The 114131-nt window shown below is 46.0% G+C and carries 120 protein-coding genes, 5 pseudogenes and 2 riboswitches (1 of these 127 running past the window's edge); of the genes and pseudogenes, 88 read left to right on the forward strand and 37 right to left on the reverse strand.

Annotated elements, in window-relative coordinates; all coding sequences use genetic code 11:
- Positions 1-79: 79 nt before the first annotated feature.
- The 5 genes from AR442_RS09520 (at position 80) to AR442_RS09545 (ending at position 9256) form a co-directional block, all read left to right on the forward strand.
- On the forward strand, positions 80-688 hold the full coding sequence (locus AR442_RS09520) for a trimeric intracellular cation channel family protein (RefSeq protein WP_007410017.1): 609 nt from the start codon (positions 80-82) through the stop codon (positions 686-688).
- 171 nt (positions 689-859) lie between these two features.
- Positions 860-3175: an RNA polymerase recycling motor HelD gene (gene helD / locus AR442_RS09525; protein ID WP_014418877.1), complete on the forward strand. Its 2316-nt coding sequence runs from the start codon at positions 860-862 to the stop codon at positions 3173-3175.
- 174 nt (positions 3176-3349) lie between these two features.
- Positions 3350-5158, forward strand: a complete 1809-nt coding sequence (locus tag AR442_RS09530; protein ID WP_014418876.1) for an assimilatory sulfite reductase (NADPH) flavoprotein subunit — start codon at positions 3350-3352, stop codon at positions 5156-5158.
- 27 nt (positions 5159-5185) lie between these two features.
- A complete protein-coding gene (gene cysI, locus AR442_RS09535) occupies positions 5186-6901 on the forward strand; it encodes an assimilatory sulfite reductase (NADPH) hemoprotein subunit (protein ID WP_017418922.1) in 1716 nt (571 codons plus the stop codon).
- Positions 6902-7240: 339 nt separating this feature from the next.
- Positions 7241-9256: a Na+/H+ antiporter gene (locus AR442_RS09545; RefSeq protein WP_007613743.1), complete on the forward strand. Its 2016-nt coding sequence runs from the start codon at positions 7241-7243 to the stop codon at positions 9254-9256.
- A 36-nt stretch (positions 9257-9292) separates the two neighbouring features.
- Here AR442_RS09545 and AR442_RS09550 read toward each other — a convergent pair whose 3' ends face one another.
- Positions 9293-9778 (reverse strand): hypothetical protein, encoded by a 486-nt coding sequence (locus AR442_RS09550; RefSeq protein ID WP_025649280.1) that lies wholly within the window; start codon positions 9776-9778, stop codon positions 9293-9295.
- Between the two features lie 221 nt (positions 9779-9999).
- Here AR442_RS09550 and AR442_RS09555 point away from each other — a divergent pair, with 221 nt between their 5' ends.
- On the forward strand, positions 10000-10830 hold the full coding sequence (locus AR442_RS09555; protein WP_007410023.1) for an aldo/keto reductase: 831 nt from the start codon (positions 10000-10002) through the stop codon (positions 10828-10830).
- A gap of 32 nt (positions 10831-10862) precedes the next feature.
- Here AR442_RS09555 and AR442_RS09560 read toward each other — a convergent pair whose 3' ends face one another.
- The 7 genes from AR442_RS09560 to modA all read right to left on the reverse strand — a co-directional run bounded on the left by AR442_RS09560 (position 10863) and on the right by modA (position 17495).
- Complete coding sequence (locus AR442_RS09560) at positions 10863-12008, reverse strand: ABC transporter permease (RefSeq protein ID WP_053285154.1); 1146 nt, start codon at positions 12006-12008, stop codon at positions 10863-10865.
- 1 nt (position 12009) lies between these two features.
- Positions 12010-13104 (reverse strand): ABC transporter permease, encoded by a 1095-nt coding sequence (locus tag AR442_RS09565; protein WP_053285155.1) that lies wholly within the window; start codon positions 13102-13104, stop codon positions 12010-12012.
- 23 nt (positions 13105-13127) lie between these two features.
- On the reverse strand, positions 13128-14063 hold the full coding sequence (locus AR442_RS09570; protein WP_022553784.1) for an ABC transporter ATP-binding protein: 936 nt from the start codon (positions 14061-14063) through the stop codon (positions 13128-13130).
- Between the two features lie 119 nt (positions 14064-14182).
- Positions 14183-15286 (reverse strand): sensor histidine kinase, encoded by a 1104-nt coding sequence (locus tag AR442_RS09575; protein ID WP_014721793.1) that lies wholly within the window; start codon positions 15284-15286, stop codon positions 14183-14185.
- A gap of 5 nt (positions 15287-15291) precedes the next feature.
- On the reverse strand, positions 15292-15939 hold the full coding sequence (locus AR442_RS09580; RefSeq protein WP_022553783.1) for a response regulator transcription factor: 648 nt from the start codon (positions 15937-15939) through the stop codon (positions 15292-15294).
- A gap of 94 nt (positions 15940-16033) precedes the next feature.
- Positions 16034-16717: a molybdate ABC transporter permease subunit gene (gene modB, locus AR442_RS09585; protein WP_014305804.1), complete on the reverse strand. Its 684-nt coding sequence runs from the start codon at positions 16715-16717 to the stop codon at positions 16034-16036.
- The gene (modA, locus tag AR442_RS09590) at positions 16698-17495 is read right to left on the reverse strand and encodes a molybdate ABC transporter substrate-binding protein (RefSeq protein WP_014418870.1); all 798 of its coding nucleotides are present in this window, start codon (positions 17493-17495) and stop codon (positions 16698-16700) included. Before modA ends, modB begins: the two co-directional genes overlap by 20 nt.
- A 117-nt stretch (positions 17496-17612) precedes the next feature.
- Between modA and AR442_RS09595 the strand changes: the two genes are divergently transcribed.
- Positions 17613-18539 (forward strand): substrate-binding domain-containing protein, encoded by a 927-nt coding sequence (locus AR442_RS09595; RefSeq protein WP_014418869.1) that lies wholly within the window; start codon positions 17613-17615, stop codon positions 18537-18539.
- A 30-nt stretch (positions 18540-18569) separates the two neighbouring features.
- Here the strand turns inward: AR442_RS09595 and AR442_RS09600 are convergent, their stop codons facing one another.
- Both AR442_RS09600 and AR442_RS09605 read right to left on the reverse strand, forming a co-directional pair.
- Complete coding sequence (locus AR442_RS09600; RefSeq protein ID WP_029973584.1) at positions 18570-20426, reverse strand: LTA synthase family protein; 1857 nt, start codon at positions 20424-20426, stop codon at positions 18570-18572.
- 41 nt (positions 20427-20467) lie between these two features.
- Entirely contained in the window at positions 20468-20950 is a 483-nt protein-coding gene (locus AR442_RS09605; protein ID WP_003151759.1) for a metal-dependent hydrolase, read from the reverse strand.
- A 183-nt stretch (positions 20951-21133) separates the two neighbouring features.
- Here AR442_RS09605 and sspJ point away from each other — a divergent pair, with 183 nt between their 5' ends.
- Together sspJ and AR442_RS09615 are read left to right on the forward strand one after the other, a co-directional pair.
- The gene (sspJ, locus tag AR442_RS09610; protein WP_021494114.1) at positions 21134-21274 is read left to right on the forward strand and encodes a small acid-soluble spore protein SspJ; all 141 of its coding nucleotides are present in this window, start codon (positions 21134-21136) and stop codon (positions 21272-21274) included.
- A gap of 122 nt (positions 21275-21396) precedes the next feature.
- A riboswitch (Lysine riboswitch) is annotated at positions 21397-21577 on the forward strand.
- 108 nt (positions 21578-21685) lie between these two features.
- Positions 21686-23098: an amino acid permease gene (locus AR442_RS09615; protein WP_007410036.1), complete on the forward strand. Its 1413-nt coding sequence runs from the start codon at positions 21686-21688 to the stop codon at positions 23096-23098.
- Positions 23099-23149: 51 nt separating this feature from the next.
- Here the strand turns inward: AR442_RS09615 and AR442_RS09620 are convergent.
- Positions 23150-24066, reverse strand: a pseudogene (locus AR442_RS09620) (class I SAM-dependent methyltransferase).
- 288 nt (positions 24067-24354) lie between these two features.
- Between AR442_RS09620 and AR442_RS09625 the strand changes: the two are divergent.
- The 16 genes and pseudogenes from AR442_RS09625 (at position 24355) to AR442_RS09690 (ending at position 34844) form a co-directional block, all read left to right on the forward strand.
- Positions 24355-24927 (forward strand): TetR/AcrR family transcriptional regulator, encoded by a 573-nt coding sequence (locus tag AR442_RS09625; protein WP_053285156.1) that lies wholly within the window; start codon positions 24355-24357, stop codon positions 24925-24927.
- 95 nt (positions 24928-25022) lie between these two features.
- The gene (locus AR442_RS09630) at positions 25023-25547 is read left to right on the forward strand and encodes an OsmC family protein (RefSeq protein ID WP_053285157.1); all 525 of its coding nucleotides are present in this window, start codon (positions 25023-25025) and stop codon (positions 25545-25547) included.
- A gap of 84 nt (positions 25548-25631) precedes the next feature.
- Positions 25632-25996, forward strand: a pseudogene (gene gcvH / locus AR442_RS09635) (glycine cleavage system protein GcvH).
- Between the two features lie 25 nt (positions 25997-26021).
- Positions 26022-26750, forward strand: coding sequence for a DsbA family oxidoreductase (locus AR442_RS09640; RefSeq protein ID WP_053285158.1), 729 nt, complete (start codon positions 26022-26024; stop codon positions 26748-26750).
- 136 nt (positions 26751-26886) lie between these two features.
- Entirely contained in the window at positions 26887-27222 is a 336-nt protein-coding gene (locus AR442_RS09645) for a thioredoxin family protein (protein ID WP_053285159.1), read from the forward strand.
- A gap of 53 nt (positions 27223-27275) precedes the next feature.
- Positions 27276-27710 carry an OsmC family protein gene (locus tag AR442_RS09650; RefSeq protein ID WP_053285160.1) on the forward strand — a complete coding sequence of 145 codons (435 nt, stop codon included), beginning with the start codon at positions 27276-27278 and terminating at the stop codon, positions 27708-27710.
- A gap of 35 nt (positions 27711-27745) precedes the next feature.
- Positions 27746-28087, forward strand: a pseudogene (locus AR442_RS09655) (thioredoxin family protein); the annotation flags it as partial.
- A gap of 43 nt (positions 28088-28130) precedes the next feature.
- Positions 28131-29066, forward strand: coding sequence for a thioredoxin-disulfide reductase (trxB, locus tag AR442_RS09660; RefSeq protein WP_053285161.1), 936 nt, complete (start codon positions 28131-28133; stop codon positions 29064-29066).
- A 100-nt stretch (positions 29067-29166) separates the two neighbouring features.
- Positions 29167-29826: a carboxymuconolactone decarboxylase family protein gene (locus AR442_RS09665; protein ID WP_022553770.1), complete on the forward strand. Its 660-nt coding sequence runs from the start codon at positions 29167-29169 to the stop codon at positions 29824-29826.
- A gap of 126 nt (positions 29827-29952) precedes the next feature.
- Positions 29953-30468 (forward strand): OsmC family protein, encoded by a 516-nt coding sequence (locus tag AR442_RS09670; RefSeq protein ID WP_053285162.1) that lies wholly within the window; start codon positions 29953-29955, stop codon positions 30466-30468.
- A 151-nt stretch (positions 30469-30619) separates the two neighbouring features.
- Entirely contained in the window at positions 30620-31822 is a 1203-nt protein-coding gene (locus AR442_RS09675) for an MFS transporter (protein WP_053285163.1), read from the forward strand.
- 378 nt (positions 31823-32200) lie between these two features.
- Positions 32201-32662 (forward strand): GreA/GreB family elongation factor, encoded by a 462-nt coding sequence (locus AR442_RS09680; protein WP_076983452.1) that lies wholly within the window; start codon positions 32201-32203, stop codon positions 32660-32662.
- Between the two features lie 403 nt (positions 32663-33065).
- A complete protein-coding gene (locus AR442_RS21085) occupies positions 33066-33269 on the forward strand; it encodes a glycine cleavage system protein H (protein ID WP_079891276.1) in 204 nt (67 codons plus the stop codon).
- A complete protein-coding gene (locus AR442_RS09685; RefSeq protein ID WP_323054380.1) occupies positions 33208-33555 on the forward strand; it encodes a thioredoxin family protein in 348 nt (115 codons plus the stop codon). The genes AR442_RS21085 and AR442_RS09685 overlap by 62 nt, the downstream gene beginning before the upstream one ends.
- Positions 33556-33596: 41 nt before the next feature.
- Positions 33597-33743 (forward strand): hypothetical protein, encoded by a 147-nt coding sequence (locus AR442_RS20985; RefSeq protein WP_259347345.1) that lies wholly within the window; start codon positions 33597-33599, stop codon positions 33741-33743.
- 36 nt (positions 33744-33779) lie between these two features.
- Entirely contained in the window at positions 33780-34844 is a 1065-nt protein-coding gene (locus AR442_RS09690) for an NADH:flavin oxidoreductase (protein ID WP_053285165.1), read from the forward strand.
- 134 nt (positions 34845-34978) lie between these two features.
- On the opposite strand, the gene AR442_RS09695 is transcribed toward AR442_RS09690, so the two are convergent.
- Positions 34979-35452 (reverse strand): MarR family winged helix-turn-helix transcriptional regulator, encoded by a 474-nt coding sequence (locus tag AR442_RS09695; RefSeq protein WP_038461595.1) that lies wholly within the window; start codon positions 35450-35452, stop codon positions 34979-34981.
- 215 nt (positions 35453-35667) lie between these two features.
- On the opposite strand from AR442_RS09695, the gene AR442_RS09700 reads away from it, so the two are divergent.
- Positions 35668-36561, forward strand: coding sequence for a DMT family transporter (locus AR442_RS09700; RefSeq protein WP_053285166.1), 894 nt, complete (start codon positions 35668-35670; stop codon positions 36559-36561).
- A gap of 276 nt (positions 36562-36837) precedes the next feature.
- Entirely contained in the window at positions 36838-38127 is a 1290-nt protein-coding gene (locus tag AR442_RS09705; RefSeq protein ID WP_053285167.1) for a homocysteine synthase, read from the forward strand.
- 186 nt (positions 38128-38313) lie between these two features.
- On the opposite strand, the gene AR442_RS09710 is transcribed toward AR442_RS09705, so the two are convergent.
- Positions 38314-39252 (reverse strand): iron-hydroxamate ABC transporter substrate-binding protein, encoded by a 939-nt coding sequence (locus tag AR442_RS09710; RefSeq protein ID WP_014418864.1) that lies wholly within the window; start codon positions 39250-39252, stop codon positions 38314-38316.
- 247 nt (positions 39253-39499) lie between these two features.
- Between AR442_RS09710 and AR442_RS09715 the strand changes: the two genes are divergently transcribed.
- From AR442_RS09715 to AR442_RS09725, 3 genes are read left to right on the forward strand one after another with little or no spacing between them, the layout of a single operon-like run.
- Entirely contained in the window at positions 39500-40537 is a 1038-nt protein-coding gene (locus tag AR442_RS09715) for a FecCD family ABC transporter permease (protein ID WP_029973587.1), read from the forward strand.
- Entirely contained in the window at positions 40537-41547 is a 1011-nt protein-coding gene (locus AR442_RS09720) for a FecCD family ABC transporter permease (RefSeq protein ID WP_014418863.1), read from the forward strand. The genes AR442_RS09715 and AR442_RS09720 overlap by 1 nt, the downstream gene beginning before the upstream one ends.
- 18 nt (positions 41548-41565) lie before the next feature.
- On the forward strand, positions 41566-42369 hold the full coding sequence (locus AR442_RS09725) for an ABC transporter ATP-binding protein (RefSeq protein WP_007613715.1): 804 nt from the start codon (positions 41566-41568) through the stop codon (positions 42367-42369).
- Positions 42370-42407: 38 nt separating this feature from the next.
- Here the strand turns inward: AR442_RS09725 and AR442_RS09730 are convergent, their stop codons facing one another.
- The 3 genes from AR442_RS09730 to AR442_RS19950 all read right to left on the reverse strand — a co-directional run bounded on the left by AR442_RS09730 (position 42408) and on the right by AR442_RS19950 (position 44333).
- Positions 42408-42830, reverse strand: a complete 423-nt coding sequence (locus AR442_RS09730) for a regulatory YrvL family protein (protein ID WP_014418861.1) — start codon at positions 42828-42830, stop codon at positions 42408-42410.
- A gap of 69 nt (positions 42831-42899) precedes the next feature.
- Entirely contained in the window at positions 42900-44060 is a 1161-nt protein-coding gene (locus AR442_RS09735) for an oxalate decarboxylase family bicupin (protein ID WP_007410043.1), read from the reverse strand.
- Between the two features lie 117 nt (positions 44061-44177).
- Positions 44178-44333, reverse strand: coding sequence for a YvrJ family protein (locus AR442_RS19950; protein ID WP_014418860.1), 156 nt, complete (start codon positions 44331-44333; stop codon positions 44178-44180).
- Between the two features lie 241 nt (positions 44334-44574).
- Here AR442_RS19950 and AR442_RS09740 point away from each other — a divergent pair, with 241 nt between their 5' ends.
- The 5 genes from AR442_RS09740 to AR442_RS09760 all read left to right on the forward strand — a co-directional run bounded on the left by AR442_RS09740 (position 44575) and on the right by AR442_RS09760 (position 48917).
- Complete coding sequence (locus AR442_RS09740) at positions 44575-45111, forward strand: sigma-70 family RNA polymerase sigma factor (RefSeq protein WP_088056565.1); 537 nt, start codon at positions 44575-44577, stop codon at positions 45109-45111.
- Entirely contained in the window at positions 45108-45344 is a 237-nt protein-coding gene (rsoA, locus tag AR442_RS09745) for a sigma-O factor regulator RsoA (RefSeq protein WP_014418858.1), read from the forward strand. Before AR442_RS09740 ends, rsoA begins: the two co-directional genes overlap by 4 nt.
- Before the next feature lie 172 nt (positions 45345-45516).
- Positions 45517-46236, forward strand: coding sequence for a response regulator transcription factor (locus AR442_RS09750; RefSeq protein WP_003151779.1), 720 nt, complete (start codon positions 45517-45519; stop codon positions 46234-46236).
- Positions 46233-47975, forward strand: coding sequence for a HAMP domain-containing sensor histidine kinase (locus AR442_RS09755; protein WP_053285168.1), 1743 nt, complete (start codon positions 46233-46235; stop codon positions 47973-47975). Before AR442_RS09750 ends, AR442_RS09755 begins: the two co-directional genes overlap by 4 nt.
- Positions 47976-48038: 63 nt before the next feature.
- Positions 48039-48917, forward strand: a complete 879-nt coding sequence (locus AR442_RS09760; protein WP_053285169.1) for an SMP-30/gluconolactonase/LRE family protein — start codon at positions 48039-48041, stop codon at positions 48915-48917.
- Between the two features lie 50 nt (positions 48918-48967).
- Here the strand turns inward: AR442_RS09760 and AR442_RS09765 are convergent, their stop codons facing one another.
- A complete protein-coding gene (locus AR442_RS09765; RefSeq protein ID WP_053285170.1) occupies positions 48968-49759 on the reverse strand; it encodes an SDR family NAD(P)-dependent oxidoreductase in 792 nt (263 codons plus the stop codon).
- A 187-nt stretch (positions 49760-49946) separates the two neighbouring features.
- On the opposite strand from AR442_RS09765, the gene AR442_RS09770 reads away from it, so the two are divergent.
- From AR442_RS09770 to liaR, 11 genes are all read left to right on the forward strand, one after another.
- Positions 49947-50891 carry an ABC transporter substrate-binding protein gene (locus tag AR442_RS09770; protein ID WP_053285171.1) on the forward strand — a complete coding sequence of 315 codons (945 nt, stop codon included), beginning with the start codon at positions 49947-49949 and terminating at the stop codon, positions 50889-50891.
- Positions 50854-51900 carry a FecCD family ABC transporter permease gene (locus AR442_RS09775; RefSeq protein WP_014721787.1) on the forward strand — a complete coding sequence of 349 codons (1047 nt, stop codon included), beginning with the start codon at positions 50854-50856 and terminating at the stop codon, positions 51898-51900. The genes AR442_RS09770 and AR442_RS09775 overlap by 38 nt, the downstream gene beginning before the upstream one ends.
- The gene (locus AR442_RS09780) at positions 51897-53123 is read left to right on the forward strand and encodes an ABC transporter ATP-binding protein (protein WP_053285172.1); all 1227 of its coding nucleotides are present in this window, start codon (positions 51897-51899) and stop codon (positions 53121-53123) included. Before AR442_RS09775 ends, AR442_RS09780 begins: the two co-directional genes overlap by 4 nt.
- Positions 53120-53689 (forward strand): cob(I)yrinic acid a,c-diamide adenosyltransferase, encoded by a 570-nt coding sequence (locus AR442_RS09785; RefSeq protein WP_053285173.1) that lies wholly within the window; start codon positions 53120-53122, stop codon positions 53687-53689. The genes AR442_RS09780 and AR442_RS09785 overlap by 4 nt, the downstream gene beginning before the upstream one ends.
- A gap of 164 nt (positions 53690-53853) precedes the next feature.
- A complete protein-coding gene (locus AR442_RS09790; protein WP_014418851.1) occupies positions 53854-55122 on the forward strand; it encodes an MFS transporter in 1269 nt (422 codons plus the stop codon).
- Between the two features lie 167 nt (positions 55123-55289).
- Complete coding sequence (locus AR442_RS09795; RefSeq protein ID WP_007410056.1) at positions 55290-55670, forward strand: protein liaI; 381 nt, start codon at positions 55290-55292, stop codon at positions 55668-55670.
- A 13-nt stretch (positions 55671-55683) separates the two neighbouring features.
- Complete coding sequence (liaH, locus tag AR442_RS09800; RefSeq protein ID WP_007410057.1) at positions 55684-56361, forward strand: stress responsive protein LiaH; 678 nt, start codon at positions 55684-55686, stop codon at positions 56359-56361.
- Positions 56362-56466: 105 nt separating this feature from the next.
- Positions 56467-57336, forward strand: coding sequence for a LiaG family protein (gene liaG / locus AR442_RS09805; RefSeq protein WP_014418850.1), 870 nt, complete (start codon positions 56467-56469; stop codon positions 57334-57336).
- 26 nt (positions 57337-57362) lie between these two features.
- Positions 57363-58094 carry a cell wall-active antibiotics response protein LiaF gene (gene liaF / locus AR442_RS09810; RefSeq protein ID WP_003151794.1) on the forward strand — a complete coding sequence of 244 codons (732 nt, stop codon included), beginning with the start codon at positions 57363-57365 and terminating at the stop codon, positions 58092-58094.
- Entirely contained in the window at positions 58091-59173 is a 1083-nt protein-coding gene (liaS, locus tag AR442_RS09815) for a two-component system sensor histidine kinase LiaS (protein WP_014418849.1), read from the forward strand. The genes liaF and liaS overlap by 4 nt, the downstream gene beginning before the upstream one ends.
- Complete coding sequence (liaR, locus tag AR442_RS09820) at positions 59151-59783, forward strand: two-component system response regulator LiaR (protein ID WP_014418848.1); 633 nt, start codon at positions 59151-59153, stop codon at positions 59781-59783. The genes liaS and liaR overlap by 23 nt, the downstream gene beginning before the upstream one ends.
- 41 nt (positions 59784-59824) lie before the next feature.
- Here the strand turns inward: liaR and AR442_RS09825 are convergent, their stop codons facing one another.
- The 3 genes from AR442_RS09825 to gerAA are packed head-to-tail and all read right to left on the reverse strand — an operon-like array spanning position 59825 to position 63451.
- The gene (locus tag AR442_RS09825; protein WP_014418847.1) at positions 59825-60937 is read right to left on the reverse strand and encodes a Ger(x)C family spore germination protein; all 1113 of its coding nucleotides are present in this window, start codon (positions 60935-60937) and stop codon (positions 59825-59827) included.
- Positions 60934-62034 (reverse strand): spore germination protein, encoded by a 1101-nt coding sequence (locus AR442_RS09830; RefSeq protein WP_014418846.1) that lies wholly within the window; start codon positions 62032-62034, stop codon positions 60934-60936. The genes AR442_RS09825 and AR442_RS09830 overlap by 4 nt, the downstream gene beginning before the upstream one ends.
- The gene (gerAA, locus tag AR442_RS09835; RefSeq protein ID WP_014418845.1) at positions 62009-63451 is read right to left on the reverse strand and encodes a spore germination receptor protein GerAA; all 1443 of its coding nucleotides are present in this window, start codon (positions 63449-63451) and stop codon (positions 62009-62011) included. The genes AR442_RS09830 and gerAA overlap by 26 nt, the downstream gene beginning before the upstream one ends.
- A 116-nt stretch (positions 63452-63567) precedes the next feature.
- On the opposite strand from gerAA, the gene AR442_RS09840 reads away from it, so the two are divergent.
- Positions 63568-63753, forward strand: coding sequence for a YvzF family protein (locus tag AR442_RS09840; protein ID WP_003151806.1), 186 nt, complete (start codon positions 63568-63570; stop codon positions 63751-63753).
- Between the two features lie 67 nt (positions 63754-63820).
- Complete coding sequence (fumC, locus tag AR442_RS09845) at positions 63821-65209, forward strand: class II fumarate hydratase (protein ID WP_014418844.1); 1389 nt, start codon at positions 63821-63823, stop codon at positions 65207-65209.
- A 36-nt stretch (positions 65210-65245) separates the two neighbouring features.
- Here the strand turns inward: fumC and AR442_RS09850 are convergent, their stop codons facing one another.
- A complete protein-coding gene (locus AR442_RS09850) occupies positions 65246-66121 on the reverse strand; it encodes a TetR/AcrR family transcriptional regulator (RefSeq protein ID WP_014418843.1) in 876 nt (291 codons plus the stop codon).
- Positions 66122-66299: 178 nt separating this feature from the next.
- On the opposite strand from AR442_RS09850, the gene spxO reads away from it, so the two are divergent.
- Positions 66300-66464 carry an anti-adapter protein SpxO gene (gene spxO, locus AR442_RS20315; RefSeq protein WP_007410067.1) on the forward strand — a complete coding sequence of 55 codons (165 nt, stop codon included), beginning with the start codon at positions 66300-66302 and terminating at the stop codon, positions 66462-66464.
- Between the two features lie 27 nt (positions 66465-66491).
- On the opposite strand, the gene cssS is transcribed toward spxO, so the two are convergent.
- Complete coding sequence (gene cssS / locus AR442_RS09855) at positions 66492-67847, reverse strand: two-component system sensor histidine kinase CssS (RefSeq protein ID WP_014418842.1); 1356 nt, start codon at positions 67845-67847, stop codon at positions 66492-66494.
- A complete protein-coding gene (gene cssR, locus AR442_RS09860) occupies positions 67844-68521 on the reverse strand; it encodes a two-component system response regulator CssR (RefSeq protein ID WP_053285174.1) in 678 nt (225 codons plus the stop codon). The genes cssS and cssR overlap by 4 nt, the downstream gene beginning before the upstream one ends.
- A gap of 277 nt (positions 68522-68798) precedes the next feature.
- Here cssR and AR442_RS09865 point away from each other — a divergent pair, with 277 nt between their 5' ends.
- The gene (locus AR442_RS09865; RefSeq protein WP_053285175.1) at positions 68799-70160 is read left to right on the forward strand and encodes a S1C family serine protease; all 1362 of its coding nucleotides are present in this window, start codon (positions 68799-68801) and stop codon (positions 70158-70160) included.
- Positions 70161-70206: 46 nt separating this feature from the next.
- Here AR442_RS09865 and AR442_RS09870 read toward each other — a convergent pair whose 3' ends face one another.
- Together AR442_RS09870 and AR442_RS09875 are read right to left on the reverse strand one after the other, a co-directional pair.
- Positions 70207-70671 carry a Dps family protein gene (locus tag AR442_RS09870; RefSeq protein ID WP_007410071.1) on the reverse strand — a complete coding sequence of 155 codons (465 nt, stop codon included), beginning with the start codon at positions 70669-70671 and terminating at the stop codon, positions 70207-70209.
- Positions 70672-70760: 89 nt separating this feature from the next.
- Positions 70761-71603, reverse strand: coding sequence for an oxidoreductase (locus tag AR442_RS09875; protein ID WP_014418838.1), 843 nt, complete (start codon positions 71601-71603; stop codon positions 70761-70763).
- A 132-nt stretch (positions 71604-71735) separates the two neighbouring features.
- Here AR442_RS09875 and AR442_RS09880 point away from each other — a divergent pair, with 132 nt between their 5' ends.
- The 4 genes and pseudogenes from AR442_RS09880 to AR442_RS09895 all read left to right on the forward strand — a co-directional run bounded on the left by AR442_RS09880 (position 71736) and on the right by AR442_RS09895 (position 75323).
- Positions 71736-73517: a M3 family oligoendopeptidase gene (locus AR442_RS09880; RefSeq protein WP_014418837.1), complete on the forward strand. Its 1782-nt coding sequence runs from the start codon at positions 71736-71738 to the stop codon at positions 73515-73517.
- 118 nt (positions 73518-73635) lie between these two features.
- The gene (locus AR442_RS09885; RefSeq protein ID WP_014418836.1) at positions 73636-74073 is read left to right on the forward strand and encodes a YusW family protein; all 438 of its coding nucleotides are present in this window, start codon (positions 73636-73638) and stop codon (positions 74071-74073) included.
- Positions 74074-74228: 155 nt separating this feature from the next.
- Entirely contained in the window at positions 74229-75053 is an 825-nt protein-coding gene (locus tag AR442_RS09890; RefSeq protein WP_014418835.1) for an ABC transporter ATP-binding protein, read from the forward strand.
- A 2-nt stretch (positions 75054-75055) separates the two neighbouring features.
- Positions 75056-75323: pseudogene (locus AR442_RS09895) on the forward strand (YusU family protein).
- A 193-nt stretch (positions 75324-75516) separates the two neighbouring features.
- Here AR442_RS09895 and AR442_RS09900 read toward each other — a convergent pair.
- On the reverse strand, positions 75517-76557 hold the full coding sequence (locus AR442_RS09900; protein ID WP_014418834.1) for a ketopantoate reductase family protein: 1041 nt from the start codon (positions 76555-76557) through the stop codon (positions 75517-75519).
- Between the two features lie 13 nt (positions 76558-76570).
- A complete protein-coding gene (locus AR442_RS09905; RefSeq protein WP_014418833.1) occupies positions 76571-77317 on the reverse strand; it encodes an acetoacetate decarboxylase in 747 nt (248 codons plus the stop codon).
- Positions 77318-77438: 121 nt separating this feature from the next.
- Between AR442_RS09905 and AR442_RS09910 the strand changes: the two genes are divergently transcribed.
- Positions 77439-78326 (forward strand): LysR family transcriptional regulator, encoded by an 888-nt coding sequence (locus AR442_RS09910; protein WP_014418832.1) that lies wholly within the window; start codon positions 77439-77441, stop codon positions 78324-78326.
- Positions 78327-78438: 112 nt separating this feature from the next.
- Here AR442_RS09910 and AR442_RS09915 read toward each other — a convergent pair whose 3' ends face one another.
- The 4 genes from AR442_RS09915 to AR442_RS09930 all read right to left on the reverse strand — a co-directional run bounded on the left by AR442_RS09915 (position 78439) and on the right by AR442_RS09930 (position 81256).
- The gene (locus AR442_RS09915) at positions 78439-80034 is read right to left on the reverse strand and encodes an MDR family MFS transporter (RefSeq protein ID WP_053285176.1); all 1596 of its coding nucleotides are present in this window, start codon (positions 80032-80034) and stop codon (positions 78439-78441) included.
- Positions 80035-80054: 20 nt separating this feature from the next.
- Positions 80055-80516, reverse strand: a complete 462-nt coding sequence (locus tag AR442_RS09920) for a MarR family winged helix-turn-helix transcriptional regulator (RefSeq protein ID WP_003151828.1) — start codon at positions 80514-80516, stop codon at positions 80055-80057.
- 138 nt (positions 80517-80654) lie between these two features.
- Complete coding sequence (locus tag AR442_RS09925) at positions 80655-80987, reverse strand: spore coat protein (protein ID WP_014418831.1); 333 nt, start codon at positions 80985-80987, stop codon at positions 80655-80657.
- Between the two features lie 11 nt (positions 80988-80998).
- Positions 80999-81256 carry a hypothetical protein gene (locus AR442_RS09930; protein WP_015418171.1) on the reverse strand — a complete coding sequence of 86 codons (258 nt, stop codon included), beginning with the start codon at positions 81254-81256 and terminating at the stop codon, positions 80999-81001.
- An 89-nt stretch (positions 81257-81345) separates the two neighbouring features.
- Between AR442_RS09930 and AR442_RS09935 the strand changes: the two genes are divergently transcribed.
- On the forward strand, positions 81346-82254 hold the full coding sequence (locus AR442_RS09935) for a proline dehydrogenase family protein (RefSeq protein ID WP_021494006.1): 909 nt from the start codon (positions 81346-81348) through the stop codon (positions 82252-82254).
- Positions 82255-82283: 29 nt separating this feature from the next.
- Here the strand turns inward: AR442_RS09935 and AR442_RS19955 are convergent, their stop codons facing one another.
- Complete coding sequence (locus AR442_RS19955; protein WP_003151836.1) at positions 82284-82424, reverse strand: YuzL family protein; 141 nt, start codon at positions 82422-82424, stop codon at positions 82284-82286.
- Between the two features lie 190 nt (positions 82425-82614).
- Here AR442_RS19955 and AR442_RS09945 point away from each other — a divergent pair, with 190 nt between their 5' ends.
- The 19 genes from AR442_RS09945 to sufB all read left to right on the forward strand — a co-directional run bounded on the left by AR442_RS09945 (position 82615) and on the right by sufB (position 99400).
- Positions 82615-84984 (forward strand): 3-hydroxyacyl-CoA dehydrogenase/enoyl-CoA hydratase family protein, encoded by a 2370-nt coding sequence (locus AR442_RS09945; protein WP_053285177.1) that lies wholly within the window; start codon positions 82615-82617, stop codon positions 84982-84984.
- A gap of 10 nt (positions 84985-84994) precedes the next feature.
- The gene (locus AR442_RS09950) at positions 84995-86170 is read left to right on the forward strand and encodes an acetyl-CoA C-acetyltransferase (RefSeq protein WP_003151841.1); all 1176 of its coding nucleotides are present in this window, start codon (positions 84995-84997) and stop codon (positions 86168-86170) included.
- A gap of 19 nt (positions 86171-86189) precedes the next feature.
- Positions 86190-87974, forward strand: coding sequence for an acyl-CoA dehydrogenase family protein (locus AR442_RS09955; RefSeq protein ID WP_007613612.1), 1785 nt, complete (start codon positions 86190-86192; stop codon positions 87972-87974).
- Between the two features lie 113 nt (positions 87975-88087).
- Complete coding sequence (locus tag AR442_RS09960; protein WP_003151843.1) at positions 88088-88444, forward strand: arsenate reductase family protein; 357 nt, start codon at positions 88088-88090, stop codon at positions 88442-88444.
- A 59-nt stretch (positions 88445-88503) separates the two neighbouring features.
- Complete coding sequence (gcvH, locus tag AR442_RS09965; protein WP_014418827.1) at positions 88504-88887, forward strand: glycine cleavage system protein GcvH; 384 nt, start codon at positions 88504-88506, stop codon at positions 88885-88887.
- A gap of 54 nt (positions 88888-88941) precedes the next feature.
- The gene (locus AR442_RS09970) at positions 88942-89178 is read left to right on the forward strand and encodes a YusG family protein (RefSeq protein ID WP_003151845.1); all 237 of its coding nucleotides are present in this window, start codon (positions 88942-88944) and stop codon (positions 89176-89178) included.
- Positions 89179-89247: 69 nt separating this feature from the next.
- Positions 89248-89613 (forward strand): toprim domain-containing protein, encoded by a 366-nt coding sequence (locus tag AR442_RS09975; protein WP_007410083.1) that lies wholly within the window; start codon positions 89248-89250, stop codon positions 89611-89613.
- A 2-nt stretch (positions 89614-89615) separates the two neighbouring features.
- The gene (locus AR442_RS09980; RefSeq protein WP_003151847.1) at positions 89616-89936 is read left to right on the forward strand and encodes a thioredoxin family protein; all 321 of its coding nucleotides are present in this window, start codon (positions 89616-89618) and stop codon (positions 89934-89936) included.
- Positions 89937-90032: 96 nt separating this feature from the next.
- Positions 90033-90383: an SCP2 sterol-binding domain-containing protein gene (locus tag AR442_RS09985; RefSeq protein ID WP_007410085.1), complete on the forward strand. Its 351-nt coding sequence runs from the start codon at positions 90033-90035 to the stop codon at positions 90381-90383.
- A 111-nt stretch (positions 90384-90494) separates the two neighbouring features.
- A riboswitch (SAM riboswitch) is annotated at positions 90495-90601 on the forward strand.
- Positions 90602-90706: 105 nt separating this feature from the next.
- Positions 90707-91732, forward strand: coding sequence for a methionine ABC transporter ATP-binding protein MetN (gene metN, locus AR442_RS09990; RefSeq protein WP_003151850.1), 1026 nt, complete (start codon positions 90707-90709; stop codon positions 91730-91732).
- Positions 91725-92393 carry a methionine ABC transporter permease gene (locus AR442_RS09995; RefSeq protein WP_012118383.1) on the forward strand — a complete coding sequence of 223 codons (669 nt, stop codon included), beginning with the start codon at positions 91725-91727 and terminating at the stop codon, positions 92391-92393. The genes metN and AR442_RS09995 overlap by 8 nt, the downstream gene beginning before the upstream one ends.
- A gap of 13 nt (positions 92394-92406) precedes the next feature.
- Positions 92407-93222, forward strand: a complete 816-nt coding sequence (metQ, locus tag AR442_RS10000; RefSeq protein WP_014418825.1) for a methionine ABC transporter substrate-binding lipoprotein MetQ — start codon at positions 92407-92409, stop codon at positions 93220-93222.
- A gap of 92 nt (positions 93223-93314) precedes the next feature.
- Positions 93315-93692 carry a carboxymuconolactone decarboxylase family protein gene (locus AR442_RS10005; RefSeq protein WP_029973602.1) on the forward strand — a complete coding sequence of 126 codons (378 nt, stop codon included), beginning with the start codon at positions 93315-93317 and terminating at the stop codon, positions 93690-93692.
- Positions 93693-93884: 192 nt separating this feature from the next.
- The gene (locus tag AR442_RS20320; protein ID WP_003151857.1) at positions 93885-94037 is read left to right on the forward strand and encodes a YuzK family famiily protein; all 153 of its coding nucleotides are present in this window, start codon (positions 93885-93887) and stop codon (positions 94035-94037) included.
- Positions 94038-94213: 176 nt separating this feature from the next.
- Complete coding sequence (gene sufC / locus AR442_RS10010) at positions 94214-94999, forward strand: Fe-S cluster assembly ATPase SufC (protein WP_003327022.1); 786 nt, start codon at positions 94214-94216, stop codon at positions 94997-94999.
- 17 nt (positions 95000-95016) lie between these two features.
- Positions 95017-96330 (forward strand): Fe-S cluster assembly protein SufD, encoded by a 1314-nt coding sequence (gene sufD / locus AR442_RS10015; RefSeq protein ID WP_014418824.1) that lies wholly within the window; start codon positions 95017-95019, stop codon positions 96328-96330.
- Complete coding sequence (gene sufS, locus AR442_RS10020; RefSeq protein ID WP_014418823.1) at positions 96330-97550, forward strand: cysteine desulfurase SufS; 1221 nt, start codon at positions 96330-96332, stop codon at positions 97548-97550. Before sufD ends, sufS begins: the two co-directional genes overlap by 1 nt.
- A complete protein-coding gene (gene sufU / locus AR442_RS10025) occupies positions 97540-97983 on the forward strand; it encodes a Fe-S cluster assembly sulfur transfer protein SufU (RefSeq protein ID WP_003151877.1) in 444 nt (147 codons plus the stop codon). The genes sufS and sufU overlap by 11 nt, the downstream gene beginning before the upstream one ends.
- Before the next feature lie 19 nt (positions 97984-98002).
- Positions 98003-99400: a Fe-S cluster assembly protein SufB gene (sufB, locus tag AR442_RS10030; protein ID WP_007410090.1), complete on the forward strand. Its 1398-nt coding sequence runs from the start codon at positions 98003-98005 to the stop codon at positions 99398-99400.
- 35 nt (positions 99401-99435) lie between these two features.
- On the opposite strand, the gene csn is transcribed toward sufB, so the two are convergent.
- Together csn and AR442_RS10040 are read right to left on the reverse strand one after the other, a co-directional pair.
- Complete coding sequence (gene csn / locus AR442_RS10035) at positions 99436-100272, reverse strand: chitosanase (RefSeq protein WP_003151879.1); 837 nt, start codon at positions 100270-100272, stop codon at positions 99436-99438.
- A gap of 132 nt (positions 100273-100404) precedes the next feature.
- Entirely contained in the window at positions 100405-100869 is a 465-nt protein-coding gene (locus tag AR442_RS10040) for a DUF2691 family protein (protein ID WP_014418822.1), read from the reverse strand.
- A gap of 128 nt (positions 100870-100997) precedes the next feature.
- On the opposite strand from AR442_RS10040, the gene AR442_RS10045 reads away from it, so the two are divergent.
- From AR442_RS10045 to AR442_RS10060, 4 genes are all read left to right on the forward strand, one after another.
- Positions 100998-101498, forward strand: coding sequence for a hypothetical protein (locus AR442_RS10045; RefSeq protein ID WP_014418821.1), 501 nt, complete (start codon positions 100998-101000; stop codon positions 101496-101498).
- A 70-nt stretch (positions 101499-101568) separates the two neighbouring features.
- A complete protein-coding gene (locus AR442_RS10050) occupies positions 101569-102303 on the forward strand; it encodes a DUF6060 domain-containing protein (protein WP_014418820.1) in 735 nt (244 codons plus the stop codon).
- Between the two features lie 382 nt (positions 102304-102685).
- Positions 102686-103801: an NAD(P)/FAD-dependent oxidoreductase gene (locus AR442_RS10055; protein ID WP_014418819.1), complete on the forward strand. Its 1116-nt coding sequence runs from the start codon at positions 102686-102688 to the stop codon at positions 103799-103801.
- 66 nt (positions 103802-103867) lie between these two features.
- Complete coding sequence (locus AR442_RS10060; RefSeq protein WP_007410094.1) at positions 103868-104242, forward strand: nucleotide excision repair endonuclease; 375 nt, start codon at positions 103868-103870, stop codon at positions 104240-104242.
- A 38-nt stretch (positions 104243-104280) separates the two neighbouring features.
- On the opposite strand, the gene AR442_RS10065 is transcribed toward AR442_RS10060, so the two are convergent.
- Positions 104281-104553 carry a DUF1648 domain-containing protein gene (locus AR442_RS10065; RefSeq protein WP_014418818.1) on the reverse strand — a complete coding sequence of 91 codons (273 nt, stop codon included), beginning with the start codon at positions 104551-104553 and terminating at the stop codon, positions 104281-104283.
- A gap of 122 nt (positions 104554-104675) precedes the next feature.
- Between AR442_RS10065 and AR442_RS10070 the strand changes: the two genes are divergently transcribed.
- The 3 genes and pseudogenes from AR442_RS10070 to AR442_RS10080 all read left to right on the forward strand — a co-directional run bounded on the left by AR442_RS10070 (position 104676) and on the right by AR442_RS10080 (position 106730).
- A complete protein-coding gene (locus tag AR442_RS10070) occupies positions 104676-105206 on the forward strand; it encodes an SdpA family antimicrobial peptide system protein (RefSeq protein WP_017418969.1) in 531 nt (176 codons plus the stop codon).
- 32 nt (positions 105207-105238) lie between these two features.
- Positions 105239-106055 (forward strand): annotated as a pseudogene (locus AR442_RS10075) (sporulation-delaying protein SdpB family protein); the annotation flags it as partial.
- A gap of 84 nt (positions 106056-106139) precedes the next feature.
- Positions 106140-106730, forward strand: coding sequence for a sporulation delaying protein family toxin (locus AR442_RS10080; RefSeq protein ID WP_007410098.1), 591 nt, complete (start codon positions 106140-106142; stop codon positions 106728-106730).
- Between the two features lie 33 nt (positions 106731-106763).
- Here the strand turns inward: AR442_RS10080 and AR442_RS10085 are convergent, their stop codons facing one another.
- Entirely contained in the window at positions 106764-107690 is a 927-nt protein-coding gene (locus AR442_RS10085) for a MerR family transcriptional regulator (RefSeq protein ID WP_014418815.1), read from the reverse strand.
- A gap of 196 nt (positions 107691-107886) precedes the next feature.
- On the opposite strand from AR442_RS10085, the gene AR442_RS10090 reads away from it, so the two are divergent.
- From AR442_RS10090 to AR442_RS10110, 5 genes are all read left to right on the forward strand, one after another.
- Positions 107887-108873 (forward strand): SIS domain-containing protein, encoded by a 987-nt coding sequence (locus tag AR442_RS10090; RefSeq protein ID WP_014418814.1) that lies wholly within the window; start codon positions 107887-107889, stop codon positions 108871-108873.
- 73 nt (positions 108874-108946) lie between these two features.
- Complete coding sequence (locus AR442_RS10095; protein ID WP_025650319.1) at positions 108947-110212, forward strand: ABC transporter substrate-binding protein; 1266 nt, start codon at positions 108947-108949, stop codon at positions 110210-110212.
- A 24-nt stretch (positions 110213-110236) separates the two neighbouring features.
- Entirely contained in the window at positions 110237-111127 is an 891-nt protein-coding gene (locus AR442_RS10100) for a carbohydrate ABC transporter permease (RefSeq protein ID WP_012118373.1), read from the forward strand.
- Positions 111128-111130: 3 nt separating this feature from the next.
- Positions 111131-112015, forward strand: a complete 885-nt coding sequence (locus tag AR442_RS10105) for a carbohydrate ABC transporter permease (RefSeq protein ID WP_003151895.1) — start codon at positions 111131-111133, stop codon at positions 112013-112015.
- Between the two features lie 13 nt (positions 112016-112028).
- Entirely contained in the window at positions 112029-112883 is an 855-nt protein-coding gene (locus tag AR442_RS10110; RefSeq protein ID WP_007613586.1) for a PfkB family carbohydrate kinase, read from the forward strand.
- 24 nt (positions 112884-112907) lie between these two features.
- Here AR442_RS10110 and frlR read toward each other — a convergent pair whose 3' ends face one another.
- Entirely contained in the window at positions 112908-113636 is a 729-nt protein-coding gene (frlR, locus tag AR442_RS10115) for a transcriptional regulator FrlR (protein ID WP_014418812.1), read from the reverse strand.
- 155 nt (positions 113637-113791) lie between these two features.
- Here frlR and AR442_RS10120 point away from each other — a divergent pair, with 155 nt between their 5' ends.
- Positions 113792-114131, forward strand: the 5' end (the start) of a protein-coding gene (locus AR442_RS10120; protein ID WP_014418811.1) for an ABC transporter ATP-binding protein. Its footprint extends 767 nt past the window's final position; 340 of the gene's 1107 nt are visible here — the first part of the coding sequence; the start codon lies at positions 113792-113794; its stop codon lies off the right edge, out of view.

Below are 114131 nucleotides of genomic sequence, written 5' to 3' on the forward strand. Positions count from 1 at the left end.
TAAGGTTGATTTTAAGAGAAAGCGATTATAAAATCTAATGGTCGTCAGAAAATTTAACAAATAAAAAGGAGCATATGGAATGGCCTGGGAGCTGCTTAGTGTAATCGGCATCATTGCGTTTGCGGTCAGCGGAGCGATTGTTGCGATGGAAGAGGAGTATGATATTTTAGGCGTGTATATTTTGGGGATTGTAACGGCGTTCGGCGGAGGAGCCATCCGAAATCTGCTGATCGGTGTTCCGGTCTCCGCCTTGTGGGAGCAAGGCGCGTTTTTTCAAATCGCTCTCGCATCAGTTACGATTGTCTTTTTGTTTCCGAAGCTGCTGTTAAGGCATTGGAGTAAATGGGGCAACCTATCCGATGCCATCGGGCTTTCGGCGTTTGCCATCCAAGGCGCTTTATATGCCGTGAAAATGGGCCATCCGCTCAGTGCGGTGATTGCGGCAGCGGTCCTGACCGGCAGCGGGGGCGGCATCATACGGGATCTTCTTGCCGGACGAAAGCCGCTTGTGCTGAAAGCGGAAATTTATGCGGTCTGGGCCGCGCTCGGAGGGTTAATCGTGGGCCTCGGCTGGGCCGGGGATGCCGCCGGTTTGTATGTGCTGTTTCTTGTGCTTGTGGCATGCCGCATCTGCAGTTATGTGTTCAGGTGGCGCCTGCCGAATCGTTCCTATCATATAGATCAGTAAAAAACCGATTTCACAAACGAAATCGGTTTTTTTTCATAACGGCTTCTGATAAAAAAAGACGCCCGATATGATAAGAAAAAGGGTATTTGACCATAATGCTGAATAATATGTTGCATATATGTTTGTATGATGAAAGCCGGATTTGTCAGCTTGATGTCGGAGGTGCCGCTGATGGCAAAACGTGATAAAGAGTGGAAAGAAGAGCAGGAAAGAATCAATTTTGTCATGAAGGAACTGGAACAGAAACAAACTCATCTTGAAGCCTCATCGGGCGGATTGAAGCAGGATATTGTGGGCTTGAGAAAAACGTTTTGGGATGATGTCACCGTGAATATGGATGATGCCCACGAAGCGGCTGAGACATTTTCAAGCATTAAACAGCAGGCAGAAATGCTTTCTGAACGTGAACGGACTCATCGGCTTCAATATCGGCAGCTTCAAAAAATCCAAAAGCTGAAAACCTCTCCTTACTTCGGCCGTGTCGATTTTACGGAAAAAGGGGAGTCCTCTTCCGAGCGGATTTATATCGGGCTGACTTCTTTGATGGATGAAAACAACGAGCAATTTCTCATTTACGATTGGCGCGCGCCCATCTCATCTCTTTACTATCAATATTCCCCGGGAAAAGCCCGCTATGAAGTTCCGGAAGAAACGATAGAGGGAGACATCACACTGAAGCGGCAGTTTATCATTAAAAACGGGACGCTTAAAGCGATGTTTAACACGGATATGACGATTGGTGACGAAATGCTGCAAGAGGTGCTGAGCGGCCATTCCGGACAGCATATGAAAAACATCGTGTCAACCATCCAAAAAGAACAGAACGAAATCATCCGGGATGAAAAAAGCAAATATCTCATTGTTCAGGGAGCCGCCGGAAGCGGGAAAACATCCGCGGCGCTTCAGCGGGCCGCTTACTTGCTGTACCGCGGGCGCGGGGTGCTTGATGCCCGTCAGATTGTATTGTTTTCCCCGAACATTTTGTTCAACAGTTATGTGTCCGCCGTATTGCCGGAATTGGGAGAAGAGAATATGGAGCAGGCCACCTTTCAGGAATATATCATCCGCCGGCTCGGACGAAAGTTTGATTGTGAAAGCCCGTACGAGCAGCTTGAATATTGCCTGACTGAACAAAACCAGGACGCACTTTCCGTAAGGCTCGCAGCCATTGCTTACAAAGCGTCATCAGCTTTCCAGGCCATGATTGACCGCTATGCCGGCTCGCTTTCCGGCTCGGGCCTGATGTGTAAACAGATCAGCTTCCGGGGAGACATCCTGATTTCAAAAGAGCGGATTGAAGACTATTTTTATTCGCTTGATCAGCAGCTGCCGATTCCGAACAGAGCGGAGCTGACGGCGGAATGGCTTCTCGCGGAAATCAGCGCTCTCGAAAAAAAGGAGCGTAAGAAGGAATGGGTCTTGCAGGAGAGCGAGCTGCTTGATAAGGAAGACTATGCTGAGGTTTATCAAACACTCAAGAAGCAGGCGGCAGATGATGAACCTGCATTTGACGACCATCAGCGCGAACAGCGGCTGCTTGGCGCCATTATTGTCGGCAAAGCCTTTAAATCGATTAAGCAGGCCGTCAGACGGCTCGGCTTTCTCGATATAAAACGGATGTATCTCGGGCTGTTTTCAGACTGGGGAGCTGATGAAAAGCCCGATCATTGGGAGAGCATCGGCGCTTTGACCAGAAACGCATTTGCAGAACGGTCACTTCCGTATGAAGATGCCGCTCCGTATCTGTATTTTCAGGATCTGTTAGAAGGAAAAAGAAAAAACACACAAATGAAGCACGTCTTCATTGATGAAGCGCAGGATTATTCCCCATTTCAGCTCACGTATATTCAGAGCATCTTCCCAGCGGCAAAGATGACGGTGCTCGGTGATGTCAGCCAGGCGATTTATGCCCACACCATTACGGGCCCTTCTTCCCTCGCCGGCTGCTTTCGCAATGGTGCAGAAAAGTATGTCAGCCTGAAACGGACTTACAGATCGACGCGGCAGATTGTTGAATTTACGAAAGCGCTGCTGGCTGACGGCGATGACATTGAGCCTTTTAACCGGAACGGGGAAAAACCGCGTGTTTTGCGGACGGATACAGAAAATGCGCGGCAGGAACAATTGGCGGATACAATCCGGGAGCTCAGACAAAAAGGCTGGGAGACGGTCGCCGTCATCTGCAAAACGGCCGCGGAAGCCAAAAAAGTGTTTCAGGCGGTCAGCGCCGGGAGCGGTGTCCGCTTGATCAATAAAGAAAACCAGCCTTTTCAAAAAGGGGTATGTGTCATTCCCGTGTATTTGGCAAAAGGCATTGAGTTTGACGCCGTCATTGCCGCTGACGCCTCTGCTGCCCAGTACAAAAGCGAACATGACCGTAAGCTGTTATATACGGCCTGTACGCGGGCGATGCATCATCTGACCGTATTGTCTCCGGGAGAACCCTCTCCTTTTATAAAAGAAGTGCCCGCCGGCTTATTCGTGTAAGCCCTTTGCCAAGTGCAAAGGGCTTTTTATCATTAGTAATCTTAATCATTGTCATCATGATTATATATTTTACTTACATACAAACTTTCGGTAAAGTTTCAATTAGAATATTATTTTGACAATTCCTATAGAAATAACGTACGTTACGTTTAATTCCTTGTGAGGTGGATATCGTTGCAACTTCAGGTCATGAACAGTCCGTTTAATCAGGAGCAGGCAGAGCTCCTTAACCGCCTTCTGCCGACCTTGACAGAATCACAGAAAATCTGGCTGAGCGGTTATTTGGCTGCTGCCCGGTCCGAATCCGGTGAAACAGCCGCACCCGCTGCTCAGGCTCCAGCAGAAAGCCCGGCAGTCTCAAGAGAAGTGACCGTATTATACGGATCGCAAACGGGAAATGCGGAAGGTCTTGCGAAACAGACGGTAAAGACGCTTGAGGAACGGGGATTCCAGGTCACCGTCGCGTCGATGAACGATTTTAAGCCGAATAATCTGAAAAAAGTAAACAATTTACTGATCGTGGTGAGCACGCACGGAGAAGGCGATCCGCCGGATAACGCGCTGGCCTTTCATGAATTTCTTCACGGCAGACGCGCGCCGAAGCTTGAAGCGCTCCGTTACTCCGTTTTGGCGCTCGGGGACAGCTCGTATGAATTTTTCTGCCAGACCGGCAAAGAGTTTGACGAGCGTCTTCAAGAGCTCGGCGGCACCCAGCTTGCGCCGCGGGTTGATTGCGATCTTGATTATGATGAGCCGTTTTCGGAATGGCTTGACGCCGTCATCGGCGGTTTGAACGAAGGAGCGGGAAATCAAACAGCCGAAGCGCCTGCCGAGACGCCGGCTCTCGGTGAATCCGTTTATTCCAGAACGAACCCGTTTCGGGCGGAGGTTCTTGAGAACATCAATCTGAACGGACGCGGTTCGAATAAAGAAACACGCCATCTCGAGCTTTCGCTTGAAGGATCGGGCCTCGCGTATCAGCCCGGAGACAGCCTCGGCATCTATCCGGAAAATGATCCGGCGCTCGTTGATGAGCTGATCAATGAGCTGAAATGGGACCCGAAACAGGAAGTGGCGGTGAATAAACAAGGAGAGCGCCTCCCGCTGAAAGATGCGCTTACTTCTCACTTTGAAATAACCGTCTTAACAAAACCGTTCCTGCAAAAGGCCGCACAGTTTACGGCTGACCAAAAGCTTAGTGAACTTCTGGCCGAAGGAAACGAAGAGCAGGTGAAAGCATACATCAACGGCCGTGATCTGCTTGATCTCGTCCGGGATTTCGGTCCGTGGGAAGCTTCCGCGGAAGACTTTCTTTCCATCCTGCGTAAAATGCCGGCCCGGCTCTATTCGATCGCAAGCAGTTTAGAAGCGAATCCGGAAGAGGTGCATCTGACAATCGGAGCGGTCAGATATGACGCGCACGGCAGAGAACGAAAAGGCGTCTGCAGCATTCTGTGTGCGGAAAGACTCCAGCCGGGAGATACGCTTCCGATTTACATTCAGCACAACCAAAACTTCAAGCTGCCGGAAAATCCGGATACACCGGTCATTATGGTCGGGCCGGGGACAGGCATCGCGCCGTTCCGTTCCTTTATGCAGGAGCGTGAAGAAACCGGAGCTGAAGGGAAAACATGGCTGTTCTTCGGGGATCAGCACTTTGTCACTGATTTTCTGTACCAGACGGAATGGCAAAAATGGCTGCAAAACGGTGTTCTCACAAAAATGGACGTCGCTTTTTCCCGGGATTCAGAAGAAAAGGTATATGTGCAGCACCGCATGAAAGAACAAAGCAAAGAGCTGTATGAATGGCTGCAGCAGGGAGCCGCCGTATACATCTGCGGTGATGAACAGCATATGGCGCATGACGTGCACCAGGCGCTTCTCGATATCATTCAGGAAGAAGGCGGCATGAGCCGTGAAAAAGCGGAAAGCTTCCTGGCAGACATGCAGCAGAAAAAACGCTATCAGCGTGACGTATATTGATTTTGGTTTGAAAGGAGCTTATTCAGCATGGTGAACAACATTTTAAAAGCGCCGGAAGGCCCTCCAAGTGATGTTGAGGAAATTAAAGAAAAAAGCGATTATTTGCGCGGCACATTGAAAGAAGTCATGCTCGACCGGATTTCAGCCGGCATCCCGGACGAAGACAACCGGCTGATGAAGCATCACGGAAGCTACTTGCAGGATGACCGCGATCTCCGTAATGAGCGTCAAAAACAAAAGCTTGAACCGGCTTATCAGTTCATGCTGCGCGTCCGGATGCCAGGCGGCGTTTCAACTCCGGAACAATGGCTTGTCATGGATGAACTGGCGCAAAAATACGGAAACAATACATTGAAGCTGACAACGCGTGAAACGTTCCAAATGCACGGAATTTTAAAATGGAACATGAAAAAAACGATTCAGAAAATCAATGCGGCGCTGCTTGATACCATTGCGGCCTGCGGAGATGTCAACCGAAACGTCATGTGCGCTTCAAATCCGCACCAGTCTGAAATTCATGCGGAAGTATACGAATGGTCGAAGAAATTGAGCGATGACCTTCTTCCGCGCACGAGAGCCTATCATGAAATCTGGCTTGATGAGGAACGTGTGGCGGGCACTCCTGACACGGAAACGGAACCGATGTACGGGCCGCTGTACCTGCCGCGGAAATTCAAAATCGGAATCGCCGTGCCTCCGTCCAATGATATCGATGTCTTTTCTCAAGATCTCGGCTTCATTGCCATCGTGGAGGAAGGCCGTCTTATCGGATTCAACGTGGCAATCGGCGGCGGTATGGGAATGACGCACGGCGATACGGCCACTTATCCGCAGCTTTCAAAAGTCATCGGCTTCTGCAAACCGGAGCAGCTGTATGATGTAGCGGAAAAAACCATTACGATTCAGCGCGATTACGGAAACCGTTCCGTCAGAAAGAATGCCAGATTCAAGTACACCGTTGACCGTCTCGGGCTGGAAAACGTAAAAGCCGAGCTGGAAAACCGCCTCGGCTGGCAGCTGGATGAAGCGAAACCTTATCATTTTGACCATAACGGCGACCGTTACGGATGGGTGAAGGGCGTAAAAGGTAAATGGCACTTTACGATGTTTATCGAAGGCGGCCGCGTCACGGACTATGAGAATTATAAGCTGATGACGGGATTGCGTGAAATCGCCAAAGTCCATACGGGAGATTTCCGTCTCACCTCTAATCAAAACCTGATTATCGGCAATGTCTCGAGCCAGAAAAAGAAACAAATCAGCGCATTAATCGAACAATACGGTCTGACAGACGGCCGGCAGCATTCCGCCCTCCGCCGCAGTTCAATGGCTTGCGTCGCGCTTCCGACATGCGGGCTCGCCATGGCCGAAGCCGAGCGGTATCTGCCGAAATTGATTGATAAAATTGAAGACATTGTTGACGAAAACGGGCTGCGGGATGAAGAAATCACCATCCGTATGACCGGGTGCCCGAATGGCTGCGCCCGCCATGCGCTCGGCGAAATCGGATTTATCGGAAAGGCGCCCGGAAAATATAATATGTATTTAGGAGCGGCGTTTGACGGCAGCCGTTTGAGCAAAATGTACCGGGAAAATATCGGTGAAGAGGAAATTCTGAGTGAGCTTCGCACCATTCTCCCGCGCTACGCGAAAGAGCGTGAGGAAGGCGAACACTTCGGCGATTTCGTCATCCGCGCGGGCATCATTAAAGCGACGACAGACGGCACGAATTTTCACGAATAAGATGAGCTAAGGATAGAGACACACTGACGGTGCGTTCTCTATCCTTTACTAAGCAGCATAAACGCTGCACCGCGTCATGAAACAGAAGACGCAGCTTGCGAAAAAGCCTGTTTTCAGAGAAAACAGGCTTTTTCTTTTTCCGGAAAAAATGTAGCTGAAGGCAAAAAAAGTTCGCCGTGAGCACGTTATGAGAAATTTTAAATAAAAACGGGTAAAATAAAAGAAGAATGGTTGCGTACGGAAAATATATTGAATCTGCCCGATCATCGGCTCAGGCCTTTGGCAAAGGCAGAGAACAGGCAATAATGATATGATGCAGCAGATGAAGGAGGTCATGCTTTGGACATATTTTTAGTCGTACTCGTACTTTTAACCATCATCGCGATCTCAAATATCGTAAATCGGTTTGTCCCCTTTATCCCGGTGCCTCTGATTCAGGTGGCGCTCGGTATCATTGCGGCGTCATTTCCGCAGGGGCTTCATTTTGAACTGAATACCGAATTGTTTTTTGTTTTGTTTATCGCTCCGCTGCTTTTTAACGATGGAAAACGGACGCCGCGTGCGGAACTTTGGAATTTAAGGGCGCCGATTTTGCTGCTTGCGCTCGGGCTCGTGTTTGCCACGGTGATTGTCGGCGGTTACACGATTCATTGGATGATTCCGAGCATTCCGCTGGCTGCCGCGTTCGGGCTGGCGGCGATACTGTCACCGACTGACGTTGTCGCGGTCAGCGCGCTGTCAGGGCGAGTGAAGATGCCAAAAGGCATTCTGCGTCTCCTTGAAGGAGAAGGACTGATGAATGACGCATCCGGCCTGGTCGCTTTTAAATTTGCGATTGCGGCAGCCGTGACGGGCGCATTTTCGCTGGCGCAGGCCGCCTTCAGTTTCGTTCTGATTTCAGCCGGAGGTTTACTCAGCGGTGTCGTCATTTCTTTTTTGATTATCCGTTTCCGGCTGTTTTTGCGCCGCCTCGGCATGCAGGATGTCACGATGCATATGCTGATTCAAATTCTGACGCCGTTCGTCATCTATCTCGCGGCTGAAGAAATCGGCGTTTCCGGCATTTTAGCGGTTGTGGCCGGCGGCATCACGCATGCGGTGGAGCAGGACCGTCTTGAATCAACGATGGTCAAACTGCAAATCGTCTCTTCAAGTACGTGGAATATTATTTTGTTCATTCTGAACGGTCTTGTTTTCGTTATTTTAGGTGCGCAAATACCGGATGTGGTTTCTGTCATCTTTAATGATACCGCGTTTAACAATATGATGGTCATCGGGTACATTATCGTCATTACGCTGACGTTAATGATTCTCAGGTTTTTGTGGGTGCTGTTTTTTTGGAACGGCAAGTGGTTTTTTAACAAGGATCAGAGTATTTATAAACCCGGCCTGCGCTCGACCCTGCTGATTTCGGTTTCAGGCGTCAGGGGAGCGGTCACGCTTGCGGGTTCCTTTTCCATTCCTTACGTGCTCTCTGACGGCTCGCCGTTTCCTGAACGGAATTTGATTCTCTTTTTAGCCGCGGGCGTTATTATGTGCACATTGGTGCTGGCGACAATCGTACTGCCGATTTTGACAGATAAGCCGGAAGACAATGTGAAAGAGAAGAAAGTCAAATTGCTGACAGCGAGACGGAAGCTGATAAAAGCTGCCTTAACCGCCATTAAAGAAAATATGAATGAGACAAACAAAACGGCTTCTTTTGCGGTCATTGCCGAATACAATGAGAAAATGAAAAATCTCAGGTTTCAGCAGTTCACCGTCAAAAACCGCACGAAAAAAGATGAGCGGAAAGTCCGCGCCCAAGGGATACAGGCTGAACAGGAAGAATTGCTGCGGCTGATTGAGCGGGGCGACATACCGGAAGAAACGGCTGACAGCCTTCAGGAACGGTTTGATGAATTGGAAGTGCTGTATACGAATCCGTTTAAAGTCGGCTTATCTAAGAAAAAGCTGAAACGCCTGATGTACTGGATCTTTTTCGGTGAACAAAAAAAGCCGGAAATGTCGATTTTAAATGAAGAAGGCCTCATCCGCACCACAAGGGTTAAAACGGCAAAAGCGGCCATTGAAAGCCTGAAAAAACACATGACTGAAGAAAATAAAGATGTGACGCTTGCCGTCATTTCCTTTTACAATCACTTGATTTTCAGGCTGGGGCACTCGTATCACGAACAGAGTCCGAGCCGCCGTTTTGAAAATCAAAAACTCGAAATCAAACTGCGGGCCGTGCAGGCCATCCGCAACGAAATCCAAACATTATTCGAAGAGCGGGAAATTTCCCGCGATATGTCACATGAGCTTCGCCAATACATCAATGATGTGGAAGCGGCCATGCTTGACGGAGGTGAATAAAAAAAGTCCGGCATCTGTTCGCCGGACTTTTTTTGATTACGGACGATGGAATTCGACGTGATCGCCGTCGCGGTCAAACCAGCCTCTGAAGGCCCAGTTGATCCAGCCGCCATCACCTTTATTGGTGAAGCTTCCGTCTTCAAACACCCAAATGCCGTACGTGATGCCGTCATAAACGGCGGAACCGTAAAACTGAACGCCGTTAAAATGATCTTCATATTCCTGGCTTAAATTAAACACCATGACGTTATATTTTTGTCCGGAAGCGTAGAATGAAGATTCCATTAAGTTTTTGACGAAGCCGTCACGGTTTTGCGCCGACTTAATCGCGTCAGCAATCGAATTGCCGATGCCGAGCAGGTCAACGTCAATGTTTAATCCGACATCTTTTGCTGAGACATCTGATGATTGCTGTGCCATGTTTTGAGGGACCGGGGTTTCTTTTGCGGATACAAAGGACAGAGGAGTCAGAGACAAAGCGGCGCCAAGGGCAACGGTCATCGGGATACGCATACGTTTCATATGATTTCCTCCTTCAATTGTGTGGTGGCTACAGTAGCGATTTACCCGGACAGTTACCCGGTTAACCGTAATTTTTGAAAAATAGGAAAATAATAACGGCAGTGGTGCTTGGGCACTAAAGATGGTTTTTGTGATAACGATGAGCGTATAATTGGTTTCTTACGGCGGAAATGTGAGATAATAATAACCGTTTACATAATGACTAGAAAGGATGGTTCAACGTGGCAAAAAGCTTAAAAGATACTGTAAAGCTTCATAATGGCGTTGAAATGCCGTGGTTCGGCCTTGGCGTCTTCAAGGTGGAAAACGGAAGCGTAGCGGCGGACTCCGTCGAAGCGGCAATCAGAAACGGCTACCGCAGCATTGATACGGCGGCTATTTATAAAAATGAAGAGGGTGTCGGCGAAGGCATCAGAGCTGCGGGCGTTGCCAGAGAAGAGCTGTTCATCACGTCAAAAGTGTGGAATGAAGATCAAGGATACGAAACGACACTTGACGCGTTTGAGAAAAGCCTTGAGCGCCTCGGCCTCGATTACCTCGACCTTTACCTGATTCACTGGCCGGGCAAGGATAAATATAAAGACACATGGCGCGCTCTTGAAAAGCTGTACAAAGACGGCAAAATCCGCGCCATCGGCGTCAGCAACTTCCAAGTGCATCATTTAGAAGAGCTGCTGAAAGATGCTGAAATCAAGCCGATGGTCAACCAGATTGAATTCCACCCGCGCCTGACTCAAAAAGAAGTGAGAGATTTCTGCAAAGCGCAGGGCATTCAAGTGGAAGCATGGTCTCCATTGATGCAGGGACAGCTCCTTGATAACGAAGTGCTGTCACAAATTGCGGAAAAACATAACAAATCGGTTGCTCAAGTGATTTTGCGCTGGGATCTTCAAAACGAAGTCGTTACCATTCCGAAATCGATTAAAGAGCACCGCATTATAGAAAATGCCGATATTTTTGATTTCGAACTGTCACAGGAAGAAATGGAAAAGATCAGCGCATTGAACAAAGACGAGCGTGTCGGCCCGAATCCGGACGAGCTTCTGTTCTAAGAAAAAACAGCCCTTTACGGGGCTGTTTTTCTTTACATGAATGTCTGTGTCTGACGTTTTACGCTGAACCTGTATGCGGCTATTAATAACAAGGCGGCGGCGAAGGCTCCCAAAATGATGATGTTCAGCATCAGGCTTTGGAGCGTGCGGCCGTGCTGCAATTGATCGACCGTATCGAGCACCCAGCGCTGAGGCAGAAATTCGGCGATTGTCTGCACCGTTTTCGGCATAATATTGCTCGGAAAGAAGCAGCCGGCGAGCAAGCATGTCGGCACGACAATCAAATTCAAAAGCGCCGATGTTGAAGCGCTGCTGTTGGAAAAACCGACGGCAATAAAGGCGATTCCGATCGCGCTTAATGCAAACAGCATCATCAGGACGAACAGCTGCCACAGCGGGAATGACGGATGAATATGAAAAGCGGCGCCCATAAAGAGAACGGCGAATAGAATTTGGACGGCCATGATAATGATATTCACCGCCGCGTTTGCCAGTACATACTGCTTTGATGTGATCGGCGTTGACAGAAGCCTGTAGTACGTCCTGTTTTCCCGCTCTTTAATCATCAGTTCCGTCAGGTTGCCGGCGGAATAGAGCATAATGATAATGAGATACCCGATGACTGAGTAAGTCATTTCTTTATGGTTCGATGTATCTTGTAAAACAGCGGACTCCGTTTGAATGGGAGAATGCTTGAAATCGGCGTACATCGCCTGAAAGGCCTTTGCGTCCCCGCCGGAAGATTTGCCGATTGAGGCGGCGCTGTTCATATAATTGTACAAATAAGAGCTGACATATCCGGTGACCTGGGCGCCTTTCAGCGAGGTCATGCCGATGTGAGCCGGTTTCCCGTCTTTTACGCTTTGGGAGAAGCCTTTTTCAAACGTAATGAGCGCCTCCATTTTTCCTGAAGCGATCTTGGATGTGGCGGACGCAGCCGTTTCCTCCGAAATCTTCACATGGTCCAGTCCTTTTAAAAACGTGACCGTATCCTGTGCCACTTCTCCGCCGTCCTGATTGAGAATGCCGATATTGAGCGTTTCGGCTCCGCCGTTGGCATTGGTCATGAAGGAGAGGAAGACGCCGATCAGCGGAGCCCCGATATAAAGAATGAGCTGTTTTTTGCTTTTTGTAATCCCTTTGAGAGTGTGTGCAAACAGCCACCAGAAGTTTTTCATATTACAGTCCCTCCCGTCTTTGAAACGTAAATGCGGCGATCAGCAAAAAGAGTGCCGCCAATGCTGTATTTAAACCGAGTGCAGGCCATGCCGCTGATACATCATTTGCGTAAATGATGTTGTTAATCGCCTTATTGATCCATGATAAGGGCGACAGGACGGAAATTCCTCCGCCTTCATATTTGTAATAGGCGCCGCCGATAATGGACATCACCTGAACGATGATGACGGTGATTAATCTGGCGCTTTCGGGTTTTCTGGTCAAATAGCTCAGGCTGAGCCCGAAGCTGACGGCCAAAAGAATTTCAGAAACGAGAATCAAAAGCACAAGTCCCAGGTGGCTGCCCCAATTCGCTTTTAAGATAAATTTGCTGAAGGCGACAACGGCAAGAATCGTCAGAACATTCACAGCCAAAATGCCGAGCATCTTTCCGAGAAAGATATCGTTTTTCCGGAGCGGGGCGGCGATCAGGCGATCCGCGGTGTGCCGTATTCTTTCCCCTCGGAATAAGGTGCTTGCAAAAATCGAGGCGTACAGCCCGATCATCGTCGTCATGGATATCGCGTAAAAATCTTTCGCTTTCGGTTCTTTCGCTTTGTGTAAAGACGTCTGCTTCATATAATCGCTTTTGATTTGTCCGGCGGAAGGCGCCTTATGCGCCTTGTAAGCGGCGGCGCCTGCTTTGTATTGATTGGTAAAAGCGGTCAGCATGCCTTGGACGATCGTGCCGTTTATGCCGCTCCGGTCATTTGTATAGACTTGAAAACCGGTGTTTTTTACAGTGACGAAAGCATCCGCCTGATTTTCTCGAACCTCGTTTTTGCCTTTTGCCTCCGTGTCCGCTTTTTGAAAATAGACATGCTCTTTTTTGGCGGCTTTCATAAACTCAGTAAAATAATGAGAAAGAGGGCCGTTTGACTGGTCCGTATATACGACCTTGATGTTTCCGACCGTCACCTCTGAATCAAAGGCGTTTGATAATGCCGCAGTAAAAATCAGCATGAAGACGATCGGAAAAGCAAGCATGAAAATAAAAGTCCGTCTGTCGCGGAAACTGATTTTGATTTCTTTCACGGCGATGTGCAGAATATTCATTTGCAATCCTCCTTTCAATGGGGTCAGTCGCGCAGGCTTCTGCCTGTCAGCGTGAGAAATACCGTTTCTAAGTCAGGGGCCTGTTCCTGCAAGGAGCGGATTTCAATGCCTTTGTCCATGAAGTACCGGATCAGGCGGTTTAAATTGTTGACCCCTGTGTCAGAGCTGATTTTCACGCTGTTTTCTTCCAGTGCGGCGACTCTGACGCCGGGCAGCTCCTGAATATCGCCGAGGCTGATGCCGTTTCCGGATGACAGCTCAATCACGACGTCCTTCGTGTCGGTAATGATGGAGGTCAGCTGTTCTTTTGTGCCTTCTGCGATGACTTTTCCGTGGTCGATGATGGCGATGCGCGTGCATATTTCTTCCACTTCCTCCATGTAGTGGCTCGTGTAGATGATCGTGCAGCCCATTTCATTCAGCTTTTTCACTGATTGCAGAATATAATTTCTTGATTGCGGGTCAATGCCGACCGTCGGTTCATCCATGATGATCAGTTTCGGCCGGTGGGCAAGCGCGCAGGCGATATTGAGCCTGCGCTTCATTCCGCCGGAAAAATGCTTCGGCAAATATTTGTGTTTATCGCTCAAGCCCACGAATGTCAGGGCTTCCTCGACCCGTTCTCTCAGAGCCGCCCCTCTCAGGCCGTACAGCCCGGCGAAGAACTTCACATTTTCATAGGCGTTTAATTCTTCGTAAATCGCGAGGTCCTGAGGGACGATGCCGATATTCATTTTCGTTGCTTTGCTATATTTGAAAATATCTTTTCCGAGAAACAGAATGTCTCCGCCTGAAGGTTTTAAAAGACCTGAGATCATATTGATCGTCGTGCTTTTTCCGGCTCCGTTTGCGCCGAGAAACCCGAAAATCTCACCTTCTTTTACGGCAAGCGACATCTGGTCAACGGCGGCATAATCACCGAATTTCTTACTCAGCTGTTTGAGCTCCAAAATGTTCATGTTTCCACCTCTATGTCTTGTGATGCTCTTATTATAAAAAAAAGAATGAACGGCCGTTAGTGCAGCTGTTCATTCCTTTGACGTGAGAATCTTCATATTTTTCACATGAAAATATTCACTTATTCAACCGGAAGCAATGTCGTGACGGAAAAACCGGCCGTGCCGTCAAAAATAACGGTTCCGTGCAAGACGGCCGCCCGTTCTTCCATACCGAGCATGCCGAGGCCTTTTTTAAAGCGGACGGCGCCGTTTCCGTTATCTTTGACTTCCGCTTTCACAGCTTTGTTCAGCACATGGATATCAATGAAAATCTGCGTGGCATCGGCGTATTTCATTGCATTGGTCAAGGCTTCGGTTACGTTTTCCTGAATGACTCTCCAATGCATTTGCGTCAGCCTGTCCAAATCGCCTTGATGCGTAAACGGAACCGGCATCCCGTTTTTGGCCGAAAATTCATCAATAAACGTTCTTAATCTGTGAATGCCCATTTGTTCAGCGGGCGGTTTCATATTTTTCAGCGTTATGCGGATATCCTCTATGCCTTCTTTGGAAATGGTAATGGCGTTTTGGAGCAGTTCAGCCGCTTTGTCCGGATGGGAGCCGAGCATCCGCTTCGCCGCTTCCATCTGAATGAGCGCGCCGGTCATGGAATGGCCGATTTTGTCATGGATGGCTTGGGACAATCTGTTTCTTTCTTCGAGTTTGCCGGTATACTCCGATTGTTTGATATATTCTGTGCTGCTGTGCAGCTGTTTCGTCAGTTTTTCAATGCTTGAGCGCATGCTGTCTGACTGCTCTTCATATTTTTTCAGCCGGTCGCTGGACCGGGCGGCCAAAACGAATATCGCCAAGCAGAACAAGGTCATGACGATATAAGTCGGAAGGTCGCCGTACGGGATAAATAAAAACGGCAAAAACACGAGCAGGCAGAACACATAGCGGTGAACCGGATATTCGGCAAGAACGGCAAAAATGGCGGGCGGCAAAAGAAACAGAAACGCCGGATGGCCTAAGGCGGAAAGCCAAGCAGTCAATGCAAGCGAAAGCAGGGTGATCCCGCGCCTCCAAGCGGGCGGCCTGATCATGCAGACCGCAATGCCCAAAGACAGATAAAGCAGCAGAAACAAGACGGCGTACGGCGTGTAAGGGCGGTCTGCCGATACGAACAAAAAAGCCGTATAAAAAATGGCGATCAGTCTGCTCATCAGCATCCAAAAATCCATACCGTTCAACGCCCGTTATCCACCTTCCCGGTGATATAAAAAATGGCGATCTGCGTTCTGTGCTCAAGCCCTGTTTTCCCTAAAATAGATGAAATATAATTGGCCGTCGTCCCTTCAGAAATGAAAAGCTGTTTTGAAATTTCCCTGTTCGACAGTCCTTTCGCAATAAGCGACATGATGCTGAGCTCTCTTTCAGTAAACTGGCTTTCATCAATCTGATGCGCGGCTTCGGCCGGCCGGAAAAGGCTGTCTTTTATTTTATCCAGCACGGTGTCCTGAAGAATGCTGTGCCCGTTGAAGACGCTTTTGATCGCATCGCGGATCCGTTCCGGTTCGGTATTTTTTAATAAATATCCTTTCGCGCCGTTTTTAATCGCTTCTAAAATATACTCATCGTCGTCAAATGTCGTCAGGATCATCGGCTTCGTATCCGTTTCCTCCACGATCCGTTTTGCGGCTTCGACGCCGTTCATCACCGGCATGCGGACGTCCAACAAGGCGATATCGACGGGATTGTGTTTACAATACTCTGCCGCCTCCAGGCCATTTTCCAACGTTGCCGATACAGTAAATTCCTCATATGTATGCAAAATGATTTTCATTCCTTCTCTGATGAAAGAATTATCATCCGCGATAATGACATTAATCTTCATGGCCGCACCCTTTGTGTGTTTTTTGTTTCATTATATACCATCCGATTTTAAATCAAAAAGCCTCCCGGCGAAAGGTGCACGGAAGGCGGATCGGTCAAGCGGGTTTTTTCAATTGGATGAAAAACAGCATCAGAAAAGAAATGATCACAATACAGATCACCCACACCCAGGCGAGTGTTTCATTGCCGGAGTCCATCGCGACGTAAATCGCTGTCGGCAGCGTTTGGGTGACGCCGGGAATATTTCCCGCAAACATTAAAGTCGCTCCGAATTCACCTAGCGCCCTTGCAATACTGAGAATGCTTCCGGTCAAGAGGGAGGGAAAGGCAAGCGGGACGGAAATACGGGTGAACACCTGCCACCTGCCGGCTCCGTCTACTTTCGCCGCTCCCTCGATGTCGGCATCAACCGCGGCGAAGCCGGTTTTAGCGGACTGATACATAAGCGGGAAGGCGACAATGGCCGAAGCGATCACCGCGGCCGACCACGTGAAAATGACGGGCTGGTGAAAAATCCGCTCAATCGCCCGGCCGATAAAGCTGTGTTTTCCGAAAATGATAATGAGAATGAAGCCGACAACGGTAGGCGGAAGAACGAGCGGGAGCATAAACAGGGTCTCCACAGCCGTTTTTCCGGGAAATCGCGCTTTCGCCATCCAGGCGCCGGCAAGCGTCCCGAGAATGATGACGGCGATGCCCGATGCCAAAGCCACCTCAAACGACAGTACGACGGGAGTGAAAAATTCCGAAGCCGTAATGTTACTTGGCAGTAAATCCATATTTCTTAAACACTTTCATCGCTTCATCAGACTGCAGATACTGATAAAACGCTTCTGCTTCTTTACGGTGCTTTGTATCCTTGACGATGCCGAGCGGATACACGATCGGATCGTGCGTTTTCGCCGGCGCTTCATCGGTGATTTTCACCTTTTTCGAAATCAGTGCGTCTGTTTTATAGACAAGCCCGGCATCGACATTTCCGGTTTCAACATAAGAAAGCACCTGGCGAACGTCTTTTGCATAGACGACTTTATCTTTTACCTTGTCCCACATGGATAATGCCGTCAATGACTGTTTGGCGTATTGTCCGGCCGGAACGGATTCAGGCGTGCCGAGCGCGATTTTTTCCGCGCTGTCTTTTTTCAGGTCATTCAGATGTGTCAGGTGTGCGCTGTTTTTCTCAGGCACGATCATGACGAGATCATTTTTCAAAAGATCCGTGCTGTCCTTTTTATCGATATCTCCGTCATGAACGAGCTTTTCGAATTTATCTTCGGCTGCCGAGAAGAATAAATCAGCTCCCGCGCCTTGTGAAATTTGTTTCTGCAATGTGCCTGATGATCCGAAGTTGTCTTGAATGGTTACGTTTGAATGTGATTTTTCGTAGTTGGTCTGGATTTCTTCAAGTGCATCCTGAGCGCTGGCTGCCGCAGAAACGGTCAGCGTGACTTTTTCGTTTTGTCCGCCTTTGGAGGATTGTCCGGATGAGCAGCCCGCAGTTGCGAGGAAAACGGCCATAGCCGCAGTTGTGAGTAGTGTCGCTTTCTTTTTCAACATTGTGCACCCCTTATAGCTAAATATCATTAGATCAAACTAATTATAACGCAATTGTACGTAATGGTGCGGTTTTTTTTCAATATCTGAACAGTTATAATAAAAATGGAGCGTGATAATATGACAGAAGCCACTTCCTATACAATAGAAGAAGTTGCGGGCCTTTTGAAGGTCTCCAAATTGACAGTATATGATTTGATAAAAAAAGGACTCATTCCGGCGTACAGGGTCGGAAGACAGATGAGGGTCGATGAAGAGGACTTAAAACAATATAAAACAAACATGAGAATGTCAAAAAAGCCATCCGTATCAGAAGCTGCTGACCCGTCCCGCGGGCGGGAGCCGGAAAAAAGGCAGTCCGTTATCATCAGCGGGCAGGATGTGTCGATGGACCTCCTCAGCAAACAGCTGGAACAAACAATACAGGCGGCTCCGCTCCGCAAGTACAGCGGCAGTTTGAACAGCCTGATCGAGATGTACCGCGGGGCTTGTGACATCGTCAGTCTGCATTTGTACGATGGGGAGACGGGGCAGTATAACATCCCGTACGTGAAGCGCATTCTTTCAGGGGAGCCGTTTGCGCTTTTTCATGTCGTGCTGCGGCAGGCCGGATTATATGTGAAAAAGGGCAATCCGCTGAACATTCAGGGCTTTCAGGACTTGAGCCGAAAGGATGTCCGTATCGTCAATCGCGAAAAAGGATCAGGCGCGAGGGTGCTGCTGGATGAACAGCTCAGATCTTTCGGTATTACGCCGTCTGATGTCGCCGGCTACCATGACATTGTCACGGATCATCTGTCAGCGGCTTCACAAGTGTCAAGCGGAAAGGCGGATATCGGAGTCGGGTCGCAGCATGCGGCGCATATGGCAGGCACGGACTTTATCCCGGTGATCAGTGAACAGTACGATGTGGTCGTCTTAAAACAAAACCGGGAGCTTGTTCAAAGCGTGCAGGACATCCTCAATTCTGAGGAATTCAAGTCTCAGCTTTCTCAATTATCCGGATATGATACGAAAATGACCGGACGGCTCATATATGAAACATGAAAAATCCCTCCATATAACGGAGGGATTTTTTTATTGCTTGTAAAACCGCAGCAGGTCGCCGTTTAATATTTTATCGGAAAGCATCAGCTCTTGTTCCGCTTTTTCTTTCTCATCGCTGCACGCGCTCATGTCAGAAAGCGGTTCACCCGTTTTACGGCTGTAACACGTATTTTTCGTATAAATATGATCATCCGTGATAAAGCTGCCGTTTCTCAGCACCGCAAACGGGGTCCGCTCTCCGGAAAACAGATCATTGCCGAACTGAATGCTGCCTTTCGTTTCAATGCCGAGCAGGTGAAGCAGCGTCGGTCTTACATCAACCTGTCCCGCGGCGGAAGCAATCGTTTCCGGCGCACGGTCGGTCACCCCGGGAATATGAATGATAAACGGCACGCGCTGAAGCTGAACCGTATCAAACGGAGTGATTTCCTCTTTCCCTAAGAATTCGGCAAGTCCTTGATTATGGGCTTCGGATATACCGTAATGATCTCCCATCAGGACGATCATCGCGTTGTCATACAGTCCTTCTTTTTTCAGCTTCTTGAAAAAGTGTTTCAGGGCCTCATCTTCATAGCGGACCGTCGTCACATAGCGGTTTAATAAATCGCTGCTTGTGTCCGGTTCTTCAATGAGCTGATCCTGTTTATCAATTTCAAAAGGAAAATGGTTGGTCAAAGTCAGCAGGCTCGCGTAAAACGGCTGCGGAAGCTTCTTTAATTTTTCCGCTGACTGTTCGAGAAATTCCTTATCCTTCAGGCCCCAGCCTGTTGAATTTTCCTGTGTCACCTTAAATTCATCCGCGTCGAAAAAACGGTCGATTCCGAATGTCCCGTACATCTCATCCCGGTTCCAAAAGGCCTTATGATTGGCATGCAGAACGGCTGAATAGTATTGACGGTCTTTTAACATATGGTACATCGTATTGAACCGGTGGCCGCTTTTTGTAAAAAAAACGGCGCCGCTTGAAGACGGATACAGCGAATTTGCAGTAATGAATTCTGAATCTGAGGTTTTTCCCTGTTCAGTCTGCTGATAAAAATGAGTGAAGTCATAACTTTTTTTCCGCAGTTTATTTAAAAACGGGGTAATCTCCCGCCCGTTGACCCGCTCATCCATTACAAAACGCTGGGTTGATTCGAGCGTAACAAAAATCACATTGCGCCCCTTTGCCAGCCCGAACTTTGATTCGGACGGCCTGCTGTAGTCGGCTTGAGTGTAATTTGCGACCGCCGCAAGGCTGTCTTCGTCGGCAAACGCTTTAGCCCCTGCATTCAGCGTCTGCGAAATGGTGTCATACAAATGAAAGTGGAACAGGCCGATTCCTTTTACGAGCGCTTCACGATCAAAAGGGTGCTTGAACAGCTTCGGCTGCTCGGCCTCAGACAGCGCAAGGTTGCACAGCATGAGGCCGGCTGATGCCCACGCATACGCTTTAACGGTACGGGTGCTGGCTTTTCCTTTACCGGCTTTATGCCTTTTACCAAGGTAAAACAAAACCGCAATATCCAAAAATAAAGCGATGTAAAGCGGGTGAAACAGCTCTTGGACGCTGCTTCCCATATCACCCATATTGCTCGTCTGAAACAAAACCGGTATGGTGATAAAATCAATATAAAAACCGTAAAACACCGTATTTGCGATTAAAATCCCCGTCAGCATCACATTTGCCGAAAGCAGAAAGATCCGCTGTTTTTTTTCCGTCAGCAGCAGGGCGATGCCGAACAGCGGCACAATGAAGCTCAGCGGATTAATGAGAAGCAGACATTCCTCAAGAACCGAATTGTTCTGCAGATCAAAACCGAGCTTATAAACGGCATAGGTTTTCATCCACATGAACAGGATGGACAGGCATAAAAACCGATGATTGCTGAAAAAGGTTTTCTTCATATGTATGACTCCTCACCCTAAAAGCGAAAGATGCTTTTTGTTTATGAGATGCGGCCGTGAACCAGTTCGTATAAATAATAGCAGGATACAATCGTTAAGCCGGCCAGCACAAGCTGCTCCGAAAAGCTCCCCGTTCTCATATAAAGGGGAAGACGGAAGCGGATGGCGGACGGAAACAGCAGTTTAATGCCGTTGACGGTCCATGCGTCAAGCACAAGATGGCTCGCCATTCCGATCATCAGTCCGGCGGAAATGCTCGGATTCGGAATATAGGTTGCCGTAATGAAAAACATAATAAGCATAAACAGCAGACTGTGTGTAAACGTTCTGTGGCCGAACACCGTGCTTACGATTTTGGACAGAACGGGCAGCGTTCTGCCGATTTTGCTTTTCGTATGGCATATGTCGGGAATCAGCGCCCCGAGGGCACCCGCTGAGGTCATAAGGACCGGATCATACCCGTAATAATACGCAATTGCGGAACAAGAAGCGATGCCTCCCATGATGTGTGTTTTTCCTGTCATTTTTCGCTTCTCCTTTTTATTTTTGCCAAAATCCCCTGAATTACAAATATATCAAGAGAATGCATGTTTGATCAACAAACTTTACCTGTTCCGCCAAAAGGAAGGAGACGCGGATTCCGCATATTCTGCCGCGGAAAAAGACACATTATAGGTGTACCTATATTTGATAAAGAGGTGATACAGATGGCTTTCTTTAACAAAGAAAAAGGAAAAAACAGCGATAAAAACAAAAACGTCATTCAAGGCGCGCTTGACGACGCCGGTGCAGCTCTGAAAGACGATCCGCTTCAAGAAGCTGTTCAAAAGAAAAAAAACAACCGCTGACCATATAAGACGGGTAGGGCGAACGCTCTATCCGTTTTCCATCTAATTTTTCCCTTTGACAGATCTTTTTATCTCTGATAACCTCTGAGTAGAATTGAATGATAAAAATCCTCACTCTTTCTCGGTGAGGTAGAGGTTGCGCTTGATGATGAGTCGCACATGCCAGGCTGATAGGGGCCGCAAAACATGTGTTAAAGGCATCAGCGCCGAAGTGTGGAGAAAGCCGATCCTTCTCTATGCTGGGACTGTATCTGAATAAGTGCAGGACTGCCGCGTGCTTTTTCGCGGAGGGCTATCCGGAGATCAAGGGTGTGTGTTTCTTTAAGCATGGACTTTTGTTCAGGCTTTTTTTGCGTGTAAATATGGTCTCGGGGTCTGGTCCGTACGAATGAACAACCAGGAGGTACAGGAATGGAACAGACGAAAAAATGGGGTTTTTGGTTATTAACGGCGTTTGTCGTAGGAAATATGGTAGGCTCGGGCATCTTTTCGCTTCCGAGTACGCTCGCAAAAATCGCGAGCCCGTTCGGCGCTACATCGGCATGGCTTTTAACGGGAGCCGGTGTGTTAATGATCGCGCTGGTCTTCGGCCACTTATCCATCCGCAAGCCTGAGCTGACGGCGGGACCGCAAAGCTATGCGCGTGCGCTGTTCAGCGATCGGAAAAAAGGGAATGCAGCGGGCTTCACGATGGTGTGGGGCTACTGGGTGGCGAGCTGGATCAGCAACGTGGCGATCATCACGAGCCTTGCCGGATATTTAACATCATTTTTCCCGATTTTAACGGATAAGCGTGAAATGTTTTCGATCGGCGGTCAGGCGGTTACGCTCGGCCAGCTGCTGACGTTTGCCGTATGTACGGTTTTATTATGGGGCACTCACACGATTCTCGTCACCAGCATTAACGGTGCGAGTAAATTAAATTTCGTCACGACGTTTTCAAAAGTATTAGGATTTATCTTCTTTATCATTGCAGGTTTATTTGTGTTTCAAACGTCGTTTTTCGATCATTTTTATTTTCCGGTTCAAACAGGTCCTCACACAGTTGAGGGAATCGGCGGGCAGATCCACAATGCGGCGATTTCAACATTATGGGCGTTCGTCGGAATTGAATCAGCAGTCATCTTATCCGGGCGCGCCCGTTCGCAGCGCGACGTGAAACGCGCCACCATTACCGGATTATTGATCGCGCTTGGCATCTATATCATCGTGACATTAATTACGATGGGCGTGCTTCCGCATGGTAAGCTTGTCGGCTCGGAAAAACCGTTTGTTGACGTATTGTACGCGATCGTCGGCAATGCGGGAAGCGTCATCATGGCGATTCTGGCGATTTTGTGTCTGTTCGGAACGATGCTCGGCTGGATTCTTCTCGGCTCTGAAGTTCCGTATCAAGCGGCGAAATCAGGAGACTTTCCGGCTGCTTTTGCAAAAACGAATAAACAGGGAAGCCCGGTTGTGTCGTTAATCGTAACGAACGTGATGTCACAGATCTTTATCTTTTCGGTTATTTCCCGGACGATCAGTGACGCGTTTACGTTTTTAACAACGGCGGCGACGCTCGCTTATCTGATTCCGTATCTCGTATCAGCGTTTTACAGCCTGAAGCTCATTTTTACGGGTGAAACGTATGACGAGATAAAGGGTTCAAGAGTAAGAGACGGTATCATCGCCATCCTTGCCTGCATTTATTCTTTTTACGTCATTATTACCGGAACGGCCGATTTAACGACCTTTATTCTCGGTATCGGGCTGTTTTTCGTCGGTTTGCTGTTATATCCTTTCGTCTCAAAGAAATTTGCAAACAACAGACAATCGGTATGACAAAAAGACATCTCACGTCTGTGAGATGTCTTTTTTGTTTGCGGCAGCGGGTTACTTTTTGACGGCGTGTATATAATGAATGGTCTCGAATGCGGTTAAATGGTCAGTGCGTCCGCTGAAAAAACGGTCATTGACGTCCGCCGGAGATATAAATGTTCATAAATAAGCAGACCTGATGATTCTAATATTTTTTCGATTTCTTTATAACTGAAACACGATAACATCGGTTCTCCGCTTGCTGCAGCCATTTTCACCATGTTTTCCACTCTGTTTGACAGTCCTCTTTCTTCAAAGAGCGACTCATCTGCATAATCAAACACGATAGAGCTTCCCGGCGGGACTTCGGCAAATAATTGTGTGAGCAGGCGGGCGAGATGCTTTTTCGTAAGATAGTATGACACACCGAGAAGGCTGAAAAAGGTTTTTTGGCGTGAAAAACCTTCCTGATACAGACGGCTGAAAGAAAGCGAAGCGGCGAAGTCCATCGGTACAAAATGAAGATGATGGGAAATGCCGAGGTTCAGATGTTTCAATCTGTTTATTTTGTCTTCCTGTGAAGCGGGATGATCGATTTCAAATATGTCTAAGGCGTTTGTCACCTCAGGATGCCTGAAACAAAAAGTATCCAGCCCCGCGCCAAGGATGACATACTGTTTGGCCCCGAGCTTCACTTCATTGAAAAGCACTTCTTCACAATATGCGGCACGGGCTAGCGGTGTAGGAGACAGCTGGACTTGAGTCACCCATTTTAAGATGTCATCCGGTTGGCCTTGAAGCCTCTGGGCCATGTCTTTGCTGAAAAATGATATACCTTGAATCAGATGATCGCGGATGTCCGAATGCTCTTTTTCAGAAATCAGATCTTGTGCCAAAAAATCATCAAATATCACCGGGGTGTCGTATTTACTGTGGTACGCCCTTCCGAAAGCGGACAGCAGGGAAGTCATACTCGCCTTGTTCTCTTTCATATAAAGATCCTCCGTTATTTACATCAATCTCCGGCCGGGAGAATCTTATTATACACTTTAATCCAAAAATGTAAATTATAGAATAGGTGCCGTTTATTATTTACATGGTGCTAGGAGCTTGTCCTACTTTTATAATTTAAGGTATTTCTTAACTGTTCATTACATGAAAGTAATGTTCTGATGACTATACTGGATGATGGAAATATGATCCATTCCTAAAATGCTTGGCAAAATCTAATGGAATCATATAATATATAAACTAAACTTTGCGATTAAGGTGTGAGAAATTTGTCTAAAAAGCACGCAATAATATCAGCTGCAAGAGAGATTATTTATTCTAAGGGATATCAAGCAACCTCTATAAATGATATTCTTGTGGCTGCAGAGATTGGAAAAGGCCAATTTTATCACTACTTCTCATCTAAATATGATTTAGGATTAGCAGTAGTGGAATCTATAGTCCATGAATGGCAAACAGAGTTAATATCAGATATTCTTCAGTCAGATAATACTCCAGTAAATAAGTTAAATATGATGTTGGACAGAACACTTACTTTTCATACTGAAGTGAAGAATAAATCAGGTTGTCCTATAGGAAACTTAGCCATTGAAATGAGCGAGCATGATGAAACGTTTCGTGTAAAAATTCAACATTTATTTGAATGTTGGATAGGGGCTATAGAGATTACATTAAATGAAATGGTTGAACAAGGTCTGTTAGATTCCTTTGATACTAAAAAAGATGCTCAAGCAATTGTAGCTATGATTGAAGGAGGAATTTTGCTAATGAAAAACCAAAAAAACGTCAACTTTTTAAGTGACATTATAGAAGTAATCCGAAAACAATTTAATCTAGAATAGTCAACTGTTTTTTTCTTGCAATATTGTTTTTCTTATGTTAAGCTCTTTTTGTACCGACTGGTAGGTACAATCCTGTGCTGAAGGAGAGATAAACAATGGCAAAATTAAATGGTGTTGATATGAGTATTATTGAAGGTTTAGTGGAGCAATACAAAAAAAATCCTGCTGAAGGTACTGGAAGTTGGTCATCTTCTGTAAAATGGGATAATGGATTCCATGTTGAGGCAAAAGTAGGTGATCATGCTCCTATTCATGTTGATGAGCCAAAATGGTTAGCAGGCTCCAATAAGGGAGCAAACCCAGTGGAATATTTATTAAGCGCACTAGGTTCTTGCTTGTCAGTGGGGTTTATTGCAACTGCTAGTGGAATGGGAATTAAGATAAACTCATTAGAAGTAGAGGTTTCAGGACAACTAGATTTGAATGTCTTTTTAGGATTAAAGGAAGGAAATCCTGGTTTTGATGAAATCAATGCGCATTTTAATGTCGATAGTGATGCGGATGAACATCAGATTGAAGAACTTGTTGCACAGGCCACGAAACTTTCACCTGTAAAAAATACAATCCAAAGAAATGTTCATGTTCAGGCATCTTTAAGTCACAATAAGAAAAAAGAATAATTATAAGAGTATTTTTCGAAAGTTACTGTACCAAATAGTAGGTACAGTAACTTGCTTATAACTGACTGAAGGAGTGCAACAGATATGTATTATTCTAAAGATCATTTATGGGTAAAGGTTGATAACAGCATTGCTATCTTAGGAATTACTGATTATGCTCAATCAACGCTTGGAGAAATTGTATTTCTAGAACTCCCAGAAGTGGGACTTCAACAGTGAAAGATGCCAGCTTTGGGAGTATTGAATCAGTTAAAACTACATCTGAGCTTTTTTCTCCGATTAACGGACAGATTATAGAAGTGAATACGGAATTAGAAGATAGTCCAGAATTTGTGAATGAATCACCTTATGATAAAGGGTGGTTACTGAAAGTAAAAGCTTCTAACACAGAGGAGATAAAAGAACTTCTAAAGGCGGAGGAATACGATAATTACGTAAGTCAAATTTAAATAATTTAATTAAAGGAGTGTTCATATGAAAATTGAAGTTTGGTCTGATGTAGCATGTCCCTTTTGTTATATAGGTAAACAAAATTTAGAAAAAGCATTGAAACAATTCGCTTTTAAAGATGAAGTTAAAGTTGAATATAAAAGTTTTGAATTAGATCCTAGTGCGCCAGTATATAACGGGCAAAGTTTTTACGAAAAATTACTCTCTAAATTTGGGGATGCCGAACAAACAAAACAGTTCCTTGAAAACTTAACTCAAAGTGCAAAAAAGGTTGGATTAACATTTAATTTAGAAGGTTTGAAACCAACTAATACGTTTGATTCCCACCGCTTAACAAAATGGGCAAAAACAAAAGGAAAAGAAGCTGATATCTTGGAAAATCTGCTTAATGCACACTTTACTGATTCTAAGGATGTAGGTGATCATGAAACCCTTGCAGATTTAGCAGAGGCTTCTGGTTTAGATAGACAAGAGGCTCTGAAGGTCCTAAATGACAAGTCTCTTTATGCAGATGAGGTAAGATCAGATCAAATAGAAGCTAAGCGTTATGGTATCTCTGGAGTTCCCTTTTTAATTATAAATCAGAAATACGCCGTTTCAGGTGCACAACCAGCAGAGGCTTTCTTAGAGGCACTCAACAAGGTATGGGAAGAAGAAAATCCGTTACTGAAACTTAAGAATATATCAGTGAATAATGAGGATGACACACTATGTACTGATGGAAGCTGCGGAATTCCTACAAGTGAAAAATAAGTGGGAGCAACAAATTTCTCTTAGATGAGTTTGTTTTTAAACTCTAACTTCTCTTCTAAAACTGATCTGATCTCTTAGGCAATGGCAGTTTTAAGTTTAATCCTATTAAAGACTAGTATTAGGAGGGAGAGAACTAATGGTAGAAACAGTTGAATTAACATCTTTAGATTCAATAGATAACTTTATTCATCAAAATAAATTTAGTTTTTTGTATATTTCAAGGCCGGATTGTGGAGTATGCCATGCAGTCTTGCCTCAACTCAGAGAATTACTGGATAAATTTCCACATATCAAATTAGGGTATATCAATGCTTACAACGTAGAGGAGATAGCCTCAAGGTTTTCAATTCTTACGGTTCCTGCACTCCTTTTATTCATTGAAGGAACTGAATATTTGAGAGAAGCACGCTTTGTTCATTTTGAACAATTAGAAAAAAGACTGGAAAGAGTAAGTGAAATCTATATCACATGATGTTTTAACAATGTTAAAAATGATGGCAACCAAAAACTAAAGGAGTGTTTAATATGTCTAATTTGAATGTAAAACTGAATGCTGTTTGGAAAGGAGGAGTAGAAGGTAACGGCACCATCAAATCTCAATATATTGATACACCCATTGCTATAGGAACAGAGTATGGAGGTAATGGGCAAGGAGCATCACCTAAAGAAATCCTTGTGTCATCAGTACAAGCTTGTTATGTAGCAACATTAGTGTCGATGGTTGAATCAAGAAAACTGCCAGTAGTGAGTATTGAGGTTGATTCTGAGATGGTTGCTTCTGACAGTAGTTTTGATATTATCCATTATCCTCGTGTTGTTTTATCTGCTGATGCAACAGAAAAAGAAGTACAGTCAATGGAAAGAGTGAATGAAGCAGCTGATAGAGCATGTATAGTAGGTAACATGGTCAAAAAAGCAGGCGTAGAAATAGAAGTCAAAGGTAAAGTGTCTACTCTTTAATCGATTCAATTAATTATTAAAAAAGCTTTTTACAACTCAGGAGGAAAAACAAAATGACTATAATCAAAGTAACAGATGGTAATTTAGAAAAGAACTTAAATACAGATAAAGTGGTTTTACTAAACTTTTCAGCATCTTGGTGTGGACCATGCCGGGTTTTTGCTGAGACACTAGAGGAGTTTGACAAAGAGTTTGGTGATAAAGTACAAGTTGTTAAAGTTGATGTGGATGAGAATCCGGAGCTTGCTGCAGAATTTGGTGTAATGAGTATCCCTAATACACGCTTCTATTCTAATAATAAATTCGAAAAACCTTTTGCTGGTATTGTTGGTATTGCGCAATTAAAAGAAGAAGTTTCAAAAATTAAGTCCCTTTAATCAAATGTGCATTAATGGATTCTTTTAAAGGAGGGAGAACATATTGAAGGAAATGAAAATTTATGATGTCATCATAGTTGGGGCAGGTCCCGCGGGAATGACAGCAGCAGTTTACACTTCACGTGCTAATTTGAACACATTGCTTATTGAACGTGGAATACCTGGTGGACAAATGGCTAATACGCAGGATGTAGAGAATTATCCTGGTTTTGATCATATTTTAGGTCCAGACCTCTCTAATAAAATGTTTGAGCACGCCAAAAAGTTTGGTGCTGTATATGAATATGGAGATATAAAAGAAATTATAGATGAAGTCCGTTTAAAAAAAGTAGTAACTACAAAGAAAGAATTTTATGCAAAATCTGTTATTATCGCTACTGGGGCAGACCATAAAAAGCTTGGAGTTCCAGGGGAGAATGAGCTTGGTGGTCTAGGAGTTTCATATTGTGCCGTGTGTGATGGAGCCTTCTTTAAAGGACGTGAACTTGTTGTTGTGGGTGGAGGAGACTCAGCTGTAGAAGAAGCTGTGTATCTTACACGTTTCGCTTCAAAAGTCACCATTATTCACCGTCGAGATCAGTTGCGTGCGCAAAAAATACTCCAAGAAAGAGCATTTAGCAATGAAAAGATTGAATTCATTTGGAATAAAGAAGTTACAAGTATAAACGCAGGAAATGGAACAGTGAATACAGTAACGTTAAAAGATACAAAAACAGGGGAACAATCTCAATTCCCTGCAAATGGTGTATTTATTTACGTGGGGACACTTCCGTTAAATGCTGCATTCAAAAACTTAGATATAACCAATGAAGAAGGTTATGTAGTGACGGATGAAGCAATGGCTACTAAGATTCCTGGTATTTATGCAGCTGGAGATATCCGTGATAAAACCCTGCGCCAAATTGTCACAGCTACGGGTGATGGATCAATAGCAGCTCAAAGCGTCCAACATTATATTGAAAACCTTGAGAATTCATAAGAAACAACATTGATCTATTTTGGTAATATATCATCACACCTAATTGTACCGAATAGTAGGTACAGTCAGGTGTGAAATAAAAAAGTTAGAGGGGAAAATTATGAATCAGAACGATAGTTTATACAAAAAATCACATTTTAACCGTTTAGGTGAATTTAGTACACTTTCACCTGAAAGCTTTAAAACATTTGTAGATTTTGACAGAAAAGCGTTATCTGAAGGAAAGTTAACAGCTAAATTAAAGGAATTAATTGCAGTTGCTGTTGCTCATACGACTGGATGTCCCCATTGTATTGATTTTCATGTTAAACAAGTTAAAAAACATAGAGCTTCTAGGGAGGAAATGGCTGAATCAATTATGGTAGCAACTGCCTTGAAAGCAGGGTCTGCTCTTGCTCATGGTGTCAATGCTTTAAACGCTTATGATGGAACAGCTGATGATGAATTATTTAGAGCTCCTTATATCAACCGACTAAAAGAGTTTTCTCAGTTAGATGGAGATGCCTTTAAAGCGTTTATGACTTTTGACCAACAAGCGATGAAGGCGGGATTACTTAGTGTTAAGGAAAAAGAGTTGATTGCTATAGCAGTGGCACATACAACAGGGTGCCCTTACTGTATTGATATCCACACTAAAGCAGCCAAAAAAGCGAAAGCAACGAGAGAAGAAGTTGCTGAATCAATTATGGTAGCAACTGCCTTGAAAGCCGGATCTGCTCTTTCTCATGGAGTTAATGCATTAGTTGCATATGATGAATAATCTTATGGAAGGTTATGTACTGTTGGCAGCTGTGCCATTCCCCCAAAAAATCATAATAACTTTTATTAGATAACGAGAGTAGAAAGAGATAATCTTTATAAAAAACAAAATGAAGGAGATATAAAAATGACAAAAATTAATGGAGTCGATACAAAAGTTATTGAAAACTTAGTAGAAAATTATAAGAAAAATCCTGAGGAAGGAATGGCAGGATGGTCTTCTTCGGTAAAATGGAAAGATGGATTTTACGCTGAAGCGCATGTAAGTGACCACAAACCCATTCCGATTGATGAGCCAGATTGGTTCTCAGGATCTAATAAGGGTCCAGGCCCAGCTGAACTTTTATTAAGTGCTCTGGGTGGTTGTTTATCACTTGCATTTATTGCAACAGCTAGTTTAGAGGGTATTAAGGTGAATTCCCTAGAAGTTAGCACTTCAGGACAATTAGACTTAAATGTAATGTTGGGCTTAAAAGAAGGAAATCCAGGTTTTAATGAAGTTGATGTTCAATTCACGGTAGATAGTGACGCAGACGATAAACAACTTGAAGAGTTAGTTTCAAAAGCAATGGAAATTTCTCCCGTAAAAAATTCACTAGAAAGAAATGTTCACGTGAATTCAACGCTTAAACGTAACAAGTAAAAAAAGCTTTATGACAAGGCCGACCTTACTTTACCTTTGTATAACTAATTTTAAAAAAACGTAGATATACGATCATATTACATGCGTAATGTCTACGTTCTCATACGTTGCAGGTAGAATTGGAAATCCGAGAGGAGGAAAAACCCCCATTATGTCTGATGTGAACAGTATTAATAGATGGAAGGCTCTATTTTTGATTGCATTGGCTGAACTATTTGCCCTCAGTTTATGGTTTAGCGCTTCAGCCGTTCTTCCCCAATTAGAACGTCAATGGGGAATGAGTGCAACAGAAGGGTCATGGATGACCACATCCGTACAGGTTGGATTCATTATTGGAGCCATTTGTTTTGCTTTTTTAGGTTTGGCGGACCGTTATAACCCAAGAAAAATATTTGCTATTGCCTGTATATTCGGAGCTGTCATCAATTGTTTATTTACTTTAAGCACCGGAATGGTAATGGGATTAAGTTTACGTTTTCTAACAGGAATTACTATGGCAGGGGTTTATCCTACTGCCGTGAAACTACTCTCTACTTGGTTTCAAAATAGACGAGGATTTGGTATTGGAATTCTAATTGCAGCTCTGACATTAGGTTCTTCATTGCCACATCTTTTTAATTTATTTATTCCGAATGTCAGCTGGAAGATATTAATGCTGGTCAGCTCTTTATTAGCATTGATCGCAGCTGGTATTATGCATTGGGGTCTTCCGGATGCTCCGGAGTCTAAAGAAGAAGTAGCTACTGTGTCGATGAATACACTCAATTATATCTTAAAAGATCGACCTGTAATGTTAGCTAACTATGGCTATTTCGGTCATATGTGGGAATTGTATGCTATGTGGACATGGCTTCCATATTTCTTAACAGCCAGCTTTAAAGCATCCTTAGAGGGCACAGCTTTACAAGAGGCCAGTACGTTGTTCGCATTTTTAACAATTGGAATTTCGGGGGCTATAGGTTCGATAATAGGTGGATTATGTGCTGATAAAATTGGAAAATCACGACTTTCTATGATTGCCATGATTGTTAGTGCTGTATCTTCTTTATGTATCGGACTTACCTTTGGTCTTTCTATATGGATTACCGTTATTGTAGCAATCATTTGGGGGATATCAGTTGTTGCAGATTCAGCACAATTTTCAGCAATGGTTGCAGATTTCGCAAAATCAGAATGTGCAGGAACTGCCTTGACATTTCAAATGGCTATAGGTTTTCTTATTACGGTCTTTTCTATTTATTTGATTCCAGTCTTTGAAGATATCGTAGGGTGGAAATGGGCATTCTCCATCCTTGCGATCGGTCCTGTTATAGGAGTTTGGGCAATGATTTCTCTAATCCGTTATAAACATTAAACGATGTACTCATTTTGTTTTTTAACACAGTAATGTCATTTATTTTTCGTATTTAAGAGAACTTGACAGATTCTCTTTCTATTTTCACTTGTTTAATCTTTGTTCTTTAATTAAAGCAATCCTTTAGTTGAATAGGAACAGCTTAACTTTCACCCCTGATTTTTAACACTATTCTTGTTATTATTCCCACTGCATAAGTGAGGAAGTTCCATGGAATTATGGAGCTTAAGGTCAAACCAACTGTTGGACTAACAGTACTGTATCAGGCTTAATCTTAAAAACTTTAACTTAGCAATGGATTTTCCGGATTTCCCTACCGTTACTATTATCGCATAAGTGCCGAGAAAAGTAGTTTGGGTAAAGGAGGGTGAATGATTGATGGACAAGAAGTTACTTACGGAAGCTGGTTATAATGCGTTGAAGAAAGAATTACTTTGTTTAAAGAAAAAAAGATGGAAAGAAGTTAGTGAAAAAGTTCAAGAGAGCAGAAATTTTTGTGATTTTAATAAAGATCCTGAGTATCAAATTTCAGTAGATGAATTTGCTGCACTTAAAAAGAAAATAAATGATTTAGAATACATTATAAAGCAAGCAAAAATAATTAAAAATGCAAAAATACGAGAAGTAGGGATCGGATCCATTGTCACTGTTAAAGAAATGACAGGAAAATATGAAATGCATCTTAAACTTGTTAGTCCCGCAGAATCACATTTATCTGAAAACTATATATCAGATGAGTCTCCAATCGGAAAAAGTCTAATTGGTCACAAATTAAATGATGATGTAATAGTCATGACCCCTTCTGGAATGATGCATTTATTAATCACTGAAATACAGTGATTTTTTTCTTAAGCTACTCTGTTGTACTCTATTTTAAATAAGGTAGATAATTGATGGTTGGTAGTAACAATTGTGCTTTGTAAATGAAAATGGTGAATATTAGTCTTTTTATTTTAAAGATACAGGGTTGAAATCTAAAAAGGCATACTAATAGTATAAAAGTTTAGTTGTTGATAGAAGGAGGTTAAGTGATTACACCAACAGAACTGTATTATTCCAAGGACCCTATTTGGTCAAAAGTTGAAGATCGAGTACGTTTAGAGATTACAGATTATGCTCAAACAACGATTTGATGAAATTGTATTCTTAGATCCCCAGAAGGAAGGGAATTCATTAACGATAAACAATAGCTGTGGTGATGTGGAGTCCATTAAAACTACTCCGAACTTATCTCATCCTTTAGATTCTAAAAGTAAACACAGAATTAGAGGATAGTCCTGAATATGTAAATGAATCCCCTTATGATCAAGGATGGATGCGAGATGTTCAAATGGATAATATAGATGATATCCAACATCTTATACGTGCTAAAGAATACAAAGATTATGTATATGAAAAGAATGGAGGGAATCATGATGGAAAATTTACAATCAATGGATCATTTTGAGAAGTTAAAAAAAACAGAGCGCGTTGTCTTTATGTTTTCAGCGGACTGGTGCCCAGACTGTCGGGCGATCGAGCCAATTTTGCCGGACATTGAAGCAAATTATTCGGAATATCAGTTTATTTATGTAGACCGGGATGACTTTATTGATTTATGCATAGAACTGAATGTATTTGGTATTCCAAGTTTTATCGCTTATCATAACGGAGAAGAAGCAGGGCGGTTTGTTAGCAAGGCTCGAAAAACACAAGAAGAAATCGAAACATTTCTTAACAGCTTGTCCGCTTAATCTGCTAACATAAAATTGTACCAAACGGTAGGTACGGATAAATGGAATTAGAGGGAAGAATTATTAGTCAAGACGATGTTAAACAAGTTAAAAAACATAGAGATTCCAAAGAAGAAGTTGCTGAATCAATTATGGTAGCAACTGCCTTGAAAGTCGGATCTGCTCTTGACCATGGAGTTAATGCATAATGAATAAGTCTTAAAGTATAAAACTTGGAGGTTTTTATGAATAATTTTCAGTCAGTTGAAGCTCTTTTTAAACCATTCGAAATGGGAAATCTGAAACTATCTAATCGTATTTTGATGGCACCTATGACGCGAAACTTTTCTCCAAATGGAGTACCAGGGGAGGATGTCGCTGCGTATTATCGTCGTAGAGCTGAAAATGGTGTTGGACTTATTGTGACAGAGGGTACGTTTATCAACCATCCTGATGTTGCATCCGAGGTGCCAGCATGGCAGGAGGACGTACCACACTTATACGGTGAAGAGGCGCTAAACGGTTGGTCAAAAGTAGTTGATGGGGTACACGAAGCCGGTGGGAAAATTTTCTCTCAATTGTGGCACATGGGTGCACGAGGCAACGCTAATGATTACTCAAAACAAGAAATTTTGGAATTGGTTGAAGCTTTTGCACAGGCAGCAGCCAATGCTAAAAAGGTTGGTTTTGATGGCATTGAGATTATGGCAGCCCATGGATTTTTAATCGATCAGTTCTTTTGGGAAAAAACAAACACACGTACCGATGAATACGGTGGCGACATAGTTAAGCGCACACGCTTTGCGAGTGAGGTCATCGCAGCTTGCCGACGTGTTGTTGGACCAGATTTCCCAATCTCGTTGCGAATCTCACAGTGGAAATATGATTTCTATACAGTAAAATTAGTAGAAACTCCAGAAGAACTAAAACGTTTCTTAACGCCATTAGCTGATGCAGGGGTGGACATCTTTCATGCATCTATTCGTCGCTTTTGGGAACCTGCATTTGAAGGATCTGAACTGAATCTGTCAGGATGGATTAAAAAACTGACAGGAAAACCAACAATTACAGTTGGCTCTGTCGGTCTTGATGGCGCTGATTTCGTGGATTTCTTCGCTACTGGAGAAGAGGCCAATGGCAAAGCCAACAAAATGGGCAATTTGATCGAGAGATTAGAACGTGAAGAATTTGATTTGATAGCGGTGGGTCGCGCATTATTGGCTGATCCTGACTGGGTAAACAAAATCCGAGACGGACGAACAGAAGAATTAATTCCGTTTACGCGTGAGGCAATTGAAACATTAAATTAAACAGAGCTTAAAAAATAATAAAGAACCCATTTTGATTGATTATTTTAAAATGGGTTCTTTTTATTACTTTCAGATAAAGATCCCATAACACTAGTACTTAACTTTTAGTGATTGATTTTGTAAGGTACATGAAATTAATGGGAATTTTTTCGAGTTGAGTCTTTCATATGGTTGTTTACTACAGAAGCTATTTTCATGAAGTTTATAAAATCTTCTGTTGAAAATTGATCCAGTCTACTCAATATTTTTCCATATTCTATTCGATCAAGTTCTTTGTGATACTTATAAGCTTGTTTCCCTTTTTCCGACAATTCTATGATAACTTCTCGGCTATTGGTTGGATTTTTATATTTTATAACCAACCCTTTTTTTAATAATTTATCCACCATTTGAGAAATGGCACCTTTTGTTTTATTGGTAAGCTTCACAAGATGCGAAGGACTAACTTTCACATTTTCTCCAATTAAATCAATGGTATGTGCTTCAACCATATATAGTTCATCTTCTGTTCCATATTTTCGAGGTATGTTTTCGTATGCGCTCGTGTTACGAGAGAGTTCATAAATAGATTCTAGTAGCTCATTAAAAATTTCTTCTCTTGTCTTCATACATTTCACCTGGTATCACTTTAGTTATTTATTCCTCAGTATAGCATACCTATTTACTCTTAATTGAACATGAACAACATAGCCCATATTTAATCTTTGACGGTAAGCCAGATTTAAGACCCCATACTCAAATTGACTCCTGAAAGTTTAGGTGCTAAACTGTTAGGAGTCAATTTGAGATTTAATTACTCATTTAGAAAGGATATGGTAAAGATATGTCTTTCAAACAATTTAGCATCTTACTATTGCTGGCTAGCCTTTTTGGTGCATCATTTTTATTCATCAAAATAGCTTCACCTTCATTAGGCCCTTTATTTCTTATTGAAAGCCGTGTAGGAATTGCAGCTATCTCTCTTATTATTTTTGCACGATTACTAAAACAAAAAATAGAAATCAAGTACAAATGGAAAGAGTTAATGATTCTGGGTGCCATTAATGCAGCCATTCCATTCGTTTTAATTGCTTACGCTGAGTTAAACCTTTCCGCGTCACTTGCTGCTATTATTAATTCTACAACTCCCTTGTTTTCCGTAATCATATCTATTTTATGGCTTAAAGAAGGTAAAAATATGCGTACTTTCCTTGGTATTATTATGGGGTGCATAGGAGTAGGAATCCTGGTTGGTTGGAGTCCTATTCAACTAAATGTAAAGGTTATATTATCAATAGTAGCTATTTCTTTAGCAGCTTTATTCTATGGAATAGGAGGAGTATATAGTAAAAGAGCTTTTCAAGATATGAAATCTTTTGATTTAGCTATTGGACAGCAATTAGGAGCAAGTATTGTTTTACTGCCTTTTGCACTCCTTGATATGCCTAACAAGTTACCAAGTATAGGTGTGACTATTTCAGTTTTAGGATTAGCCGTATTTTCTACAAGTGTTGCTTATCTTCTCTATTTTTATCTGATAAAAAATATAGGTCCAACTAAAACCGTTAGTGTAACCCTATTGGTACCCATATTCGGTATAATCTGGGGTGTTTTATTTTTAGATGAACGAACTTCCTTGAGTACTTATATAGGCTTATCGGTAGTATTAATGAGTATACTCTTAGTGTCTAATACAAAGCAGAAAGTATCTAATATACCCGAACAAGTAGTTAAATAGAGAAACTCTTCTTAATTAAATGGGGTGCTAGATCCCTAACTGATAGAAGAGTGACTTATATGCTATTGACTCTTTAGTTACTCTATTCTTCATAATGAGAAAGGAAATCTGAAATCAAAATTTGTAAATTGTTTATTTTAACCAGGTAAATTAACATAAGTTAAAAGAAAGAGCGATTAAACCATTTCATAGCAAAATGGGTAGTAGAGAACTAAACTCTGTGATATTATTACTTAATATTCAGAATATAAAGACGAGTGAAACGAGGGTATAATGATGGAGAAAAAACATTCATTAGGGTTTGAAACAATTGCTCTTCATGGAGGACAAGTACCTGACCCCACTACAAATTCTAGAGCAGTCCCTATTTATCAAACAAGCTCATATATCTTTAACGACACAGATCATGCTGCAGATTTGTTTTCTTTAAAAGAACCCGGAAATATTTATACACGAATCATGAATCCTACTCATGATGTTTTTGAGCAACGTGTTGCCCTAATGGAAGGCGGCGTAGGGGCATTAGCAACTTCATCGGGACAGTCAGCTATTACATATTCTATTTTGAATATTGCAGAAGCAGGAGATGAAATTATCGCTTCCAGCAGCCTGTATGGGGGGACCTATACTTTATTTGCTCATACTTTTCCAAAGCTAGGAATCAAATTTCACTTTGTTGATGTAGACGATCCAGCTCAATTTCAAGAAAAAATGAATGACAAAACAAAAGCTGTGTTTATAGAAACGATTGGAAATCCTCGAATTAATATTGCGGATATTCAAGCAATTGCCGATATTGCACATGCAAATAATGTTCCGCTTATCGTTGATAATACATTTGCCTCCCCATATTTATGCAGGCCAATTGAGTATGGAGCAGACATTGTGGTTCATTCAGCTACCAAATTTATTGGCGGCCATGGAACCTCTATCGGCGGTGTTATTGTAGATTCTGGAAAATTTAATTGGGCGAACGGAAAATTTTCAGGTTTGTCAGAACCAGATCTAAGTTATCATGGGTTAGTTTATACAGATGCACTGGGATCGCTAGCTTATATTACAAAAGCACGCGTTACGTTGCTTAGAGACATTGGAGCTTCCGCTTCGCCATTCAATACATTTATGTTTCTTCAGGGATTAGAAACTCTTCCTCTGCGGATGGAGCGCCATGTAGAAAATGCCCTTAAGGTTGCACAATTTTTAGAAAAACATCCCCATGTCTCATGGGTTAATTATCCAGGCCTTGCATCAAACCCTTATCACGAACTTGCCCAAAAGTATTTGCCAAAAGGAGCAGGATCCATTTTCACATTTGGTATTAAAGGCGGGGTGGAAGAAGGGAAGAAATTTATTAACAGCGTGAAGATTTTCAGTCATTTGGCGAATGTTGGCGATGCGAAATCACTGGTTATTCATCCTGCCAGCACGACCCATCAACAGCTGGATGAAGAAAGTCAGGTAAAAGCCGGTGTTACTCCGGATATGATTCGTCTTTCTATTGGTATTGAAACGATTGATGATATTCTTTACGATTTAGACAACGCTCTCCAAGCCAGTCAGCAATAACAATACCTGCAGCTCCTCGCAAAATAAATCCTCCTAAACCATTTGATAAACAAATTTCATATAATTGATTAATAGAACTATATGCTATGGTTTACAAATGGTTAAAACTAATTGACAACAGAATTGATGAATTTTTTTGTCAAGTTTTAAGCGTAATAAAAAGCCGCTGTGACAGCGGCTTCGGGGTTACTTCGTTAAGCTTTTTGTGATGTAGTCGAGCTGGCCTTCAAGTGAGATCGGGTCTGAGAAATAGAAGCCGATCGGATCAATGCGGTAGACATGGTTTTGTTTGACGGCATCGAGGTTCTTCCAGATTGAGCTGTCAAGCACGCCTTTGTCGTCACCGCCGGCCTGCCATGGCCCCATAAAGATGTAGTCTCCCGCGAAGTCAGGCAGTTTCTCGAGTGAAATGCTGGCGTAGCCCGGCCCTTGATTAATGGCTTTTTCCTGCGTCAGTTTTGTGGCCTTCAGCCCGAGTTTGTCATAAATGATGCTTCCGCCGCGGCCGAAGTCTTTACCGAATACATAGATGTCTTTTCCGTTTGTCTGCATGATGGAGATGGTTTTTGAGCCGACCGCTTTTTGAACCTTTGTTTTAGCGGCAGCGGTTTTCTTATCCCATTCAGTCAGCCATTTGTCTGCTTTATCTTCAGTGCCTGTCATTTTCGCAAACTCTTTGAATTGATCAATGTTGCTGAGCTTGTCATATTTAATGGCGATTGTCGGCGCGATTTTTTCCAGTTTTTCAATGTCGGCGCCTTGTGTCGTCCAGACAACGATTAAATCCGGCTTTAAGTCAATGATTTTTTCAACGGACGTGCCGTCGCCGATGTTTGTCACACCTTTTGTTTTCCCTTTGTAATAAGGGTTTTTAAATACGTTTTGCGGCGCGCCGACAACATTGATGCCGAGCTGTTTAAAGTCGCCGTAGTAGCCGTCAGCCATGACGACGACCCGTTTCGGGTGCTTCGGAATTTTAATATTGCCGTTTTCGGCTTTATACGTGATGGTTTCTTCTTTTTCAGAAGAACCTTTCGTGTCTGAAGAATTGCCGCATGCGGCCAAAGCGGCGATGAGCAGCACGGCAATCAGCGCTGCGCCGATTTTCTTGTATGTATGGAACATCTGACATTCCTTCTTTCATAAAAATTATTGATAAAGAGAATCATTATCAGTGTGATTATATCACTGCTTTCATAGAGAAGCACGCTCTTTTTAAAGAAAAACTTTCTTTTTTTATATGAAATTAGGTCTATTAAAAGAGAAGATAAAAGTGCTATACTGAAACAAGTCATTGATAATCATTATCATTACCATTCTTGTTTTGAGAAAGGAAGAACGAGTGTTGGGTCTATTGAAAAAGAAACAGACAATGACGGCTCAAGGGGCATCAGGGAGTGAAATCCAGTGGACGGCGCGTTCATTCCGGGCTGCTGTGCTGCTGTGTGCCGGTATTGCGGTTTTATTGATCGGCGCGGCTCTGTCTGTTTCCATCGGAGCTGCCGATATTCATCTGCGGACGGTGTGGGATGCTCTCTTTCACTTTCAGCCGCAAAATACATCTCATCAAATCATACGCGATCTGAGGCTGCCGAGAACTGCCGCCGCCGCGCTCGTCGGGGCTTTTTTAGCTGTGTCCGGGGCGATTATGCAGGGGCTGACGCGGAACCCGCTTGCTGAGCCTTCCATTATGGGCGTGACGTCGGGGTCAGGATTTGCGATCGCATTGGCATTTGCTTTTTTTCCGGGGCTGTCTGCGGCGGGACTTGTTTTGTGGTCCTTTGCGGGAGCGGGAATCGGAGCGCTTATTGTGTTTGGCATCGGCCTGTTTTCAAAAGGCGGTCTGACACCGGTGAAGCTCGCGCTGGCCGGTACGGCAGTCGGCTATTTCTTAACGGGGCTTTCAAGCGCGATTGCGATCCGTTTTGATGTCGCCCAGGATGTGAAGTTCTGGTATGCCGGAGGAGTTGCTTCCGTGAAATGGGAAGGCGTGCAGCTGCTTTTGGCGGTCGGGGTTATCGGGCTTTTGCTGGCATTTCTGATTGCGCGCTCAGTGACGGTGCTGAGCTTGGGTGAGGAACTGGCCAAAGGGCTCGGGCAGTACACATCGCTTGTGAAAGTAATCGGAATGTTTGTCGTTGTCCTCTTGACGGGGGCTTCAGTCTCAGTCGCCGGAGCCATTTCTTTTATCGGCTTGGTGATTCCGCATATCACCCGGTTTTTAGTCGGGGTAGATTACAGGTGGATCATTCCCTGTTCGGCGGTATTCGGCGCCGTTCTGTTAGTCTTCAGTGATATTGCCGCAAGACTCGTCAATGCGCCGTTTGAAACACCGGTCGGCGCTTTAACCGCCCTTATCGGCGTTCCCTTTTTCTTTTATTTGGCGCGCAGGGAAAGGAGAGGGCTGTAATGAATGTAAAATCGAAAAAACCGCTGGCGGTCATGGCCGTTACGTTTTTGCTCATATGCATCGTCTTTTTTATCAGTTTAAACATGGGGGTGATCCGGATTGCGCCTCTTGATACGCTGCGTGTCTTTTTCGGACAGGGGGATGCCCGGGATCAGCTCGTTTTATTTGAATTCAGACTGCCGCGCATGGTGCTGTCATTGCTGGTCGGCGCCGGAATCGCGGTTTCAGGCGCGATTTTTCAAAGCGTGTCTCAAAATGACTTGGCGGAGCCGGGCATTCTCGGTATTAACGCCGGAGCGTCTTTGGCGGTCGTTCTGTTTATCTTCTTTTTCCAAGGATCAGCTGTTGATTTAAGCATGGCCGGTACATGGCTGCTTCCGGTGAGCGCTTTGGCGGGGGCTTTTCTGGCTGCGCTGCTCATCTATGTTCTGGCTTGGAAAAAAGGCGTTTCACCTGTCCGGCTCGTTTTGGTCGGGATCGGCGTCAATGCGGGGTTTAATGCGCTTCTCTTGATTTTTCAGCTGAAAATGGACCCGCGGGATTTCATGCAGGCGCTTGTATGGATTTCCGGTTCGATTTGGAACGCCAATTGGAAAATGGTGCTGTCCATTTTGCCGTGGCTGCTGGTTCTTTTACCGTTCAGCCTCTATAAAGCCAGGTATTTAAATGTGCTTCAGCTCGGTGATCAGCTGGCGGCGGGGCTTGGCACCCGGGTTGAAAAGGAGCGGCGCGTTCTGCTGATGTCCGCCGTTGCCCTGACCGCGTCATGTGTTGCGGCAGCCGGCGGAATCGCTTTTCTCGGACTCATTGCACCGCATTTGGCCAGAAGGCTTACCGGGCCGCGCCACCAGACGCTTATCCCGGTTTCGGCTTTAATCGGAGCATTTTTATTTCTGCTTGCCGATACGCTGGCGAGAAATGTGCTTGCACCGTCCGAAATTCCCGTCGGCCTGGTGATTTCCGTGCTCGGAGCGCCGTATTTTGTATATTTACTGATGAAAACGAAATAGAGGAAGGAGGCTGCCGCGATGAACTCATTATCGGCGGAACAGCTTACTGTCGGTTATGGTGACCGTTTGATAGCGAAAGAATTGGATATCGCCATCCCGAAAGGAAAAATTACAACGCTGATCGGTCCGAACGGCTGCGGAAAATCGACGGTTCTCAAAACGATGTCAAGAATCATGAAACCGAAATCCGGCGCCGTCTATTTAAACGGACAGGCGATCATGCAAAAATCCACGAAGGACATCGCCAAGGAAATGGCAATTCTTCCGCAGACGCCTGAAGCGCCGAGCGGGCTGACGGTGTACGAACTTGTTTCTTACGGCAGGTTTCCGCATCAGTCCGGAATGGGCCGTTTGAGTGATAAAGACCGTGACATGATCAAATGGGCGCTTGAAGAGACGGGGATGGCCGAATTTTACGACCGGCCGATCGAAGCGCTTTCCGGGGGACAGCGGCAGCGTGTGTGGATCGCCATGGCGCTCGCTCAAGAAACGGAGCTGCTGCTTCTTGATGAACCGACCACTTATTTAGATCTCGCCCATCAGCTTGAAATTTTGCAGCTGCTGGACAAATTAAACAAGGAGCAGGGCCGCACCATTTTAATGGTCATTCATGATCTGAACCATGCCGCCCGTTTTTCCCATTACATGATCGCCCTGAAAAAAGGGCGCGTCATCAAGGAAGGAACGGCGGAGGAAGTCATGACTCCCGGCATATTGGAAGACGTTTTCCAAATTGACGCACAGATTGTAAAAGATCCGCGCACGAACAAACCGGTCTGCTTAACCTACGATTTAATCCGGCATGAAAACGCAACGGTATGATGAAAAAAAACGCAGAGCCATTCCGGCCTGCGTTTTTTTTATTGCGCCCGGGGCTGCTTTTGTCCGGAGACGCATTTATCCAAAACGAAAAAAACTCCCGCCACAATCAGCTCCTCCGTCGTTGACAGCCAAATCTTTTCAATCAGTTTATCCGTCGTATACGCGGTCATCCAGAGGAACAGCAGCTGAACGGTGCTGGCTAAAAGGAGAAAAGGCAGCCTGCCCGTCCCAAAAAAGGTAAAGCTATGTATCATCAGCCGCTCAAGCGGTTCAAAACATAAACCGAGAAGAATAAAAAGCACGGAAAAAAGCAGGACGTACGCCATCGATCCGTAGCTCGTCCCGGCTAATGAAAATACAGCCATCATCACGATAAAATACCCGAATAATACGGCAGCGGCTGCCAGGGCATACCGGAGCACCTGAAGAAATAACATTTTCGTCCCGTTTTGATTGATCATCTGTTCAGCTCCTTTTCACACAGAGGAGACTTGCAGAGACGGAACTCTGCAAGTCGATGTGTGTCTTCTTCAGCATTTCTTTTTGACGACAGGGTGTTTCTCTTTTGAAAGAATATCCGTAAAGTCTTTGCCCAGATCCAGATGCTGCTGGACGAATTTCTCAGGAAGCATGGCAAGCCATTGGTTCAGGGACACATCGGCATAGTGGTCATCCTTGAAGATTTCCAGGAAGACGAGCGGCTCATCTCCCAAATTTTCCACATAGTGGCCCATTGCGAACGGAACGTAACCGACATCCCCGGCCTGATAGTTAAATGTTCTTGCATGGCCGTCCGATGCAAAAACCGTCATCCGCCCTTTACCGGAAATATAATACTGCCATTCATGCGTGTTCGGATGCCAGTGCAGCTCTCTCATTGCGCCCGGTTCGACCACGACAAGCGCTGAAGCGATCGTTTTGGACACTTTGAAGTTTGTGGAATCCGCGATATATACTTTGCCGCCATCCGTCTCAGCAGTCGGGCCTTCATCCAGCAGGCGGTAAGTGAACGGATATGGCACTTCACCGTTCGGGCCTTCCACGATGTCATCTTTCAGCTTCCCGGGAACCGGCTCTTCAAAGATGTATTTTTCTTTCCCGGGCAGGCCGGCGAGGTCTTTTTCTGAAACCCCGAAGTTGTTGGCGATGACATCAAGCGGTGTGTGGGCAAGCCAGTCAGTCACTTGGAATGTGCTGTTTTCTGAGAAGGAACCGTCATCAAAAACCAAGAGGAATTCACAGCCTTCTTTCAGCGCCTGAATGGAGTGCGGCAGGCCTGACGGGAAGTACCACAGATCTCCTTCCTTCACGTCATCGATAAAACTGCGTCCCTGTTCATCAACAATCGTGACCCGCGCTTTGCCCGTCAGCATATATGCCCATTCCGCTTCTTTATGCCAGTGCAGCTCACGGATGGCGCCCGGTTTTAAACGCATGTTGACAGATGCCAGATTTTCAGAAATCGGCAGCTCGCGAACGGTCACCTCACGCGCGTATCCGCCCTTTTCCAGCCGATTGTGCACATCTGAGAAAGAGAATTTCATATTATCCACTGTGCCGTGATCCGTTTCCGGCGGCGTCAGCATATCCGGATTTTGGCGGTCTCTTTCAAGGTTGCGCGGTATCGTGACGGTCGCCCCTTTGTCTCCTCTGATCGGCTGCGGGATATTGCAGTTGTTTTCTTTTGACATGTAAATCGTCTCCTCTCAAGCTTTGTTTTTTCAGAAAGAGAATGTGAAAGGCCTTTCGTTTTCCCTTCTGCTTTGTTAAGTGATGCGTTCCGATGAAAAGTCAACTTCGTGTGAAAATTAATTTTTCATTTTCTGATCTTTCAGTTCCGTCATCAGTTCGATCAGGGCGTCAAACTTCTTCTCAAACCGTGTGAGAAGATACATGGCAATGAGAGCCGGAAAGCCGAGATTGCCGATCTGTCTGACCGTTTCTTCTATAAAAACCTGATCCATTATCAGCCACCTCCTGACTTGACCTGCAGTCATGTATATAAGTGAAAGAAAGAGCGGCTCCTGTAAACCTGATATCCCGGTTGAGGGTCTTTTTTTGTTCCGGCAAAACCGGGACATAAGGAATACGGAATCTTAGTCGGAAAGGAGTAGTTTACTTTTTTTTGCTTTCTTTCATTTAATTTAAATAGGGGGCGGTTTTATGGACTATCAAGTTCTTTTACGGTCAAAATGCAAGGAAATTATGAAACATCCGATCGTTAAACATTTTTTAAGTGACCCAAAGCATTACGAGAAATTTAAAAATGTGCTGGAACATTCAGACGAGAAGGATGCAAAATCATTGGATGACCATTTTAAGCAGTTTTATAAGGAAATCCGGATCATCAAATATATGAACTCTATGATCCGGATTTTCTCAATCGATTTTGACAAGCGCATCCGTAAAAATCAGAAGCGCTATCCGCTGACGGTGGATCAGCCGGAGGGAGGTGAAGCGCTTCCCTATGAAATGGGAAAAGACGCGTATGAAGAGTTTCTGCGGAAGCAGGGGGATTTGAGCCAGCATGTCCAAAACCGTGATTTATACGAAGCGCTTCAGACGTTAACCGATAAGCAAAAAAGCGTGCTGACGAATATTTATCTTCACGGAGCGACGATGAAGGAGATTGCCGAGTCGCTGGGTGAATCACGGCAGAACATTTCTAATATTCATAAAAAAGGGCTCGATAATCTCAGAAAGCATCTGGACAAGCAAAAAAAGGGGGAAAATAAGCAGTGAACGGGCCATTTGACTTCAGCAAAGAGAACACAGATACCGACGAAATGGAACTTTTGATTTCGCGTTTTTCGCCAATGATAAAAAAAAAACTGAGCAATACATCATACCAGGAAAGAGAAGATCTTGAACAAGAATTGAAGATTAAAATAGTTGAAAAAGCGGACATGCTGTTATGCCAGGACGTGCCGGGTTTTTGGGAATTTATTCTTCATCTTATAAATGAAAGCTCCTGACAAAAGCGGCGGAATGATGGATATTCCGCTCTGACAACGTGAGAAAAACGAGAAGAGATGTCCGGTCTCGTTTTTCTTTTCTGTTTCCCCGCAAGACCTCCGCACTAAAAAAGTACCAAATCTTATCCATATAATGATATGATGAAAAAAACAAAGAGAAAGGAACGTCCAAGTGGAAAATGCGTCAATTTTAATTGTAGACGATGAGAAGGCGATCGTTGATATGGTCAAACGCGTTCTCGTCAAAGAAGGCTATCACAACATTAAGACAGCCGGAAGCGCTGAGGAAGCGATCGAGTTTGTTAAACATGAAACCGCGGATCTGCTCGTGCTGGATGTGATGATGGAAGGCATGTCCGGTTTTGAAGCATGCACCGAAATCCGGAATTATACCGACGCTCCGATCTTTTTTCTGACTGCCCGTTCTTCTGATGCGGATAAGCTGTCAGGATTTGCATTGGGAGCTGACGATTATATAACAAAGCCGTTTAATCCGCTCGAATTGGCGGCGCGGATCAGGGCGACGTTAAAGAGAACCTATAAGCGCGAAGAGAAAACGGCGGTAAAGACGTATTCATACAGCCATTTTTCCTATTCACCGCAAAACGCCGAGCTGATCGTCGGGGGCGAGCCCGTCAGCTGCTCCGCACAGCTTCTGCAGCTGCTTCAATATTTCTGTGAACACCCTGATGTGGTGCTCTCAAAAGATCAGATCTATGAAAAAGTATGGGGATATCCGTCTTACGGCGACAACAACACCGTCATGGTGCATATCCGCAAGCTCAGAGAAAAGATTGAAAAAGACCCCAGCAATCCGTCCTATATTGTAACGGTGCGCGGCCTCGGTTATCGGTTTATTCCCGATCAAGGAGAAAAAGGAACCCGCTCATGAGAATGCGCGGAAAATTTCTGCTCCACTTTTTCGGACAGCTGCTGCTTGTCATCCTGCTGATGTCCGTTTTGGCCGTCGCTTCTTTCTTCTATTTGGATTGGCGTTTCAGCGAAGCGGAAGCCAATGCGGGACTGACCAAAGCGACGGCAGACTCGTTTGAAGCGTGGCTTGATAAAAATGAAGACGGCACATGGGATGTCGATGAGTTTTTAAAGATGTCGGTCAGAAAGCAGAAGGGCTGGCTGCAGATCATTAATGACAATGAAAAAACGGACTACGCGTACAGAGTGCCGAAAGACGTCCCGAGCCATTACAGCAGAAAAGACCTCTTATCCATTTATCAGTACCGGAATTTTGACAACTACAAGCTGAATTACTGGACGGTCACGATAAATGATGAGACCTATTTGATTCTGTTCGGCTGGAAATCCGCCAGTGAGCAGCTTCTCACTTACATCGAATCACAGGAGCCATCCCTCGCTTCCCTTTCTCAATATAAAAAAAGCACGATTGATTATATTAAACGGGAAAAAGGGGCGGTCTACCTTCTCGAAGACAGCGGCAGACTGCTCGGGGATATCAACAGCACGAAAAAAGAACGGAACACCGTCAATGAGCTTGAATTGCTGAAATACAGTTCCAAGCCGTGGAATTACAAACGGGAAATTTCTTTTAAAAGACTCGATAAAACGAAATGGATGGTCGCGTCGGTGCCGAACCCCGTGTACATCCCCGATCACGAGTTTAACAAATCATTTTTGAGAAATGTGTTGAAAACCCTCTTCCTCTTGATCGGAATCCTGGTATTTATGATCTGCATCCTGACCATCTGGTACTCTTTCCGTTTCGGCTGGCCGCTGTTTCATACCATCAAATGGCTCGTCAATTTATCAAAGGGCCGGCTTGAAGAGCCGAAGAACCGCAAAGGACAGCCTGTCAGCAAAAACAAAAAAGGCAAAACAAAGCAGCCGTTCCGCTTTTTCGCCGAGATTTTCGAATCGATGGATCAGCTGACCGACACGCTGAAGCGGGATAAGAAAAACAGAGAAAAAATCCAGGCGACAAGGGAAGAATGGATCGCCGGGCTGAGCCATGACTTAAAAACCCCGCTGAGCACGATTTACGGCTACAGCATGATGCTTGAATCGAAGCAATACGACTGGACCCCGGAAGAAGTCAAAGAAATGGGGCAGATCGTCCGGGAAAAATCAGAATATATGTCCAAGCTGATTGAGGACTTAAACTTAACATACCGCCTCAAAAACGCGGCCCTCCCGATCGAACGGCGGCTGATCAACGTCGTGCCGTTTATCAGAAACGTCACGAACGATTTCACGAAAAATACGTTCTCGGAAGGCTATGACATCGCCTTTGAAACCAAAAAGGAAGACATTCTTTTCGCCATTGATGAAGCGTGGTTCCGCCGTATTCTGGAGAATCTGCTGGCAAACGCGGTTAAGCATAATAAGAAAGGGACCGCCATTCGGGTCGTGCTTGAGGAATCAGCCGAACAGCTCATTCTGAAGGTGAAAGATAACGGAAGAGGAATGGACGACGAAACGATTCACCAGCTGTTTAACCGTTATTACCGGGGAACGAATACGAAGGGGCCGTCAGAAGGAACGGGACTCGGGCTCGCCATTGCCAAAGAGCTGGTACACCTTCATAACGGAACCATCCATGTCAACAGCAGAATCAGCGCCGGAACGGTGATTACGATTCTTTTTAAAAAAGATTGAGTTTGGACGCCGCTTTGTCGGGAATAACAATAGAAGACTGACAAGCAAAAGAGGTGTTCACACATGGAAGCAGCATTACGAGCAGATACGAGAGCGGTTATCGGAGAAGGCCCTTTATGGGACAAGGACAAGCAATGCCTGTACTGGGTGGATATACTGGGCAGCCAGCTCCATATCTTCACTCCGGCTGACGGAATCAACCGTTCCGTTAAATTCAAATCATTTGTCACAGCTCTGGCCTTGTATTCAAAGGAAGAGCTGGTGATGACGATGAAAGACGGTTTTTACCTGTACAATCTTCGGGAAGATACATTGACGAAGATGAAGCAGCCGAGAGACATGCGGGAAGATATCCGTTTCAATGACGCAAAATGCGACCCGTCCGGCAGATTATGGGCGGGAACGACGAGCATGGAAGGCAAAGAAGAGGAGGCTTCGCTGTACCGTCTGAATACGGACGGCAGCCTTGCCAAAATAAAAGACCAGGTCTCCACCTCGAACGGTTTGGATTGGGATCGGGACCGAAACTTGATGTACTATATCGACACTCCGACGCAGGAAATCGTCTGTTATGCATACGATCCTGAAACCAGAGCCGTATCAGATCCGAAAACGGTCTACCGCTTTCCGGAGTCGCAAGGATCTCCCGACGGAATGACCATTGACCGTGACGGAATGCTGTGGGTGGCTCTGTTCGGAGGCGGCCGTGCCGTCCGGATTGACCCGTTTTTGCATAAGGAAATTGCATCTATCGAAGTTCCGGCGAAATACGTCACCTGCTGCGCGTTCGGAGGCAGAGACTTGAACACGTTATACATTACGACCGCAACGGAAAAATTGACGGAAGCCGAAAGACTTGAGCAGCCGCATGCGGGCGGCCTGTTTTCAGCAGAGCTTGAGACGGGCGGCTGGGAGCCGGTTCCGTTTGCAGGCATGATGTAAAAAAAGCCCTGGCATATGGGGAAGTTCCCATTGTGCCGGGCTTTTTTGTGTTAAATGGAGCGGATGATGCCGCCTTCAACCCGCTGTGCGGTGCCGTTAATGGCAGAAGCCGCTGATGAAGCGAGAAATACAATCGTATTGGCGACTTCTTCCGGGGTTGCATAGCGCTGAATCAATGATGTCGGTTCATTCACTTTAAAATAATCCCGGACGAAGCTGTCCGTGTCTTCTCCGGCAGCCTTTGCGGCTCCTTCCATGTAAGAAGCGACGCCTTCGGTCCATGTCGGTCCCGGCAGCACGGAGTTGACCGTGACATTTGTGCCTTTCGTCATTTCCGCCATTCCCCGGGACAAGCTGATTAACGCCGTTTTCGTCATTGAATACGGAATCATTTGCGCAAGCGGTTTGACTCCGGCTTCACTGGAGATGTTCAGAATCCGTCCGCTGTTTCTTTCGAGCATTTGCGGCAGAAAACGCCGGCACAGGCGCACGGCGCTCATAACATTCACTTCAAAATACCGAGTCCATTCGTCATCAGACACCTCAGCGAAGTCCTTTACTTCAAAAAAACCGAGATTATTGACGAGAATATCGACTTCCCCGATTCCGCCGGCGCGCTTGATCAAGTCATCCGCCTCATCCTGACGCGATAAATCCGCAGCGATGCCGTGAACCGTTCCGTAAGCGGTAAGCTCCTCAACCGTCCGTTCCACAGTTTCTTTTTTTCTTCCGTTTACAATCACCTCGGCGCCTTCGGCTAAAAAGCTTTTTGCCGCGGCTTTTCCGATGCCTGAAGTTGATCCTGTAATCAACACGAGCTTTCGTTCAAGCTGTAATTCCATGATAATCCTCCTTTTTACACCATTGTGTAACAGTATACATGATGAATTTTAGTGTGTACGAACAATTTGCTTTCATGCAAAAAGGCCGGATATACAAGCCTTAAAGACTTATAGTATAATTACTGCGAAAAAAGGATACGAATGTCAAAGAGACAACCGTTTACCATAATCAGGGGGAGTTAAAAGAATGAAGAAGATCACTGCCGTCTGGGCGACGCTCTTGGTCACCGCCTTTGTGATCGCCGGCTGTTCCGGCGCACAGGAAGAAGGAAGCGCGGCCAAACAAAAAGCCGTCTCAACCGAAGCATTCCCGGTAACCATTAAGGATGCCGCGAACGAAAAAGTAACCATAAAGCAGGCACCGGAAAAAATCGTTTCCCTCATGCCGAGCAATACGGAAATTACATACGCGCTCGGACTGGGAGATAAGGTCGCAGGCGTCACGACAAATGATACATATCCGAAAGAAGCGGTAAAAAAACCGAAAGTCGGAGATATGAATGTGAACGCTGAAAAAGTCATCGCGCTGAAGCCGGATCTCGTGCTTGCCCACGCGTCCTCTATGTCCGCTTCCGCCGATGCGATGAAGCAACTGAAAGATGCGGGCATCACCGTCTTAACGGTCAATGATGCGCAATCGTTCCAAGACGTGTACAAATCAATCAGCATGATCGGAAAAGCGGCCGGCAAAGAAAAGCAGGCGGATAAGCTGATCAAATCGATGAAATCCGACCTTTCCGGCATAGAAAAGAAAGCGGCGGCCATTTCTGAAAAAGACGAAAAGAAAGTATTCGTCGAAGTGTCTCCTGACGGCTACACGACGGGGAAAGGCACGTTTATGAACGAAATGCTTAAAGATATACACGCGAAAAACGCCGCCGGCAGCCAGACCGGCTGGGTGCAATTGACGGATGAAGCAATTGTCAAAATGAATCCGGACGTCATCATTACGACAGACGGCGTAAAGGCCGCTGAAGTGGAAAAACGCGCCGGCTGGGGTGCCGTCAATGCGGTCAAACACCACAATGTCTATTCTGTTGATCCTGACCTTGTCACACGCTCAGGCCCGCGCCTTGTCAAAGGGGTCGAGAAGCTTGCAGAAAGCGTTTATCCTGAAACGTTTAAAAAGTAACCGCCCGCTGGCCTACACGGTCAGCCTGCTGTTTTTAGCCGTTTGTACGGCACTCGGCATTTCAATCGGCAGTCTGCATATTCCTTTATCCGACGTTTTTTGGATCGGGATCGGCCGGACATCCTCGGCTGACCCTATGAATGTAAATATTATGATGAATATCCGCCTGCCGAGAGTCGTTCTGGCTGCCCTTGTCGGAGCCGCGTTATCCATTGCGGGAGCGGCGTTTCAGGGACTTCTGAAAAATCCGCTCGCCGACCCTTATACACTCGGGGTATCTTCGGGAGCCTCGGCGGGAGCCGTTATCACCTTGTTTTTCGGCATTCAGATACCCGTCATCGGCCGGTTCACACTACCGGTTGTCAGCATCGCCGCAGCCATTGCGGTCATGGCGGCGGTTCTGTTTTTCAGCCGCCTCGTTCATGCGTCGATGTCGGTTTCGACGCTCATTTTGACAGGCATCATCATGAATTCTTTTCTCGGAGCTCTCATTTCGCTTGTGATCGCTTTAACGGGCAATGATCTGCTCCCGATTGTCCGCTGGCTGTTAGGAAGCGTGTCAATGAGGGGCTGGGGCTATGTCGCGCTGTTTCTGCCTTTTTTTCTGGCCGGGACGGCGCTTCTGCTTATCAATGGCAAAGAATTAAACATTATGACTTATGGAGAAGAAAAGGCAAGGCTGTTAGGCGTCAGTACGGGAAAAAGAAAACTGCTGATGATCGCCGCCGGATCTCTGCTGACGGGAGGAGCGGTTGCCGTCTCGGGGACGATCGGATTTGTCGGCCTTGTCATACCCCACGTGACACGGCTCTTATGGGGAACGGATCATCGCCATTTACTGCCGCTGTCAGCATTGACGGGCGCCGGGTTTCTCATTTTGGCGGATTTGTTTTCCCGCACCGTCATTGAGCCTGTCGAATTGCCGATCGGCATTATGACGGCTTTGGCGGGAGCACCTGTATTTGCCTTGATTCTGCTTCGCCAGCATCATGGAGGGAAACGCTTATGATCAGGGTGAGCAGCCTGTCCGGCGGGTACGGAGGCCGGATGATTGTGGAAGATGTCAGCTTTACCGCCGAAAAAGGTGAATTTGTCGGCATACTCGGTCCGAACGGCTCGGGAAAAACAACGCTGATGAAATTGCTGACGGGAATGCTCTCTCCGTCAAAAGGCGAGGCGCTCGTCGCAGGCAGGCCCGTCGGCGGATACAAGCCGCGGGAGCTTGCGAAAATCATGGCCGTTTTGCCGCAGCATACGGAGCAAGCTTTTACATTTACCGTTAAGGAAACAGTGTCCTTCGGCAGATACCCGTATCAAAAAGGACTCTTCAGACAGATGGATCAACATGATGAAGACATTGTCCGGGAAGCGATGGAAATGACGGGCATCGACCGATATGCGCAGCAATCCGTCCGCAATCTGAGCGGCGGGGAGCGGCAGCGCGTCTATCTGGCGCAGGCGCTGGCTCAGCAGCCTGAGGTGCTGTGTCTGGATGAGCCGACGACCTTTCTTGATCTCAAATATCAGAAAGACCTGCTTGATACGGTGAAGCGGCTGACGAGAGAAAGAGGCCTGACGGTCATCAGTATTTTTCACGACCTAAACGCCGCAGGCCAATATTGTGATCAGCTCCTGATGATGAAAGACGGACGCGCTTTTCCGAAGCAGACGCCGGATCAGGCTTTGAAAAAAGAGACGATTGAAGACATTTACGGCATCACTGTCAGCGCTGTTGCCCAGCAATCGTCGCCGAAACCGCTGATCGCTTTCATGCCGGAAGCGCGGGAGGAAAGAGAGCCTGTCAACGTTCCGTTCGCCTCTCTGATAAACAAAAGCGGAAATACCGTAACGCTTCATACAGAACGGCCGTTCAGAATGTTGACAACCGCATCTGACGGCCCGGGATTTTCGTGGAGCCGCCGGCTTTCCGGCTCAGCGGCCGCTGGTTTGATCTGCCGTACGTTTGATTCGGTCACAATTGCGGTGACTGCGCAGCATACCGTTTGGGTGCTGATCAGCGGACGTTTATCGGAACAGGGATTTGTACGGCTGTTAACGGCAGCGGCAGAAGCGAGAATGCAGGCTCTTTCCGGCAGACAGGCAAAAGGCGACATTGTCATTTGTGCCTTGCAGACAGGAGAGGCGATGGACGTCCCTCAAGCGGAAAGAGCCGTCAGAAGAGGAACCGCGGCATGTGTAAAAGCGGCGGAAGAAGGAGGAATACAACGATGAAGCTGTATACGAAAACCGGCGATAAAGGACAGACAAGCCTGATCGGCGGCAGAACGGATAAAGACAATCTGCGGGTTGAAAGCTACGGGACGATTGATGAGCTGAACAGCTTTATCGGGCTTGCGCTTGCGGAGCTTGATGATTGTGAGAATTGCGGTGATGTGAAAGCCGAACTCCGAAACATTCAGCATGAGCTGTTTGACTGCGGCGGCGACTTGGCGACGGTCACTGAACATAGAAGCTATACATTAAGAGAGACATCTATTTCCGCATTGGAAGACTGCATAGACCGTTACACGGCTGAAGCGCCCCCGCTTGAGAAATTTATTCTTCCGGGCGGGCATAAGGCGGCTGCTCAGCTTCACATCGCGCGGACCGTCACGAGACGGGCTGAGCGTCTCGTCGTGAAACTGGGCAAAACAGAAGAGATAAACGATACGGTGATGCGTTACTTGAACCGCCTGTCTGATTATTTTTTCGCGGCGGCAAGAGCGATTAACGCAAGACAGGGCGTTCAGGATATAGAGTATGAAAGAAGCGCCGCGGTATTCCGTGATGATGAATAACGTTTTGTTCAGCCGGCAGCAGCAAGCCGGCTGTTTTTTTATAGAGATATCCATCAATTGAACCTTTATTGACAGGAGGAAAATGTATCTTATGCATTATTGACTGAAAAATTAAAAAATGAGATATTATAAGAAACATTGTAAAATAATGGGGGATTTGATAGATGGATACATATAATAAGAGCGAGAGCATCTGGAATAAAAATTTCACCCTTCTGTTTATCTCAAGGCTGGTTAAATTGTCAGGCGACGGTTTTGCCTTTAATTCCATTCTGTGGTTTTTGATTTTTGACGGGGAAGGCGCGATCGGCACGTCCCTGTTAATTGCGGTCACGTTCCTTCCGGAGGCGATGCTGGCGCCGATTACCGGGCCTTTTATGAAGCAGCATACGCTGAAATTCTGGATGTATTTCTCCGACCTCACGCGCGCGGCGGTCGTGCTGATTATTCCGATCTGTTATTTTAACGGTTTTTCTCCTTTATGGTTTGTCATGCTTCTCATGATTGTGCATTCAGCCACGGGAGCCGCTTATAATCCTGCATCCATCTCGTTAATCCCCAATATTGTCAGAGAAAACAGCCTGCAGAAAGCGAATGCGGTCATCCAGTCATCAGGCCAGATCGTCAGGCTTGCCGCCATTACGCTGAGCGGGGTGTTCTTAACATTTATCAGTCCCGCTTATTCTTTGTTTATCGCTCTTATATTCTATCTTCTATCAGGTTTTCTCGTACTCTTTATGTCATACCAAGTCCGGCATGCCAAACAGGATACCGTCGCCGTCAGACAGCGCGGGACGTATTTCGGAAGGCTCAAACGGGGTTTCGTTCTTGTCAGGAAACACCAGATTTTATACCCGCTCGCCATCTATTGTATCTTCATGAATTTTGCGGCCGCTCCGTGGGAGGCGCTCTCTGCCGTTTATGTCGCCGAAGATTTAAACATGCCGCCGATCATCTACTCGCTTTTGAAAGCGACAGGAACGGGCGGAGCCTTTTTAATGGGTTTTATTTTGGCTAAGGTGAAGGTGAACAAATACGGTCTCCTGTTTGTGTCAGCGGGAATCATAGAAGGAGCGGCATTTTTTATCACCGGCCTCAACACTTTTCTGCCGCTCGTCTTCCTCGCCGCGTTTGCGTTCGGATCTGCCGTCAGCGCGATTAATGTGCCGGAATATACGATTATTCAGACGTCTGTGGACCATGATGACCAGCCGCAAGTCTATGCTGTCATCCATATGATTTCAAACATATCCATTCCGCTCGGCGCGGTTCTTTGCGGATATGCGGCTAACGCCTTCGGTCCCGGAAAAGTCATTGCCGCCGGCGGTCTCGTTGAAGTCCTGTCCGGTCTCGGAATATTGTTCTTTACGAAGCTGGCCAAAGCCGAACGCTCAGATCTCATCAGGGAAAAAGAAGCGAGCATCAGAATATAGATTTTTCGTAAAACGCCCTGCGCCGTCCGGTGCAGCGGCGTTTTTTTTATGCGAAGGTCCGGGGGCTTATACGACTCCGGTCTGATATGAAAATCAATCTCTGACTCGTTTTGCCGGCCGCGGGATTTGTTTATAGTAAAGACAAGGAAAACGAAAGGAGGATCTGCATGAATATAAATGGTAAAACGGCAGGCGGCTTTCTGCTGATTGTGTTCGGACTTTCTGTCTTTTTCGGAGGAGGCCATTTCGCATTTATCATCCCGCTGGCGATCGGAGGCCTGATGCTTTACTGGGGAATCAAACGTTTTTCAAAAGGCCGGGCGGTATCGGGTATCATCGCGGGCGTCATCGGAGCTATGATTCTCGTCGGTTCTCTTCCATTTATCGTTGCGATCGGACTGGCCGGCGCCATGGTGTATTTCGGGTGGAAGATGATGAAGCAGGGCGGCTCAGACACCGCTTCCCGCCAGTATGAACCGGAAGCGGCATCACCGGGCTATCAATCCGGATTTGACTCTGAATGGGAAGAATTTCTGAAGAAAAAATAAGGAGGAAGACAAAATGGTCTTAAAAAGAATAAGAAATATGTTCGTCGCATCTGTTAACGAAGGGCTTGATAAATTAGAAAATCCGAAAGTCATGCTGAATCAATATGTGCGTGATATGGAAAGTGACATCGCCAAGGCGAAACAAACGATTGTCAAACAGCACACGATCGTTCATCAGTTTAAGAAAAAACAGGAAGACGCCTCCGAAACGGCGGCAAAACGGAAAAACCAGGCTCAGCTTGCTTTTGACGCCGGGGAAGAGGAGCTAGCGAAAAAGGCGCTGACTGAAATGAAATACCTTGAGGGAAAAGCGGCCGAACATGAAAAAGCGTATGAGCAGGCGAAAACACAGCTGGCAGAGCTGAAAGAGCAACTGGAAACTTTAGAAACGCGCCTCCGCGACGTAAAGGATAAAAAACAGGCGCTCATCGCCCGCGCGAACGCGGCAAATGCGAAGGAACATATGAACGCTTCTTTCGACAAAATTGACAGCGAAAGCGCCTACAGAGAGTTCCTTCGAATGGAAAGCCGCATTGAAGAAATGGAAGTCCGTGTCAAATACGGTACTTCAGCTGAGGCGAACACAGAATACAGCCGCTCCCAATATTCAGATGAGGTGGAAGCTGAGATTGAAAAAATGCGCTCGCTTTCTCTGGAAAAAACAGAGCGTCAAAAAGCGGCTCATGAATAATGTGCACAAGGGAAGATCGGCGCGTTTACGCCTCTTCCCTATACGCACGTATCAATTCTCCGGCTTTTCCTTTATAATAAAATGAATGAAAAAGGATGGAACGTAATGAAGCGTAAGATTGCCAAAGGACTGATGGCGGCGTCCGTTCTGATCTGCTGTCTGTTTTTGGTGAAAGAAGTGTTTGCTGGGCGTTTTTTTCCGCTGTACGAAACAGAAGCGGAATCGGCAAGCATACCGCCGCGTGCCGTCAACAGCCTGTCGGTTTCATCGGAACAGACGGATGTGAAAATCATCGCGGAAGCGCGGAATGATATCGCGGCAAACATGACGGGACCGGCGGGGAAAATGTTTGTCCAAAACAGGGGAAAGACCCTCAATCTTAAAGCGAAGGAGAAAGGATTCCAATTTCTGAATCTCTTTCAGCGCCCTCTGCTGATTGTCCGCATTCCGTATGATTATCATCGGGACATCACCGTCCATACATCAAACGGCAGCATTGCCGTTGACGGAAACAAGGGGCTGTCTCTTGCGCACCTCGGCGTCCGTTCTGTAAGCGGGAATATGTCGCTGAAGCACGTGAAGACGGATGTGTTTGAAGCGAAGGGGCTGTCGGGCAATCTCACAGCAGCAGGCCTTGCGGCAAAAACGGGGGATGTCCGCTTATCCTCGGGACATGTCGGGCTTCAACATGTGGTGGGGGCCCTTGACGTGCGGGTCGCTTCCGGCAGTGTCGATGCCTCGCTTGAGACGGCGGATGCTCCCGTATCCGTCAGGCTTGCGAGCGGCAGCGCAGCGATCAGCCTGCCGAAAGACGGAAGTTTTACGGTGAACGCCGAGACGGCAAGCGGAAGGATTCAGCCGTCTTATTCCTTTGAGAAAACGAGTAAGGAAGGCGGGGCATTTACCGGCATGAAAGGCAGCGGCGCCAGGCCGATTGATATAAAGGTGACGAGCGGCAATATTGCACTGCAATAGTCAAGGAAAGGAGGGGCAAGCAGCTGATGGCAAAAAAACAGATTCTCGGACTTATCATCGCCTTATTAGGCGTCAGCATGTTTTTGCGTATTATCGGCATCGGCGACTTCTTGTTTTGGCCGCTCTTTTTTCTGATCACAGGCTATATTTTTAATAAATATTCCCGCGGCTGGCTCGGCTCCGTCCTCTATATCTTCGCCGCTTTTTTATTTTTGAGAAACCTGTTCAGCGCCACCTTTAACCTGTTCGGCTATGCCTTCGCCGCCTTTCTCATCTACGCGGGCTACAGGCTCCTGAAAGGAAAGCGCGTGTATGAACATAAAGAGAAGAAAATCAATCTTGAAAAAGAAGAGCAGCCAAAGCCTTCCGCCCAGACGGAAAGCAGACAGCCGGACCTCCGCAGCTTTTTTATCGGCGAGCTCCGGATGATGAAGGACCCGTTTGAGCTGAATGATTTAAATGTTTCCGGATTCATCGGCGATGTGAAAATTGATTTGTCAAAAGCGATGATTCCCGAAGGAGAAAGTACGATGACCATCAGCGGTGTCATCGGCAATGTTGATGTGTACGTCCCGCCGGATATCGAAGTGTCCGTCAGTTCATCGGCTTTTATCGGCGATATGAACCTGCTCGGCTCTAAGAAAAGCGGCATGAGCCCGAATCTGTATAAAGTATCGTCTGAGTACGGCGACTCGCCGCGGCGGATTAAAATTTCAATTTCGTTATTCATCGGCGATGTGGATGTGAAGTATTTATGAGGAAAAAATTACTCGCCAATATTCAGTGGCGCGCCATGCGGATGACCGCGGGACTCAGTCTGCTCCTTTGCGCGGTGTTTATTACGCTGATGCTGCTGTATTACGGGCTTGATCCGATGCTGCTGTTTTCTTCCGGCTGGTTCGGTATTCCGTTTGTGGTCATCCTGCTTTTGGCGTCTCTTTCGGCGGGATTGATTTCCGGTTATGTATACGGCGGCCGCCTGAAAACAAGAATGGATACACTGATTGAAGCGGTTTTGAAATTTGAAAACGGCAATTTTGCTTATCGGGTGCCGCCGCTCGGCGATGATGAAATCGGTCTGGCGGCAGATCAGCTCAACGAAATGGCCAAGCGGGTCGAGCTCCAGGTCACATCGCTGCAAAAGCTCTCCAACGAACGGGCGGAATGGCAGGATCAAATGAAAAAATCGGTCATCACTGAAGAACGCCAGCGGCTGGCGCGCGATCTGCACGATGCCGTCAGCCAGCAGCTCTTTGCCATTTCTATGATGACATCCGCCGTTTTAGAGCAGGTGAAAGATGCGGATGACAAAATCGTCAAACGGATTCGCATGGTTGAACATATGGCGGGGGAAGCGCAAAACGAGATGAGAGCGCTGCTATTGCATTTGCGGCCCGTCACTTTAGAAGGAAAAGGCTTAAAAGAAGGGCTGATTGAGCTGTTAAAAGAGTTCAAAGCGAAGCAGCCGCTGGATATTGAGTGGGACATCAGCGATACGGGTGTGTCAAAAGGCGTTGAAGATCATCTGTTCCGCATCGTGCAGGAGGCGCTTTCCAACGTTTTCAGACATTCAAAGGCGACCAAGGTCACCGTCAGGCTCGGCGCGAAACATCAAAAACTTCAGCTTAAAGTCATTGATAATGGGGCGGGTTTTACGATGGATCAAGTGAAAGCATCCTCATACGGCCTGCATTCCATCAAGGAAAGAGCGAGTGAAATCGGCGGCATAGCGGAAATTATCTCCGTAAAGGGAAAAGGCACGCAGATCGACGTGAAAGTCCCGATTTATCAGAAAACAAAAGGAGAGAACGACAGTGATTCGAGTGTTGCTGATTGATGATCATGAAATGGTCAGGATGGGTCTGGCCGCATTTTTAGAATCACAGCCGGACATTGAAGTCGCCGGTGAAGCATCAGACGGGCAGCAGGGCGTCGATCTGGCCGCAGAGCTTTTGCCGGATGTGATTTTAATGGACCTTGTCATGGACGGCATGGACGGCATCGAAGCGACAAAACAGATCTGCGCGAAACTCAATGACCCGAAAATCATCGTGCTGACGAGCTTTATTGATGACGACAAAGTGTATCCGGTGATCGAAGCGGGAGCGCTCAGCTATTTGCTGAAAACGTCCAAGGCGGCAGAAATAGCCGAAGCCATCAGAGCGGCTGCCAAGGGCGAACCGAAGCTTGAATCGAAGGTGGCGGGAAAAGTGCTGTCAAGGCTGCGCCATTCAGAGAATCAGCTTCCGCATGAAACGCTGACAAAAAGAGAACTGGAAATCCTCTGTCTCGTCGCGGAAGGCAAGACGAATAAAGAGATTGGTGAAGAGCTGTTCATTACGATTAAAACGGTAAAAACCCACGTTACGAATATATTGTCAAAGCTTGATGTCAGTGACCGCACGCAGGCAGCCGTATATGCCCACCGCAATCATCTCGTGACATAAGAAAAGGAGAGCGGCGCCAGCACACTCTCCCGAAGACAGGGTCATTGGGACATTCCCTTTGTTCCGAAATCCCTGATGGCGACTTTGACTTTGTATTCAATATCCGATTCACTGAAGTGATGGTCCCAGTCCGAGGATATCTTTTTCCATTTATCGGGATAATGAATCCGGACTTGATCGCCTAACCCGGTAATATCCACTTTCAACTCATGCTGCATGTAATCAATGAATGCCATGACATCTGAATGAATGCTGCGTTTTACCGCGTTTTTGATTTCATTTATATAGGACTCCTTGAAGGAATCTTCTTTCGGATTCCAATCCTCAGACAGACGGCCTTCAACAAACCGGGTGACGATAAACTTGAATTTTCCGTGTTTATATTGTGTTTTCACATTATATTTGCTGGAAAATACTTCGAAGGATAAATAATGATTGTCATGCTTTGCAAACGTGACGCCCCCCTTTACCGTGCCTGTGAACAGGTTCATATTCTGGACTTGTAAAGGCGTTAAATTCGCATACCAGAATTTATTTTTAATAATGGTAGCGCCCCAGATTTCCAGTCTGCTGCCCACTTGGCGCACTTGAGGAAGGGCAAAGGTCTCGCCTTTGGCGATTTTCTCGGATATTTCCCCCAATGTCACGGGCTCCATCATCCGGATGGTGACCGAATTATTCTCCGTTAAGTCATAGATCGTATTTGACGCAGGTTCTCCCTGGTCACTGATTTTGAAAATATCTTTCGTTTTATCCGGCACCGTCATCACATTGCAGCTTCTTCTCGTACCGTTGTCCCTGATAAATTGGTTCATCAATGCGTCAAGCGGAATGTTATCCTTTAACAGCGCTTCGGAAAACAGCATGATACGCAAGTGCTGGGAGAATGCGGGGTGATTTTTTAACGATGCCGTTCTTAATGCTTGATGGACGGTTTCCCCGGGAGTGGACGTTACTTTTGTCGTATCGCCTGACGACGACTGCTGGGAACTTGCTTTTTGCGGGATCAGAATCTGCTGTGTCACTTCTACATTTTCTTCCTCGGGTTTATCGAGCCCGACCCCGATAACGAGGCTCAAGTCTTCTATATTGCGGCTGTCCCAGCACCCGGCCAAAAGCAATGTGCAAAGCATGATTACGATGTATTTCTTCATTGCGCTTTTTTCACCTTCCTTTTCACAGCGACGACTCCAAACATCAGTAAAGGCAGCAAAAAGAAAACCAAGAAGATATAGCCGAGAATATCACTGAACATCAACAGCTTGTTGCCGTCTTTTGGCATCAATGATCCGAAGAATGTCGCGATCCCTACGAAGATGATCCCTTTTTTCTGCTTCAGCCCGAAAATTTTATTAAGAGCTGATGTCGCGAAATACCCGTACGAGACATAGGTGGCGAAAAATTGGATGATCCAGACAACAAGCAAAAAGGACTCGAACCTTTCAATAAAAAGCCCTTTGATTTCAAATGATTGAAAGAGCGCGATCGTAGGCCAGATCATTGTTTTGACATCTTGGGTGGTTAAGGCGCCGACGACGAGTACGTAGGTAATGATGTATAAAATAATCGGGATGCCAAAGCCCATGGCCGATACGCGGAATGTGTGCTTTTTATTTTTGAGGTACTCGGGGAGAAACAGCATAATCTCAATTCCCAAGAAGGAAACAGAAACGACGGTCAAGGAAGCCATAACGGGAGAAAACCCCTGCCCGAGCACCGGCCGCAGGTTGTCCAGATCAAATATTTTAAAGCTGAAAGAAAACACCACCAGCAAAATAATGATCGTAATCGTTAAATAGAAAGGAAAGAGCCTGCCGATATCGCTCATGCCGCCGATAATTAAATAAACGGAACAGGCGATAAAGATAAACAGCGTGACCGGCACGGGCGTTCTTTCCAATAAAAAAAACTTGACCATTTCCGCCATCGCCCTGGCTTCGAAGCTGGCGACTCCTATAAAATAGAGACAGATCATAAGATTGACGATATTTCCCGCCCATTTGCCGAGTCCTTCATTCATATAATCAAATAATGATCCGTACTGATGCTTTTTCATAATGAGCGTATTGAGATAAATCAAAAAGATAAAGATGACGCCTTCCAGACATAACGCGATCCAGCCGTCCGGCGAATTTGCCCTTGATGACAGCGCCCGCGGCATGGTGAGGAGTCCCGCGCCGAGCATCGTGTTTGAAATCAACGCTGTCCCTTGATAGCTTGTAAGCTTATTGTGAGTTGTTTTCTGGCTCATTTACGTTTTTCGCCTCTTTTGGTTGATTTTTAATAGGGAGACGGAGAATAGAGTCGTTTGCGTTTTTTAAGCTGAAAAATCCATTCGGCGAGAAATACGGAGAACCGAAGCTTCGCTGTCTCGATAAATGCGTGTAGATCGTCAGCATAAATAAAATCATGCCGTACAGCCCGAAAGCTGCCGCGGTAAACATCGAAATGAAACGGAGCACACGGAACGACAGACCCATCCCGTACTGCGGCACCGTAAATGAAGCGAGCGCGACAATGCTGACCACGATGACCATGATGGAGCTGACAATATTCGCTTCAACGGCCGCCTGGCCGATGACAACTCCGCCCACCAATCCGATCGTCTGGCCGAGCGGGCTGGGAAGCCTCAAGCCCGCTTCTCTCAGCAGCTCTATCGTAATTTCCATTACCATCGCTTCAATGATAGGCGGGAAGGGAACGTTTTCTCTGTTCGCCGCGATGGTGACTGCAAGCGTCGTCGGCAGCAGCCCTTGGTGAAACGAAACGAGGGCGATATAAATGGACGAAAAAAACAGCGTAATAAAAATAGACGTAAACCGCAGCGCCCGGATGAGCGAGGCGGAAATCCACCGTTCATAATAATCATCGGGAGACTGCATTAAAATTCCTAAAGAAGCCGGGACCACCAGCGCAAACGGCGAGTTGTCGACAAGGATGGCGACGCGGCCGTTGAACAAGGCGGAAGAGACTTTATCAGGCCGTTCCGTATTTTGTATTTGCGGAAAGGGCGAATACTTATTATCCTCAATAAGCTCCTCAAGCGTTCCGGAATCCTGGATGTCGTCCATCTTCACTTCGCTGAGGCGCTTTACAACATCGCTGACGACAGACGGGTCCGCCTCATCATCTATGTACATGACAGTAGCGTATTTTAACTTGTTTTCTCCGATCGGAACCTTTTTCGTTTTCAGCTTCGGATGGTTCGTGCGCTGCCTGATCATGGCGACGTTTGTATCAGAATCTTCTATGAAGGCGACTTTCGGACCTCTTACGACCTTTTCGGATGTGGGTTCATTCACGCTTCTTTTTTCTCTTTTTCCCGTGGACAAAATGTATACGCTGTCAAGTCCGTTAATAAACACGGCGCATTTTCCTCGCAGAATGGAGATGACGGCTTCCTTCGACGTAAAGACGGGACGGGCGTCGATCTTATCAAGACGTTTCGCCACCGTATCCAGCGTCAGGGTGTCTTCCTCCCGAAGCAGCGTTTCCATCGCCTCTTTTATTTTGTCTTCGTCGTTCATTTCACTCAGATACATATAATAAAAAACAAGCCCGTTCGGAAGCATCTTTTTATTTTGAACCAGGTCATCATTCTGCTCTACGTGGGGAAGCACCAGTGCCAGATTAACGTGTATGTATTCCTTGAATTCCGATTGCGTCATCGACAGTCACCCGCCTTCCAATCCTTAATTGAGGTTATCTTTTCCTGTTAAAAAAATGATATACTATGATAAAGTATTTAATGGTACAAGTTTTTTTATGAAAGCGGAGGAGAGATGTGGCACAAGTCAGACTGGCAGGAAATGCCGAAGAAATTGAACAGCTCATCAAATCATTTGAAGCGCATTACGAAGTGGCTTACACGTCGAAAGAATACCGTAAAACAAATCCGAAGTATAAATACTCAAAGGATTCGCGCGTCTATCTTGAGCTGAAATTAAAAACGGCCAAGGCCGAAAAATAAAAAGGGTTTCATCTGTTACTGGCGAATAATACTCAGGGTGAAGCAACTGTTATGGAGGGATACATAAATGGACTACAGAATTGAAAAAGACACCATGGGAGAAGTTAAAGTTCCGGCAGATAAATTTTGGGGCGCTCAGACACAGCGCAGCAAAGAGAACTTCAAAATCGGTTCAGAAAAAATGCCTCAGCGTGTTGTGAAGGCGTTTGCAATATTAAAAAGAAGCACAGCGATCGCCAACGAACGCCTCGGCAACTTAGAGTCTGAAAAAGCCCAGGCGATTGCCGCTGTATGTGACGATGTTTTAAACGGCAAATACGACGATAACTTTCCGCTCGTTGTCTGGCAGACGGGAAGCGGCACGCAAAGCAACATGAACATGAATGAAGTGGTGGCCAACCGCGCGACTGCTTTATTGAAAGAAAAAAATTCCGAGCTTAAGATTCATCCGAATGATGACGTTAACCGCAGCCAAAGCTCAAACGATACATTCCCGACGGCGATGCACGTTGCGGCGGTTCTTGCCGTATATGAGCAGCTCGTTCCGGCGCTTGATCAGCTGCGCGCGACGCTTGATGAAAAAGCGAAAGCTTATCAGGATATTGTGAAAATCGGACGCACGCATTTGCAGGACGCCACTCCGCTGACGCTCGGACAGGAAATCAGCGGCTGGGTATACATGCTTGACCGATCGAAAGAAATGATTCTTGAGTCAACGGAAAAAATCCGCGCGCTTGCCATCGGAGGCACGGCAGTCGGCACGGGAATCAACGCCCATCCGCAGTTCGGTGAATTCGTCGCGGAAGAAATCACAAAAGTAACGGGGCAGACATTCAAGAGTTCGCCTAACAAATTCCATGCGCTCACAAGCCATGATGAAATCACTTACGTTCACGGCGCGTTAAAAGCATTGGCTGCCGACCTGATGAAGATTGCCAACGATGTCAGATGGCTGGCCAGCGGCCCGCGCTGCGGAATCGGCGAAATCGTCATTCCTGAAAATGAGCCGGGAAGCTCTATCATGCCGGGTAAAGTCAACCCGACGCAAAGTGAGGCGCTGACAATGATCGCCGCGCAAGTGATGGGAAATGACGCGACAATCGGATTTGCGGCCAGCCAAGGAAACTTCGAGCTGAATGTCTTCAAACCGGTTATTATTTATAACTTCCTGCAGACCGTGCAGCTGCTCAGTGACGGAATGAATTCCTTCCATGACAAATGCGCTGTCGGTATTGAGCCGAACCAAGAGACGATTCAGGAAAATCTCTCTAACTCATTAATGCTTGTTACGGCGCTTAACCCGCACATCGGTTATGAAAACGCCGCGAAAATCGCCAAGCTTGCCCACAAAGAAGGCCTGACGCTGAAAGAAGCGGCATTACAGCTGAACCTTCTGACAGAAGAACAATTTAATGAAATGGTGCGTCCGGAAGATATGGTGCACCCGAAAGCATAAAAAGAAAGAACGGCTGCAGTCATTGCGGCCGTTCTTCTAAATAAACTGCTGTTTCAGTAAAAATCTGAGCTGTTCTGCATCTTCAGCCAGCAGGTCGGATTCCTTCAAATTCAAAATCATTCCTTTGATGATTGCCGGTTTCGGCGACTTTTTCTTCATTTCCGCTTCCAGAATATCCAAGCTCCCGGTGAATTCAGATGCTTGCGCCTTGTCCATCGTGCCGATGCGCGTGCGGAGGGTCTGCAAGATCGATTGGCTTAAAGGATCGGGCTGCCCGTTATGAAGGGGCCCAAACAGTGAGCTTGCCTCATCAAGAGAAATAAACGCTTCATCATGTCTGTCCGCCATTCCGTTTACGATGTCATCAATTCTGTGAATCACGGTATTTGCCAGAAGCGAAGGCTGTACGGACCGGCCGGTCAGAATGAGATATTCAAGATACATCTGACTGATTCCTTCTATTAAAAAACAAAGCTCGGCTGTGTATGGTTCAGCTTTTTCTCCGTAAATAGCAAGAAGACTGTCGATATGAAACTGCAGGATCGACCGGCGGATTCTCTTTCCGCACTGCGCCGCTTCTTCGGTATAAGGAAGTGAACCGTCTTTCATCTGCATGGTAATAAAATCCTGATGGGCGAGAATCGATTCGTAAAACACCGCAAGCTGTTTTTGATAAGCGGCTCTCGGACTGTCACCCTCCGTTTGGATCGTCGTGATTCGGGTAAACGTTTTATCATAGTAGTAATTCAGCATGGATAGAAGCAGTGCTTCTTTGGAAGGAAAGTATAGATAAAAAGCGCCTTTTGAGATTTTGCATTCATCGGCGATTTCCTGAACCGATGTAGATTTGTACCCTTTTCGGGCAAACAGTTTAATTGCTGCTTCAATGATCAGCTTTTCTTTTTCCTTCAATGGTTCCACCCTTTCGGAGCCAGGAGGCTGGCTTGTGCTTCTTATGTATGACTATATGGTCACATTGATATTCCGTAAATTTAACCTGATTGTAACTTGTTTTTTTGTTTTGTTTTATTTATATTATAAAGTGAGCTGACCGAATGGTCAAAGTTCTGGCGAAAGGGTGAATCTGAAAATGAAAGAATTAGATGAAATGATCAGCCGCTTGCGAAACAGAGGAATTAAAGTCGAAAAGGTGAAATATCCGAAAAAGACAATTTGTGAAAAGAAATGGGTTCATCAATGCCAAAAACCGCTGAAAACAAACTACAGAGATTTTAACGGCTACTCCTTCACATAAAAAAAGACTGCAATGAAACACTACAGTCTACTTTGGTACGATAATTCGGTAGATTACACCCGATTGGCCATTTTCAATTGAAATTGATGCTTTATGCAGGGTTAAAATCCGTTTTACGATGCTGAGTCCTATGCCGAACTCGCCTTTCTTCCCTTTATTAAAAGGCTCGTACAAGCTGGATAGCATCTCATCCTCAATCGGAGGCCCGTCATTTTTAACCGTCATGACAATCTGCTGCTGATTTTGGCTGATCCGAATGTGAATCGCCGTTTCTGCATAGCGGATTTGATTTTCGAGAATGTTTTCAAGAAGTTTGCTCCATTGTTCCGGATCACCGGGCATCATTAATGCATCTTCTGTTTCAACGGTCCACGATAATTCCTTCCGGGCCCATTTGAGCCGTTCAATGACTTCTTCCGTGACCTTCACAATGTCAAATGTCTCATGGTGCACCCGCTGCTTCATTAAATAATCAAGCTTCGTTAAATATAATAAATCCTTAATTTTCTTCTCAAGTTTTTCTGCTTCGCCTTCAATGACATCAATTGTGGTTTCCAGATCCCCCTTAGGAAAAATCCCGTCCTTTATTGATTGAGTATAGCCCCTTATCACCATGACAGGCGTTTTTAAATCATGAGAGATATTTTGCAGGAGCGTTCTTTCCGTTTCATCCTTTTGCACCAGCTTGCTCCGCATGTCTTCAATGGTATGGCCTAATTTTCCGATTTCGTCTTTCCTGTCAACGATGACCGGATCATCCCAATCCTGTTTTGAAATCCGTTTGACATGCTTCTCTAAGGAAACGAGCGGGCGCGAGAGATATTTGGCAAGCCAAATCGCCGGAATCCAGCTTAACAAAATCACGCCGGCAATGATAAAGAGCAGCTGCTTGAACAGGGTGAATGCCAGATCATCACGATAAGAATCAAGGGCGTAAGACAGCATCATCGCATCCTGGCCGTTAATGGTGAGGCCTTTTTTAATGACGAAAAATACTTTTTCACCGCTGATGTCCGCGCTGTATCGTTTCGTGACGCTGTGCTGGCGGCCCGCGAGCTTGTACACCTTATGGATAAAGGAAGAAGAAAAGTAGTTCAAGTCTTTGTCACTGGCCGATTCCTCCCGTTCCGGCAGAAGAACGTGCTGAACGGATCGGAAAGTCGTCGGAGCGGTCGCATCCTCGCTGTAATATCCACGCTCGATCGATCCGGGCAGCCGGTACTCCGTCAGTACATGCTGTTCATTTTCAATGGTCGTATACGTTTCATCCGTGAAAAAATTACGCAGCGTATTTGAGAACAGCACGAGCAGCAGAATCGAAATGGCTAAGAGGATGCCTGAGATGACCACCCATATTTGAAAAGCAAGCGGCTTATTTTTCATGACGTCATCATCCTGTAGCCGAATCCGTAAATGGTCTCAACCTTTAACTCCGGCATTTTTTTCCGCAGCCTCCGCACAAGATCATCGACCACCCGGTCAGTGCCGAAATAATCATGGCCCCATATTTTCAGCAGAATATCTTCCCTGGAAAAGGGGTGTCCTTTATGGTGAAGAAATAAAAGCAGCAGATCAAATTCCTTAGACGTCAAATTGACCAGGCTGCCGGTTTCATCATAAACCTCTCGGGCATCTTCGATCACATTGTAGGAAGAAACGGTGATGCCGGTTTTCTTTGCGGCGGGCTGTTCTTTATACACGAGCTCCAGCAGCTTCTGAACCCGTATAATGAGCTCTCTCGGCAAAAAAGGCTTGGCGATATAATCATTGCTTCCAAGCTCTAACCCGAGGACTCTGTCAATATCGGCATCCCGCGCGGAAATGAAAATGACGGGCACATCGGGATCTTTTTCTTTTATTTCTTTTATCAATGTATAGCCGTCCGTATCCGGAAGCATGATGTCGAGAATCCACAAGTGGGGAGACGGCAGCATCTGCTTTCTGGCATCTTCGCCTTTTGTGAAAGATGTAATGTTCCAGCCTTCATTCTCTAAATATTTTGTGAGCAGTTCATTCAGGTTATCCTCATCTTCAACTAGATAAATGGTGTATGACAAGGCATTTCACATCCTTTCAACGTCATTATACTAGTTTTAACACACTCAAGCCGCATTTTCATAATTTCACATATTCTTTTCATTTTTATCCCACAATGTTTGTTTATGATGTGTATAAGGGAAGAAAGGAAGAAAAAAAGCGGGGAAGATAACATGTTTAAACACATTTTGTTTTGGAGCTTTGCTTTTCTCCTTATTATTGGGACAATAGAACTTGTACATGCGATGAATATGTAATCGATAGAATGAAAACATGCTAAAAGGAGTGTGCGTGAATATGAATGATCATCGAGCTGACGGCAGAAGCCGCGATCAGTCAGATCTTTCACATACGGAACAAAACAGAAATGAACAGCAGCGGATCAGCCATCAGGAGCCGGAGCTGCTCGAAGGGCCCGTCTCGAAAGAAGCGGAAAACGAGACGGCCGCCGGCGCGGAATTTGAAAAAACGGCTGCCGTGAAAAAAGAAAAAAAACGGAGAGCCGCTTGGCTGAGCCCGATTTTAGGCGGTATTATCGGCGGAGGCCTCGTGCTTGGCATTGTGCCGAACCTGCCGAGTGAGCAGCATAAGACAGAAGCCGTTTCTGATACGAAACAAGTTCAGTCTTCGAATTTTACGTCAACGCCTTTGAAAAATACCTCAAGCGTAGCGGATATGGTAGAAGATTTGGAGCCTGCGATTGTGGGAGTGTCCAACTACCAAGCTTCGCAAAGCAGCCAGTTCGGACTTGACGGCGGTTCAAGCTCTGAAACGGAGAGCGGCACGGGGTCAGGCGTCATCTTCAAAAAAGACGGCGAAAAAGCGTACATCATTACAAACAATCATGTCGTAGAAGGTGCGAACAAACTGTCGGTCACTCTTTACAATGGGAAAACCGAAACGGCAAAGCTTGTCGGAAAGGATGCTATCAGTGACTTGGCTGTATTGGAAATCAGCTCGTCCAATGTCAAAAAAGCGGCCAGCTTCGGGGATTCCTCCAAGCTCCGCATTGCCGATAAAGTAATTGCCATCGGCAACCCGCTCGGCCAGCAGTTTTCCGGCACCGTCACACAAGGTGTCATCAGCGGGCTGAACAGAACGGTAGACGCCGATACATCCCAAGGCACGGTGGAAATGAACGTGATTCAGACGGATGCGGCGATTAACCCCGGAAACAGCGGCGGCCCGTTAATCAACTCAAGCGGCCAGGTTATCGGGATCAACAGCATGAAAGTCAGTGAAAGCGGCGTGGAGTCACTCGGCTTTGCCATTCCGAGCAATGATGTAGAACCGATAGTCGACCAGCTGCTTGCAAAAGGAAAAGTCGAGCGCCCGTTTTTAGGTGTGCAGATGATTGATATGTCGCAAGTGCCGGAAACCTATCAGGAAAACACGCTCGGACTGTTCGGCGACCAGCTGTCTAAGGGTGTTTACGTAAAAGAAGTGCAATCCGGCTCACCGGCTGCGAAAGCGGGCATCAAATCCAATGACGTCATTGTACAATTGAACGGCAAAGATGTCGGCAGCAGCGCCGATATCAGACAGATCTTATATAACCAGCTGAAAATCGGCGATAAAACGACTGTTCAAGTTCTCAGAAGCGGAAGCAAAAAGACGCTGAACGTCACATTAACGAAACAAACCGAAAGCGCAAGCTGAACGCATAAAAAAAGCTGAACCTTCAACTGAGGTTCAGCTTTTTTCGTCATTCTCCCAAGTAGGCTGACAGCATCCACACGTGCTTGTCCGCTTCTTCAACTAATCCGACAAACAGGTCGGCAGTTGACGGGTCATTTTGTTCCTCGGCGATGCCGATGACAAATTTTGATTCGCGGCTGATTTGTTTATAGTCTTGAACCAGTGATTCCACCATTTCAGAAGCCGTTTTTTCCTGGCCTTCATCCGTAATGGAAGCTTGTTCAAGGTAAGTGTGTAAAGTCGCCGCAGGCTGTCCGCCGATGGCCAGAAGACGCTCTGCGATGGCATCCGCCGTTTCCGCCGCTTCGTTATACAGTTCTTCAAATTTTTCATGAAGCGTAAAGAAATGAGGACCTTTTACATACCAATGGAAGCGGTGCAGTTTAGAGTAAAGGATAAACCAGTTTGATAATTGTGTGTTCATTGATTTCTCAACAAGAGTTTCAGTTTTTTTCGCGTTTTGTGTATTCATATTCATCGTCCTCCCTGTGATCTGTTAATTTAATTATACCACATATCAAATAAAAATCAATACTAAATTATAATAATTATAATTTAGGTTTAAGTGAACAGCTTTTTCTTCACAACAGATTCCCAGGCGGACCACGAGAAGAGTGAGCGGAAAGCCAATGCCAGCTTAACGCCCCTGCCGATCGGATACCGCAGTTTCTTCAGCCGTTTCCTTTGTGCCAATTGATAAATCAGCTCCGCTACGTCATCAGGATCGCCGCTTTTGGATGCGTTGGCTTTGAAGTAAGCTTCGATTTGCTGATAATAGCGGTAATAGGGCGAATCTTTGGCGGGTGCCGTAAGATGATTGGAGAGAGACGTCTTCCAAATAGACGTTTTATAGGAGCCCGGTTCTATTAAAGCTGCATCAATTCCTAAAGGCAGCAGTTCGAGGCGCAGACACTCTGTAAATCCTTCAACCGCGAATTTGGAAGAGACGTACGGAGATAGAGCCGGGAAACCGGTCAGTCCGCTGATACTGCTGATATTGAAGATTTTCGCCCCGCCATGTTTTCGCATATAAGGCAGCACGGTTTTTGTGACGTGAATCAGACCGAATACATTTGTTTCATACTGCTGTCTGTAATGTTCCATCAGCACATCGTCAATAAACCCCCCGTACGCAGAGCCGGCGTTATTGACGAGCAGGTCAATCGGTCCGAAACCGCTGATGGTGTTCCCGAAGTCAGACACCGACTGCTCATTTGTCACATCTAAAGAAACGACCGTAACATGATCGGATGCACCCGCTTGAGCGGCGGCCTCTTTCAGTATTTCAGCTTTCTCCGGCTGTCTGGCTGTTGCGATGACGTGATAAGACCGGGCGAGCTTCAGCGCTGTCAGCAGCCCGAATCCGCTCGTCGCGCCGGTTACAATGGCAATTTTTCTGTTCATCTTATAATCCTCCCCGTTTGTTCTTATCTCATAGTGTATAACATCTCGCGGAAAGAAGGAGAAATCGTTCGGAAATATGTCAGAATTGTTTTATAATGGAGTCAGCTTCGGATAGAAAGGGGTAAAGAAAAGATGGCATTAGAGGGATTGAAGGAAACATGGGATTTAAACTCGATTTTTGAGGGCGGGAGCCGGTCGGAAGAGTTTCAGCAATACATACAAGAGCTCAAAAAGCATCTAAGCGTCTTTCAACATGCGGTTGAAGCGTTTACAGTTCCGGCGCATGCGGATGAAAGCCGGGACCTGATCAATCTGATCGATAGGTTTGAACGGTCAGCGATCATGATCAGGCAGGCGGGAGCGTTCGTCGGCTGTCTTCAGGCTCAGAACACTCATGATCAGAAAGCGAATGAATGGAGGGCGCGGATTAATCAGCTGAGCAGTGATTTTAAATCCGCTCTGGTCACCCTTGACGATACACTTGCCCGGATTGACGAGCGGGTTTGGGAGGAGCTGCTGCAAAAACCGGAACTTCAGGATCTCACATATGTTTTAAATGAGAGAAGAGACCGTGTCAAGGAGAAGCTCAGCGCTTCAGAAGAAAGACTGATTGAAGGCCTGGCCGTTGACGGCTATCACGCATGGGGCGACCTGTATAATGCGGCTGTCGGCAGAATGAAGATTCCGTTTGAGGATAAAGAGCTGTCGGTCGGCCAAGCGGAAAATATGATGGCGCACCCGGACCGCCGCATCAGACGTCAAGTGTTCAAAGAGCTTAATGAAGCCTGGAAAGGAGAAGAGGAGCTTTTCGGCAGCACGCTGAACCATCTGGCCGGCTTCCGCACGGAAATCTATAAAGCGCGGGGCTGGAAAAGCGCTTTGGAAGAGCCGCTTGCGATCAACCGAATGAAAAAAGAAACGCTGGATGTCATGTGGCAGGTCATTACCGATCATAAAAAGCCTTTTGCCGAATACCTGAATCGAAAGGCATCTCTTTTAGGGCTTGAGCGGCTGAACTGGTATGATGTGGGCGCGCCGATCGGCGAGGCTCCGAAAGAATACACATTTGATGAAGCGGCCAATCTGATCGTCAGCCAATTTTCGACGTTTGGCAAAAAGCTGTCCGCATTTACGGAAAAAGCGTTTCGTGATCGGTGGATAGAAGCGGAAGACCGCAGCGGCAAACGGGTCGGCGGTTTCTGCACCAGTTTCCCCGACAGCGGAGAATCCCGGATTTTCATGACATTTTCCGGAAGCGCTTCGAATGTATCGACGCTGGCGCATGAGCTCGGTCACGCGTTCCATCAGGAGGCCATGCTTCAAGTGCGGCAGCTGAACAGGGCCTACGCCATGAATGTGGCTGAAACAGCCTCGACCTTTGCGGAAATGATCGTCGCCGACGCCGCTTTGAAACAAGCGGAGACAAAGGATGAAAAGCTGTTCTTGCTTGAAGATAAAATTCAAAGAAGCGTAGCCATGTTTATGAATATTCATGCGAGATTTTTATTTGAAACGCGTTTTTATGAAGAACGGAAGCAGGGCGTCGTTCCGGCTGAGAAACTGAATGAACTGATGGAAGCGGCGCAGAAAGAAGCGTTTTGCGATTCATTAGGGGAATACCACCCTCATTTCTGGGCTTCAAAACTGCATTTTCATATTACAGGAGTGCCGTTTTACAACTTTCCGTATACGTTCGGTTATTTATTTTCGCTTGGAATATACGCAAGAGCTCTTCGGGAAAAAGCGGATTTTGAAGAAAAATATATCGCGCTTTTGTGTGACACGGCTTCGATGACCGTTGAGGATTTGGCGATGAAGCACCTTGGAGCGGATCTGACGGAACGGTCGTTTTGGGAAGACGCGGTCCGCCTTGCCGTACAGGATGTGCAGGAATTTTTAGAGCTGACTGAATGATAATCTGGAGATGAACCGGCCGGAGTGTTACCGCTCCGGTTCTTTTTTGTTCCATGAATGACAGCCGCCTCCCTTGGAAATACCTAAAAACGATCGGAATGGAATGGGAGTGAATCGCATGAAATGGTTCAGGACGGCGGGCGTTTTATGTCTTACGCTGATGCTGATTGCCGGCTGCCGATTGATTGAAGAAAAACGGGAAGCGGAACAAGACAGCACACCCGTGTCATCTGCGAAGCAGGTTCCTTACAGCAGCTTTTCCCTGCGCGTCAGCTACGGAGCCGGAGAGCATAACCGCTATGAAGGTTTGTATGAAAGAAAAAGCGGTCATGAAAAGGCGGACATCCGGGACAAGCTCTCAGGGGTTCACAGAGAGGGCGAGGAAGCGCTTGATGAAATGAAGATGATCCTCGGAGAACTTGCCGTAAACAGCCGGATGCAGGAAAGCGAGGTCGTCCGGCAGGTGCTCTCGGCTTTTAATTTGGACAGCCGCTATGACCATTTTTATCTGAAACTGAAAAAGAACAACGGAGAAATGACAGAAATAAAAAAATAACCGCCGTCCGCTGCTTTTTTGCCCAAAACTAATTGATAATGATATTCAGAGTCATTAATTTCTGTTACAATATAATCATGATCTCACGTTGAATGTTTAGGCAATTTGTTTATATACATAGTGTTGGGAAACTCAAAAAAGGAGCGGTTAGCGGTATGAGTGCAATTTCTACAGAGACGCTGAGCTTAGGGTACGGAGAAACTGTTATCATTGACGAATTGGATGTCGCGATTCCAAAAGGCGAAATAACTGTATTGATCGGAAGCAACGGCTGCGGAAAATCGACGCTTTTACGTTCATTGGCCCGGCTTATGAAACCGAGGGGCGGTTCTGTGCTTTTAGAAGGAAAAGCCATCGCTAAGCTTCCGACGAAGGAAGTGGCAAGAGAGCTCGCTATTTTGCCGCAGAGTCCGTCAGCTCCCGAAGGCCTGACGGTGCATCAGCTTGTGAAGCAGGGAAGATACCCTTATCAAAGCTGGCTGAAGCAATGGTCTAAAGAGGACGAAGACGCAGTGGCAAACGCGCTTAAAGCGACGAAGCTTGAGGAAATGGCCGACCGTCCGGTAGATTCCTTGTCAGGCGGACAGCGCCAGCGCGCATGGATTGCGATGACACTCGCTCAGGATACAGATATCATTCTGCTTGACGAGCCGACAACCTATCTCGACATGACGCATCAAATTGAAATTCTTGATTTGCTGTTTGAATTAAATGAAAAAGAAAAACGCACAATCGTCATGGTGCTGCACGACCTCAATCTGGCATGCCGTTATGCCCATTATCTGGTCGCCATTAAGGATAAACAGATTTACGCAGAGGGCCGTCCCGAAGAAGTCATCACTTGCGAGCTTGTACAGCAGGTCTTTGCGATGAACTGCCAGGTAACGCAAGACCCGCTGTTCGGCACGCCGCTTTGCATTCCGCACGGACGCGGCAGATGTATCGTGCAGGAAGCGGCCCTCACCGCCCGATTGTCATAATCATGAAAAAGGGAAGGGAACGGTATGGAAGAGAAACTGCAGCAGCAGCTGGACGGCCTGCTTGAAAAATACACGGAACTATTGCTTGGCGAAACAAACCCGGATGTAAAGGAAGAAGTCAGGCAGTGGATTTTGTATACACATATCGCAAAAAGCATGCCTCCGCTCGTCAAACATTGGAATCAATCCTACCCGGACGCCAAAGAGGGCATCAAAGCTGCGATACAGCACATTAAACAGCTCAATGAAGCACACAGAAAAAAACAATAAAAAAGCTTTCGGCATCAAAGAGAGGTGCCGGAAGCTTTTTTTGCTGAAAAGGAATCAATAAAGGCGCCCGTTCAATTCATAGCGAAGAACTTTAATGTAACTAACGCACCCGTTTGTTAACGTATATTTCTTCCGCTTGCTGAACCAAGAAAAAAGGACCGCCGCAGCAATCCCTTTCTCTCTTTCCTATATATCACATTTCCTTTCGGATACGTAATAACTCTTCAAATGCTTTTATATTTGTATCAAAATTGGGCACTGTTTGAGATTCCTCGGCACATTTGACTTGTGCTACAACCAAATCATGAAAAGGTGTTGAAATGCCAGTACCTTCTGCCATTTTGGGAATAACTCCATTAATATAATCAATTTCAGTTTTGCGTTTTTTCTCAAGATCCTGAAGCATACTTGCTCTTAGCAGCCTAGATGGTTCCATGGCTGACCTAAATGTTTGGATACGTTCAGGAATATCATTTTCGCTTCTTAATTCCAAAGATTCTAAATCAAGGCCGCCCATTTTCGCAAATTTGACACCATTGGCGTGTCCAACCTTAATCGTCTCATCTGCGATATGAACTGCACTAACAATGCCGATTTCATGGTCAAGAATGTCTCCGTATTCTCCGTTTAATGCTGCCGATAAACCACTGAATGCATTATTGATAAGTAATTTTGACCACTTCGTTCCAACTAAATTATCGGAAATATGTGTTCCGCCGATAAGGTCTAAAACCGATTTAATACGCTGGATTCTTTCTGTTGTTTCACCATGTAATTCTCCAATTTGAAAAGCGTACTCTTTAAATTGAGTATACTCAGTTGTAAGTCTGGATACGCCCGGTTCAATAAACGTAGCACCAAATTCAACAGAACCTGCAATAACACGTTCATCACCAACGATCGAAGCGACTTTCTGTTCAGGTATACCGTTTTGCAAGGAACATACTACACTGTCATCCTTTAAAAAAGGCAGTAACTCCTTAAGAATGGAGTCATTATATAATTGTTTCGTCAGAAGTAATATGAAATCATACTTGCCTGACTTGTTTTCAGGGGTAATGGCTTTCACCTTTGCTTGAAATTCCGTTGTACCAACTACTTTAGCACCTATTTGATTTAAAGTATCTACATGTTCTTTGTATGAATCAATCAATTCGACATCCATTCCGCCAGCAGACAGATATGCTCCAACAATGGTTCCTAAAGAACCTGCTCCTAAAACTGCAATTCTCATTGTAAACGTCTCCTTATTTTTCCTCTAAGTAGTTATAAACCGGCTGTGCTGCATTTAAGGTTAAATCCGTAATAATATGAGATGCTGAAACAACTTCTAGTACAGGCAAATCTGCAAGCGGTGCCAGAGCATGTTCAAATAATTGAAGCCGCGCCGGTCCAGTCCAGGCACCTTTAACTTCTATATTCGTTATTTGCGTTCTCACCAAATCACAAACCCTTAAATCACCATTGTAATCAGTAGCAATCTTCACCATAAAATTAGGTCGGCAAATTTCCCTTTTCGCTTTTTCCTTGTCCATTTCGAAATGTTTATATCCCATAGTCGCAGCTGCCACACGAAGACTGCCATAATCCAATGTGCCAACAAGAGTATCAGAGTCTATATACAGCTTAGGGGCACCCAATTTCTTTGGATATGCAGTAAGTTCCCGTCCGCTTGCAATAGCCGGGAAATTGTCTACATACATAGAATGAACATAATCTCCTTCTTCACCATTAAAGCTGACAGGGATGACTTGTCCCGCCTCTGTATAGGCACCAAGTCCGGAAACATCGGGCATCCACATCACTTCGAATTTCACTAAAGGTTCAGTAATTTCAAGAGGTTCCGGCACTGCCGCACGTAAAGCTTTTTCATCCGTTCGGTAAATAATATTAAGATATTCCCGGTTAACAAATTTATAGGTTGGGATAGGATAAGCAGGAGCCGTTAGTGGCGTATTTAAATTTTTTGCTATATCTTTCACATCAATTTTCATTGAATGACACCCTTTCCTTTTCTTTAACTATGCTATTATCTTACATCCGCATTTACATTTAATCTAATACATAATAAGGTATATATATATTTATTGAAATAAATGAGAGGGGTGCAGACAGATGGAATTGCTGCAGCTAAAATACTTTCAGACAGTTGCCTATACTGAACATATTTCTAAAGCAGCAGAACAATTAAAGATTGCCCAGCCTTCTTTAAGTCTCACTATAAAAAGACTTGAGAATGAACTGGGAACAACCTTGTTTGAGAGAAAAGGCAGAAATATTAAGCTGAGTTCAGCAGGGAAAATTCTTTTAAAACATGTAAACAGGATTTTTACTGAGATTGAAAATGCACAAACGGAAATTCAATTGGAGGAACATCAAATGTCTGACACCATCAGAATATCTATTTCCAATCCAAGATTCCTTGCAGGACTGATGAGTGAATATATCAACCGCTCCCCTCAATCAAAAATTCTCCAAGCAATCGGAGTTAAAAGCGAGATCATAACAAGTTTAAAAAAAGGGGACATTGATTTAGGAATAACAGGTCATCCGATTCAAGATGAAGAGATAGAGAGTTGTGTGCTGGTAAATGAAGATATTGTTCTGGCTTTGCCCTCAAACCACCGATTTACGGGTAAAACAGAAATTTCTTTACGTCTTGCCGCCGATGAACCATTTATTACCCTTGCTAATAATGAAGAGTACAGCGGTTTTACAGCCTCGCTTTGTGAGAAAGCCGGTTTCACCCCAAATATTGCATTTGAGGCAGATTCTCATTTACTGGTCGAGATTATAAAGCTGGATCAAGGTGTTGCGTTGCTTCCTATTTCAGTTTGCAGAACATTGGGGCTGAATTTTATAAAAGTGACTGATCACTCTGCTTCATATCCAGTCGGCTTATCTTGGTTAAGACATAAGCTGTTATCTTCTTCGATAAGAAATTTTCGTGACTTTATTATGTCGTACTATAAAGATAACTATGAAATGTTTAAGGTTTATTAAAGGGTTTCATCATTATTTTTTTGAATTTTTCCCCCAATTCCAATGAGGCGGAAGACTGGCCATTCCCAGATGATATAAAAAAATCCCGCGGCATCCGCGGGATTTTTCTTTGTTAAACGGCTTTCGCCTTTTCTTCTTGTTTGCCTGTCTTTTTGTTTGTCAGTTTAATTGATTTAACAAACAGCGTGAGGATCAATCCGGCAGCGATAAAGGCCAGGCCTGTGAAAAACACGCTGTGAAGCGAATCCATCAGTGACGTTTTCAAAACCGGCACGATATGGGAAGAAAATGCGGCCGGAATCTGCTTAATCGATTCCTGGCTGAACAGGGATTGAAGCAGCCCTTCAGGATTCTTGTCAATCATACCTTTAAACTGGGCGGCAAAGGCACTTGCCTGTTTCGGCAGTGAGTCTAAGTAAGGCATCAGTCTGTCGGTTAAAAGGCTTCCTGATCTGGCATTCATGACAGCGCCGAGCACCGTAATGCCGAACGTTCCCCCGATCATCCGGAAAAATTGGCTTGAAGAGGTCACAACACCCAGCTCTTCTTTTGAAAACGTTTCTTGCAGAGCGAGTGTGAGAAGCGGCATGACGAGCCCCATTCCCAGACCGATCACGGCCATATAGCACGTCGCCGCGAGCTTGCTTGTATCCAGCTGCAATGTCGTTAATAAGAAGAAGCCGACGGCCATGATCAGCATGCCGATCATGATTTGCGGTTTAATACCGATCTTATAAACCAGCTGGCCTCCGATAATACTTGTGATAATCATAGATACCATCATCGGCGTCATAATCGTTCCGGACGCGGTGGCGCTGACTCCGATAATTCCCTGCATAAAGAAAGGAACGAACGTAACGGCGCCGAACATGCCGATACTCATGAAAAAGCCGATCAGATTCAGTACGGTAAACGTTCTGTTTTTAAACAGGTACATCGGCAGAATCGGCTCCTTTGCTTTGATTTCAGCGAAAATGAATCCGACAATCCCGGCAAGCGCAAGCGCAAAGAGACCGAGAATCTGCCAAGAGCCCCATGCGTAATCCTTTCCTCCGAAGCTGAGCGCGAGGAGGAGGCTGACGATTCCGACGATCATTGTGAAAATGCCGGCGATGTCAAAGTTAATCGGCCCAGTCTGTTTTCTGCCTTGAAGTCCTCTTGCGATAAAGATCACGGCTAAAATTCCGACAGGCAGGTTGATATAGAAAACCCATTTCCAATTTAATGAGTCAACAATCCAGCCCCCGATTTGCGGGCCGATCACGGAAGCAAGCCCGTAAATCGCCCCGAAAAGCCCTTGGAACTTGGCACGCTGTTTTCCTGTGAACAAATCCCCGATGACGATCATAGCCATCGGCATCATGACACCGCCGCCGATTCCCTGAAGTCCGCGGAAAATAATCAGTTCCGTCATGTTGCTGGCCATTCCGCACAGTGCGGAAGCTCCCATAAAAATCAATAAACCTGACACATAGACGACGCGGCGTCCCAATAAATCTGCAAGTTTCCCCGCAATCGGAACGATCGTCGTCGAAGTTAAAAGATATGCCGTGGTCAGCCACGTCATCATGCTTAATCCCCCGAGGTCACCCACGATTTTAGGAATCGCCGTTCCTACGATGGTGCCGTCAAGGGCTGAGAAAAACATGGCGATGATTAAGCCGGTTATCAATAATGTGCGTTTTGGATCTTTCTTTTCAATGCTCATGTTTCGGCAGCTCCTCTATTCTATTCGTTTTCTTTTTGATCAGCCGCGTATTTCTCGGCGGCTTCCGCTACTTTGCGGATGATGTTCACGGACTGAATCAGTTCATCGTCAGTCAGAACGGACAGGTTTCGCGCCAGTATCGCTTTCCGTCCTTCCACAACATCTTCGAATTTTGTTTCGCCTTTTTTGGTGAGGCTGATGTCGATGACGCGTCTGTCCTGCTGGTTATGTTTGCGGACGATAAGTCCTTTTTGCTCGAGGCGGTCGGCCATCAGCGTCACTGCGCTCGGTTTTACCTCCATGCGTTCCGCAATTTCGGAAACTTTGCAGCTCCCGTGTTTTTTCAGGCTGGCTAAAACAAATAATTGGGCAGGCGTCACCTCGTGTTTTGCCATGCTTTCCACCATTTCAGGCTGTATGTTTTGCAGCAGCGTCTGAAGAGATTTCTGGATGTCAGACACATATTGATCCGCGTTTTTCATAACTCCTCCTCATCTTGTTCCTTGAGAAAATAATTAACATTAGTTAAATATAAATAAGGATTAATGATAAGTCAATCTTTTTGTGCAAAAATAAAAAAAGGATTGATGCTTGTCGAAAACATCAAATCCTTCTTCGTTTTACTGCTGATAGGGAGACTGCTGCTGAATGGTCTGCCGGAACTTCTCATACGATTGCTGAAGCTTTTGGGTATCGGCTGCTTCAATGGAATACCAGCCATTTTGAAACATCACATCGTATAATCTTCTTTGCGCTTTTTGTGACTCATCGAAAATCGCCTGAATATCTTGATAAAGAGACTCGTGGCTGAACTCGTGCAGGGCTGTGCAATATGAAGACGTGATGTATTTTTCCGTCGTCAGCAGCTCATTCACCAAGTCTCTGTCATTCATTTGCGCCGTATTGGGCACGGGCGTTTGCGGATTCGTGATTTTTTGATTTTGCTGTTCCATGTATTGTCCTCCTATTGCATATAGCCTGTTGTTGTCTGTCCGCCTTGATCGGGGTTCAAGCGGCCCAATATGTGCTGATAATGCTTCTGATGCATCCGGCCGATCTGATCAAGCTCTTGTTTTAACGTCTGATTCTGGCAATGTTCCGCCATAAAATGCGCTTTTTTCATGGCAAGCAGATTCCAGTTCAGCATGTCCTCAAGATACAAATGGTCTTTCGTTGAGATGACGGCAGGCGGCAAGTTTCCGTGCTGCTCTTGGTTGTTCATATAAACGCCTCCTTCAATTCTGTTCTTTTTAGCTTTCTCTGCGATCAGGATTTCATACACGAATAAAAGAAAAAGGAGGGAGTTCATCCTTGCTGCGGAACATATGTTTATTTTTGTCGAAAAATAAAATGCTTACAAAATTCGCCCAGGCTTACGGAATCCGCTTCGGCGCGGGAAGGTTCGTTGCAGGGGAAACACTCACAGAAGCTGTGAAAACGGTAAAGCGGCTGAACCAAAAAGGGCTGTCGGCTTCGATTGATTATCTAGGTGAATATGCGGGTTCAGAGAAGGATGCGAAAAGGACGGCGGAAGAATGTAAAAAAGCAATCAGGGCGATTGCCGAGAATCAACTGGATTGTGAGCTGTCTCTGAAATTAACATCCATCGGTCTGGATATTTCCGAGAAGCTCGCGGAACAGCATGTCAGAGACATATTGACGGAGGCAAAAGAACGCTGCGTGCCTGTAACGATTGATATGGAGGACTATTCAAGATGCGGCCGTACACTCGAGCTGTATAAGCGGTGCAAGCCGGATTTCCCGATGCTCGGCACCGTCATTCAGGCTTATTTGTACCGGGCAGCTGAAGACATCAGCGGTCTGATGCCATACAAGCCGCGGCTCAGGCTTGTAAAAGGCGCTTATAAAGAATCGGCGGCCGTTGCATTCCCTGATAAAAAAGCAACCGATCTTCATTTTCAGCAGCTGATTAAGCTGCAGCTTTTGAGCGGCCATGAAACGGCGGTGGCGACTCATGACGATGACATCATTTCTTATACGAAAACACTCATAAGCGAACATCAAATTCCCCGGGAGCAGTTTGAATTCCAAATGCTGTACGGCATCAGAACGGAGCGCCAGAAGGAGCTTGCCGAAGAAGGATACAGGATGAGGGTGTATGTCCCGTACGGAACCGATTGGTACGGGTACCTGATGAGAAGAATCGCCGAGCGCCCGGCAAACGCGGCGTTTGTGCTGAAAGGGATCTTCAAAAAATAACGGCTGCTCCAAAAAGCAGCCGCAGCATGTTATTCCATGTTGTCTTTTTTATATTGCTGATTTTGGCTCGTCCGTTTGCCGCCGCCGTATTTTTGCTTCGGTCCCGCATTTCCTTTCATGCTGGCCGCGCTCACTGCGGCAGAAGACGGATCTTTTCTCCCTCGCACCATTCCCTTCACCTCCGGGTTTAAGTTTCCCGCCCGCGCCATGGAACATGCGGAAGCCGAAAAATTTAAAAAAATTCCATATTTGCTATTGAAGTCATCCTGAAAATCTTTTAAGATGAAAGAAGAAAAGGGTTTCATTTTTTTTGCCGAAAAAATGAATGACTATTCATTCAAAGTTCAAGGGGGATGACTCATGCACAAGTTTATAAAGAAAGCAGCCGTTCTCGGATCAGGCGTCATGGGGTCCGGAATTGCCGCGCACTTGGCTAACATCGGAATTCCCGTCCTGCTGCTTGATATTGTGCCAAACGAGCTGACAAAGGATGAGATGAAAAAAGGGCTGACATTAGAAAGCCCGGAGGTCCGCAGCAGGCTGAGCCGATCGGCCATGCAAAAGCTGCTGAAGCAAAAACCGGCGCCGCTGACTTCGGCTGCCAATCTCGACTATATAACTGCGGGGAATTTTGAAGATGACGCAGCTCAATTAAAGGATGCTGATTGGATTATTGAAGTCGTCGTCGAAAATCTTGACGTAAAAAAACAGATTTTCTCACTCGTTGATGAATACCGGAAACCGGGAAGCATCGTGTCGAGCAATACGTCCGGTATCTCCGTCACAAAAATGGCGGAAGGCCGATCTGCCGATTTTAAAGCCCATTTCTTAGGAACCCATTTCTTTAATCCGGCCCGCTACTTAAAGCTTCTGGAAATCATTCCGATTCAGGAAACAGATCCTGACGTGCTGGAGTTTATGACTTCATTTGCAGAAAACACGCTCGGGAAAGGTGTCGTCATCGCGAAAGACACGCCTAACTTTATCGCCAACCGCATCGGTACGTACGGCCTGCTGGTCACGGTAAGAGAAATGCTTTCTTCCGGCTGCCGCATCGGCGAGGTGGACACGGTGACCGGGCCTTTGATCGGCAGACCGAAAAGCGCGACCTTCAGAACCCTTGACGTTGTGGGGCTTGATACTTTCGCCCATGTGGCAAAAAATGTGTATGATAAAGCCGACGGCGCTGAAAAAGACATGTTTAAGCTGCCTGAATTTATGAATGACATGCTGAAAAACAATTGGCTGGGCAGCAAATCAGGCCAAGGTTTTTACAAAAAAGAAGGTAAAACAATATATGAACTCGATCCGCTGACCATGACATACGGTGAGCGCTCGAAAATGAAGACGCCCGCTTTAGAAGCCGCCAAACAGGCAAAGGGTGCCAAAGGCAAAATGAAAGCGCTTATATACTCCGATGACCGCGCCGGACGCCTGCTTTGGAATATTACATCGCAAACACTCTTATACTCAGCCCGGCTTTTAGGTGAGATCGCTGATGATATCAAAGCGATTGACGACGCCATGAAATGGGGCTTCGGATGGGAGCTCGGCCCGTTTGAGATGTGGGATGCCATCGGCGTCAGAAAATCAGCGGAGCGGCTCGAAGAAGAAGGCGCAGAAATCCCCGGCTGGGTGAAAGATATGCTTGATCAGGGCCATGAAACATTTTATATGAAGGAAAACGGAACACCATTTTACTATTCAGACGGCCAATACAGGGCTGTGAAAGAAAATCCGAAACGGATCAGCCTGCAAACGTTAAAAGAAACAAAAGGCGTTATCACTAAAAACAGCGGCGCAAGTCTGATTGATCTCGGCGATGATGTCGCGCTGCTGGAATTTCATACGAAAAGCAACGCGATCGGCTTAGACATTATTCAGATGATTGACAATGCGCTTGAGGAAACCGAGCGGAATTATAAAGGACTTGTCATCGGAAACCAAGGCAGACATTTCTGCGCGGGGGCAAACCTTGCGATGATTTTGATGGAAGCTCAGGATGATAACTTCATGGAAGTCGATTTTGTCATCCGCCGTTTTCAGCAGACGATGCTGAACATCAAATACAGCGCTAAACCCGTTGTCGCGGCGCCATTCGGGATGACACTCGGCGGCGGCACGGAAGTCTGTCTCCCGGCGGCACGCGTTCAGGCGGCGAGCGAATCGTATATGGGTCTTGTTGAAACCGGCGTCGGCCTTATTCCGGGCGGCGGAGGAAACAAAGAGCTGTACATGAATTATTTGAACGGCGGAAGTGAACTGATGGACGCGGCCATTAAAACCTTCGAAACAATCGCGCTTGCCAAAGTGTCCGGTTCGGCACACGAAGCCCGTGATATGCAGATTTTGTCCGCGGCAGACCGTGTCAGCATGAATCAGGATCACCTGCTGCACGATGCGAAACAGCTGGCTGCTTCCTTATATGACAGCGGATACCGCCCGCCTGCCCGCAAAAAAGTGAAAGTCACCGGAGAAACCGGCTGTGCGGCATTACTGCTCGGAGCAGACCAAATGAGACGGTCGGGTTATTTATCCGATCACGATATGAAGATTGCGAAGAAGCTGGCCCATGTCATTGCCGGCGGAAGAGTCCCGTTCGGCACGGAGGTTTCAGAAGAATATTTACTCGAGATTGAAAGAGAAGCCTTTTTAAGCCTCGCTGGCGAGGCGAAATCTCAAGCGAGAATGCAGCATATGCTCGTCAAAGGCAAACCTTTACGGAACTAGGAGGGTGTTTATGAGAGAAGCAGTCATTGTGGCCGGTGCGAGAACCCCGGTCGGTAAAGCGAAAAAAGGATCGCTTGCAGCCGTTCGTCCTGATGATTTAGGCGCGCTTTGTGTAAAAGAAACGCTGAAACGGGCAGGCGGCTATGAAGGAAATATCGATGACTTAATTATCGGATGCGCAACACCTGAAGCCGAACAAGGATTAAATATGGCGCGGAATATCGGTGCGCTGGCGGGGCTTCCTCATACGGTGCCGGCCATTACGGTGAACCGCTACTGCTCTTCCGGGCTCCAATCCATCGCTTACGGTGCTGAAAAAATCATGATCGGCGCGGGTGACACCGTCATTGCGGGCGGTGCGGAATCCATGTCGCAAGTTCCGATGATGGGGCATGTGACACGGCCGAATATCGCTTTGGCGGAGCATGCGCCTGAGTATTACATGAGCATGGGGCACACAGCGGAGCAGGTCGCCGAAACGTACGGCGTATCCAGAGAAGACCAAGATGCATTTGCCGTCCGCAGCCATCAGAATGCCGCAAAAGCCCTTAAAGAAGGCAAATTCAATGACGAAATCGTGCCGGTTGAAGTATCGCTGACAGAAGTCGGTGATGACCATAAGCCGCGGAAAAAACAATTTACCTTTTCACAAGATGAAGGCGTTCGTCCCGGCACATCGGCTGACGTCTTGGCGAAGCTCCGTCCGGCTTTTTCTAAAACGGGAACCGTGACGGCCGGGAACTCTTCACAAACAAGTGACGGCGCGGCGGCTGTCATGCTGATGGATCGCGAAAAAGCATCGTCGCTCGGGTTGGCGCCGCTTGTCAAATTCCGTTCCTTTGCCGTAGGCGGCGTTCCGCCTGAGGTAATGGGGATCGGTCCGATTGAAGCCATTCCGCGGGCGCTCAAGCTTGCCGGACTCGAATTACAGGATATCGGGCTTTTTGAATTGAATGAGGCCTTTGCTTCACAGGCCATTCAAGTCATCAGATCGCTTGGGATAGATGAAGAAAAGGTGAACGTCAACGGAGGCGCCATCGCGCTCGGACATCCGCTCGGATGCACGGGAACGAAGCTGACCCTGTCACTCATTCATGAAATGAAACGGAGAAACGAGCAATTCGGCGTGGTGACGATGTGCATCGGAGGCGGCATGGGCGCTGCCGGCGTATTTGAGCTCATTTAAAACAAGGGGGAAACGAAGCATGAAACAGGAAACGGTCAACGTCAAAAAAGGCGGCAGCTTTCTGATTGAAGAGACGGGATATGATCAAATATTCACTCCGGAGGACTTTACAGACGAACATAAAATGATCGGAAAAACGACAGAAGACTACGTCGTAAACGATGTGCTTCCTTATATTGATGAAATTGAAAATCATCAGTTCGAGCATTCGGTCAGACTGCTGAAAAAAGCCGGAGATCTCGGCCTCCTCGGAGCAGACGTGCCTGAAGAGTACGGCGGCATCGGCCTGGATAAAATCAGTTCAGCCTTCATTACGGAAAAGTTTTCACGTGCCGGCAGCTTTTCGCTGTCTTACGGCGCTCACGTCGGGATCGGCTCATTGCCGATCGTGTTCTTCGGAACGGAAGAACAGAAAAAAACCTATTTGCCGGACTTGGCTTCAGGACAAAGAATCGCGGCATACGCCTTAACTGAGCCCGGTTCAGGTTCAGATGCCCTCGGCGCGAAAACGACGGCTGTTTTGAATGAAGCGGGCACACACTATATTCTTAACGGAGAAAAGCAATGGATTACAAACTCCGCCTTTGCAGATGTCTTTGTCGTCTACGCTAAAGTGGACGGAGATAAGTTTTCCGCATTTATCGTAGAAAAGAACTATCCGGGCGTGTCAACGGGACCGGAAGAGAAAAAAATGGGGATTAAGGGTTCGTCGACAAGAACGCTGATTTTAGATCAGGCGGAAGTCCCGAAAGAAAACCTTCTAGGCGAAATCGGAAAAGGCCATGTCATCGCCTTTAATATCCTGAATATCGGGCGCTACAAGCTTGCCGTCGGCACAATCGGCGCTTCAAAACGGGTGATTGAGCTGTCCGCCGCTTATGCAAACCAGCGCCGGCAATTTAAAACGCCGATCTCAAGCTTCACGCTCACTCAGGAAAAGCTTGCGACGATGTCAGCGCGGCTTTACGCCATGGAGAGCTCTGTATACAGAACAGTGGGCTTATTCGAAGATAATATGAGCAGACTGACGGAAGAGGAGCAAAAAGACGGACGCGAAGTCGCGAAGTCAATCGCCGAGTACGCGATTGAATGCTCGCTCAACAAAATGTGCGGTTCTGAAACGCTTGATTACATTGCCGATGAAGGCGTTCAAATTCACGGCGGTTACGGATTTATGCAGGAATATGAAGTGGAGCGCGCTTATCGCGACTCAAGAATCAACAGAATTTTTGAAGGCACAAATGAAATCAACCGCCTGATCGTAACGAGCACGTTCCTGAAAAAAGCCGTAAAAGGTCAGCTGCCGCTCTTTGAAAAAGCAAAAGCGCTCCAAGAAGAACTCATGATGCTGATGCCTGAAGAGCCGGGCTCAGAACCTCTTGAACAGGAAAAATACATTGTCAGACAGGCGAAAAAGATCGCCCTCTTGACAGCGGGTCTCGCGGCGCAGAAATACGGCAAAGAGATCGAAGGCGAGCAGGAAATCATGGTGAACATTGCCGATATTGTCAGCGCGCTTTACGCTTTGGAATCTGCCGTCCTCAGAACGGAAAAAGCAATTGCGGCGGACGGTGCCGAAAAAGCCGCGCAGAAGCTGTTATATACGGAAATCTTTGCTCAGGAAGCCCTTCAGAACATTGAAGCGCACGCCAAAGAATCACTGATCGCCATGGAGGAAGGAGATTCCCTCCGCATGATGCTTTCCGTGCTGCGCAAACTGACGCGCCTGACGCCGAAAAACCTCATTCAGAAAAAACGTGAAGCGGCAGCCGCCGTCTTCCGTGAAGAAAAATATACGGTCTGATCACATGCTGAAAGCGCTCCTTCATCAGGGGCGCTTTTTCATGAAGCAACGTTATAGGTTTTTACAAGTGATTGTGTTAAAATAACGACGATCATTTACAAGGGGTGAAGAAGATGTCGTTAAATTTTTACTGGTACCCTAAATGCGGAACGTGCCGTAATGCGAAAAAATGGCTGGAAGACCGCGGTAAGGAAATAAACGAAATACATATCGCGGAGGAAACTCCGTCGAAAGAAGAAATTAAAGACCTCTATGAGAAGAGCGGTCTTGAGCTCAAAAAGTTTTTCAACACGAGCGGAATGAAATACCGCGAGCTGAACTTAAAGGAAAAACTGTACCATATGTCAGAGGACGAACAGCTTGAACTCCTGGCATCAGACGGTATGCTCCTGAAACGCCCGATTACGACAGACGGCGAAAAAGTCACTGTCGGCTTTAAAGAAGACCAATTCGAAAAATATTGGATGTAATGCCAGGTTCAAAGAATTATGGTATCTTCTTATTATAAGAAAAAAATGGAGGGATTTAGATGAGCACACCGAAAGAAATGCGTTATTCCAAAGAGCACGAATGGGTCAAAGTTGAGGACGGAAAAGCCCGTATCGGGATTACACATTTCGCGCAAGCCGAACTTGGCGACATCGTCTTTGTCGAGCTTCCGGAAGTCGGCGCCGAAATTAAAGCGGACGAGCCATTCGGCAGCGTGGAATCCGTCAAAACCGTATCCGAACTGTACGCACCGATTAACGGAACGGTGACGGAAGTGAACGAAGACCTTGATGACAGTCCTGAATTCGTAAACGAGTCTCCGTATGAAAAAGCGTGGATGATCGTCGTGGAACCGGCTGATGCTGAAGAAATCGAAAACCTCATGACTTCCGAGCAATATGACGAAATGACACAGGAAGACTGATCGGATAGCAAAGGGGCCATTTGGACATTCTATCTGTAACGGGAGGTGTCTAAAATGGCTTTTGATAAACAAAAGGTCGATGTGACGGAGAACGTTACGGGCCGCTTTCAAAACGGCCGGTTTTCCTTGTTTCATGAAAATGAAGCCATCGGCGAGATGACAGGCATGGACCAGTACGAGCTCAAACAGGGCTTTTCATTTGAAAATCAAAAATTTTATAAAACAGCCGATGTCATAAACGGCAGCGATCCGAAATATGTCGATTGCGATTATGAGAATGGCTGGTGTTAACAGTTGGCGGTGAATTTCACTGCCTTCTTTTTCAATCTGACGCTAAAACAATCGGCAGGTGACGCGCTTATGTACAACGGAGATGAAAAGGTCATTATCGTAGAAGGAAAATCTGATAAAATCAAAGTCAGGGAAGTGCTCATCGAACCCGCGGAAATCGTCTGTACTAACGGAACAATCGGCCAAACCGAACTGGAAGATTTGGCGGACCGCCTGTTTGACAGAGACGTCTATATTTTAACGGACGCAGATGACTCCGGAGAAAAATTAAGAAAACAGCTGAAACGGGAGCTTCCCGAAGCGCGCCATATTTATATAGACAGAACATACAGGCAAGTCGAGTCATGCCCGGGCCATCATCTCGCATCTGTGCTGATCAGAGCCGGCTTTGATGCTGACACTGTATTTTTGAAAAAGAACGACCTGAGGTGGTAATCATGAAAGAACTCCAAGAAAATGAACTCGAATCGATTCAGGATGACGTTTATCTCCTGTATTTGTACACCCCGTTTTGCGGCACATGCCAGCTGGCGTCCAAAATGCTTACTGTCGTTGAAGAAATGCTGCCCGGCGCTGCCTTCTATAAAAACAACGTGAATTATTCCCCCGCATTCGCCAAAGCCTATCAGATTGAAAGCGTTCCGTGCTTTTTGCTGTTTAAAGGCGGAGAGCTTGTTGAGAAAGGATACGCCTTCCGCTCCGTTTCCTATTTATATGAGCTGATTAAACAAAAAACATCGCAAACGTTCCCGATGTGACAATATTTACAGGAAAATGTCGTGCGGTTTATAAAGGGTTCTGTCCGTTAAAAAGAGAAAGTGTATGTATGGCCATTAAAACGGGAGGTTATACGAGTGGAGAAAATAGAAGTTTCAGAGAATGACGGACAGCATCTGTTTTTGAAACCGCTATTAAACGCCTCAACTCTGCTGATTACATTCCAAGGAGAAACAGAAGCCTTAACGGTCTCAATTAACGGACAGGGAGAAATGAGAAAAACGTCGGTTTCAAAGGAAAAATCTAATTTGACCTTCTACGGAAACCAGACAGAAATCATCCATCTCCTTCATGGTGATGTCTCTTTGCAAAAGCTTATCCAAAGCGGAAAACTCAAAGTGAAAGGATCATTCAGAGCTCTGCTGAAGCTGGAGGCCATCCTCTGGCTGACAAACGGATTTTTTCAGGCGATCAGTAAACGGCCTTAAACTGCCAATCTACTATGTGACAATAGCTTCCAATATTTATTTTATTGACTTTTTATCATTCGCCGTGCTATTCTACAGTAAGAATTTCCGGACGAAAATACGATATGTTTTCTCTTATCAAGAGAGGTGGAGGGAAGTGCCCTATGAAGCCCGGCAACCATCAACGATGTTGAAATGGTGCCAATTCACTCGAAGCGGTCTGCTTTGAAAGATGAGAGAAAGGCCTTTTTCAATAAGCCTTTCTGCTCATTTTTGCAGAAAGGCTTTTCTTTTGCGGAGAAACCCGGAAGATTTCTTAGAATAGTGTAAGGCGGGTGATTGCTTTGATCCATCTTCAAAATGTTTCAAAAATTTACAAAGCGAAGCATGGGGATGTCAATGCTGTCCAAGATGTCACTCTTGATATCAAAAAGGGCGAAATATTTGGAATTATAGGATATAGCGGAGCTGGTAAAAGTTCCTTAATCCGTCTCCTGAACGGCCTTGAAAAGCCGACGTCGGGAACCGTGGAAGTCGCGGGGACGGAATTAAATAAAGTAAGCAGCCGCGGGCTGAGAAAAGCGCGCCAGGAAATCAGCATGATCTTCCAGCATTTTAACCTTCTGTGGTCACGCACCGTCCGGGAGAACATTATGTTCCCGCTGGAAATCGCCGGCGTGAAAAAAAGCGAACGGGTCCGCCGCGCTGATGAATTGATTAAACTGGTCGGATTAGAGGGGAAAGAAAAATCTTATCCGTCGCAGCTGAGCGGCGGTCAAAAGCAGCGTGTCGGCATCGCCCGGGCGCTCGCCAATAATCCGAAAGTCCTTCTGTGCGATGAAGCGACATCAGCGCTCGATCCGCAGACGACCGATTCAATTTTGGATCTTTTATCCGATATAAATGACAGACTCGGTCTGACGATCGTGCTCATTACCCATGAAATGCACGTCATCCGAAAAATCTGCAACAGAGTCGCCGTCATGGAAAACGGGAAAGTCGTTGAAGAAGGCGAAGTACTCCAAGTTTTCAGAAACCCGCGCGAACCGATGACTAAGCGTTTCGTTCAGCAGGTGACAGAACCGGAGGAGACGAAAGAAACCATCCAGCATTTTCTGCAGGAAACAGCGACAGGAAAAACGATTCAGCTTTCATTTGTCGGGCAGGCCGCCGAGCAGCCCCTCATTACGGAAATGATCCGAAACTTTGATGTGGACGTCAATATTCTGCAGGGGAAAATTTCACAGACGAAGGACGGAGCCTACGGTTCTTTATTCATTCATATTGACGGTCAGGAAAAAGAAGTAGAAAACGTGATCCGGTTCATCAAAGACAAACAGGTAGAAGCAGAGGTGATCACAAATGTTTGAAAAATGGTTCCCGAACGTTGATATAACCGAGCTGTGGACGGCCACATACGAGACCCTTTATATGACGGTCATCGCATTAGTTTTTTCATTTGTCATCGGAGCGATTCTCGGTCTTCTGCTCTTTTTAACGGGCAAGGGAAGCTTATGGGAAAATAAAATCATTAACACCGTGATTGCGGCGGTCGTTAATATTTTCAGGTCTATTCCGTTTCTTATTTTAATTATTCTGCTTCTAGGCTTTACTAAGATTTTGGTCGGATCGATTTTAGGACCGAACGCCGCATTGCCGGCGCTGATTATCGGCTCCGCGCCGTTTTACGCCCGTCTTGCGGAAATTGCGCTGCGGGAAGTCGATAAAGGAGTCATTGAAGCTGCCAGATCAATGGGAGCAAAGACATCGACGATTATCTTCAAAGTGCTGATTCCTGAATCAATGCCTGCGTTAATTTCAGGCATCACCGTTACGGCCATCGCCCTGATCGGATCTACCGCCATTGCCGGCGCCATCGGTTCAGGCGGACTCGGAAACCTTGCATATGTAGAAGGCTACCAGTCCAATAATACGGATGTAACGTTTGTAGCGACAGTATTTATACTCATCATCGTCTTTATCATTCAGATTATCGGTGATGTAATTACAAATATAATAGACAAAAGATAAGGGAGGATTTACATTGAAAAAGATTGTATTAAGTGCGCTGCTGCTTGTGTTCGCGGGAGTTTTGGCCGCCTGCGGGTCAAACGGCTCAAATAAAAAGGAAATCGTCGTCGCCGCGACAAAAACACCGCATGCTGAAATCTTAAAAGAAGCGGAACCGCTCTTGAAGGAAAAAGGCTACACATTAAAAGTAAAAGTGCTGAACGATTACAAAATGTACAACAAAGCGTTAGCTGATAATGAAGTGGATGCGAACTTCTTCCAGCACGTTCCTTACCTTGAACAGGAAATGAAAGAAAATAAAGATTACAAACTCGTGAATGCCGGAGCCGTTCACCTTGAGCCATTCGGAATTTACACGAAAAAATACAAATCACTGAAAGACCTGCCTAAAGGCGCGACCATCATCATGACGAACAATGTCGCTGAACAAGGCCGTATGCTGGCGATGCTTGAAAAAGCCGGACTGATCACACTTGATCCGAAGGTAAAAACGATTGAAGCCACTACGAAAAACATTACGAAAAACCCGAAAAACCTGACATTCAAAAAAATCGCCCCTGAATTAACGGCGAAAGCATATAATGAAGAAGAAGGCGATGCAGTCTTCATTAACGTCAACTATGCGATTCAAAACAAACTGAATCCGTTAAAAGATGCGATTGAAGTGGAATCAACGAAAAACAACCCGTACGCAAACATCATCGCCGTACGCAAAGGTGACGAAAAATCAGAGAAAATCAAAGCGCTTATGGAAGTGCTTCACTCTAAGAAAATCAAAGACTTTATTGAGAAAAAATACGACGGAGCCGTGCTTCCCGTATCTGAATAAAGCGAAAACCCCGGATGAATCATCCGGGGTTTTTTTCGGGTATTAATCGGAGAACTGTCCATAATAAAAAGGAAGGTTAACGATTGGAGGGAATGGCAGTGGCCCAATACCAGGATAACGGGAAAAGCGTGCATGACGCATTGAAACAATATAAAGAAGGTTTAGGCATATTCGAGCAAAAAATGCCGATGATGGGGCGGAAGTTTAATGAATTTACTGAACAGTGTTTCTCTGCGGATTCATTAACTGAAAAAGAGAAACAATTAATCGCTCTGGGCATCAGCATCAGCGCTCAAGATGAATTTTGCATGATTTATCATACGAAGGGCTGCCTTGACCAAGGGGCGACAGAAGAAAACATCCTTGAGGTCATCGGCGTCGCGGCGGCATTCGGGGGCGGCGCGGCTCTCAGTCAGGGAGTGACCCTCGTGCAGCAGTGCATTCAGGAATTCGGACATACGACGCATTAGAAAGAGCAATCGTGTGAATACCGTTTTTCAGATAAAGCGAGCGCCGGTTTTCGGCACATTCGAAAGGATTCAGGGGCACACTCTCTTTGGCCGGAGCAGGGGATCATTGTTACAATAGAAACAAATATATGAAGGGATTGATTCATTATCTGCACCAGCCACGAGAGACTGGACCTTGACTATACGCCTGAAATGGAAAAAGCGATGCAGAAGTCACACGGCATCGGCTACGAGGAATACGGACGGCGTCTTTCAAAAAGGATGGAAGTCGAACGGCAGAGGGAGCTTGAATATCAAAAAAGCAAGTTCCTCGCAGCGCAGCTTAATGAGAAAATCGGTCAGTAAAAAAGGGTGGATTTCCGCCCTTTTTCTGTTTCAAACAGCTTTAATTACGCCTTGATCTTTGATAAACTTTAGGAATGTTCCGGGTAATATAAAAAGTTGTATTTACTTTTCATTTGTTATAAAATTAGAATGAGAATAAATTGAGAATAATGATTATATATTTTGGAGGTATAGATATGGCTGCTTCAACATTAACGATCAAGGATCTTCACGTTGAAATCGAAGGAAAAGAGATCTTAAAAGGTGTAAACCTTGAAATAAAAGGCGGCGAATTCCACGCTGTCATGGGGCCGAACGGTACCGGTAAATCCACGCTCTCAGCAGCGATTATGGGACACCCGAAATACGAAGTTACAAAAGGCAGCATCACGCTTGACGGCAAGGATGTACTGGAAATGGAAGTGGACGAGCGCGCTCAGGCGGGTCTTTTCCTTGCGATGCAGTACCCAAGCGAAATCAGCGGTGTGACAAATGCCGATTTCCTTCGCTCTGCGATTAACGCCCGCCGTGAAGAAGGCGATGAAATTTCTCTTATGAAATTCATCCGCAAAATGGACGAAAACATGGAGTTCCTTGAAATGGACCCTGAAATGGCGCAGCGTTACCTGAACGAAGGTTTCTCAGGCGGGGAGAAAAAACGCAACGAAATCCTTCAGCTTATGATGATCGAGCCGAAAATCGCCATTCTTGACGAGATCGATTCAGGTCTTGATATCGATGCGCTTAAAGTCGTTTCTAAAGGAATTAACAGAATGCGCAGCGAAAACTTCGGCTGCTTAATGATCACTCACTACCAGCGCCTTCTGAACTACATCACGCCTGATGTCGTTCACGTTATGATGCAGGGACGCGTAGTGAAATCCGGCGGCGCGGAGCTTGCACAGCGCCTTGAAGCGGAAGGTTATGACTGGATTAAACAAGAACTAGGCATTGAAGACGAAACTGTAGGCCAAGAAGCGTAAGCGTTAGGGGGATAATCATGACATTGGAAACGAAACTATCCGTAGATCAGGAATATGTCAAAGGCTTTTCCGAAAAGCATCAAGAACCTGCCTGGCTGAAAAACCTGCGCTTACAGGCTCTTGAAAAAGCTGAAGATCTGCCGCTGCCTAAGCCTGATAAAACAAAAATCACAAATTGGAACTTTACAAAGTTCAACAAGCATACAGTAGAAAATGCGCCGCTTGCTTCTTTAGAAGATTTAGCTGATGAAGCAAAAGCGCTGATCGATATCGAAAACGAAGACAAAACGTTATACGTGCAGCGTGACCAAACGCCCGCTTTTCTTTCTCTTTCTAAAGAACTGAAAGACAAAGGCGTCATCTTTACGGACATCTTAACGGCTGCCCGTGAGCACAGCGACCTTGTTGAGAAGTATTTCATGAAAGACGGCGTTAAGGTCGACGAACATAAACTGACTGCGCTTCATGCAGCATTAATGAACGGCGGGGCATTCCTTTATGTTCCTAAAAACGTTCAGGTGGAGACGCCTGTTCAGGCCGTTTACGTTCATGAAAGCAATGACACGGCATTGTTCAACCACGTGCTGATTGTCGCTGAAGATCACAGCTCCGTCACTTACGTTGAGAACTACATCAGCACGGTGAATCCGAAAGAAGCTGTATTCAACATTATCAGTGAAGTGGTCACAGCTGATAATGCCAGCGTGACGTACGGCGCCGTTGACAACCTGTCAGCAGGCGTCACAACATACGTCAACCGCCGCGGAGCCGCGCGCGGACGCGACAGCAAAATCGAGTGGGCGCTCGGACTGATGAACGACGGCGACACGATTTCTGAAAACACGACAAACCTCTACGGTGACGGCACATACGGCGATACGAAAACCGTAGTTGTCGGAAGAGGAGAACAGACGGAAAACTTTACGACGCAGATCATCCACTTCGGTAAGGCTTCTGAAGGCTATATCCTGAAGCACGGAGTCATGAAAGATGCCGCATCTTCCATCTTTAACGGAATCGGCAAAATCGAGCACGGCGCGTCTAAAGCAAACGCTGAACAGGAATCCCGCGTTCTGATGCTGAGTGAAAAAGCACGCGGAGATGCAAACCCGATTCTTTTAATTGATGAAGACGATGTAACTGCAGGACATGCGGCATCTGTCGGCCGTGTGGACCCGATCCAGCTTTACTACTTAATGAGCCGCGGAATTCCGAAAGAAGAAGCGGAGCGCTTAGTCATTTACGGATTCCTTGCTCCGGTGGTAAAAGAGCTTCCGATTGAAGGAGTTAAGAAACAGCTCGTCTCCGTCATCGAAAGGAAAGTAAAATAATGAATATCACCGATATTCGTGAACAGTTCCCGATCCTTCATCAGCAAGTGAACGGACATGACCTCGTGTACCTTGACAGCGCGGCGACTTCCCAGAAGCCGCGTGCTGTCATTGAAGCAGTGGATCAGTATTACAACAAATACAACTCCAATGTCCACAGAGGCGTTCATACTCTTGGCACGAGAGCGACAGACGGCTATGAAGGTGCGCGTGAAAAAGTCCGTAAGTTTATCAATGCGAAGTCAATGGCTGAGGTCATTTTCACAAAAGGCACGACAACTTCACTGAATATGGTGGCGCTGAGCTATGCCCGCGCCAGCTTAAAACCCGGTGATGAAGTGGTCATCACCCAAATGGAGCATCATGCGAATATCATTCCATGGCAGCAGGCTGTCAAAGCAACCGGCGCGACTTTAAAATATATCCCGATGCAGGAAGACGGCACGCTTTCGTTGGACGACGTCCGGCAGACTGTCACAAGCCATACGAAGATCGTGGCAGTCGCTCATGTGTCAAACGTGCTCGGCACGATCAACCCGATTAAAGAGATCGCCAAAATCGCTCATGACAATGGCGCGGTCATCGTGGTGGACGGGGCGCAAAGCACACCGCACATGAAAATCGACGTTCAGGACTTGGATTGCGACTTCTTCGCGCTTTCTTCCCATAAAATGTGCGGCCCGACGGGAATCGGCGTGCTGTACGGCAAGAAAGAACTGCTTGAGAATATGGAGCCGGCCGAATTTGGCGGCGAGATGATCGACTTTGTAGGGCTTTATGAATCAACTTGGAAAGAGCTTCCGTGGAAATTTGAAGCAGGCACGCCGATCATTGCAGGCGCGATCGGATTGGGAGCCGCGATTGATTTTCTTGAAGAGATCGGACTCGACGAGATTTCCCGGCATGAGCATAAGCTTGCAGCCTATGCGCTTGACCGTTTCGAGCAGCTAGACGGCGTGACGGTATACGGTCCGAAAGAGCGGGCGGGACTTGTGACATTTAATCTTGATGAGGTTCACCCTCATGATGTCGCGACTGTCCTCGATGCTGAGGGCATTGCGGTCAGAGCCGGCCATCATTGCGCCCAGCCGCTCATGAAATGGCTGGATGTATCTGCTACTGCGAGAGCGAGTTTTTATCTGTATAATACAGAGGAAGAGATCGATAAGCTCGCGGAAGCCCTCCAAAAGACAAAGGAGTACTTTACAAATGTCTTTTAATGCAAATTTAGATACATTATACAGACAAGTGATCATGGATCATTACAAAAATCCGCGCAACAAAGGGGTTTTGGATGACAGCATCGTCGTCGATATGAACAACCCGACTTGCGGCGACCGGATCAGACTGACAATGAAGCTTGACGGCGATACCGTTCAGGAAGCGAAGTTTGAAGGAGAAGGCTGCTCCATCTCCATGGCTTCAGCTTCCATGATGACGCAGGCGATTAAAGGAAAAGATATTGATACCGCCCTTTCCATGTCTAAGATTTTCTCAGACATGATGCAAGGGAAAGAGTATGACGACTCAATAGATCTCGGGGATATTGAAGCCCTTCAAGGCGTTTCGAAATTCCCGGCCCGGATTAAATGTGCCACCCTTTCATGGAAAGCACTTGAAAAAGGAGTCGCTGGCGAAAAAGGCGGCAATTAAAAGATTGGAGTGAAAATGGATGGCTAAAAAAATGCCTGAAATTGGTGAATACAAGTACGGTTTTCACGATAAGGACGTTTCCATTTTCCGTTCAGAGCGCGGATTGACAAAAGAAATCGTAGAAGAAATTTCACGCATGAAAGAAGAGCCTCAATGGATGCTTGATTTCCGCCTGAAATCTCTTGAGCATTTCTACAACATGCCGATGCCGCAGTGGGGCGGGGATTTAAACTCTTTAAACTTTGACGAAATTACGTATTACGTAAAGCCGTCTGAGCGTTCAGAGCGTTCTTGGGATGAAGTGCCTGAGGAAATTAAACAGACATTCGACAAACTCGGTATTCCTGAAGCTGAGCAAAAATACCTTGCCGGTGTTTCTGCACAGTACGAATCCGAAGTTGTGTACCACAATATGAAAGAAGATCTTGAAGAGCAAGGCATCGTCTTCAAAGACACAGACAGCGCGCTGAAAGAAAATGAAGACATTTTCCGCGAGCACTGGGCGAAAGTTATCCCGCCGACTGATAACAAGTTTGCGGCGCTGAACTCAGCTGTTTGGTCCGGCGGATCTTTCATCTACGTGCCTAAAGGCGTGAAGGTTGAAACACCGCTTCAAGCTTACTTCCGCATCAACTCCGAAAACATGGGTCAGTTCGAACGTACGCTGATCATCGTTGACGAAGAAGCAAGCGTTCATTACGTAGAGGGCTGTACGGCTCCTGTGTACACAACAAACTCGCTTCACAGCGCGGTTGTTGAAATCATCGTCAAAAAAGGCGGCTACTGCCGTTATACAACAATTCAAAACTGGGCGAACAACGTTTACAACCTAGTAACGAAACGTACGGTTTGTGAAGAAAACGCGACGATGGAATGGGTTGACGGAAACATCGGTTCTAAATTGACGATGAAATATCCGGCTGTCATTCTGAAAGGTGAAGGCGCGCGCGGCATGACGCTTTCTATCGCTCTTGCGGGCAAAGGACAGCATCAGGACGCGGGTGCGAAAATGATTCACCTTGCACCGAATACGTCATCCACAATCGTATCAAAATCGATTTCCAAACAGGGCGGAAAAGTAACATACCGCGGTATCGTCCACTTCGGACGAAAAGCGGACGGCGCCCGTTCAAACATCGAGTGTGATACGCTCATTATGGATAACAAATCAACTTCTGATACAATCCCTTACAATGAAATCCTGAACGACAACATTTCATTGGAGCACGAAGCGAAAGTATCAAAAGTTTCTGAAGAACAGCTTTTCTACTTGATGAGCCGCGGTATTTCTGAAGAAGAAGCAACAGAAATGATCGTTATGGGCTTCATCGAGCCGTTCACAAAAGAACTTCCGATGGAATACGCAGTTGAAATGAACCGTTTGATTAAATTCGAAATGGAAGGTTCCATCGGTTAATAGTAAAACCCCGCCATGTGGCGGGGTTTTTTTCTTTATTGAATAGTGAAATTACCGTATTCGCTTGACCGGACATGAATCGGCCCGTTTAAATTGTAGTTCTTCTCTTTGACAATATCGCGGAAAACGTCGACACGGGCAACCGATTCTCTCCATTCATCCTGAGTGTCCTCATCTGACGGATTCATCAGATCGTCATAGCGCACATCCAAGAATTTATTGAGCCATTTCTTCTCGTCAGTTCCGTCTTTCGGTGACCCGCCCATTTTTTTGTTCGTGCGTTTAATCAGGGCATAAAAGGAGTCCGGATCATCGCCGTCGCCATGCTGAATCACCGTATCGTACATCACTGCTTTTGCCAAGGCCGTTTTCAGTCCGGCATTTTCTGAACGTTTCATCGCCGGCTGATAATACAAGCTGTCATTTACCTTATCTTGGGCAGCGCGGAAGGCTTTATCATTGCCAAGTGAGCGCCAGGCAGAAGCGAATCCTTTCAGATTGCTGATGTCATCGCTTTCGTCCTTCGCAAGACGACGCAATTCAGGCAAATACTTTTTCAATTTGTTATTCGGCACCGCTTTCGTGTAGACTTCGACTACTTCCAGCGCATCTCCGGTAGCCGTCGTAAAGCCGGCCCGCCCGCAAGTGTAACCTCTTCCGTCATCCAACGCTTCAACATATCCGTATTGGATTTCCGTCTTTCCGTTTTCAAAGATGCTGGTCAGCTGTTCCGCCCGGCGCTTCTGATCCTTATTCAGCCCGGCCGCAAAAACCGTACCGCTCATCATCAGGGTAAAAAACATGGTGAAAATAAGAGATGAAACCGCCGTCTTCTTCCAAAAACCTGCTTTTTTCTTCAAGCTGATTTTCATTGCCATACCCCTTTCATATGTAAGTTACGCACTCAGTATACATGAGGGGGTTGTTTTTTTGTTGAAAACACACGAATTTGTCAATATTTTGAATCCTAAGCCCTATCCGGCGCTTCATAAAAAGAACGACCTTCACCAGACAGACAATCCCGTTCTTGCGTCATTCTCATCTGTAACATAGTCAACGCGGTGAAACCCGCATTGTACAGCCTGCTGATAAAGGGCTTCGAGCATAACCGGATCTTTGCAATATAACGTTACATACGAGCAATCTGCAATGAGAAGCACAAGCTCACAGGAACTCTCCAAATATTCCTCATACGTATTGATTTCCGTTACCATCCCGCCCGGGAAAGCTTTCAATTCAGCAAAAATCATATAATAAGGGTTTCCTTCCAGACGCTGACGGAGTTCTTGACCCTGAATGATGCGCTGATTTTGTGGAAACAGGTCTGTATCGGTGTCTTCTTTGAACTCAATATACGCCTCTCCATCACCGATAAACCACGTATAGGGAGAGATCGGGAACGGTTGTAATATATCTGCCGCAAACCGTCCGAACTCATTTGGGATGTTAAATGTAATGCCGCGTTTCATAATAAAATGAGGAAATCGAATAACTAATGACTGACTATTTTGAAATTAAATCCATAGGAGCTTTATTTTATTACTGTAAAATTGCTATAATAATAGCTAATATGTTTCTAAATTGGAGGACTATTGTTATGAAGGGGAAAAAGATCATTATTTGTTTATTGGTCATCTGTATTATTTTCATAATCAGTTTGTTTTTTATTAAGAATAATGAAACTCCTGATTCAGCGAAAAAATTTAATACTGAACATGAAGCTTTACAGTATGCTAAACAAGAATCACCTTATATCACTGATTTTATATATGAAACAAAGGAAATTGACAATGAAAAAGTTGTGATATACAAATTTGAAGAAAATAAACAAATGGGTATAGGAACAGGAACATTGGCATGGAAAGATAAAAAAGTTATATGGGTAAAGAATGGAAATGGTGTAGCGCTTAAAAATCAGAATAATAAGACAGATATTTCATTTGATGTAAAGTCTTATTCAGGTAAAAAATATAAGTTATATGCTGGATTTAACAAAACGAAAAATCTGAAAATTGAAACTCAGACAGATAATAATGTAACCCCTCATGTGGATAAGAAATCTGGAATATATTATTTGTTAATTCCTAGTATAAATTAATCACACCTAGTTTACAAAAATATACTTCTCTGGTAATATTTTGATGTGTCATAAAATAAGGAGGGTGTATATGAAAAAGAAAGTTACGCTTTTGATTGCAGTTTTCGTGGTATTTTTGATGGTTTTTGGAAATCCCTCGAAAGGATTCGCTGTCGAGCAATATACCATTAATCTATCTGATTCAAATGTAGAAAAATTTTATGATGAGGAACAAGGTGCAGTAATCGCACCATTCAAAGCGTCAGAACATGGGCTTGTACCTGTTTCAAAAGATGAATATGAAAAAACGACTGAAATAAAAGAAAACGAAGATTTAGAGAATGAGTTTGTTGTTTCTGAGGAAAGTAATGACGAATTAGAATTTAAGCCCTATGCTGACGTTGATCTTAGATATTGGAGATATAAAGAAAAATCAGCCACTAAATATTATGGTGACCCTATTAAAGTTTCAGCAACAATTAAGTGTACTACATCATCGTGCAGAGTAGATAAACAGACGCAAGCTACTGTATCTAAGTCTTACAGTGTTAATGCTTCATCAGAAATTCAAGCTATAAACTATGGAGCTAGTTTTAATTTTACGTCAGCAAAATCTTATTCTACTACATATTCCTTTACGCTCAAAAAAGGCCAATCTGGATATATAGCCTTTAAACCATACAAAAGAAAGTCTACAGGTACCCTAACGCAGTATTCTACAATGCATGGTAAAATCAGCAGTAAATCAGCCTATGGAAGATCAGCGATTAAGATGAAAACCGGAGAAGCTGATGGATACTATACTTTTGTTTTTACTAAAAAATAGTATGATAGATCAGTTTATATAGTGGAAGGATAATAGTGATAATGCCTTTATCCTCTCAATAAGGACGGGGCTTGATACTTAGCCGCGTTCTTTGATGTTCTCTTTTGTTCTTGATCTGTATATACGTTGATTATGACTTTTGAATTGATACTGGCTGCTGTTTGAAAGCTTGCGATTGTCGATTTAGGGTCTGTGTTTTCTTCACATCCATGATGATTTACGTTTAAGACATCACCTTTTCTCTATTGATAGATGGAATCTTTGATAGGAGAGCGAAGAGATTGGTCGACCTTCTGCTTTTTCATATGGGGGCAAAAGGTCGAAGCAAAGCGCTCCATTTGTTAAAATAAATAAGACAAAACAGATAGAAAAGGTGTTACACATGAAGTCTTATATGATTATCGGGGCCGGCATTCTCGGTGCGTCCGCGGCTTATCATCTCGCAAAGGCCGGGGCGGATGTAACGGTCATTGACCGGAAACACCCGGGGCAGGCGACTGACGCCGCGGCGGGGATCGTTTGCCCGTGGCTGTCGCAGCGGCGCAATCAGGCATGGTATGCGATCGCAAAAGGCGGCGCCCGTTATTATGAACGATTGATACAGCAGCTTGAAGCGGACGGAGAAACAGAAACCGGTTATCAAAAGGTCGGTGCCGTCAGCCTCCATACAGATGAAAAAAAGCTCAGCCAAATGGAGGAAAGAGCTTATAAAAGAAGAGAAGACGCCCCTGAAATCGGTGACATTACAAGACTGACACCGGCAGAAACGAAGGCGCTGTTCCCCGCGCTGTCGGAGGAATTCGGGGCAGTTCATGTCAGCGGCGCGGCCCGGGTGAACGGGAGGGCGCTTCGTAAGGCGCTGTTAAGTGCGGCCGTTAAGCACGGCGCGGCTGTTTACAATGAAGAAGCGTCAATATTGACTGAGGACGGTGCCGTCATCGGTGTGAAAACCGCAGAACGCACGCTTACTGCCGGCCAGGTTCTCGTAACGGCCGGCGCTTGGGCGAGAGAGCTGCTTGAGCCGCTCGGCATCCGTTTTTCAGTATCATACCAAAAGGCGCAGATCGTTCATTTAGAGCTTCAGGGAGAGGATACGGGCGGCTGGCCCGTCGTCATGCCCCCAAACGATCAATACATTCTCGCCTTTGACAGCGGCAGAATCATAGCGGGTGCGACTCATGAAAACGATACCGGCATGGATTTGCGGGTGACGGCCGGCGGCCTCCGCGAGATTTTTGACAAAGCATTAACCGTGGCGCCGGGCCTTTCAGACAGTACTGTAATAGAGACAAGAGTCGGTTTCAGGCCGTTTACTCCCGGCTTTCTTCCTGTCATCGGCAAAGTGCCGAATATCAGCGGACTCCTCGTTGCCAACGGGCTGGGCGCCTCAGGACTGACGAGCGGGCCGTATCTGGGGGCTGAACTGGCGAAACTCGCGCTCGGTCAGCAGACGGAAATTGATTTAAGCCTTTATGATCCGGCCGGGGCGCTTGAATAAAAAATAGCTTTTGGCGCATTCTTATGATAGGATGGAGCTTTAATGAATAAGAGGACGTGACCCATTTTGATAAAAATAAACCTTCCTGCTCCTGATGTAACCATTACGGAACGGCAGCAGTCACCGTCGGAGAATGAACCGGCGATTAAAGCGATTTACGGTTTCATTGATTTTCACCAAATTCCGAGAGACAAAGGCGGCATATTTATGTTTTATAACATTCATGATGAGCTGCTGTTTGTCGGGAAAGCCCGTAAATTAAGACAAAGAATCAAAAAGCATTTTGAAGACAATGTGTCGCCTGTTAAACATCACAGGGACGAAGTGTATAAAATTGAAGTATGTGTCGTAAATGATCCGATGGAAAGGGAGATTTACGAAACGTACGCGATCAATACCCTTCAGTCGAAATACAACATTGAGAAAGTATTTTATAAATAAGAAAAACCGGAGCTTAAGGGCTCCGGTTTTCTTTATGTTTACAGTGCCAGCCACATCACGGCAATATGCACGATCAGCAGACAGTAAACGACGAGGAATAGCTGGACGGCCTTTTTTCTGAATAACATGCAGATCATCATGAGCACAGGAAAAATCAGGACGCCGGCCGTTTTATTGATTGATGTATTCGGACGGTTTGACACGTCATAGTGAATGGCCATATCAGCAGGAAGAAACGGATAAAACACAATCGACAGAATAAAGGCGAGAACCACAGCTCCCCACAGCACTTTATCATTCATCAAAAACATATGAACACTCCTTTTTACATATAATAGTATATTAGTTCGAAAAATCTAATTTATCAATATTTTACCTGTTGATTGGTGTATAATCATGTCAATGAAATTTCCATACGCTAGGAGGGTTTCAATTGACTGACAAGAAGCAAACCAGCATGTTTTCATTCTTTCTTTTTATCATGGCCGCCTGGATCATCGTTTTGTTTTTTACCGTCATCGCGGCACTGCCAAGCTCCGCCATCCAATTAACCAAGCATCAATCCAAAACCGTTTCCATGATTTATCCGCAAAGCTGGGGATTTTTCAGTAAAGATCCGAGAGAAGACAGCTTGAACATCTATCTTCTTGATGCCGATGAGGAGCTCAGATGGCCGAATAATTCTCTGAAAAATGTGATCGGTTTAAACCGCTACGGGCGGACGCAAGGGATAGAGCTCGGCCTTATGCTGGAAAAGCTGCCTTCCAAAGAGAAGTGGAATGACTTTTCGGCTGGTCAAGACTTTAAGGATACCACATTTCTGAAAATGAAAAATGAGTCCCCCTCCCCAAGGCTGAAAGGGAAAATGATCATTACATATGAACGCATTACCCCATGGGCATGGAGCCAGCATACCGAAACGAAAAGAACCATCAAAAAATACATCGGAGTGGATGTCAATTGATTCAGGATGCAAAAAAGCAGCTCACCTTATGGATGATGAAGAATCCGCCTTGGACAAATGTGTACGGGCTTGCCAGAAGCTTAATCGCCCTCGGCACGCTGCTGACATTGCTGTTCAATCCGGCATCTGTCTTCTTCAAAACGCAAAATCAAATGCTCAGTTTTTCCGACACGTTCAGCCTGTTTCTGCTGTTTCCCGATTTCCGTTACATTGAGATCGTCAAAGCCGTTTGTATCTGTATGTTAATCCTTGTCGTCATTGGCTGGCGGCCGCGAATCACCGGTTTTTTTCACTGGTGGATTTCGTACAGCTTCCAAAACTCCGCCGTTACCCTTGACGGAGGAGATCAGGTGGCTGCCGTTTTTACACTGCTGCTGCTCCCGCTGACGTTAACCGATCCGCGGAAATGGCACTGGTCTCCGTACGAGGCGTCTTTTGAGAAAAGGCCGCTTGAGCCTTATTACCGCTCCTTGTGCTGGGCGACGCTGACAATCATCAGAATACAGGTCGCAATGCTGTATTTTAACTCCGTCATTGCCAAACTGATGGAAGAAGAGTGGCAGAACGGAACTGCCGTTTATTACTATTTGAACGATCCGATGCTGGGTCTGCCGGATGCGCTTCACGGTCTGTTTGACTTTATCCTGCAGTCCAAGCTTGTCATCATCCCGACTTGGGGCACGCTTATTGTGCAAACCATTATGTTCTGCGCTTTGTTCGCTCCGAAAACATATTGGCGTCTGATATTGTTTATATCCATTTTTATGCACGAAATCTTTGCCGTTATGCTGGGGCTTACCTCGTTTTCCATTACGGTGGCTGGTATTTTGGTCCTGTTTTTGGTGCCGGCAGAGAAAACAGTAGCTTTGAACCATTACAATCCCCTTTTTATCAGATACATTTTTTTCAATAAAAGGAAAAGGAGGAAATTATATGGTTAAAAGCAAGAAGTCCGCAGCTGCCATGATGCTGGTGTTTGTTTTAATGGTTGCATTAGTCGGCCCGCATGCCGCGGCGAAAACTGAGCCATCCGTCTCTTATTCGGGTGAAGACATTTTTTCCGGCATCTTTTTCGGACAAGGTGAGGTCGCAAAGCTCCTTCCTGAAGTATGGGATACCAAGGCTGTCAAAAAGATTGATCAGGATGAATTAAAGCAAGTTTCCGATCAGGTGATCGCTGATATTAAAAAGTCATCGCCGGATTATTTTAAAGAGTTGAAAGCGGCGGTCTACAGCGGCGATTATGAGAAAGTGAACAGCGTCATTGATCAAGGTTCGCAGATTATGGCGAAAGTGCTGAAAGAAGAGTTTGACAAAAAGAGCATGGACAAAGGAAAATCAACGGCCATCGGCCAATGCGCAACGGCTGTATGGGTATTTTTAAACGCGGCGGCCGCCATTGAGACGATCGCTCTTGCGGTAGCGGCCATCATTTTGACAGTAGCAAGCGTTGACGAAGATTCCGACTTAGGAAAAGAGCAGCTCATCGCTAATGTCGTTGACCGCATTAACGCGCAGCACTGAGGCTGAAGAAAGAAAACGCTAAGGAGACGAACCTTAGCGTTTTTTTGATTGAAGCATCTGTTTTAAATATGCTTCTGAATCAAAGCCGAGTTCCTCGTCGGCTTCTTTTTTCAGTTCAAGCTGAAGTCGCACGTACGTGTCATATTTCGGGCTGAGCTTTTGAAGAAGATTGCTGAAAGGCGATCCCGCCTTCAGCGCGGGCAGATCAGAAGCGGATTCTCCGACCTTGATCAGGCTTTCTCTGTATTCTTCATCTGTCTGCACTCTTTTCACAAGCTGAATGATGATGTTTTTATGAGTGTCCCAAGTGGCGGGGTCTCTCTCCAAAATCCGCTCGATAAATTGGTCATGCTGGACTTTGTGCTGCTGGAGCTGAGCCGGATCCTCCTTGCCGACCAGCTGCATCATCGGGTGTGCAGCCGGAACTTCTTCCATATCATCCAATACTTTAATAAGCTCCGCCCATATCGCTTTTTTCTCATCTGTATCAATAGAAAAGTCGAGGAACGGTTCAAACAGCGCGGCGATAAATTCTCCGAAATCTCCCGGGAACAGTTTTTTCAGCTGAAGTCCCATATACTTCGGTTCATCTATTTTGACCTCGCCGATATCATGCAAAATTGAATCGACATTTTCCTCATCTTCCACGCGCTTGATCAGCATTTCAGTCAGTTTCCGTTCCTGCTCAAGCTCTTCAATCTGCCGGCTGAGCTTTTGATGCTGCTGGCGCAGTATATCATGCAGACTGCTGCCCTCTAAGAGGAACGCTTTAATATCGCTTACAGACAGTGCCAGCATTCGGAGGGCGGCAATCATTTTCAGCGTATTCACGTTCTGAGCGGAATACTCACGGTATCCGTTATCAGGGTTTTTGCTGACGGTGATTAAACCTTCCTGCTCATAATATTTGATGGCTTTTTTCGTGAGACCCGTCTGCCTGGCGGCTTCTTTTATATTCATTCTGAATCACTCCCTGCTTTTCATTCTAAACGTGTCTCTAAGGGTCAGGTCAAGAGAGGGCGGGAAATAAGGCGGGTTTATTTTATATTTTAGAAATTTCAGAAAATATGATTGACAACGCACCTTTGTTGCGATTAATATAACGTTATATAATGTTATATAACGTTATATAATAAAACACTGAGGAGTGAAGGATTTGAGTCAAACTGCCGCACAAGTGAATCACAAGGTTCAGGCTTTCTTGGATGATCTGAAAGGAAAAACGATTGACCACGTCTTTTTCGTCGCTTGCGGGGGTTCTTCAGCCATTATGTATCCGAGCAAGTACGTGTTTGACAGAGAGGCGAAAGCCATCAGCTCTGATCTCTACAGTTCAAATGAATTTATTCAGCGCAATCCCGTTCAGCTCGGAGAGAACTCTCTCGTGATTTTATGTTCTCATTCAGGCAATACGCCGGAAACGGTGAAAGCCGCCGGTTTCGCCAGAAAAAAAGGCGCGCTTACAATTGCGATGACCTATGAGCCTGATTCGCCGTTAGCGAAAGAAGCCGAATATGTCGCGGTTTATGACTGGGGTGAGAACGCACAGGCGATAAATACGAATTACGGGGTTCTGTATCAAATCGTGTTCGGCGCTTTACACGTGCTGGAAAACCATCCCGCGTTTGAGCAGGCGATCGACGGACTCAATAAGCTCCAGACCGTATATGACAAAGCGCTTAAACAAGAAGCGGATCACGCAAAGGCATTCGCGAAAGCCCACGAAAAAGAAGATATCATTTACACGATGGCAAGCGGTGCGAACTACGGCGTCGCTTACTCCTACAGCATCTGCATTCTCATGGAAATGCAATGGATTCATTCCCACGCCATTCATGCCGGAGAATATTTTCACGGACCGTTCGAAATCATTGATGAATCCGTTCCATTTATTATCCTGCTCGGCTTAGACGAAACAAGACCCCTTGAAGAGCGGGCGCTTTCCTTCTCAAAAAGATACGGCAAAAAACTGACTGTGCTTGATGCGGCAGCATATGATTTTTCCGGAATTGACGATTCTGTAAAAGGCTATCTGGCTCCTCTCGTATTAAACCGGGTGCTCAGAAGCTATGCGGATGCGCTGGCGGAAGCAAGGAACCATCCGTTAAGCCAGAGGCGTTACATGTGGAAAGTCGAATATTAAGAACGCGCATTATATTTCACCGGACTATAATGATATATAACGTTATAGTCCGGTGACAAAGGAGGAAAAGCATCTGAAAAAGCTCATCTGCCTGTTCGTTCTGTTAGCCGTATGTCTGTCAGCCGCCGCCTGTTCAAGCCAAAGCAGTTCCTCTGACGGAAAAGTGACCTTGAAGTTTTTTCACAGGTGGCCGAAGGAGCCGGAAAAAAGCTATTTTGAAGAAGCGGTCAAAGAATTTGAAGCCGCTCATCCGGATATTCATATCCAAACGGAAGCGGTCTTAAACGATTCTTATAAAGACAAGGTGAAAGTCATGCTCGGAACAACGAGCCCCCCTGATATTTTCTTTTCATGGAGCGACCGGTTTGCTTATAAATTCATCAAAGGAGATAAAGCCCTCGATCTGTCGTCTTACTATCAGCAGGATAAAGATTGGTCCTCACAGCTTGTGCAGTCACAAATCAAACCCTTTACGCATGACGGAAAACAGTACGGCGTTCCGTGGCAAATGGACGCTAAATCATTCTTTTATAATAAGGACATTTTTCATACATTACATTTGAAGCCCCCGGCGACATGGGATGAACTGATCACAGTCTCTGAGAAATTGAAAGAGAACGGATATATTCCGATCAGTTTCGGCACAAAAGCGCCTTGGACGATTTCTCATTATATCGGGACGCTGAACCAGCGTATGGTGGATGAAAAAACGCGGGCGAAGGATTACAGCCCGGAAACCGGGGAGTTTACAGACGAAGGCTATGTCAAAGCGCTTGAAAAGCTTCAGGAACTTCTGCCGTACTTTACAAAGCACGTGAACTCCGTTGATCACGAATACGTGCGCCAGCAGTTTACAAGCGGCAAAGCGGCGATGATTTATGCGGAAACGGCAGAAATTAAGCTCGTCGAACCGGTCAATCTGGGCTTGTTTCCTTTCCCGAAAATCAGCGGCGAAAAGGGATCTCCCCGTGCACTGACCGGATCTCCGGAAGGATTTATGATTTCCTCAAAAACGAAGCACCCGAAAGAAGCCATGGAATTTCTTCAGTTTTTAACCTCGAAAAAAATGGGAGAGAAGCTGATAAAAGACGTCGGTAAATACAGCGCGGTTCAAGGAACGGCGACAGAAAACAATTCCGCCCCGATCCAGCGCGAAGCCGTGCAGGATATCGTCCGCGCCGAATCAATGGTGCCGTGGTTTGATATGGACGTTGACGTTGAAATCGCCGATGTGTATGCGGCAGGCGTTCAGCAGATGCTCGGCGGCACAATGACACCGCGCGAGGTGATGAATTCCGTGCAGAAAGCGGCGCGTCAGGTCAGAGCGTCATCTGAATAGAACAGATTTCTTTGGAGAAAGGAGATGAGGATTTCCTTGGTCAGCCGAAAACGTTTCATTCCGTATCTGTTTCTCGCGCCCGCGCTGATTTTTCTGCTGTTCGTTTACATTCCGATTATTGAGAATGTGTTTTTCAGTCTGTTTGAATGGAGCTCATTTCAACCCGAAAAGACGTTTATCGGTTTGAAAAATTATATTGACCTGTTTCACGATCCCGTGTTTTTTACAGCACTCCGCAACAATGTGCTGTATGCGGTCATATCGCTGATTTGCCAGGTTGGCGGCGGCTTAATTCTGGCGGCCGTGCTGGAAGACAGATTGGTAAGAAAATGGTCGCCGTTTTTCCGCACGGTCTTTTTTCTTCCGGTCGTTATTTCCATGACCGTTATTGCGCTGTTGTTTGATTTTATTTATAACCCGGAAATCGGTCTCTTGAATCAGCTGCTGGAAGCCGTCGGACTTGATGAACTGACCCGGGCGTGGCTGGGCGATGAAAACACCGCTATGCTGTCTGTCATTTTTGTGTCTCAATGGCAGTCTGTCGGTTACATCGCCATGCTGTACATTGTCTCGATTCAGAGCATTCCCGCTGAATTATATGAATCGGCGCAGCTGGACGGAGCCGGAAAAATCCAGCAGTTTTTTCACATTACGGTGCCGCAGACGAAAGAAATGTCGTTTGTTGCCGTGGTGATGACGCTGACCGGCGCATTTACCGTATTTAATGAACCGTATATTCTGACCGGCGGAGGGCCGGGCAATGCTTCAGAAGTGCTGAGCACATTTTTGTATAAGAGCGCTTTTACAAAGGATATGATGGGCTACGCTTCTGCGATCGCGACGGTGGTGCTTTTGCTGACGCTTGCTCTGTCGCTTATTCAGATGAAATTCTTTAAGACCGGAAAGGAGGAGTAGCCGATGCTTCCTGAAAAGACAGACTTGCGTCATGCCCGTCAGGCCGTCAGAACAGGCGGAAAACCGAGAAAATGGTATGTCGGGGAAACGTCTGTGTGGCTGTTTCTCTTTATCTACCTCATTGCCGTTGCTTATCCGCTGTTATGGATGGCGGTCAGCGCCTTTAAAAGCTCGGATGAGATTTTTGAGCACAGCTGGTCGCTGCCCTCTGTCTGGCATCCCGAAAACTTCGTATCCGCATGGAACCAAGGGATTTCCGCTTATTTTATGAACAGCGTCATTGTGACCGTGCTGACTTGTCTCATCACCGTATTTGTGAGCGCCTGGGCGGCATACGGGCTGGCCCGTTTTCAATTTAAAGGAAAAGGGTTTGTGCTGATCATTTGTCTTGGCGGCTTGATGCTGACGCCGCAGGTCAGTCTTGTGCCGCTGTACTCCATTATCCAGTCATTGGGACTGTACAATACGTATTGGGCATTGATTCTTCCGTACGCCGCCTATCGTATTCCGTTTACCGTGATTCTGATCCGTTCCTATTTTTTGTCGATTTCCAAAGAGCTTGAGGAAGCTGCCTATCTGGATGGATGTACAAGTTTCGGAATATTTTTCAGAATATTCTTACCTATGAGCGTGCCGATTCTTGTGACATCAGGCATTTTGACGGCTTACCATACATGGAATGAGTTTATGTTTGCGATTATTTTTATCGATGATGAAAATTTACGGACGATTCCGGCCGGGCTGATGCAGTTCAGAGATGCGCTGCAGACGGATTGGGGCGTGCTGCTGGCCGGGCTGACGATTTCTGCTGCTCCGATCATCGCGTTGTTTTTATTGATGCAGAGATATTTTATCCGCGGCATTGCAGCGGGAAGCGTGAAAGGATAAGGGGGATGAAAAGATGAAACTGATAGCGGCCGGAGATAATGTAGTAGATTATTATCAGGATCAGGAGACGTTTTACCCGGGCGGAAATGCGTTAAATGTAGCCGTGCTTGCCCGGCGCTTAGGCCACGAAACTTCTTATATCGGGATTCTCGGCAGTGATGAAGCGGCGGATCACGTATTGAATGTGCTGAAATTGGAAAAGGTGAATGCCGATCTGATCCGCCGGGCATACGGAGAAAACGGGATGGCGGTCGTCACGCTTGATGAAAGAGGGGACAGGATATTTGCCGGATCAAATAAAGGCGGCGTGCAATCGCGTCTGACGCTCGCTTTTCAGGAGAATGACATCTCATTTATCGCCGGACATGATCTGCTTCATACGAGCGTATACAGCAGGATAGAACGTGACCTTCCGATGCTGAGCGGCCATGTGCCGATTTCCTTTGACTTCTCTGTAAAACGTGACGAAGCCTATTTAGAAGCAGTCTGTCCGTACGTGACGTATGCGTTTTTTTCCGGGAGTGATTTGAGTGAAAGTGAATGTGTGCGGCTTGCCGAAAAAGCCCGCGGTTTCGGAGCGAAAATCGTCTGTCTGACAAGGGGGGAATATGGCGCGGTGTTATCGGATGGGGAACGCGTCTATCATCAGCCGGTGGTAAGAGCTGATATAATAGATACATTGGGCGCGGGTGATTCTTTTATCGCCGGGTTTCTTACCGATTTCTTCGAGCACCAGGATATTCGGCGAGCGCTTACTGCGGCCGCCGGGACGGCTGCCAAAACATGCGGAGGGTTCGGAGCGTTCGGTTACGGGCATCCCTACAGGCCGGGCGGCGGGAAAAGCAGTGAAAAAACGAGAATACGATAAGCATTGTCTCGTTTTTTATACTTGTTACGCATAGGGACTGTTAATGGTAAACGTGACGCGGTCGGTATGCATTACAAACAGCGAGCTGTATATCGGCTGGTCTTTTGACATAAAAGCGGTTTTGTCAATTTCAAAAAGCGCATCCCCGATATCACAAGCCAGATAGCGGCTTTCTTCCTGCTTGGCATATACGACATTTAACAGCTTCGTATTATGGGTTGGCACCACCTGATAGTGCTGTTTCAAAATGTCATGCATCGACACGCCGCCTTTAATATGCTTGCCGATGTCGGGAAATAAACTGAGCGGATAGTGGGCGATTTCGAATGAGAGCGGCTGGTCGTCGTGAAATAAAATGCGTTTTAATTCAAGAACGGGACTTTCGGAATCGACGCGAAGTTTTTGGGCGATGGATTTAGGCGCTTCAATGATTTCATGAGAAAGGATCTGGTGTTTCGGTTTTTTCCCCGTTGATTCCATAAATTCAGAGTAGCCGTTGACCGCGATGAGCTCCCGCTTCAGTTTAGGGCTTTTAACGAACGTTCCCTTTCCCTGCTGCCGGACGAGCCAGCCTTCTTCCACAAGATCAAGGATGGCCTTCCTGACCGTTATGCGGCTCACGTTGTACGTTTCGCACAGCTCATTTTCAGTCGGCAGTTTTACGGACGGCGAATAAACGCCCTTCTTGATATCGTCCGCGATAATTTGTTTCAGCTGAATATATAAAGGTTTCGAGCTCCCGTTATTTAACAATGGGACGGACCTCCTTTGTCAAGTAGTAGTACTATTATATGTATTATGACGTTATAATACAAATTTGCTTTTGATTTATGAATCTGTCAGAAACCCCGAACATTTTTAACATAACAGAAAGATGTGGCGGTTTCCAGTATTGGAGGAGGTTTCGAATGGCATCATTAACATTTGACCATATCAAAAAAACATACGGCGCCCAATCGGCGGCAGTGAAGGATTTTCACTTAGATGTAAAAGATGAGGAGCTTTTGGTGCTTGTCGGTCCCTCCGGCTGCGGCAAATCTACGACACTCAGAATGATTGCCGGACTGGAGAGCATTTCTGAGGGGAAGCTTTATATCGACGGAGACGCGGTAAACGATCTGCCCCCGAAGGATCGTGATATCGCGATGGTTTTTCAGAATTACGCGCTGTATCCCCACATGACGGTGTTTGACAATATGGCGTTCGGTTTGAAGCTCAGAAAGCTGCCGAAAAAAGAAATCGCAGAGC

Source organism: Bacillus velezensis (assembly GCF_001461825.1).
Lineage (GTDB): Bacteria > Bacillota > Bacilli > Bacillales > Bacillaceae > Bacillus > Bacillus velezensis.

What these genes read in the sequence shown, in the direction of transcription:
- AR442_RS09520 (WP_007410017.1), top strand. Translation starts at nt 80, where the DNA reads ATGGCCTGGGAGCTGCTTAGTGTAATCGGCATCATTGCGTTTGCGGTC.
- helD (WP_014418877.1), top strand. Translation starts at nt 860, where the DNA reads ATGGCAAAACGTGATAAAGAGTGGAAAGAAGAGCAGGAAAGAATCAAT.
- cysI (WP_017418922.1), top strand. Translation starts at nt 5,186, where the DNA reads ATGGTGAACAACATTTTAAAAGCGCCGGAAGGCCCTCCAAGTGATGTT.
- AR442_RS09550 (WP_025649280.1), bottom strand. Translation starts at nt 9,778, where the DNA reads ATGAAACGTATGCGTATCCCGATGACCGTTGCCCTTGGCGCCGCTTTG.
- AR442_RS09560 (WP_053285154.1), bottom strand. Translation starts at nt 12,008, where the DNA reads ATGAAAAACTTCTGGTGGCTGTTTGCACACACTCTCAAAGGGATTACA.
- AR442_RS09565 (WP_053285155.1), bottom strand. Translation starts at nt 13,104, where the DNA reads ATGAATATTCTGCACATCGCCGTGAAAGAAATCAAAATCAGTTTCCGC.
- AR442_RS09570 (WP_022553784.1), bottom strand. Translation starts at nt 14,063, where the DNA reads ATGAACATTTTGGAGCTCAAACAGCTGAGTAAGAAATTCGGTGATTAT.
- AR442_RS09575 (WP_014721793.1), bottom strand. Translation starts at nt 15,286, where the DNA reads ATGGATTTTTGGATGCTGATGAGCAGACTGATCGCCATTTTTTATACG.
- AR442_RS09580 (WP_022553783.1), bottom strand. Translation starts at nt 15,939, where the DNA reads ATGAAGATTAATGTCATTATCGCGGATGATAATTCTTTCATCAGAGAA.
- modB (WP_014305804.1), bottom strand. Translation starts at nt 16,717, where the DNA reads ATGGATTTACTGCCAAGTAACATTACGGCTTCGGAATTTTTCACTCCC.
- modA (WP_014418870.1), bottom strand. Translation starts at nt 17,495, where the DNA reads ATGTTGAAAAAGAAAGCGACACTACTCACAACTGCGGCTATGGCCGTT.
- AR442_RS09595 (WP_014418869.1), top strand. Translation starts at nt 17,613, where the DNA reads ATGACAGAAGCCACTTCCTATACAATAGAAGAAGTTGCGGGCCTTTTG.
- AR442_RS09600 (WP_029973584.1), bottom strand. Translation starts at nt 20,426, where the DNA reads ATGAAGAAAACCTTTTTCAGCAATCATCGGTTTTTATGCCTGTCCATC.
- AR442_RS09605 (WP_003151759.1), bottom strand. Translation starts at nt 20,950, where the DNA reads ATGACAGGAAAAACACACATCATGGGAGGCATCGCTTCTTGTTCCGCA.
- sspJ (WP_021494114.1), top strand. Translation starts at nt 21,134, where the DNA reads ATGGCTTTCTTTAACAAAGAAAAAGGAAAAAACAGCGATAAAAACAAA.
- AR442_RS09615 (WP_007410036.1), top strand. Translation starts at nt 21,686, where the DNA reads ATGGAACAGACGAAAAAATGGGGTTTTTGGTTATTAACGGCGTTTGTC.
- AR442_RS09630 (WP_053285157.1), top strand. Translation starts at nt 25,023, where the DNA reads ATGGCAAAATTAAATGGTGTTGATATGAGTATTATTGAAGGTTTAGTG.
- AR442_RS09640 (WP_053285158.1), top strand. Translation starts at nt 26,022, where the DNA reads ATGAAAATTGAAGTTTGGTCTGATGTAGCATGTCCCTTTTGTTATATA.
- AR442_RS09645 (WP_053285159.1), top strand. Translation starts at nt 26,887, where the DNA reads ATGGTAGAAACAGTTGAATTAACATCTTTAGATTCAATAGATAACTTT.
- AR442_RS09650 (WP_053285160.1), top strand. Translation starts at nt 27,276, where the DNA reads ATGTCTAATTTGAATGTAAAACTGAATGCTGTTTGGAAAGGAGGAGTA.
- AR442_RS09665 (WP_022553770.1), top strand. Translation starts at nt 29,167, where the DNA reads ATGAATCAGAACGATAGTTTATACAAAAAATCACATTTTAACCGTTTA.
- AR442_RS09670 (WP_053285162.1), top strand. Translation starts at nt 29,953, where the DNA reads ATGACAAAAATTAATGGAGTCGATACAAAAGTTATTGAAAACTTAGTA.
- AR442_RS09675 (WP_053285163.1), top strand. Translation starts at nt 30,620, where the DNA reads ATGTCTGATGTGAACAGTATTAATAGATGGAAGGCTCTATTTTTGATT.
- AR442_RS09680 (WP_076983452.1), top strand. Translation starts at nt 32,201, where the DNA reads ATGGACAAGAAGTTACTTACGGAAGCTGGTTATAATGCGTTGAAGAAA.
- AR442_RS09685 (WP_323054380.1), top strand. Translation starts at nt 33,208, where the DNA reads ATGTATATGAAAAGAATGGAGGGAATCATGATGGAAAATTTACAATCA.
- AR442_RS20985 (WP_259347345.1), top strand. Translation starts at nt 33,597, where the DNA reads ATGGAATTAGAGGGAAGAATTATTAGTCAAGACGATGTTAAACAAGTT.
- AR442_RS09690 (WP_053285165.1), top strand. Translation starts at nt 33,780, where the DNA reads ATGAATAATTTTCAGTCAGTTGAAGCTCTTTTTAAACCATTCGAAATG.
- AR442_RS09695 (WP_038461595.1), bottom strand. Translation starts at nt 35,452, where the DNA reads ATGAAGACAAGAGAAGAAATTTTTAATGAGCTACTAGAATCTATTTAT.
- AR442_RS09700 (WP_053285166.1), top strand. Translation starts at nt 35,668, where the DNA reads ATGTCTTTCAAACAATTTAGCATCTTACTATTGCTGGCTAGCCTTTTT.
- AR442_RS09705 (WP_053285167.1), top strand. Translation starts at nt 36,838, where the DNA reads ATGGAGAAAAAACATTCATTAGGGTTTGAAACAATTGCTCTTCATGGA.
- AR442_RS09710 (WP_014418864.1), bottom strand. Translation starts at nt 39,252, where the DNA reads ATGTTCCATACATACAAGAAAATCGGCGCAGCGCTGATTGCCGTGCTG.
- AR442_RS09715 (WP_029973587.1), top strand. Translation starts at nt 39,500, where the DNA reads ATGACGGCTCAAGGGGCATCAGGGAGTGAAATCCAGTGGACGGCGCGT.
- AR442_RS09720 (WP_014418863.1), top strand. Translation starts at nt 40,537, where the DNA reads ATGAATGTAAAATCGAAAAAACCGCTGGCGGTCATGGCCGTTACGTTT.
- AR442_RS09725 (WP_007613715.1), top strand. Translation starts at nt 41,566, where the DNA reads ATGAACTCATTATCGGCGGAACAGCTTACTGTCGGTTATGGTGACCGT.
- AR442_RS09730 (WP_014418861.1), bottom strand. Translation starts at nt 42,830, where the DNA reads ATGATCAATCAAAACGGGACGAAAATGTTATTTCTTCAGGTGCTCCGG.
- AR442_RS09735 (WP_007410043.1), bottom strand. Translation starts at nt 44,060, where the DNA reads ATGTCAAAAGAAAACAACTGCAATATCCCGCAGCCGATCAGAGGAGAC.
- AR442_RS19950 (WP_014418860.1), bottom strand. Translation starts at nt 44,333, where the DNA reads ATGGATCAGGTTTTTATAGAAGAAACGGTCAGACAGATCGGCAATCTC.
- AR442_RS09740 (WP_088056565.1), top strand. Translation starts at nt 44,575, where the DNA reads ATGAAACATCCGATCGTTAAACATTTTTTAAGTGACCCAAAGCATTAC.
- AR442_RS09755 (WP_053285168.1), top strand. Translation starts at nt 46,233, where the DNA reads ATGAGAATGCGCGGAAAATTTCTGCTCCACTTTTTCGGACAGCTGCTG.
- AR442_RS09760 (WP_053285169.1), top strand. Translation starts at nt 48,039, where the DNA reads ATGGAAGCAGCATTACGAGCAGATACGAGAGCGGTTATCGGAGAAGGC.
- AR442_RS09765 (WP_053285170.1), bottom strand. Translation starts at nt 49,759, where the DNA reads ATGGAATTACAGCTTGAACGAAAGCTCGTGTTGATTACAGGATCAACT.
- AR442_RS09770 (WP_053285171.1), top strand. Translation starts at nt 49,947, where the DNA reads ATGAAGAAGATCACTGCCGTCTGGGCGACGCTCTTGGTCACCGCCTTT.
- AR442_RS09780 (WP_053285172.1), top strand. Translation starts at nt 51,897, where the DNA reads ATGATCAGGGTGAGCAGCCTGTCCGGCGGGTACGGAGGCCGGATGATT.
- AR442_RS09785 (WP_053285173.1), top strand. Translation starts at nt 53,120, where the DNA reads ATGAAGCTGTATACGAAAACCGGCGATAAAGGACAGACAAGCCTGATC.
- AR442_RS09790 (WP_014418851.1), top strand. Translation starts at nt 53,854, where the DNA reads ATGGATACATATAATAAGAGCGAGAGCATCTGGAATAAAAATTTCACC.
- AR442_RS09795 (WP_007410056.1), top strand. Translation starts at nt 55,290, where the DNA reads ATGAATATAAATGGTAAAACGGCAGGCGGCTTTCTGCTGATTGTGTTC.
- liaH (WP_007410057.1), top strand. Translation starts at nt 55,684, where the DNA reads ATGGTCTTAAAAAGAATAAGAAATATGTTCGTCGCATCTGTTAACGAA.
- liaG (WP_014418850.1), top strand. Translation starts at nt 56,467, where the DNA reads ATGAAGCGTAAGATTGCCAAAGGACTGATGGCGGCGTCCGTTCTGATC.
- liaF (WP_003151794.1), top strand. Translation starts at nt 57,363, where the DNA reads ATGGCAAAAAAACAGATTCTCGGACTTATCATCGCCTTATTAGGCGTC.
- liaS (WP_014418849.1), top strand. Translation starts at nt 58,091, where the DNA reads ATGAGGAAAAAATTACTCGCCAATATTCAGTGGCGCGCCATGCGGATG.
- AR442_RS09825 (WP_014418847.1), bottom strand. Translation starts at nt 60,937, where the DNA reads ATGAAGAAATACATCGTAATCATGCTTTGCACATTGCTTTTGGCCGGG.
- AR442_RS09830 (WP_014418846.1), bottom strand. Translation starts at nt 62,034, where the DNA reads ATGAGCCAGAAAACAACTCACAATAAGCTTACAAGCTATCAAGGGACA.
- gerAA (WP_014418845.1), bottom strand. Translation starts at nt 63,451, where the DNA reads ATGACGCAATCGGAATTCAAGGAATACATACACGTTAATCTGGCACTG.
- fumC (WP_014418844.1), top strand. Translation starts at nt 63,821, where the DNA reads ATGGACTACAGAATTGAAAAAGACACCATGGGAGAAGTTAAAGTTCCG.
- spxO (WP_007410067.1), top strand. Translation starts at nt 66,300, where the DNA reads ATGAAAGAATTAGATGAAATGATCAGCCGCTTGCGAAACAGAGGAATT.
- cssS (WP_014418842.1), bottom strand. Translation starts at nt 67,847, where the DNA reads ATGAAAAATAAGCCGCTTGCTTTTCAAATATGGGTGGTCATCTCAGGC.
- AR442_RS09865 (WP_053285175.1), top strand. Translation starts at nt 68,799, where the DNA reads ATGAATGATCATCGAGCTGACGGCAGAAGCCGCGATCAGTCAGATCTT.
- AR442_RS09870 (WP_007410071.1), bottom strand. Translation starts at nt 70,671, where the DNA reads ATGAATACACAAAACGCGAAAAAAACTGAAACTCTTGTTGAGAAATCA.
- AR442_RS09875 (WP_014418838.1), bottom strand. Translation starts at nt 71,603, where the DNA reads ATGAACAGAAAAATTGCCATTGTAACCGGCGCGACGAGCGGATTCGGG.
- AR442_RS09880 (WP_014418837.1), top strand. Translation starts at nt 71,736, where the DNA reads ATGGCATTAGAGGGATTGAAGGAAACATGGGATTTAAACTCGATTTTT.
- AR442_RS09885 (WP_014418836.1), top strand. Translation starts at nt 73,636, where the DNA reads ATGAAATGGTTCAGGACGGCGGGCGTTTTATGTCTTACGCTGATGCTG.
- AR442_RS09890 (WP_014418835.1), top strand. Translation starts at nt 74,229, where the DNA reads ATGAGTGCAATTTCTACAGAGACGCTGAGCTTAGGGTACGGAGAAACT.
- AR442_RS09900 (WP_014418834.1), bottom strand. Translation starts at nt 76,557, where the DNA reads ATGAGAATTGCAGTTTTAGGAGCAGGTTCTTTAGGAACCATTGTTGGA.
- AR442_RS09905 (WP_014418833.1), bottom strand. Translation starts at nt 77,317, where the DNA reads ATGAAAATTGATGTGAAAGATATAGCAAAAAATTTAAATACGCCACTA.
- AR442_RS09910 (WP_014418832.1), top strand. Translation starts at nt 77,439, where the DNA reads ATGGAATTGCTGCAGCTAAAATACTTTCAGACAGTTGCCTATACTGAA.
- AR442_RS09915 (WP_053285176.1), bottom strand. Translation starts at nt 80,034, where the DNA reads ATGAGCATTGAAAAGAAAGATCCAAAACGCACATTATTGATAACCGGC.
- AR442_RS09920 (WP_003151828.1), bottom strand. Translation starts at nt 80,516, where the DNA reads ATGAAAAACGCGGATCAATATGTGTCTGACATCCAGAAATCTCTTCAG.
- AR442_RS09925 (WP_014418831.1), bottom strand. Translation starts at nt 80,987, where the DNA reads ATGGAACAGCAAAATCAAAAAATCACGAATCCGCAAACGCCCGTGCCC.
- AR442_RS09930 (WP_015418171.1), bottom strand. Translation starts at nt 81,256, where the DNA reads ATGAACAACCAAGAGCAGCACGGAAACTTGCCGCCTGCCGTCATCTCA.
- AR442_RS19955 (WP_003151836.1), bottom strand. Translation starts at nt 82,424, where the DNA reads ATGGTGCGAGGGAGAAAAGATCCGTCTTCTGCCGCAGTGAGCGCGGCC.
- AR442_RS09945 (WP_053285177.1), top strand. Translation starts at nt 82,615, where the DNA reads ATGCACAAGTTTATAAAGAAAGCAGCCGTTCTCGGATCAGGCGTCATG.
- AR442_RS09950 (WP_003151841.1), top strand. Translation starts at nt 84,995, where the DNA reads ATGAGAGAAGCAGTCATTGTGGCCGGTGCGAGAACCCCGGTCGGTAAA.
- AR442_RS09955 (WP_007613612.1), top strand. Translation starts at nt 86,190, where the DNA reads ATGAAACAGGAAACGGTCAACGTCAAAAAAGGCGGCAGCTTTCTGATT.
- AR442_RS09960 (WP_003151843.1), top strand. Translation starts at nt 88,088, where the DNA reads ATGTCGTTAAATTTTTACTGGTACCCTAAATGCGGAACGTGCCGTAAT.
- gcvH (WP_014418827.1), top strand. Translation starts at nt 88,504, where the DNA reads ATGAGCACACCGAAAGAAATGCGTTATTCCAAAGAGCACGAATGGGTC.
- AR442_RS09970 (WP_003151845.1), top strand. Translation starts at nt 88,942, where the DNA reads ATGGCTTTTGATAAACAAAAGGTCGATGTGACGGAGAACGTTACGGGC.
- AR442_RS09975 (WP_007410083.1), top strand. Translation starts at nt 89,248, where the DNA reads ATGTACAACGGAGATGAAAAGGTCATTATCGTAGAAGGAAAATCTGAT.
- AR442_RS09980 (WP_003151847.1), top strand. Translation starts at nt 89,616, where the DNA reads ATGAAAGAACTCCAAGAAAATGAACTCGAATCGATTCAGGATGACGTT.
- AR442_RS09995 (WP_012118383.1), top strand. Translation starts at nt 91,725, where the DNA reads ATGTTTGAAAAATGGTTCCCGAACGTTGATATAACCGAGCTGTGGACG.
- AR442_RS10005 (WP_029973602.1), top strand. Translation starts at nt 93,315, where the DNA reads ATGGCAGTGGCCCAATACCAGGATAACGGGAAAAGCGTGCATGACGCA.
- AR442_RS20320 (WP_003151857.1), top strand. Translation starts at nt 93,885, where the DNA reads ATGGAAAAAGCGATGCAGAAGTCACACGGCATCGGCTACGAGGAATAC.
- sufC (WP_003327022.1), top strand. Translation starts at nt 94,214, where the DNA reads ATGGCTGCTTCAACATTAACGATCAAGGATCTTCACGTTGAAATCGAA.
- sufD (WP_014418824.1), top strand. Translation starts at nt 95,017, where the DNA reads ATGACATTGGAAACGAAACTATCCGTAGATCAGGAATATGTCAAAGGC.
- sufS (WP_014418823.1), top strand. Translation starts at nt 96,330, where the DNA reads ATGAATATCACCGATATTCGTGAACAGTTCCCGATCCTTCATCAGCAA.
- sufU (WP_003151877.1), top strand. Translation starts at nt 97,540, where the DNA reads ATGTCTTTTAATGCAAATTTAGATACATTATACAGACAAGTGATCATG.
- sufB (WP_007410090.1), top strand. Translation starts at nt 98,003, where the DNA reads ATGGCTAAAAAAATGCCTGAAATTGGTGAATACAAGTACGGTTTTCAC.
- csn (WP_003151879.1), bottom strand. Translation starts at nt 100,272, where the DNA reads ATGAAAATCAGCTTGAAGAAAAAAGCAGGTTTTTGGAAGAAGACGGCG.
- AR442_RS10040 (WP_014418822.1), bottom strand. Translation starts at nt 100,869, where the DNA reads ATGAAACGCGGCATTACATTTAACATCCCAAATGAGTTCGGACGGTTT.
- AR442_RS10045 (WP_014418821.1), top strand. Translation starts at nt 100,998, where the DNA reads ATGAAGGGGAAAAAGATCATTATTTGTTTATTGGTCATCTGTATTATT.
- AR442_RS10050 (WP_014418820.1), top strand. Translation starts at nt 101,569, where the DNA reads ATGAAAAAGAAAGTTACGCTTTTGATTGCAGTTTTCGTGGTATTTTTG.
- AR442_RS10055 (WP_014418819.1), top strand. Translation starts at nt 102,686, where the DNA reads ATGAAGTCTTATATGATTATCGGGGCCGGCATTCTCGGTGCGTCCGCG.
- AR442_RS10065 (WP_014418818.1), bottom strand. Translation starts at nt 104,553, where the DNA reads ATGTTTTTGATGAATGATAAAGTGCTGTGGGGAGCTGTGGTTCTCGCC.
- AR442_RS10080 (WP_007410098.1), top strand. Translation starts at nt 106,140, where the DNA reads ATGGTTAAAAGCAAGAAGTCCGCAGCTGCCATGATGCTGGTGTTTGTT.
- AR442_RS10085 (WP_014418815.1), bottom strand. Translation starts at nt 107,690, where the DNA reads ATGAATATAAAAGAAGCCGCCAGGCAGACGGGTCTCACGAAAAAAGCC.
- AR442_RS10100 (WP_012118373.1), top strand. Translation starts at nt 110,237, where the DNA reads ATGAGGATTTCCTTGGTCAGCCGAAAACGTTTCATTCCGTATCTGTTT.
- AR442_RS10105 (WP_003151895.1), top strand. Translation starts at nt 111,131, where the DNA reads ATGCTTCCTGAAAAGACAGACTTGCGTCATGCCCGTCAGGCCGTCAGA.
- AR442_RS10110 (WP_007613586.1), top strand. Translation starts at nt 112,029, where the DNA reads ATGAAACTGATAGCGGCCGGAGATAATGTAGTAGATTATTATCAGGAT.